The sequence below is a fragment of the Vibrio sp. GJ43-1 genome (assembly GCF_055808835.1).
Map to the genome: position 1 here is coordinate 1,094,705 of NZ_CM147885.1, position 115,343 is coordinate 1,210,047.

Below are 115,343 nucleotides of genomic sequence, written 5' to 3' on the forward strand. Positions count from 1 at the left end.
CGCGATAATAACGCGCTGATTAAATAGCAGTATCAACCAATCACAAGGAGGATAGTCATGAATAACTTTATCGCGTGTGCGCCCTGCTGTTGGGGAGTCGAATCGGCCACTAATGTGCACAACCCGCTTTGGACTACGGTCATAACGGAAGGTAAATCGGCGGGGTATCAAGGGCTGGAATTAGGCCCCTACGGCTACATGCCTCTTGAGGGTGATCGTGTGAGTGCCGCGATGGTAGAGAGTGGTTTAAGAATTTGCGCGGGGACTATCTTTGAGCCACTTTCATCTATTGAGCATAAAGAAAGCATATTGGCTAGAGCCCATGACTTATGCTCGATGCTGAAACGTATTGGCAGCAAAAAAGTTGTGGTGATTGATTGCGTGAATGATCGTCGCAGTGCGTGCGCGGGGTTGAGCGATGAAGCGCCAAGACTTGATGAGCAGCGTTGGGGCACAATGATGCAAACGATTCGAGAGGTCGCGACCATTGCCGCGCATTATGGTGTTCGCCCTGTCGTTCACCCTCATGCTGGTGGCTACATTGAATACCGAGATGAAATTGATCGGATGCTGGCTGATCTTACTCATCATGAGGTGGGACTTTGCTTGGATACGGGGCATTTGCATTACGCTGGTATGGATCCGGCTCAAAGCTTAATTAAATACGCTTCACGCTTGGAGTACGTTCATTTTAAAGACATTAATCAGGCAGTGTTTACTCAAGTGATACAAAATAAAGTTGGTTTTTGGCAAGCTTGCGCACAAGGGGTGATGTGTCCCATTGGCGAAGGGGTAATCGACTATGCTGCTGTGTATTCGGCGCTTAGTCAGGTCGGTTATTCAGACTGGATCACTATTGAGCAAGAACGAGATCCTAAACACTCAGCAGGGACGTTAAACGACATTAAACAAAGCCGTGATTATCTGCTTGAAAAAGGATTTGGCTAGTGACGTTTCTCTTTATCAAAAAGGCAAAGGTAATCGCTGGTAAGGGAGTGGTTCGTGTTATTCGTTACTGACCCATGGTTTTATATTACGGCGATTCCCGCCGTGATAATTTATGGCATTGGTAAAGGCGGGTTAGGCGGTGCATTGGGTATTATCGCGGTTCCCTTGATGGCGATGACTATTGCACCGACACAAGCTGCCGCGATTCTGTTACCGATTTTATGTGTGATGGATGTGTTTGCGGTGAAACATCATTACCGAAATGCCGATTATTCAGTAATTCAGCGGATGCTTCCAGGGGCGATTCTTGGTGTCATGTTGGCTGGATTGTTTTTGAGTGTCACTCCGGAATCTGGCCTTAAGTTGCTGATCGGCATCCTATCATTGCTATTTTGTGGGCAATATTGGCTGGTGGACGAGAATAAGCAAAAACCAGCGGGAAAAGTGAGCGCGTGGTTCTGGAGTTTATTGAGTGGCTTTTCTAGTACCGCAATTCATGCGGGCGGCGGACCTGCCAGTATTTATATGTTGCCACTGAAACTGGATAAAGTGGTCTTGGTCGCGACGATGGCGGTGTTATTTGGGTTAGTTAACCTAGTCAAACTGGTTCCTTATTCCGTCCTTGGTGAGTTTGACAGGGTTAACGTAATCACGGCGCTTATTTTGATGCCCCTTGCGCCAGTTGGCGTAAAGTTAGGGGTGTGGTTATTACATCGTGTTAGCCAGCAATGGATATACCGATTGTGCTATCTATTTTTGTTACTCTCAGGAATAAAACTTACCATCGATGGGCTTGCATAGGTTCACTGCTTACTCGTTTGATGGAATAGATTACCGAATAACATTAAGCAACTGGGACATATGCTGGATATGAGTAGAACCAAACACGTCAATCTCTTCTAAGTGCGGGGCGTAGTAAACACTGGTCATGCCTGCACGATGTGTTGCTTGTAAGCCCACCAAACTATCTTCTACAACACAACAATGCTCGGGGGCAGCCCCCATGGTGTTTGCCGCGTGCAAAAATAATCCGGGTTCTGGTTTCCAAGAACCCACTTCATGGGCGCTAAATATTGCGTTGTCGAAGTATTTTTCGAGTCCGGTGACGTTTAGTGCATGCTCTATCTTGGCACGAGGTGCCGATGAGCCGATGCAAACTGGGATTGTGAGAGACTTTAATACCTCGGCAACGCCTTCATTAGCGGTTAATTGCTGATCGAAGAGATCACGAACCTTAAGGCGATATTCTGTCTCAAACGAGTCGGGAAGCGTCAGTTGGCATTCAGATTGAATACTGGATAGGATTTCAGTGAATTTAACGCCACGGTAGTTGGCGATGAGCTGCTCTGCGCTATAGCGAACCCCAACTTCAGCCAGTTGACGCTCTAAGGCAAGATTACAAAGACGCTCACTATCCACTAACGTACCGTCACAATCAAAAATAATAAGCTGTATTTCAGATGCCATACTCGTATAAAGTCTCTTCGTTACATGAAATTTATGTCGACGTATCATACAATTAATTAAAATTACTACCCTATAGCGTCGTCACGTTTAGGACAATTTGTTGTGAATTTGGCGTGTTAGTGTCTGATGATATTATGCTTATTAAAAGAAAATAAACCGCTCATGAAAAACTATCCATGAGCGGTTGGTTGAAGGTTGTGTGTTTTCTTGAAGGAAAAACTTAAACGCTCGGTAAGATATTCTCCGGCATTAGCTGGTGATGCAGCGCCAGCTTAATAATGTCGTTTGCCTTGGCAATATCCGGAGCAAAGTAGCGATCTTTATCGTAGAACGCGACGGACTCTCTGAGTTGTTGCTTGCCTTGTTCAATTCGCGGTGATGACGTTAATGGCGCTCTGAAGTCCAACCCTTGAGCGGAAGCCAAGTATTCAACCGCAAGGATGCCACGGGTGTTTTCTGCCATATAGCGTAACCGTCGAGCAGCAAAGGTAGCCATCGACACATGATCCTCTTGGTTTGCCGAGGTTGGTAAGCTGTCTATTGATGCTGGGTGGGCGAGGGTTTTGTTCTCACTTGCCAGCGCCGCTGAGGTGACTTGCGCGATCATGAATCCAGAGTTTACCCCTCCGTTATCGACTAAAAATGGCGGCAGTTTACTCAATGCATTATCGATGAGTAGCGCCATTCTTCGCTCTGATAAACTGCCAATTTCCGCGATGGCTAGCGCCAGATTATCCGCCGCCATAGCAACGGGTTCAGCATGGAAGTTACCGCCAGAAATAATGTCGCCGTCCTCAGCAAAAACCAGCGGATTGTCAGAAACTGCATTCGCTTCTACTTGCAGAGTGTCGGCGGAATTGCGTATTTGCTGCAAGCACGCGCCCATGACCTGTGGCTGGCAACGCAGTGAATAAGGGTCTTGTACTTTTTCACAACACTGGTGTGATTCGCCAATTTCACTTGTGGTATCTAACAGGTGGCGATAGGCAAGGGCGGCGTCCATTTGCGCTCGGTGTCCTCGTACACGGTGAATACGAGGATCAAATGGTCGTCGGCTACCCAGTGCGGCTTCAACGGACATGGCGCCACATAACGTTGCAGAAGCAAAGAGATCTTCAGCAACAAACAATCCTTCTAGCGCAAAGGCGGTAGAAGCTTGTGTACCATTAAGTAACGCGAGCCCTTCTTTCGGTGCAAGGGTGATTGGGGTTAATCCAGCGATTTGTAGTGCTTCAAGACCGCTGATGATTTTCCCGTTATGCCTTGCTTCGCCTTCACCCAATAAAATGGTACTCATATGAGCCAGTGGTGCGAGATCCCCAGATGCGCCCACTGAACCTTTTGTGGTACACAAGGGTAAACCTGAGAATTCACGAGCTCGATTAATGCTTGAATAACGTGTAATCGAATACCGGAGTAGCCACGGGCTAAGCTATTGATTTTTAGTACCATCATTAAGCGTACGGTTTCGTCGCTCATGAGCTTACCAATGCCTGCTGCGTGAGACAGTACGATGCTTTTTTGTAGGACTTCGAGATCTTCCGGTTCGATACGTGTGTTGGCAAGCAAGCCAAAGCCGGTATTGATGCCATAAACGGTGCGGTCTTCAGCAATAACTTGCTCGACAACGCGAGTACTGGCTTCGATACCTTCAAACGCATCGGTATGAAGGGATAAGTTAACCTAGGTGAACGGCTGATTTGACGCAATTGTTTCAGCGATAACTGACCTGGTTCTAGAACGAGTTTTAACATGATAGGCTCCTTAACCATTGTTGTGCTGAGAGCGAGTGTCGAGCATTGGCAAATCAAGCCCTTGCTCTGTTGCGCATGCTTTGGCAATGTCATAACCGGCATCGGCATGACGCATTACGCCAGTGGCGGGGTCATTGTGAAGAACACGACCGATTCTGCGAGAGGCATCCTCACTGCCATCGCAGCAAATTACCATGCCACTGTGCTGTGAGAATCCCATTCCTACGCCGCCGCCATGGTGAAGCGAGACCCACGTAGCGCCGCCGCATGGTGTTGAGTAGAGCGTTCAGTAAAGGCCAGTCAGAAACCGCATCGGAGCCATCCATCATGCCTTCCGTTTCTCGGTTAGGGCTGGCAACAGAGCCTGAGTCGAGGTGATCTCTACCAATGACGACTGGTGCAGATAGCTCACCTGTTTTCACCATTTCGTTGAAGGCTTGCCCGAGACGCTCACGATCCTTCAAACCAACCCAGCAAATTCTGGCAGGCAAACCTTGGAACTGAATACGTTCTCTCGCCATGTCTAGCCAATTGTGAAGGTGAGGGTTATCGGGAATAAGTTCTTTCACTTTTTGGTCTGTTTTATAGATGTCTTCTGGGTCGCCAGACAGGGCAGCCCAACGGAAGGGGCCGATGCCTTCACAAAATAAAGGTCGAATATAGGCAGGGACGAAGCCTGGGAAATCAAAGGCATTCTTCACGCCTTCTTCCAGGGCCATTTGGCGGATGTTATTGCCATAATCGGTGGCGACAGCGCCTCTATTTTGCATGTCTAAAATGGCACGAACTTGCACAGCCATTGAGGCTTTTGCCGCTTTGACAACTTCCTCTGGGTGCTGTTCTCTTTGGTGTTTTGCGTGCTCCATGCTCCAGCCTTGAGGCAAGTAACCGTTTAATGGATCGTGAGCAGACGTTTGGTCAGTGACCACATCAGGGGTGATATTTTTCGCCACCATTTCAGCGTAAACATCCGCCGCATTGCCCTGTAACCCAACAGAGATGGGTGTATCGCTTTGCTCGATAATTGATAGGGCTTCGCTAAGGGAGTGCGCTTTGGTATCGACGTAGCCGGTATTTAGTCGGTAATCAATGCGTGATTCATCACACTCTACAGCGATCATAGAGAAGCTTAGCCATGGTGGCTGCAAGAGGTTGTGCTCCGCCCATGCCGCCCAAGCCATGCGGATTAGTATCCACTTATTACTTGGATCACCAGAAAAGTGCTGTTTCGCCATAGCAACAAAGGTTTCGTAGGTTCCTTGTACAATGCCTTGAGAGCCAATATAGATCCATGATCCAGCAGTCATCTGGCCATACATCATTAACCCTTCTTTATCTAGCTCATTAAAGTGCTCCCACGTTGCCCAATGGGGCACAAGGTTTGAATTGGCAATGAGTACGCGAGGGGCGTCTTTATGAGTTGGGAACACGCCGACAGGCTTACCGGATTGCACGAGAAGCGTTTGGTCTTCTTCAAGGCGCTTCAGCACTTCAACGATTTTGTCATAACAGGCCCAGTCTCTTGCTGCACGTCCAATACCACCATAAACAACAAGGGCGTGTGGGTGCTCTGCCACCTCAGCATCGAGATTATTCATCAACATACGCAATGGTGCTTCGGTTAACCAAGATTTGGTATTTAGGGTCGTGCCGCGTGGCGCTTGAATTGTGCGCTCTGTGTCTAAGCGAGGGTTACAAGGGTGTGTCATGGTTCCTTTCCTTTTGATGGCTAGCCAGAAGAGCTTTATTGCCGTCCCTTCATGGAAGTCACGACGTCGGTCTTTCTATTGGGCTGCGTTTAGAGTTATTGGGTTAACTGTTTTATCGTTATTAATACGTTTGTTTTCGTCTTATCTTTTTGGGGACATTATTTTGCCTGGGATAGCGCGGTCATAATTTGCCAAACTAGGCGAGCCGCCAGCTTGGCGGTGCGACCATCGATATCAAACTCTGGGTTGTACTCGGCAATATCCGCGAGACGAAGTTTGTCTTTATGCTTTAATATGGTTTTGAAATAAGGGTAAAAAATCTCTGGAGATAGACCTAATGCGGCGGGTGCACTGACCCCCGGTGCATGAGCGGCACTGAATACGTCAAGATCAATGGTTAAATAGAGGTGATCGACGTTATCTATGAAGCGCTCTAGCGCTTGAAGGTGAGATGGTGTGACGTCATACAGCATCTCTTCATCAAGCAAGGTCTGTACATTGAGTAGCTCGGCTCGTTCAAATAGCGCCTTGGTATTGCTGGCTTTGCTGACGCCAATACACATGTAATTAAATGGCTGGTGATGGGAGTGACAATAATCAGCAATTTGAGAAAAGGGTGTCCCCGAGCTAGGTTGTAACGTTTGGTCTTTTGCGCTTGAAGCCTTGGCAGTACTACCATCACTTTGGTGAGTTCGATATTCACGCAAATCAAAATGCGCATCGAAGTTGATGATGCCTATACGTGGTGCTGGGCTCTGTTTTTCTAAGTGCTGAGCAAGACCTAGAAAAGAAGACCAGGCAATTTCATGCCCACCACCCAGTACCACGAGAGGCGCGTGTTGTAACTCCCGTGAAATTATCTCAGCAGTGAGGGCTTGGTTTGCTTCTAGCGCCATTGGCACTGTGGCGACATTTCCTAAGTCATAGAGTGTTGATGTTTCATGCCAAGCCAGATTGCAGAGCGCTTGGCGAATACTATCAGGGCCCTGACTGGCACCGATGCGACCTTTGTTTCGTTGAACGCCCTCATCCGTTTCAAAGCCGAGCAATGCCACACGAGGTTGTTTGCCCAACTGTTGATTGGCTAAGGTTGCCACGGGCTTGATAAGATGATGGAGGCGATAGCGATTTTCTCCGTCTTCTTGGTCATCTCGTCCTTGCCAACGGAAGTTATGTTCAGTTTGTGTTGATTTAGTGGACATCTTCAATTACCCCACTAACGACTCGATGCTTGAGTTCACCCATGCCAAGTTGATAGCTCAATTCGCTTGGGTGCGCGATGTCCCAAATCGCTAGATCGGCCGTATAGCCAACGGCGACTTTTCCTAGCGTGTCTTGCTGACCGATCGCTTGTGCGGCATGACACGTTACGCCACGCAGTGCTTCTTCAGGGGTAAGACGAAATAGGGTGCAGGCCATATTCATTGTTAAGCGAAGATCGGCAAAAGGTGAGGTGCCGGGGTTGAGATCAGAACCCAGTGCCATTGGCACTTTATGCAATCTGAGAGCTTGAATGGGTGGTAATTGTGTTTCACGTAGAAAGTAGAACGCGCCGGGCAATAATGTGGCGACCGTACCGCTTTGCGCGATAGCTAACACGCCAGCTTCATCTAGATACTCGATATGATCAGCGGAAAGCGCCTGATATTGCGCGGCAAGTTGTGTTCCCCCCAAATTACTTAGTTGTTCGGTATGTCCTTTAATCGCCAAGCCATGGTCTACAGCCGCTTTAAATACACGCTCTGTTTGCTGTAAGTTGAAGCCGATTGATTCACAAAAAACGTCCACGGCATCGGCGAGTTTGTGCTCGGCTACATAAGGGATGATAGTACTGACAACGTATTCAATGTAGCCATCGGCATCATTACGAAATTCTACCGGCACGGCATGAGCGGCAAGCAGTGTGGTGGTGATTCGTATGCGTCGATGTTGTTCCAATGACTTCGCGGCAACAAGCATTTTGGCTTCATCTTCCAGTGTTAGACCATAACCAGACTTAATTTCCACGCTGGTACAACCGCTTTTTATGAGGCTGTCTAGGCGAGGTAACGCTAGGGTAATGAGTGATTCGACACTGGCCGTACGCGTTGCTTGTACGGTGCTGTTTATACCGCCACCACGTTGTGCGATAGACTCGTAGGACTCGCCTTGCAGCCTTGCTTCAAACTCTTCAGCGCGGCTGCCTGCGAACACCAGATGAGTATGCGGATCGATAAAACCAGGCGTGACGATAGCGCCTTTGCAATCTAAGCGAGGAAAGCTTACATAGGTATCTAAGGTAGTCGCGCAGTCAGGCAATAGGTGCGTAATCACGCCGTTCTCAATGACGATGGAACAAGGATTGGATGGGTCATATCCGCTTGTACCATCTACCATGGAAACCAGTTTGGCATTGGTTAGAATCAGGTTCATATCGGCTCGCTCATTATTGTATATACAAATATTTAGTTTAATCTATACAATTGATCAAGGGGATCGATAATAAAACGTGATCGTTGAGGAATTATTGAGCAGTAAATTTAAAGAGTAGGCGGGTTGGCGGGCGGAAATCCATGCCGTTTCCGCTAGCGATGGTTCGATCTATTTAACGGTTCTATTTAACGGATCATTAGAGCGTGATTTTTGAACTTAATTGGTAGCGACTGCCTGGATGATAGAGTAGAGCACTGCTGATTAACTTATCACCACTCCATGTTCTACGATGGAGAAGTAGGCAGGGCTCGTGCGCACCCATGCCGAGCAGAGAAGCAAGGTTAGCGTCACAGGTAATCGCTTCGACGGTATGCTCAACCGCACTCATTGGACAGTTCTTGCTTAAGTATTCATTAGGCGTAACGGTTGTGAAGTCCTGCTGGTGGTAATTCGGAGCATATTTGGCGTTCACCCAGCGGCATTCGAGTTGGATGGGTTGCTCATCTTCTTTATGCAGTATTTCACTGTAAAAGACCGGACTGTCTAGCATGATGCCCAGCTTAATAGCGATCTCTTGATCAGCATTGATCGACGCATGTTGGATAACTTGGCTGGAATACATTTTGCCGCGCTGCTGCACTTCTTCAGCAATATTTCTGGTATCCAGCAAAGGGGACTCTGCTTTTGTCGAAGGTGCTTTTACAAAGGTACCTAATCGTGGTTTTCGCTCAAGTTTGCCTTCGCCAACCAGATCTCGAATGGCTTTATTCACGGTCATTCGACTGACAGAAAATTGCTTGGTCAACTCCATTTCTGTTGTGATCTGATGACCCACAGCCCAATGACCATTTTCGATATTATTTTCGATGAAACGTTTGATTTGGATGTAAAGGGGTTCAGATGACATACATTGGCTACTTAGCTAACTTAATTGAATATACAAATGGTTATGTAAAACGACGTAAATTGCAAGGTTCAATGAGAATTCATGTTGGATAGTAAGACGATACCCCAACACTGACGTTGATTTATCGTTAGCAACAAACCTCGATCTTCACCTCAACTTTACAAAAATAGTGACAAAATCATCAAGTTGTCATTCATCTTCCGTTATCATGTTCGGCTACCGTCGTCGGTGAGTGTGTGTCATTACGTGGCAGCCGCTAAGACCGCGATGAGTTCTTGATATGAATTGCCTGTATGTCTAAGGAAGGATGATGAAAACAGTTTTAGTCGACAATGAGCAGTACACCCCATCTAAAATACTGTGCGTTGGGCGCAATTATGTTGAACATATTGAAGAGCTTGGAAACGAAGTTCCAGAGAATATGGTGGTGTTTAACAAGCCCAACTCAAGCATTGCGGCAGAACTCTTTTCTTATATCGATGAACCACTCCACTATGAAGCCGAGATCTGTTTTTTGGTTAAAAACCAGCGCTTTTATGGGGTTGGCTTTGGGTTAGACTTAACCAAGCGTGCATTACAGTCGCAGCTAAAGTCGAAGGGCTTACCTTGGGAGCGGGCAAAAGCATTTCACCACTCTGCTAAATTTAGCCGCTTTGTGCCACTTAATGGTATTGATATCAATGAATTGGAAGTTGAACTTTTTATCAATAGTATGCGAATGCAGCTTGGTGGTACTCAGCAAATGATCTATAAGCCGGATGTGATTTTGGCCGAGTTATTGTCATACACGGATTTAGAAGATGGCGATGTTGTCATGACGGGAACCCCAAAAGGTGTGGGTGAAATCATGGCGGGTGATCGTTTCTTAGGGCGAATCAAGCAGGCTGACGTGACATTGATAGAGGTAGAGTGGGTCGCGATATAGTGGGCGAAAGTGGTGCTTTCGAGGCGCATGTGTCGCTAGCGTATTTCATTGATAAAATGTCGGATTTGCTACTGGCTTAAAAACACTAATTGGTATTTTCTCATATAATTGCATCAAGATTTATTGAGATTGATGGTGAATAAATGTCGAAAACAGCGAAGTTAGAAAATGAAGACAAGTTGTTCAAGAAGGCGTTAGAAGTCGGTACTAAAATTGCTGCAATGCAAGGTTACACACTCACCAACCAAGGGACGACTCCGTCCATGAAGGCAAAAGCCATCTACTTGTTTTTAGTAGAAGTGAATCAGATAACCCCGCTTCCCGCCGATAAATGCGATGGAAAAAATATTAGAAAGCGATTAGCGCTATGGATCCATAGCGCATTACCTGATGATGATCCGTTGAAATAGGTAACCATCAAGTGGCATGTATCGTTGAGCCGTATCGACTTGGCTAGATCGTCTCAACTTGTTTTTGCTGTGAGCGGGGTAGCCACTTTGTCCATCGAATGGGCATAATAGGTATAACGATTAGCGTAATACCAATAAGGGTGAGGATATCGGGTATTTCATCAAACCACATCACCCCAAACGCCGTAACAAAGATAAGTCCAGAATATTCAGCCAGCGCGATTTGATTAGCAGGCGCCTTTCTATAGGCAACCACAACCAGCGCATGATAGCCCAGAACCAATAGATTAATGACCATAATCCAGCCAATATGGTGCCATTCAATAGTACTCCACTGCGGTATTGCGAGCGCAAGCGCGAGTGGCAGAGTCATTACTCCCGTCCAAAATAGCGTGGCAACAATATGCTGATCATTGGGCAGTCGCTTAATCAGCACATTTCCAACCCCCATAGAGAGCGCACTGCCAAGCCCTGCGATGGCAGCCCAATGAAATTGTTCAGGGCGTAGGACAATGACTACACCTATAAAGCCAATTAATGTCGCAATCACTTTGGTAGAGTTTAGCTTTTCTTTGAGCAATATCACTGACAATGGCAGCATCAATATTGGTCCGACATAAAACATCGCATTTGCAGTTGCGAGAGTTAAGTGGGTGACCGCAATCATCGCGCAGCCACTGCCCATGAGAATGAACTGTGCACGTAAAAAATTAATGCGACATCCTCCTTGCATTCGGACTGCTTTAGGGAGCTTTAGCCACAAGGGAAGCAGCAGAATGACACTGAATAATTGCCGAATGAAAACATACTGGAAAGTCGGAACTTCACCATTGAGCACTTTAAGAGAGACATCTGAAAAAGAGGCTAATAGGTTGGCAAAAATAAGAAGAAATAGCGCTTGATTGGTCGCGTTGCTTAACGGCATATGGTAGTGGTGATGCGTCACATTTAAAGGTGGCGCATCATATACTGGAATAAAGAGAAGTAGAACTAAAATCGATATTAAACAGGATGTTACTTTACGCTATTTTGCTAAGCGAATCATTGGAGTGGATATCGGCCTTCCTCCGAGTGAGACTTCGCCAATAGGCTGAAAGCCAAACCGCTGATAGAAGGCCACATTTCTAGGGCTAGAGCACTCTAAATAGGCGGGTTTCCCACTGGCGTCAATCGTCGGCAGTGTGGCTGCCATTAAATCATGACCAATCCCTTGTCCCATGTAGGCAGGGTCTACACCGATTAAAGGTAAGTACCAGCAGGGCTCTGATGGATAAAACTGTTCAAGCTCATGAAAAAAACGTTGTACTTCACTTAAGATTCCGGTGGGGCAGGTGGTAAATGCGAGCTGTTTTATCTTATCTTCATCGGGGTGACGGTCAGGAGCGAGCCAGGTAATAACGCCGGAAAAATCCTTTGTCGCCCATGCTGTCCCATCAATAATCGACGGCCCTTGATATAGCTTGGCGTAGTCTGGGAATACTCGCATGAATAGCTCTGCGCTTGGCCAAATGTAGCGGGCAGCAGGATCGCTTAAAAACGCTGCCGTCATACAGGCGCTAAATTGCGGCATGTCAGCCGCGGTGACGGTTTTTAAAGCTCTATTGATCATTGCAATGGTCACTCTGTGTCATCGTTGGTCGGTTGTTTTTCATCGTGTGCTAAGCCGAGAAATTTTAGCCCTAAACTCAACATCAGTATAGCGATAGGTAAGACAAGTGTTTCCCAGCTCAGATTGTCAAAATCAACCAAAACCAGCTCTAAGAATTTGACAAAAAGAATGACAATGATGACTTCTGCAAGAATGTTTTTTAGATGGCCGATATTGGGGGTTTTTATCCAATGTAAGACATTAAATGACTTGAGCTTATCGTTTTCACTGTCCCAAATAAATAAAGTGAACACGCCGTGCGCAAAGATAAAAAGCACCAGTGCAACCAAAAAGGTGTCTAAGGATTTCACCATATAATTTATCGCCAGATCAGCGGTATCTAAATGCGACATATCAGCGGTTTTTTCTGTCCCAATAAAGTAGACGTAGAACGCGGCGTAAGCTTTGGTCGCACCGATTAAACTTAACAAAGCAGACCCGCACAGGGAGCTGATAATGGCAATCCAGCTTACGTAGCGAAAATTATTTATGAATTGCTTTTTCAAAATCGACCTCGATCTGCTGAGTGTCTGTCAAATATAGTTCATGTAAAAGATAGTTCAAAAGAGGGCACACTAAGTAAACGAATGAGAAACGCTATCGTCATGTAAATTATCTTGTGGGGTATATACTCAAGTGACATATTGATGCTGAGGATGACGTGATGGCCTACGACTCTTTTATATTACACTCAAAATATCCCCCATCGGGCGATCAACCAGAAGCGATAGCTAGGCTCATTCAAGGCGTTCAAAATGCGGCAACGCATCAGACATTACAAGGTGTGACCGGGTCTGGTAAAACATTTACCATGGCGAATATTATTCACCGATTAAAAAAACCGACTCTGATATTGGCTCATAACAAAACCCTGGCGTCGCAACTCTACAGTGAAATGAAGGCTTTTTTCCCCAATAATGCCGTTGAGTATTTTGTCTCCTATTACGACTATTACCAGCCAGAGGTCTACATTCCTGGAAGCGATCGCTTCATTCGCAAAGACTCCGCTATCAACGAACAATTGGAACGCCTACGTTTATCGACAACGAAATCGCTCGTAGAGCGCAGAGATACGATAGTGGTTGCGTCGGTGTCTGCCATTTATGGGTTGGGCGATCCTGCGGATTATCGGGCCATTCAAATACCGTTAACGGTAGGCGCAATGGTTGATAAAGAAGAGTTAGTATCGAGACTGTATGCGTTGCAATATACGCAATGCCAAAAAACGATTGAACGAGCTACGTTTCGTGTTGATGGTAATGTGGTTGATATTTTCCCTGCTGATTCTGAGTATAAAGCGATTCGGGTGATTTTGGGCAATCAAACTGTCGAACGTTTGCAGTGGATGGATCCGATTTTAGGGAAAGCCTTAGAGGACATACAGCACTACCGAGTATCACCGAAAACGCTCTATGCGGCTTCACGAAGTCAGTTACTGGCTGCTCGAGAATCCATTCAGCTTGAGCTTGAAAAAAGGATACAAGCGCTTACTGCCGAGTCTCGTTTAACCGAGGCAAGTCGCTTGTTCGAGCGGACCATGCATGATTTAGACATGATGCGGGATTTTGGTTATTGCTCTGGAATGGAAAACTACGCGAGTTATTTAAATAAGCGTGATGTTGAATTGCCCCCAACGACACTGTTGGATTATTTACCGAAAGATGGCTTGCTGTTTATCGATGAATCTCATGTCATGATTCCTCAAATATCCGCAATGTATAAAAGCGATCAAAGCCGAAAAGAGACACTCATTGATTATGGCTTTCGGTTGCCATCAGCACAGCACAATCGCCCCATCATGTTTAGCGAATTTGAAAAGCTAAAACCTCAGACCATTTTTGTATCAGCGACACCGGGAGCGTATGAGTTAAAGCGTTCAGGTAATCATGTGGTTGAACAGATTATCCGGCCAACAGGGCTCTTAGACCCAGTGATTGATATTAGGCCGCTTGCTACTCAAGTTGATGATCTTATTGGCGAAATACAGAAAAGAATTCAGGTTGATGAAAGGGTATTGGTGACGACGTTAACTAAACGAAGTGCCGAATCTCTTGAGCAACACCTTAAGACGTTAGGTATTAAGGTTGGCTATATTCACTCTGATGTGAAAACCTCAGACCGAGTAGAAATTATTGACTCATTACGACGTGGTGACATTGATGTGCTAATTGGAATTAACCTGTTAAGAGAGGGACTAGATATTCCAGAGGCCTCTCTGATTGCTATTTTTGATGCAGACCACGCTGGCTTTTTACGCTCTAAACAAGCGCTTATTCAAATTATTGGGCGGGCAGCTCGTAATGTTAATGGGCTGGCTGTTCTGTATGCAGATAAAGTCACACCAGCGATGCAGCAAGCCATCGCGGAGTCAAATGGCAGACGAGAGCGGCAAATTGCCTACAATCAGATACATAGCATAACTCCAGCATCATCCAAACGGAAAATATCTTCAGAAGTTACGCCGTTACAGCCAGCTTACGAGACAAGCTTTTGCCGCAATTTAACGGAATTATGTCAGCGTATAACGGCATTGGAAGGACAATTGCTACTTGTATCTGCCGAGCGAGACAGGGGGGCTATTGACGACATTCGACAGCAATTAGATAGCTTATATCGACAGTTTATTTTTATCTAATACGGAAGCTGAATTATGCGGAAAAAACAGCTTTTGAAGAGGAACTTCAATAGCTTAGGTATGCGAACGTGTGCAACTGGTTGCTATTGACAAGTTGCTCAAGTCCTGTTTTATTGAGGTTTGGGTATAAAAAACATTTTGGTAAGTACCCATTTGGGTAGCAAGGGTGCCAAGCATAACTGGCGTCTGTTTATGACCTAGTCATTTTGATCCGTTTGAGGAAATAACATGTCTGAATTGAAAATTATAAAGGCGGACTACTCTGCCGTGCCAGCATTGAGTGAGATGTTTATTGATGCATATGCAAACAATGAAGCTATGCAGGCGGCGTTACGACAAGATGAAGCATCCGATTTTGCTCATGATTCATATTGGCGTTGGGCTCTTGGCGAATGGGGTTTAGGGGGCGGCGAAGTGTACACCACACCAGACAATGAAGGTTGTGTGATCATGCGCTCTCCGGGTAAACATGAAGCCGATATTATGCAGAAGATGGAATTACTTGCGATTGTGACACGCATGATGGGCTCGACAAAAATTGAGTTGGCAAAAGAGGTTTGCGAGCAAATGTTGGCAGTACCGCCTCTTCAAGACTGTTACTGGTTATGGGGATTAGGTGTTTCTCCTAAAGCTGGCGGTAAAGGTTTAGCGGGTGCTTTGATAAAAACTGTGACTGATCAAGCCGATGAAACGGGTAAGCCAACTTATGTCGTAGCGTCAAGCGAGACAGTAGTGAAGACGTTTGAGCGCCGTGGCTTTAACGTACTGTCGAAAAGTGAGAACTTCCCATATTGGTTCATGCTTCGACCAGCTCAAGCTTAATCACTACTAGCCAACAATTCTGGTTCACGCTATTGGTAATACACGACAAATGAGTCATACCTAGCTTAGTGCCATGCATAATTATAAAGCGTTAGACTTTTCGTCTAGCGCTTTTTTATGTCTAGCGTTACCAATTGAATGGAATGATAGAGGGGCATCAATCGATTGGTGCTGATCGAAGTTTCAGTTTTGCTATTTGTCAAAATTTTTCGAAAATCAAGTCAGGCGTCATCACAAAATCAAGCCTTTTATTTTTCTTCTTGCAGAACTCGATTTCTCTAACTAGCATTTAATTAACAAAAATATAACAAGTGCTTACGTTATATTTATTGACACTAAACTTAATAAGTAAGTGGTTCGTTGTTTGCTTTGAGCATTTACCTGTTGGGTTTGTTTGAGTCTTTTCGGCTCACCTTGTTTCGCTAATTTGTAGTGGAGCGTGCTAAAACTCAGTCGTTTGGTCTTGTGAGAAAAATGTTGTGGCAAGAGTACGGCGAGATGAGTTTGATTATGACATCACCATCCTAATCAGTTTGATCACTGCTTGGACGTGCTTGGTTGATGTTTCAGGGGAACCGCATCAGGACAGATGTGGCTAGGCAAAGGAGAAATCTTTTGAAAAGATTGCTGCCCGTTTGCTCATGGATTGCTTTGGTGGCACTGCCCGCCAGCCAATCAGTGAGCGCTGAATCGAACAACTACAACCTCACCCGCGGGGTGACGGATATTAGCAATAAGGTTTATGACCTTCATATGCTTATCTTCTACATCTGTTGTGCCATTGCCTTCTTGGTCTTTGGTGTGATGTTCTATTCCATCCTCAAACACCGAAAATCTCAAGGCGCTGTTGCCGCTAATTTCCATGAAAGCACCAAGGTCGAAATTCTATGGACGGTGATCCCGGTCATTATTCTTATTGCCATGGCCATTCCTGCTACCAAGACGTTAATAGCGATGGAAGACACGTCTCAGTCAGATATAACGATAAAAATCACGGGTTCTCAATGGAAATGGCATTACGAGTATTTTGGTGAAGATGTTGGGTTCTATTCATTACTCGCAACTAGCCAAAAGCAGATAGATGGTATTGAAGAGAAAGGTGCCCACTATTTACTCGAGGTTGATAATGCGTTGGTGCTTCCAATCAATAAAAAGATTCGTTTTCTCATGACGTCGGATGATGTGATTCACTCATGGTGGGTGCCAGACTTTGCGGTTAAAAAAGATACGATACCTGGTTTCATTAATGAAGCATGGACCAAAATCGAACAGCCTGGTGTCTATCGCGGTCAATGTGCTGAGTTATGCGGTAAGGCACATGGATTCATGCCTATTGTTGTTCATGCGATGACGCAAGACGACTACGACGCGTGGTTAAGTGAGAAAAAACAAGAAATGGCTTTGGCGAAAGAAGAAGCCGAAAAATCGTTGGATGCAACCTTGTCTATGGAAACGTTGATGGCACTAGGAGAAGAGATTTACACCGCTCGTTGTGCTGTGTGTCATCAAGCAAACGGGCAGGGGATTACGGGCGCATTTCCTGCGATAGCGGGGAGTCCGGTAGCAACCACTGGAGAGGTATCAATGCACCTCGCAAAGATTGTTGATGGTGTCAATGGTACAGCGATGCAGTCGTTTGCTAATCAGCTAAGTGATAAAGAAATCGCGGCTGTCGTCACTTATCAGCGAAATGCCTGGGGAAATGACACGGGTGATATCGTGCAGGCATCGGACGTAAATGCGTACAAAAATCAAGGAATGGAGCCAGTTAGCTCCGAGGAGCAGTGATGAAGATGGATCCCATGGAAACAACAAAATCGTCAGCTGCGACAGATGCTGACTTGAGCCGTGCAGAAAGTGGCGCCGCCTCAGAGGGGCTATTACATGACGAGACTGAACATGATGAGCATCATGCGACCCCAACGGGTTGGGCGCGCTGGGTGTATTCCACGAATCATAAAGATATAGGGACTCTCTACCTTTGGTTTAGCTTCATCATGTTTTTGACGGGAGGCGCGATGGCAATGGTCATTCGCGCAGAATTATTCCAGCCCGGTTTGCAGTTGATTGATCCACATTTTTTCAATCAGATGACCACTGTTCATGGTTTAGTGATGGTGTTTGGTGCGGTGATGCCAGCCTTTACTGGGTTGGCGAACTGGATGATTCCTATGATGATAGGGGCGCCCGATATGGCGCTGCCTCGTATGAATAACCTAAGCTTTTGGATTCTGCCGTTTGCGTTCCTTATCCTTCTCTCTTCATTATTTATGCCCGGAGGTGGCCCCGACTTTGGGTGGACGTTCTACGCCCCATTGTCCACTACATATGGACCAGACAGTACCGCGTTGTTTGTCTTTTCTGTACACATCATGGGTATTAGCTCGATTATGGGTGCCATTAACGTCATCGTGACCATTTTCAATATGCGAGCGCCGGGTATGAAGTTAATGAAGATGCCGCTTTTTGTGTGGACATGGCTTATCACTGCGTTTTTGTTGATTGCCGTGATGCCCGTACTTGCGGGCGCGGTAACCATGATATTGACAGATAAGTACTTTGGTACCAGTTTCTTTGACGCGGCTGGTGGTGGTGACCCTGTCATGTTTCAGCACATATTCTGGTTCTTTGGACACCCAGAAGTTTACATTATGATTTTGCCATCATTCGGCATTATTTCCGCCATTGTTCCTGCGTTCAGTGGCAAGAAGCTATTCGGCTACCACTCGATGGTTTATGCCACATGCAGTATTGCTTTACTGTCATTTTTGGTTTGGGCGCATCATATGTTTACCACGGGAATGCCTGTGTTTGCTGAGCTGTTCTTTATGTATTGCACCATGCTGATTGCTGTCCCCACGGGTGTCAAAGTCTTTAACTGGGTCGCAACGATGTGGCGCGGGGCGTTGACCTTTGAAACGCCCATGCTATTTGCCATCGCCTTTATTATTTTATTTACCATTGGGGGCTTTTCGGGACTCATGTTGGCGATCGTGCCTGCGGACTTTCAGTATCACGATACCTATTTTGTGGTGGCGCACTTCCATTATGTGTTGGTAACTGGCGCGGTCTTCTCGATTATGGCGGCGGCTTATTACTGGTTGCCGAAGTGGACGGGTCATATGTATGACCATAAGTTAAGTTTGTGGCACTTTTGGTGTTCAGTTATTTCCGTCAACGTATTGTTTTTCCCTATGCATTTCTTAGGGTTAGCAGGGATGCCAAGAAGGATCCCTGATTATGCGATTCAGTTTGCTGATGTGAACCAAATAGTTTCAATTGGCGGCTTTGCCTTTGGTTTATCGCAACTTATCTTTCTGTGGTTGGTGATTAAGTGCATTCGCGGTGGTGAAAAAGCACAAGCTAAGCCATGGGAGCGTGCAGAGGGTCTTGAGTGGACGGTACCTAGTCCGGCACCGCACCACACATTTTCTACGCCACCACGCATTGATTAAAGGGCGGATCTTCTGATGGAAAGTAAACCCCAAGCATCAAATAAAAAACTGGTAGCCATACTATGCGCTGCGGTCATTGGTATGTTTGGATTTGGGTTTGCGCTTGTCCCTTTATACGATGTGATGTGCGACGTTTTGGGCATTAACGGCAAGACTAATACGGTATCGGCAGTTCAGCCTGTGGGTATGCAGGTTGATACATCAAGAACCATTCGTGTGGAGTTTATGGCGCACATTAATCCAGATATGCCTTGGGCGTTTACGCCACAGAAGGTGTTTATGAATGTCCACCCGGGTCAGGTGATCCAAACCGCTTATATGGCGACGAATAACGCAACGCAGCCATTGGTAGGACAAGCGGTTCCTTCAGTCTCTCCAGGTTTGGGTGCGGCGTACTTTAATAAAATAGAGTGTTTTTGCTTTAATCAACAGCCATTAGAAGCAAGCGCCCAAGCAGAAATGCCGCTTATTTTCTACATTGAGCCTGATGTGCCTGAGTCTATTCATACGCTGACTTTGTCATACACGCTTTTTAACATTACTAATACAATCAACATTACTAACACAACCAACATTACTAACACAACCAACATTACAAATGGCGCCAGTAATAGTGACTCTAACAGCGTTAACCAGCAGGATGTCGTTGATGTTAGTCAAAGCAGTACAGGCAGTAAAAGCGCATTTAACAGGGAGTTAAGCAATGAGTAAACCTCAATCTTATTACGTTCCAGCGCAAAGTAGCTGGCCAATTGTTGGCGCTATTGCGTTGTTCTTAGTGGCCGTTGGTGCGGGCTTAACGGTGCAACATTTAGAAGCAGGTGGGGCGGGTAGCGTTATTGGCAATGTGATTTTAGCGTTAGGCTTTATTATTTTGTTGTATATGTTGTCTGGTTGGTTTAGCAACGTCGTGACCGAGTCTTTATCAGGACTGTACTCTGAACAAATTACTCGCTCATTCAAGCAAGGGATGAGCTGGTTTATTTTTTCAGAAGTCATGTTCTTCGGGGCTTTTTTCGGTGCACTGTTTTACGCGCGAATGATTTCTGTGCCATGGCTCGGTGGGGCAGACAATAATGTCATGACCCATGAAGTGTTATGGCCAGCATTTGAAGCGATGTGGCCGTTGACTCTGACGCCCGGAGGGACAGAAACCGAAGCGATGCCGTGGCAGGGTTTACCGCTTAAAAATACCATTCTTCTGTTGCTGTCTTCTATTACCTTACATATGGCTCATGTCAGCTTAGAAAAAAACAAACGTACCGCACTGATTGTTTGGTTAGAAATTACCATCGTATTGGCGGTGTTCTTTCTCTATTTTCAAACCGTAGAATACGCGCATGCCTATCAAGATATGGGATTGACGCTGCAATCAGGCGTGTACGGTAATACCTTCTTCATGCTCACTGGGTTTCACGGTTTACACGTATGCTTGGGGACTATCTTTTTAATCGTATTACTGTTTCGAATTGCAAAGGATCACTTTACTCCCAAGAACCATTTCGCGTTTCAAGCGGGCAGTTGGTATTGGCATTTTGTCGATGTGGTGTGGTTGTGTTTGTTTGTATTTGTGTATGTGTTGTAGAACAACACGTTACAAGGTCGAAAGGGCTCGGCTTGAGGTTCTAATAGGGCCTCATATTGGGCACCAAAATACCGCTCTTAAGGGCAATAATCAGCAATATAACCACTATAGCGGAGAATAGTACGCGTCGTCCAAGGTAGTAGCTCATCGGTTTCTCAGAAGTTGTGTCGTCTTTTACCATTCGAATTAGAGCAAGGGCCAAGTTAAAAATAATGAAAAGTAGCAGCAGTACTAAAACAACTTTAAATACTAATGGGGTCAACATAAGCTCTCCTAGTATGCTGTCGGCTTGGTTTTGGACGGCGTTGATTTTAACTGTGGTCGTCTTTTCGTTATTGGTCAAATTGGGTTTCTGGCAATGGGAGCGTGGGTTAGAAAAACAAGATATTGAATCCATGCTTGCAGAACGAGCTCAGCAGCCACCCACATTACTGTCAGAACAGGATATTCCCACCGCGGTTAGCATGGCTAACGTTGATGCCGCTCAACATGAATATCGTGCTTTTCTTGGTTATCCCATATTGGCGAAGTTGCAACCTGAACCGATTCTATTTTATCTCGATAACCAAACGGTTGATGGCAAAGTTGGCTATTTGGTGTACCAACTCACGCAAGATTCTAGTGGTCGCCGCATCATGCTTGAATTAGGTTTCGCTCCAGTGATGGGCAATCGAGATGCGCTGCCTTATATCTCACCCTTTACGGGCCATGTGCAAGTGACGGGACGTTTATATCAGAAGCAACCGAATCCATTAGGAAATGCGCTGTATTTAGAAACGTTACCGATGTTGCAAGAGGTTAACGCGAGCACATATAAAACTTATAGAATTCAGAACTTGAATTTAGCTGACATGGCTGAATGGTTGACCCAACCTTTACTTGGTTGGGTCATCCAGCCCACAGACGGGTCAACGGGTAATGTGCATCCTTGGAAGCCGATATCAATGAATTCTAACAAGCACTTTGGTTATTCATTGCAATGGTTTTCTATGGCGGCGGTGTTTGCATTCATTATGCTTGCTGTCGCCAGAAGATCGTTCAAATCATCTCGCAAGGAGGCGTCATGAGCGAAGAGAACACGTTACAACACCAAAATAAAAACACGCCACATTCGCTAAGAAAGCACAACGACTCGGGGACAAATCGTCGTGCTCAGTGGAAAGGTAGGCTGACCCTACTTGTGCTTATTTTATTCTTTGCCCTGCCTTTTATTTTCGCCAAAACGATTTTGTCTAATCATTGGTATCAATCTGGCGTTACCAACCACGGAGTGCTTGTTGAGCCAAGAGTTACCCTTGGAGATCTTGGCGTAAATAATCCGTTGCAACACGAAAGCTGGCAACTTGGCTATATGCTTCCAAGCGTTTGCCAAGCCGCGTGTCAAAATCGTTTATACGTGTTAGGGCAAACCTATATTGCATTGGGGCGTCACCAAGAGCGCGTGACGCCAGTTGTTTATGTATTACCCGGTCAAAGGGTGCCTGAATTACCTGACTCGGTGATGATGATAGAGGTGACTGATCAATTTGTCAGTGCAGTTCCAAAGGAAGGGTATGTGATTGTCGATACATTAGGACAGCTCGTCATGTCTTTTGAGGCGGCGACTGCTGAGAATGAAGCATCACACAGTAAAGGAGTGCTAACGGATTTACGTAAGCTACTTAAATTGTCACGTGTGGGGTAAAGCATTGATGTGACTTAATGGTTGGTTCATTTGCTAAAAAGCTCACGTTTCGCCGCATGGAAGCAGAAAGTGAGATAACAAGGAGTCGCTATGAAATTGATTCATCTAATCAGATTGAGTTTAGTACTGACTGTGATTGTCATTGCGATGGGGGCCTATACTCGGTTGGCGGATGCGGGGCTTGGGTGTCCGGATTGGCCAGGGTGTTACGGACAGTTGACCGTGCCTACGGATAAAGTGGAAGTGCAAGTGGCTAACACGCTATATCCCGAAAGGGCTGTGGAGCAAGACAAGGCTTGGCTAGAAATGATACATCGCTACTTAGCGGGTGGTTTAGGGTTACTGGTATTTATGATTACCGTGACTGGCATTGTCAAAGAACGCCGCAGAATGGGCTTGTTACTACCGTTATCCTTGTCGGTTGTTATCATTTTTCAAGCAGCACTGGGCATGTGGACGGTGACACTGAAACTCATGCCAATTATTGTAATGGGGCACTTACTGGGCGGCTTTACCATGTTTTCACTGCTGTTTTTTAGTTATCTACGGTTACGACCTAGTGTTGAAATCGATAGACGAAAAGAACAAGCAAGCGCCAATGACCTTTCGGCATCACCCCAACGCCAGCCTTTCCAACCTAAAGTTGTTACACCGAACCAAACATTAGTGACAGCGCCGATTTCGAGAAAGTTTTCTGAACTTGGATTACCTCGTTCACTGAAGTCTTTAGCCGTAGTTGCGCTCGCGTTAACCATTATTCAGATCATGCTCGGTGGATGGACGTCGTCAAATTACGCAGCGGTGGTGTGCACAAGCTTACCAATATGTGAAGGGCAGTGGTTTGAGTCCTTGGACTTTATCACGGCCTTTACACCCGTGCATTTTGGGGTAGAAAACTATGAGTTTGGGGTTTTAGATTATGCAGCACGCATGACCATTCATGTTACACATCGTATAGGCGCAATGTTAGTGACGGTTGTTGTGGGAGTACTGATTTATCAATTAATGCGCCAGCCACACAGTGCCTTGAAGCGCCTCGGTAAAGCATTAGCGACAATGTTAGTGATGCAATTGCTACTTGGTGTGAGCAATGTCGTGTTTCATTTACCATTAGGCGTTGCAGTGCTTCATAACTTAGGAGCGGCGTTGCTTCTATTAACGTTGATTAAGACGAATTATGTCATCCGCACAATGCGAGTGACCACGCTTACCAAGCCTACGTTTAGTGTTATCGAATCTTATGATGAGATTTCGCCCGAAAAAGTATCTAGAGACAAGGAGAGATCTCTATGAACAAAGTAACGACTGTATCCACAGCGGCTGTATCCACAGCGGTAGTATCCACAACGGCTTCGACCACACAGGCTGGTGGCGTTTCGCTTAACCCTTCTCGTAGTGCACCAGTTAAAACTGTCGCGGATCACCAAGTTGACTGGAGAGTCTACCTTACGCTCACCAAGCCTAAAGTGGTGGCGCTCATGATCCTGACTGCACTGGTTGGGATGTGTTTAGCGGTTCCGGGGGCATTACCATTGCAACAAACGGTCATGGGGTTGCTGGGTATTGCATTGATGGCGGGTTCAGCCGCAGCGTTTAATCACCTAATTGATCGCCGAATTGATGGAATTATGGCTCGTACCCATAAACGCCCACTGCCATCGGGTGAGTTGAGCGTACTTAAGGTGTCGGTGTTTGCCTCAGGGATTGGGGTTGCGGGTTTCGTCATTCTCGCGGCAACCGTCAATTGGTTGACCGCGTGGCTTACGTTTGCAAGTTTATTGGGTTATGCGGTGGTATATACCTTATATTTGAAACGCGCAACCCCACAAAATATCGTGATTGCAGGGATCGCGGGGGCAATGCCCCCTTTACTTGGATGGACAGCTGTCACTCTATGAGCTTCATGCGAATGCGTGGTTATTGGTCATGATTATCTTTATTTGGACACCACCACACTTTTGGGCATTGGCGATTCATAGAAAGGACGATTACGCTAAAGCAGACATTCCAATGCTACCAGTGACCCATGGTGTCGAGTATACGAAAACTTCTATTTTGCTTTATACCATTTTATTGGCGTTAGTGTGCTTAATGCCAGCATTAGTGGGAATGACAGGGCTGCTTTATCTCATAGGCTCAACAGGTTTGAGTGCTGGATTCATTTACTATGCGTGGAAATTAAAATACGCTGCGAATAACAAAACCGCGATCGAAACCTTTAAGTTTTCAATCATTCACTTGATGGTGTTGTTTGTTGTTCTGCTGGTGGATCATTATTTGCCTATTTAATGAGAGGTATGGACGGTTATATCGGTAACTAAAGGTCTTTGCTATTCTCCACACCTAAGGATGGTGTCGTGATTCAAGGCGTTTAAATAGCAGTGAAAGTGATAAGCACAAAATGAAGTAACATAAGCCAACAATCAGCCATATTTCGAAGATGAGACCGGAAGAGTTAGCGATTTCGGTGCCAACAAATGTCATTTCTTGTATCGAGATTAAAGAAACGATCGAGGTGTCTTTTACTAAAGAAATGGCCTGTCCTGCAAGAGCTGGACTTATCATGGTTAAGACTTGCGGGGCAATCACGTCTTTATATTGGCCCCAAGTCGACAGCCCTAGTGTCTTACCTGCTTCCCATTGTCCTTTTGGTATTGCCGCCAATCCAGAACGGACAATTTCGGCCACATACGCTGAGGACAGTAACCCAATGCAAACAACCCCAGACAGTAAGTTCTCCCATAATCGACTAGGACCAAACAGAAAAGACTGAATACCATTAATTGATCCTGAATGTTCTCTTAGAATTTCGGTTAGTCCGAGTAATGGAATGAGTTGATTAGAAACAAAAAAGTAAAAAATAAAGATGAATACGAGTGGTGGTATATTCCTGACTAACTGAATGAATAAGTTTGCAGGAATCGCAAATGCTCTAATCGCTGAGTGTTTGGCCAGTCCGAGTAATGTCCCTAGCGATAATGCTAGCAACATTCCCCATAGACTGAGTCGAAGTGTTGAAAGAATGCCTTGAACAAAATAGGGCAGACTGCCATCTGCCCTTGGAGTGAAAACCAACGCGAATGCTTCGTGCCATCTCCACTGGTAGTGAATACCAATAGATGAACGGTAACCAAGCCATACGACTAACATCGCTACTAGTGTTAATAGCACTACATCGAGTGTATTTAGGCGCCAACGTTGTAAACGTGGCTGCTGAGGCTTGGTTGAAAGCGCGTCGGGATTGCTCATTCTTTATTGTCCAGTTGCGACTTGGTTTTGCCAGTCGAGGGTAGAGAACCAGTATTCATAGCGCTCTTTTAACCAGCCATCATCCGTTCGGGCTTGGATCCATTGATCAAAAAACGCAGTTTTGTCGTCTTCACCTAAACGCACAGCGAAAGCTTCGTTGCCTTTAGAGAGACGGTCGTCAAACGGGATAAAGAGAGCGTTTGAGTTTTTCACTGCCTCATGTTCAGGTTTTGGGCTAGAGGCAATAACAGCATGAGCATTGCCATTAAGCACTTCTTGGAATGCTTGAGCGTCGTCATCGAATTGAAGAACTTTAGCTTTAGGGAAGGTTTCGCGCGCAACCTGTACAGTATAAGCGCCTCGACGAGCTGCTATTTTAACGCGTCGTGAGTTAAAGTCTTCAATGGTGGAGAATCCGGCAGCAAGTTTTTTGCTTGCCGCAATTTGTACGCCAGAATGTGAGTATGGTTGCGTGAAGAGCACGCTTTTAGAGCGCTCAGGTGTAATGGACATGCCACCAATGATGACATCAAATTTTTGTGATAATAGTGCTGGAATGATACCGTCCCATGCGGTTGGAACAAATTCAACTTTCCAGCCAGAATCTGCCGCTAATCGTTTTGCCACATCAATTTCAAAGCCGACGAGATCCCCTTGCTTGTCGCGCATTGCCCATGGAACGAAGGTAGACATACCAACGCGTAATGTACCTCTTTCATTAATTTTGTCGAGGTTTGGTGTATCGCTAGCATAAGCGCTAATGGATGCGCTTAGCCCCAAAAGCAGAACCGCCGCGGCCTTGGTTACTGTCGTTAATGTCCTTTTCATCGTGTGGCTCCTTGAGTACAAATGAGGTTAGGTCGTTTTTTCGGTGTTTAGTCTATGCTCTAGCCAAGCTGAAACAGCCGATAGCGAGAGTGTTAATACCAAATAAATAGCCGCAACGGTAAACCATATTTCAAACGGCATCGCGGTTTCGGAAACAATATTTCGCCCTTCGGTAGTAAGGTCAAAAATCGCCATGACACTAACAATAGAAGAGTTTTTAATCAGTGATACAACCTCATTGGTGAGCGGCGGCAGAGTGCGGCGCACGACTTGAGGTAATATCACATCGTAATAGGTGAAAAATGGTGATAGCCCGACGCTTCGGCACGCTTCTTTTTGGCCCTTGGGAATACTCATTAACCCCGCTCGGAGTATCTCTGCCGTGTACGCGCCTTGAAATAGTGCGAGTGCGAGTACAGCTGTAAAGAAGCGGTCGAGCCCAATGATTGGGCCGAAAACGAAGTAAAGTAGGTAGATTTGTACCAGCAGAGGGGTATTTCGAATCCCCTCAACGTAGCAGTGCGCAATACCTCTTCCCACAATAGAATCTGAACGCTTTAGTAGGGCTGTGACTAAACCAAATATGAGGGTGAAGATCAGCGCCACGGCGCTAATTTGTATGGTTACTAACAACCCATCAAGTAGCTCGGCAGGCCACCATGTTCCATCTTCATAAAAGGCGAGGTAATGCGGCACTCGTTCCCATTGCCAATGGTATCCCATGTTTTGAGCACCGCTATCTAGCAGCCAAATTAGGCCAAAGATAATGATGGCTATTTGTAATAGTGCTGAAGCGACTGGCTTAATGATGGTTACCAGAGCTGATTGAGATGCTGCTTTTGATGTCATCAATGGTTAAGGATCTTATCTAAAAATGCTTTGGTACGAGGGTGAGCGGGAGCGTCAAAGATAGTACTAGGTGAGGCTGATTCGATAATACGACCTTCATCCATAAAAACCACTTTATCAGCGACTCGCTTAGCAAACCCCATTTCGTGAGTGACACAAAGCATTGTCATCCCTTCTTCTGCAAGCTCTATCATCACATTTAGCACTTCACTAATCATTTCAGGGTCGAGCGCGGAAGTGGGTTCATCAAACAACAATATGGTGGGCTTCATACATAGCGAGCGAGCAATTGCGACGCGTTGCTGTTGCCCTCCAGAAAGCTGAGATGGGTACTTGTGTGCCTGATCGGCTATTTTGACTCGGGCGAGCATTTCGAGCCCACGTTCATTTGCGGCGGCTTTTGATAGCTTGAGTGTGCGAATAGGCGCTAACGTGAGGTTTTCAAGTACGGTTAGGTGTGGAAATAGGTTGAAATGCTGAAACACCATCCCGACTTGTCCCGGGGCAATATTCTTGGCGTTATTAGGGTGGCCAAGTACGGTAATAGCACCACTATTGTGCTGTTCTAGCCCGTTAACACAGCGAATGAGCGTCGATTTTCCAGAGCCAGACGGTCCGCAAATAACGACAATTTCACCTTGTTTAACGTTTAAATTGATACCGTTGAGCGCTTGGAATTCACCAAACCATTTATCGACATTGTCAAAGACTACTGCGTTCACTAAAATTCATTTTCTTGTTATTTTTTCTTACCTTACCAACAACGGTAACGGCGAACAATCCTTTAAACCTTGTTGATAGATTAAATATCATGTCATTTAGACATAATGATGTTTATTTGTGTGCGGTAAGTGGTAGTCTAAATGACACGTTTTAATTGTGGATTTGTTGTTAAATCTAATATAATTCAAGTGGTTATATTTTTTGCTCTTTTGGCACGGTAAGTGCAATTACCCAGTAGTTAATAAATGGCTTTGGCTATGCACCAGAGCAAGGAATTGAAAACACTGGAGTTCTAAATATGTTCTGTATTCAATGCGAACAAACCATCCAAACCCCTGTATCTAAGGGTTGTTCATACTCTCAAGGCATGTGTGGCAAAACATCAGAAGTGTCTGATCTGCAAGATGTATTGGTCTATACGTTACAAGGTGTCTCTTTTTGGGCAGAGCAAGGCCGCAAAGTTGGCATTATTGATCAAGAGATTGATCAATGGGCACCTCGTGCATTTTTCTCAACATTGACCAACGTAAACTTCGATCCTGAGCGTATTATTGAACTCGCAAACCTAGCCGCGACTTATAAGCAACGACTGCAAGAGCAAGTTACGGCAGCTGCAACCCTGCAAGACATTCAACTTGATGCTTTGTCGTCAGCGGCATTATTTGACTTACCTACGTCAAAAGAAACGTTGTTGGCGTTTGCACCAACAGCGGCGGTAAACCGTGGTCACGATAGCTTACATGAAGATGTTATTGGGCTGCGTTTGTTGTGTCTTTATGGCTTAAAAGGGGCGGCGGCTTATCTAGAGCACGCTCGAGTGCTGTCGCAAACCGATGAGGCGGTCTACGCGGAATACCATCAAATTATGTCTTGGTTAGGTACGGACCCGACAGAGCTCGAAGCCTTACTCAACACCTCCATGCAGATTGGTTTAATGAACTACAAAATCATGGAAATGCTGGATAAAGGTGAAACCGACACCTTTGGCCATCCAGAGCCAAGCCAAGTAAATGTGAAGACCATTCAAGGCAAATGTATTCTAGTCTCTGGACATGACCTACATGATTTGGAAAAAATCTTGCAACAAACCGAAGGGAAAGGCATCAACGTTTATACCAACGGTGAAATGCTCCCTGCCCATGCTTATCCAGAGCTTAAAAAATACCCTCATCTAGCTGCAGTAACTACGGCAGTGCTTGGCAAAATCAGCAAAAAGAATTTGCTAACTTCCCAGGCGCTATTGTTATGACGTCCAATTGCCTACTGAACCCAGATGTTGGTCAATACGCTGATCGTCTGTTTACCCGTAGCATTGTCGGCTGGCCTGGTGTCGTGCATCTTGAAGGGGATGACTTCAGTGCTGTAATCGACTGCGCACTTGCATTAGAGGGCTTTAAGCATAACGAAATTGAGCACATGATTACGGTTGGATTTGGTCGTAATGCGCTGATGCAAGCCGCGCCTGCTGTGGTTGAACAAGTGAAAGCGGGGGCGATTAAACATTTCTTCCTAGTGGGCGGTTGTGATGGTGATAAATCTGAACGCAGTTATTACACGGACTTTACGGCTCAAGCGCCAGATGACAGCGTTATTCTGACGTTGGCTTGTGGTAAATTCCGCTTCAATAAGAATGAATTTGGTGACATCAATGGCATTCCTCGTCTTTTGGATGTAGGCCAATGTAATGATGCCTATTCAGCAATTCAACTTGCTCTCGCGCTCGCAGATGAGTTTGATTGTGGGATTAACGAGTTGCCATTAACGCTTGTGCTGTCTTGGTTTGAGCAAAAAGCGATTGTGATTTTGCTAACCCTGTTTGCTCTAGGCGTTAAAGGCATCTATACCGCACCCAACGGCCCCGGCTTTCCTAACCGATAACCTACTGAAAATCATGCAAGACAAGTTTGATATGCGTGGTATTACAACGGTTGAAGAAGATCTTAAAACTATTTTAGCGGCGTAGTGAATGACGAGCTTCATTTGTTCGCAATGTTGTTAAGTAAAATGGCAATGGTGCTTTAGGGCGCTATTGCCAATTGTTAGGAGAGTAATATGGCATGGTCTCAGTCAGGGGCAGTGGCGCTTACGTGCACGAAGAAATGGTTTGAAACACCAGATTCGGTCACATTTGAGTTGTCGCCAAATCGTCATGATGTAACGTTTCAGTTCAAGCCTGGTCAGTTTTCATCATTAGGCTTTGATATCGAGGGTAACAAGCACTTTCGCGCGTATTCAATAAGTTCGAAGCCTGGGGACAGCAGTTTACGTTTTACGGTGAAACGTGTATTGAATGGCTTAGTGTCAAATCACGTTGTAGAGCAATTAGAGGTCGGTCAACGGGTTGAGGCAATGACACCCGTAGGTCAGTTCAACAATGTGGATTGTATACCTCAAGAGAAGGTGCTGATGATTAGCGCCGGATGTGGTATTACCCCAGTGATGTCAATGGTCGATGATTGGTTGGCCAATAACGCGCATGTAGACATTGAATTTTTGCATTTAGCGAAAAGCAAGCAAGATACTATCTATTTCAATAAAATCAGTGAATTGAATGATACGATTGATAACTTCAATCTTAAGATGTTGCTCGAAGATAGCAGTGGCACCGAGTATCCACAGGGTGTAATTAGCCTAGAGTGGCTGCTAAAATTAGTGGCAGACTTTCACGATCGCACGATTTATTTGTGCGGACCTACCGGGTTCATGGAAGTGGTTAAGTCGGCATTGGAGCAAGCGGATTTCGATATGTCTCATTTCCATCAAGAGAGCTTTACTCCAGCGGAACCGCAGCATATTACCGACGGTACGGCAACAGACGTAACCCAAGATGTTACCTCAGTTAAGGTCATGGTTCCTGATTTTGGCGTAGAGTTGGACGCTGAAGCGGGCAGTTTACTATTGGATGCTTTGGAAAAAGGCGGGGTTCCTGTTATTGCGGCATGTCGCAGCGGCATATGCGGTTCTTGTAAATGTAAGGTGAAAGTAGGACAAGTGCAGTCTTCAAGTACGGAAACATTAACGGCAGCAGACGTAGAGAATGGCTTTGTACTAGCGTGTTCTAGCCAAATCAAGACAGATGTTGAAGTGGCGCTAAACTAATGTCGGTGTTGGGCTAAACTGTGATGGTAGGTGGTGATTATCACCACCTTTCTAATTAGTCGTTCTTATTCGCATCGATTGTTTGTATGGTTTGCCTGCAGCAGCGTTGTGAGCATGAGGTCACGTTGAATCTAATGTTAGCGACTAGGCTCACTGCTGGGTTGACTATGCAAGCTCTCAAAATGGGCGCGCAATGTTTGTGTACCATAGGTTGGTGCGACCATATTCATAGCCATTACCGTCATAAAAAACTCGAGAGGGCCGCTGGCGTATTTTGGTGTTAGATGACGAGCAGACCAAAGCGCACTTTTTCGAATCCATTCTGGGATGTAGCGAATGCGCGCCTGCTTACCTAGCACATCAAAGGCAATATCTACCATTTCTTTGTGGCTCAACACTTCCGGTCCCCCCACTGCGATTTCGTCCACGTTGGTTGTGATAGCATCAACACATACAGTGGCTAAATCTGCACCGTGTATGGGATTGCTGCGAAACCCACCATCGCCGAATAAATAGGCTTTACTCTTTTGTGCCATATGAAATATTTCACTTAGGTCAGAAAAGAAACCTGTAGGGCGGATAATACAGTATTCTAGCCCTGATAATTTGAGTTCCGAGACAAACTTTTCTTTCGCGCGGCAAATCGCTACATCTTGCAGTTGTTCTCCTCGAAATACTGACACATAAATGAATTTTTTGACGCCAGCTGCTTTTGCTTCACGCAGTAAATTGAGGTTGCCTTGATAGTCGACTTCGTCGTAGGACAACTTATCCGTTTGGCGAGTAATGCCAATGACAGAAATAACGACATCGGTATTGATACAGATGCCGTGCAACGTTTCTGGCTCAGTCACCTCTGCTTGAATAATCTGCTCTGGGAGTATGTGTTGTTGACTAAGTTTCTGTTGACAAAGCTTCTTTGGGCTACGTACTAATGCTTTTAAGGTCATCCCTCTCGCGGCCACTTCGTTAACAATATGCTGACCGAGATAGCCAGTCGCACCTGCGATTAGAACGTTTGTCGTTAACATAAAATCCAGTCCTTATTTGTGTTAGGCCAGCAAAATAACACTCTGTCGTCTCCCCACTTCCATATGGTACTTTTGTGATTGTACGATAATCGAATGATAACGTGAAATAACCAGTGACGGATAAACGAAACGTAACGATTAGTAATAAGGTTAAGCTGATAAGTGATAAGTGATAAGTGATAGGTGATAGTTCAAGAAGGTTCAGTGAGAGTGTTAGGTCGGCTGTCAATAACGGATGCTATGGTACTCTTGATGTCAATCATTCCACAATCAGCGGGAAAAAGAGGCGAGTCGTAATGGTCATCATAAGCGTGACGATGTAAATAGCATGTCTTGTTAGCAACCTTTTGCTCGGGCTTGAAAGGACAAGATAGACCTGGAAATTGTAGAGCAGGCTGGTAAGAAAAAGCAGGAGTGGAAGCTCTATGAGATTCCCAAGACTTTGCTGCCCAAAACCAAAAGCTGCGAGTGATGACCAGCATGCGATGATCCAAATGGGAAGTAAGGTATCGGCTAGATGGAGCTGTTGACTCTGATAAGCTTTATATCCAGCAAACCCTGTCAATAAAACGTAGCTGAGTAAGCAGGCAACAAATAAAACAATCAAGGCGAGACTCCAAGTGAACCAGAACACTTATTATTGCATAGAGCTTCGCCAGTAATTGCGTGGAATTGTATAGAAAATGTATGAGGAAATATCATAGTATTTGGTTGATAAATCGCGCTTCGCTTAGACATATTGAGGGTCTAACGGTAATGTTTAAGCGAACGACCTGTTGTGACTTTACAACACGCTTTGCTCGCTTTCATTCGACTGTGCCAGTCGGGATTTAATGTAATCAAGAAATAGCTTGGTTCTGGTATGTTCATAATCCAGTGCGGGGTAATAGGCGTACACGGTGGAATCCTCAGCTTGTATCTCGGGTAGGATCCGAGTCAGTGCGCCAGATTTAACATCCTCTTTGATCATAATATCGTTACTAATTAGTACTCCCATCCCGCTTTTTGCGGCGAAAAAAAGCGCCTCTGGGTTAGTGGTCGCAAAGTTACCTGATAACATGACTCTTTGATTTTTGTTTATTTTGTACTCTCTTTGTGGGCGCTCACCCCATATCAGAATGTTATGTTGTTTCAACTCTTCTATTGATGTGGGCTCTCCGTGTTGCGATAAGTATGAAGGAGCGGCATAAAAGCCAATTCTTTGTTCGAACAGTTTGGTCTGCTTCATACTCAAAGAGTTCATTTGCTCAATTTCACGGCTAATAAACACATCGAGATTGGAGTCGGGCAGTTGTCCCGGAGCGGTGGTAGTGAGTTGGATACGAATTTCAGGGTATTGAGTGAGGAAATCATTAAAGTACTGAACAAGAAACTTCGACCCTACCGCGATAGTGGCGCCAATTCTTAACAGCCCTGCTGGTGTTTGATTGACCGAGCGAGTCTCATCGATGATCGATTGAAATCGGTCCATTGAGTCCTTTGCACGTTGATAAAACAGCGCACCCGCTTCCGTTTGTGTCACGGATCGGGTCGTGCGTTTAAGCAGTTGGACACCGATAATCTCTTCTAGCCAATGAATACGCTTACTAATTGCTGAGTTTGTTGTGTTCATGCGTCTAGCTGCGCCATTGAAACTGCCTTCTTCGACGACTTTGATGTAACTATTGATGCTTTGAATCCAATCCATATGCGCCCCTATTGTTTCCTGCTAAGACATAATCTATTTCCATCATACTCTATTATCATAAACTAATACGCAATATAGAATGTATACATGAATAAAGAACAGTCAAAATCATTTAATAAAACCCCTATGCTTTTGGCAATGATGATCATTGCTACTGGGCAAGTGGGCGTGAGCATTTATTTGCCATCATTGCCCTTGATCAGTGAGTCTTTGTCACTGACTCAGGTGGATGCGCAAATGCTTGTCACGCTGTTTTTAGTTGGGTTTGGTCTATCGCAGTTGTTTTATGGGCCGTTGTCGGACTCAATTGGCAGACGGCCAGTATTTTTACTTGGGCAGGGCATTTACTTACTTGGTACGCTGGTGTGTATTATTTTCGCCGACCATTTAATCGCGCTGGAAGCAGGGCGGTTATTGCAAGGGCTTGGTGCAGGCAGTGCGTCGGTGCTTGGGCGAAGTGTGCTTAGAGACAGCTATGATGGAAAGCAGCTGACAAAAGCATTGTCGTACATCTCCATGACCGCCTCTATTATGCCTATCGTAGCCCCCGTGTTTGGCGGTTGGGTGGCGTTTCAATGGGGCTGGCACGCGGTCTTTGTTTGTGTCCTTGCGTATCTTATTGCCATCTACCTCCTTGGTTGGCTTATTTTGCCAGAAACCTTGCCGTATAGCCCTAAACGCTTTGAAGTGCGAGGGGTTTTACACACCTATTCTAAGCTTATCGTCAACCCTCAAGTAATAGGCAGTGCTAGCTATAATTGGATCAGTTATTTAGGGGCTGTTGTCTCTTTGAGTATTTTCCCATTTTTAATGCAGCATGAGCTTGGTTTGACGGTTGCTGAGTACGGCTCAATAATGATCATCCCATCTGCAGGTTTATTGATGGGGAGCGTATCGCTCAACATACTTAACCGCTACTTTTCAAACGCATGGTTACTATTGCTGGCGATCACTATCATGGCATTATCAGGCTTATGGTTGCTAATGACGTCAATGTCTGTAGTGAATTTAATATTTGCGTTTACCTTGCTCACCGTGGCACAGGGTTTATCCTTTCCAATTTCAATTAGCTTGCTACTAGGACCGCATAAATCCCAGGCTGGTGCAGTGTCTGCGTTGTCGGGATCGATACAGATGATGATTGCTGGAGTACTAGGGGCCTATCTAGTTGAACATTGGATTGCCGGATCGAAAAGCTTGGGAAGCTTCTACATTGTTTCTGCTGCTCTGATGGCGTTGGTGTTACTGTTTAGCCAAGTGAGGCGGTACTCTTCTCAGCCTGTCATTGAAGACGGTAATGCGTAATGATCAAAGTTTACAACGGAATAGATCCGAGGTTGCTCATTTGCTGTATTACCCATTGCGTTCGTTGCTGAACATAGGGAGTAGCGGGCACAGGGCTAATGCGATAAGGGTTGGGCAGTACGACGGCAAGTTGCGCGCATTGTACTCGCGATAATTGACTGGCAGAAGTGCCAAAGTAGAACTGACTGGCGGCTTCTACACCATAAATCCCGGGTCCAAACTCAATGATGTTCAGGTAGAGTTCAATAATACGCTGCTTTCCTAAAATTAATTCCATTAATAGAGCGATGTAGAGTTCATAGGCTTTTCTAACGTATGTCTGACTCGGAAATAGGAGGAGGTTCTTTGCGGTCTGCTGGGTGATTGTGCTCGCCCCCCGCCTAGAAGAAGCGCTATTTTCACTTAATGCGTTTAACGTTGAGTCGATGTCGACACCATAATGGTTTGCGAATTGTTGGTCCTCAGATGCAATGACTGCCAACGTCATGTCTGGCGATATATGTTCAATGGGTAACCAACTGTGAAGCACATTGTCTGGGTAGCTTTCTGGAGGAAAAAAGGTACGATTAATTTGCCAGCCCCAGACTGGGGGGTTAATAAATTTTAGCGATGTAACAAGCAAGATAGGTACACCGACAAGAATGAGTATGGTATTGATTAATATCTTCTTTATCATAAAATTCAGAATGTTACTCAATTTCCGCATGTAGGGTATTGTAGGTCGAACTTTTCATGACGGCTAGCTTGAAGTGTCAACTTGGTCGCGTTTTTTTGTATTAATTGGAACTATCTACAGACGTACTCGTCTATATCATCAGTAATGTTCAGCAGTAATGTTCAGCAGTAATGGTTTATTAAGGAACGATATGTTAGTTAACTTTGGGCGATATGCGACATTGGTGGCTTGTTTAACAGTCACACCTACGGCATTGGCACAAGGCACTGAATCGGCACCAGTGAGGGATGTCAGTGACACATCACCGATTGCTGAAACCACAACGACACCAGCCGACACTCACGCGACGGCTTCAAATGCGCCAACGAGTAAAATTGAAGCGACGATGAATCGCTTCAAAGAAGCTCAAGCCACTCACTCTTTTTTTGATAATGCGTACGGATATGCGGTCTTCCCAACGGTGGGGAAAGGCGGATTTGGTCTAGGTGGTTCTTATGGAGAAGGGCAGGTATTTCGTCAAGGTGTTCACGTTGGGGAAACGACCTTAGCTCAGTTGAGTTTCGGTCTGCAGCTTGGTGCGCAGGCGTATAGTGAGATCATATTTTTTGAAACAAAAGCGGATTATTACGCATTTACCAGTGGTAGCTTTGAGTTTGGTGCGCAAGCTTCTGCCGTTGCCATTACTTTAGGTGCCAGTGCTCAAGCAGGCTCTACCGGAGCGGGAGCACAAGCTGGTGATAAGCAAAGTAAAGCGGCTTACATTAATGGAATGTCAGTATTTACTATGACGAAAGGTGGTCTGATGTATGAAGCTGCCATTGGTGGGCAAGGATTTACCTTCGCCCCCAATGATAATTACGACAACCAATGATACAGAATTAAAAAAGCCTCCAATTTGAAATCTGGAGGCTTTTTTAAGTACATTTAATAATCTTTAGAGAAATTTAATAGTTAGATGCCTGTTGTAGAGGCATGTTGGTTTTTAGTTTTACAGCTAAATGTATAAGAAGCATGATGCCAGTCACGGCAAGCCCAATTAAGATCCCGCCCCAAATTCCCGCCATCTGGTAATGTTGCATGAGATACCAAGCTGAAGGAAGACCAAACACCCAGTATCCAATGCCGCTCATGATGGTCGGAACAATCACAATCTTCATTCCACGCAGTAGATTCATAGCGAGTAATTGCCATGCGTCTACCACGAAACACAACGCCACAACCCAAATTAGCGATGACAGCATTTGCGTTAGGTGAGAATCACCTTGCTCATCGAGTTGGAACAAGTTTGCAATAGCATCAGGCCAAACGAGAAATACAACAGCCAGTACGGCACTGAGAATGGTAACAAGCGTAAAGCTGCGTTTCGCGGTGGCTTTGATGCCTGCCAAATTGTCGTTACCGAAATCTTTACCAACTAAAATAGCCGCCGCTTGTGAGAACCCAAAATTAATATTCCAAGTAAAACTGAGACACTGTAACAGGATTTGATGGAGCGCTAACGCGGCAACACCAATCATGCCTGACATCAGTGTCCCTCCGTAAATTAGCCCCATCTCAAGCGCGGCTGCGATAGCGATAGGCAAGCCCATTGAAATCAGTGGCATCACTAGTTTCCAGGTATACTCTTCAAGATGTAACCAAGGTGCATATTTATAATAAACAGGACGTTTAAATACCCAGATGCCATAACCAATGAGCACGATAGATGCGGCTAGAACCGTACCAATCCCTAGGCCCGCTATTCCCATACTGAAGCTAAATGCTAGCCAATAGCTAAGTGGTACGTTCAGCAGAACCGTAACGAGAGACATCACCATTACCGATTTCGCATCACCAAAGTTACTGGTGAGCCCACGTAAAATTAATAGTAAAAGGGTAGGAAGCATTGCCCATTTGAGAGTATCTAAATACGCCATCGCAATACCAATAGTGCTTTCAGGTTGTTTGGCAAGAACCAAGAATTGAGGCGCAAAAGCAAAGAGTAGTGTTAACAATACACTAAGGAAAACGGACAGTATCACGGCTCCCTTGATGGCTAGCCGAATTTGTTTGTGTCCAAATTCAGGCCTTGCCACCGCTTGACCGTAGGCAATGGCGATCAAATTGGCGACGCACCCTACCGTACTACCAGCAACTAAGAAAACAAAGGTGTAAACGGACGCCCCTAATCCACCGCCTGCGAGGTCAGCTACGCTAAGTTTAGCCATCATCCAGACATCGGTGAGCACAAGCGCCATGGATATAAGTTGAGAAATAATAAGTGGGGTCGCAAGGGACAGGATTTTCTTCATGATAGCCTCGGGTAATGATTTGGCTATTTTATATTGGTGTCAATGGTGTTCAAGCAACATTTGTGTCACTCTGGTATGACTTATAATCATGTGAACAAATATGAACCCATATTCAAGTATTCCCTATTCGCACAATAGCCTTAAAGTATTTGAGGTTGTTGCAAGGCATATGAGCTTTACGCTAGCAGCCAATGAGCTTAATGTTACCCAAAGTGCAGTGAGTCGCCAGGTCAAACAGCTTGAGGATGAGTTAAACGCATCTCTAATTGTAAGAGGTCATCGCAGCATACAGTTAACACTGAAAGGTAAGGAGCTGTATGAAGTGCTTGGTCGAAATTATTTAGCGTTGCAGTCATTATTGGAATCTTGGCGCATGTTGCCAAATCAAAAAATAGTCATTCGAGCAGCGCTAAGTTTTGCGACTCGTGCTTTGCTGCCCAAGATACAGCAGCTCAGTGAACGTTATCCGAACAATGAAATTGTTGTGATTCCTGTGATTGATGAAGAAGAAGGGTTAAGAGCGGGAGATTATGATCTGTTTGTCTTTACCACTCGTTATGGAAAGCAATTTGAAGATGACCCAGAGATTCTATTCCTACGCGAGGAATACATGGCGCCTATGTGTACTAAGCCATTAATGAACAATCATGGGGATATGAAAACCTTATTATCGTTACCTAGACTTCACCCAACACTTGATCACCACGACTGGCGAGTATGGCTAAAGAAAATTGGTCATACTGATGAGAAACCTGTACGAAACTCGACGTTTTACACTCTTGACTTAACACTAAGTGCTTGTTTATCTGGTCAAGGTGTTGCCGTTACAGACCTATTGCTCGCTTTGCCGGAGCTCGAGCGAGAGTACCTTTTTTGCCCACAAGAAGCCCCCGTTCACTATAGTGCATGGCGCTATTACTGCCACAAACGTACCGACTCAGCTATCGTTGATGAGTTAGTGGAATGGCTTAAGCAGGAAACGCAACATGAATTAGACCAGCTTGCTCGTTTATCTCAACGGCATAATTGGGGGCTACCCACCTCGCTATTGCCAAAAACTAGCGATTAATCACTGAAATTTTTGACCGGACTTGATAGGTTGCACGTAGACTTTGGGGTGATAGGGATGTGTGGATTATATGGTTAACCGCGTAGACCCAAGCAATATAGGTGCAAGTACATGAGAAGTTGGATATTTTTATTAGCGTGTATTGCTATTACAGTCTGGATGATATTTGATTCAGGTAAGTCTGAGCAGGTGATGTCATTGCTGAGTGATCTTAGTTTACATGACGTTACATTGCCAAGTAAGGATGAACTTGCGCAATACGTCAGTGAAGGGTTTTACTACATTGCGTTGTTGATTGGTGTCGTTTATTTAGGTCGAAAATTTAAAAGCCAGCGTCGTAGCCAAGATTCATAATTACGATGCTTAGGTTGAAAGACCCAGACCCACTTAATAGAAATACCGGAATATAAAAAGGCGTTAACGATTACTATCGTTAACGCCTTTTTTGCTTATCTATCTATCTATGTCGTGGATAAATCGACGAGTACTTAAAGCCATGCAACGGTTCGTTCGACGTGGCACAGCTTAGTGAGTCAACATTTAAGCTTTACTGATTAGCCTAAGAATGGCTTTGTTAATGCCGATGAGGTCATTGATAGAGGAGGCACTATTTAGCGCTTCAATAAGTGATTCTTTGCTACAGCAAGGGATCATATCAATATTTTTAACCTTTCCAATGAGTGTACTTTGCATCAATTGGAACGTTTTTTCTTCAAACATGTCAGTAGTCCGCCTTTGATGTTGTTGTATTAAGGTTGGAGAAGTGAGCGTTGCTTTATTAGATAGCATGCTACTCAAACCCCAACGAATCTTTATCGTTATAGTTTTTATGGGTAAGCCAATTTACCGCGAGCATGGTAGTCGTTTGCGAATTTCGAATCAAATGGAAAGATGATATAGATGGGCTGAGAGCATTACTTACTTGGATTGTTGAGTAAATAGTTATTGTTTTTACTTTTAAAAACAATAGCTTATAATTACCCATACCGAATGGAATTTAACGTTACAAATTGCGAAGTTGCATAATAAATTATTCAACCCTTAATAGTGTGATCCTTAGCGCAAATATATGCGTCATATTACGTAAGGGTGGGTTTTGTATGAAAAATAAACGAGCGTTACCGCTCGTTTATTTGAAGTTTAAGGCGTCTCGCAATTAAATGACGAATTAGTCAGGAGATAGCCAAAAAACTGCGTCTTTGACCTTATCACTTCTTGGGGTACCTTTCGCAAGAATCGTGAATTGAGTATCACCTCGTAGTCCGGTAAATTCGCGAATTTCAGTCACTGAATTACTACGGTCTAAAAGAACGTAATCATAATCTGGATCGACGCCATCAAGGATATCTTGAGCTCGGGCTAGACTTACTTCAGGTACCGCCCAATCATGATAGAGGAAGAAGATGGATGTCATCGTTTCTGAGAAACGCAGACTAGCAGTACGCTCTCTTTTCTCTTCAGGTATTTGATTCACAAATGTTTGTAAATCAGGTTTCATGTCTTTAGCGATATCTATAGCTGGGAATAGATAAGTAAAGGCGCTTGAAAAGAACAGTGCAGTGATGATGGCAAATTTACTCCATTGAGGCCATGGTTTGCGTTCAACGACAATCATTAGCGCGATTGCAGCCAGCGGGATTAACGCTACCCAGTGCCAAGAGGTTAGCCACGCCATCAGCGCAGGTGGAATTTTATGTGCTGGAAGCAAGCCCGCCCATAGTGGAACTACAGCAAATGCAATTAGCACGAATGACATCAGTGCCAACCACCCACGACGGTACCAATCTAACCATTTGCCAGCAAATGTTTGCAGTGCGTCCGCAATCATAAGGGCGAATAGAGGCATTAATGGTGCCAAATACATCGAGCGCTTCGTCACAGAGTAAGACAATACGAAGATCGCTAAGGTGAACCAGAAGATTAAAAATCCATCAATCCAGTTAAGCTGTTTAGGTTGGCGAAGTTTATAGAAGAAATGTCCAAGCCATAGAATAAGCAGTGGTGTCCAAGGTGCGCCGTATTCCATCACCCCCTTAACGTAATAGAAAGGTTTCCCTGAGTGGTTATGGCCAAGTGTATCTGTCGCCTTTCCAGTTAAACGACCGACTTGGTTATCCCAAAACCAGGCTTTCCACAGTTCCGGTGACGCTGTTTTATAAAACGGATAGATCCAACTAGCGGCAACAAGACACATGACGGCAATACCGACAATATGCATAACAACGAATCGGCCCATCGAGGCCGCTTCATCAGGAAACTGTTTACGTAACGAGAGTGCTCTAAGGACTAATGGAACCCAAGCTAAGCCAATACACAATACAATGGCGACAGGTCCTTTACTTAAGAACGCTAAGCCAGTGAACGCACTTAGCCACAATTAAATAGCCAAGCTTTTGACGTAAGTAAGCTTCAGAAAATGCCCATACCGCAGCAATAGTGGTAAACATAAGCGCAGCGTCAACGCGTAGCCAGTGAAAGTTGAGAATAAATCCTTCCAATGTGCCCAGGACCGCAAGCGCCGTCCAGGCGAAATTTTCACCTTTAAAAAGAAACGCAATACGATATGTTGCCGCGAGTGAGCCTAAACAGAGAAGCGCAAGTGCAAGTCGACCTGCCATGATGGCATCAAGACCAGTAAATTGCATAAGCAGCGTTGACATAACGAAGAACACAGGAGGCTTTTCAACAAAGGCAATACCAGCAAACTGTGGGATAATGTAATCCCCGGTTAAGTACATGCTGTGAATGATCGCTGCCACGCGCGGCTCATCGGGCGTCCATACGTCGTGGTCAAATAATCCACTGAATACGACCGCGACAATGGCAAGCAACAAACATACTTTCCAATGGGTGGCATTGGTCTGCTGGCTTGAAGGTGTTATTGACACTTTTCTTCTCCTTCAAAGTAGTCTTGTGAGAATGCGACTACTTTAAACAGTTAACAAATTTAAATAAAAGGGGGTGATTCTAAATAGCAATAGGTAACCCGGCAACGCTTACTTGCTGAAATGTGGCAATAAAAAACGCTTCCTGACGATATCTTGACATCACTATATCTTACCATTGATGTTATTAATGTCTGCAATTTGTAACGAAAGATACCATGATGCTTATTCTTTAATGAGTACTAAGGCGATTATTGATATGAAAAATGGTTATGGAGAGGCGTATTGCATAGAAGTGTGATTTTGATCTACTATTTATCACAGGTGATGGGGTTCCACCTACTTAACCGCCGTTCGGCTGATGACTCCTACAGTTTTTGAAAACAGGTGGTTCTGTTTAGACAATCTAATATTAGGTTGCGAACTGTAGTGGTGTTTCATTTTCCCTAACCCCTGTTTTCCTTGAATAAGGAAAACACCATGCAATATGCTCAAGAAATCCAATCAATGTGCCCGATCCAAAGGGGCGATCTTCATGCGTCAGCCCCCATTCCTGTTGAAGGCCGTTGGGTAAATCCGAAAGAGGTTATCGCGATCTCTGGTCTTAGCCATGGTGTCGGATCCTGTGCTCCACAGCAAGGCGCTGCAAAGCTTACCCTTAACGTGAAAAAAGGCATCATTCAAGAAGTGCTTATTGAAACAATAGGCTGTTCAGGCATGACACACTCCGCAGCAATGGCGTCAGAAATTCTTACCGGTAAAACTCTCCTTGAAGCGATGAATACCGACCTTGTTTGTGATGCTATTAACGTCGCAATGAGGGAAATATTTTTACAGTTTGCTTATGGGCGCACGCAATCAGCGTTTTCCTTGGATGGACTAGAAATTGGCGCGGCGTTAGAAGATTTAGGTAAAACGCAACGCAGCCAAGTCGGTACCAGCTACTCAACATTGCTTAAAGGCCCACGATATATGGAAGTGGCGGAAGGCTATGTGACGGCCCTTGCATTAGATGAAAACGGTGAAATCATCGGTTATGAGTATCTTAATTTAGGCAAGATGATGGCCGAGGTTAATAACGGCTCCTCTGCTGATCAAGCAATGAAATCTGCGAAGGGGACGTACGGCCGCTTTGATGAAGCAACGACCACGGTTAACCCACGTCAAAACTAAATTGAGGACACGATTATGACTGCGAACAAACAAATGTTACTAAGTGAAATGAATCTGACCTCGATTGAAGAGGCTTACCAGTATTGTCTTGAAAGACATATTGATCCCCCAAAACTGGTATTAGATACACAACCCATTGCCTTTGATAACGCTTGTGACGCCTATACGTTAGGCACCGCGTTAGCAATTTATAGGCAGGCAGGCAATGCGGCTAGTGCGGCGAAGATAATTGGTGAAGGCTTACAAGCTTTTTGTAAAGTCGGTAGTGTGGCGGAGCAAAGGTTGGTCGGATTAGGCCATGGTGCGTTGGCCGCTCGTTTACTGAGTGACGACACCCAATGTTTTGCTTTTCTTGCTGGACATGAGTCTTTTGCGGCGGCGGAAGGTGCCATCAAAATCGCACTGAATGCGAACAAGTCCCGCCAAACCCCGTTACGAGTGATTCTTAATGGGCTAGGCAAAGATGCAGCGTACTTGATTGCGCGAATTAATGGATTTACTTATGTACGTACCCAATTCAATTATACCTCCGGTGATCTAACGGAAGTGAGCCGTAAGCGGTTTTCAAAAGGTGAGCGAGGAGAGATCTTGTGTTATGGCGCCGACGATGTGCGTGAAGGTGTTGCTATCATGCATACCGCAGGCGTAGATGTAAGTATTACCTAGCAATTCAACCAATCCAACGCGATTTCAGCACCCGGTTGCGGGAATATATAAATCGGAAAGGTTGAATCAAGGACAACCGTATTTTTCAGTTGCTTCGGGCGGCGGTACGGGGCGTACACTACACCCTGACAATGTCGCAGCTGGGCCTGCAAGTTACGGTATGACTGATACCATGGGACGAATGCACGCAGACGCACAATTTGCAGGGAGTTCATCAGTACCTGCACATGTTGCAATGATGGGTTTCATTGGTATGGGGAACAACCCAATGGTGGGGGCATCGGTTGCTCTCGCTGTTGAAGTCGATATGCGACTTAATCGTTAATATGGGTCATTAGTTGAAGCAAATACAGCTATATGCTCTTATGTATGGGCGCATAGCGTTATAACGGGTATTTATAGAGTAGCAAATTCGCCAGCATGGCGAATTTGCTAGGAAGCGTTCGGGAGAGAGCGCTATAACTTTATAACGTTGGATTCGTTTTCGTTGATTAATCGATTGACGAACTGATCGACTGGGATTGGACGGTCATAGTAATATCCTTGCCCGATTTGACAGCCAAATTGGGCAAGTTTTCTAGCTTGCTCACGTGTTTCGATACCCTCAGCAACAACTAATAAATCTAAGTTCTTTGCCATGGCGATCATTGCCTGAACCAGCTGCTGGTCTTTAACGTCGGTGGTAATATCTTTGATGAAAGATTGATCGATTTTAATGCCGTCTACAGTAAAACGACGTAAGTAGCTTAACGAAGAATACCCGGTTCCAAAGTCATCCAGCCATACCTCTATACCACTTTCACGAATGGCTTTAAGCGATTTTTCTGCCTCGTCTTCATCTTGCAGTAAGAGACTCTCTGTTATTTCCATACGGATGGTACGTGGTGGTACCTGATATTTTTCCATATAGAACGCGAACATCTCGACTAGGTTTTGTCTATATAGTTGTTTCGATGAAATATTAATCGATGCATGAAAGTTGCTATCGAAATAGGGCATCCATTGTTGGATTTGAAAGCATAAGTTTTCAATGAGCCATTGTCCAAGCGGAAGAATCATAGCCGTTTCTTCTGCAATGGAGATGAAATCTAATGGAGAAATGAGCCCGATTGTAGGGTGATTCCAGCGAACAAGAGACTCCGCACCAACGGTTTTTCCGGTCTTTAGGCAAACAAGTGGCTGGAACCACAGTTCGAATTGTTTTAGATCTGCGAGCGAGCGGCGTAGTTCTCGCTCCATGTTCGCTCTATGCACAACAGATTTAAACATTTTTGGTGTAAACAGTTTATGGGTGTTTTTACCGTCAAACTTGGCGCGATACATCGCAATGTCGGCATGTTTTATCAGTTCATCTGCTGATTTTCCGTTATATGGGTAGCGTGCCACACCAATACTGCCACCTACGACTAACTCTTCGTTTTCCATGAGGATAGGGGATCGCACAGCGACAAAAATTTTGCGCACGACAGAGTCCACGTCTTGAATTGATTTCAGGTGTGGTATCAGCATTAAAAATTCATCGCCACCAATACGTGAAATCATTGTTAGAGGGTGATTATTGGTCAGCTCTTTCGCGCAAAGGGTGAGCTTTTCTGCGAGTCGAATGAGTAAGAAATCACCACTATCATGACCGTAGTTGTCGTTAACGACTTTGAATTCATCTAAGTCTAAAAAGAGTACTGAGAAAGACGTCGCAGGGTAAGATTTGATTGTGTTTTGTAGGTGTTGAATAAATTGCGTGCGATTTGGTAAGTCAGTTAACGCGTCATGATAAGCAAGGTGCGTAATTTTTTGTGTTCTTTGTTCTAGCTTTGCAGCCATCGCGCGAATTGCGGTGCTTAGCTCACCAATCTCATCGTTACGCTCGACAGTCGCGATATTTTCTGTGGAGCCGAACTCACCTCTTCCAATAGCGTTAGTATGTTGAGTGAGGCTAGTAATCGGGTCACTCCAACGTTTTGAGATCACTGAAGCGGCAATGGCCGAAAAAATCAGCATCACAGCTGATACCGCAAATAAGATCACTGAGAGCTCTTGGTTTATTTGGTCGTTGATCGTTGAGACGACCGTATCCGCACTCTCAACATGACTATGAATGCTGTTTGTAGTCATGCTGATATAAAGCGCAGCAATGACTTTTTGGTCAGCGAAGATAGGTTGCAGACGCGTAAAGGTGTTTTTGCGAAACTCTGTTATCGCTTTACGCTGAGAAAACACCACCTCTACATGCTGTTTGAGTTGATTTTGCTCTAAAGCGGATAAATTGTGTGTTACCTGCGCACTTATATCTGACGTTAATGATTGCGCCTTACTGTCTAAAAGTAAGAGTGTCGGGTTTTCCGGTAAAGACTGTAAAGGCGACAGGAGTTTGGCGACTTGTTCCATATCGGAATGCTTTAGTGGCTCTGCCAAAATTTGAGATAGGTAGAGTGAGACTTGTTGTGCATTCTGCATTAGATGAGTTTTAGTTGCGAGCTCGTAACGAGCGGAGAGTTCACTGCGTAGATGCTCAGACTGTTTTGCTGATAGCCAAAAGTGGATCGACGCGCTCACTAGTATTAAAGTCACTGCGAGCATAAACGTGACAAATGTGTATTGGCCTTGAAGCTTAAATTTAAATCTCATTAATTCACTTTGCCTAATAAAGCGGTGAATGATCGGTGCTCAATATTTACAAGGTGGAATCTATTGATAAAATGGTCATCTATACCGTTGGCTGAAGACAATTTTGCCATATCAGAGAGGCGAATTCGTTTAATTATCGTGTTCAGTCGTGACACTGATGTACAGATACGGATATTCGACACCGAGATTCCTTGTAGACGAGTCTCTAATTAGACTAGTTGATTCTGGCCCAGTAGCGAGAAAATAACTGACGCGCTATGGTATAGGGTAAATGAACAAAATAGCGTTACGGTCGATTTAATGGTAGTAATGATATAGCGTACAATTGTTATGCAATTTAATGTGTTACGCGTTAAATTGAATTATACGTTATGGCTACAAACATAAAAACCGACTTACCATAAATGATGTGTGTTTGTATCATTTGTGGTGATTGGTTTTCAAGGAAATATTGCCCTGCACTATAAAATAGTGTGCTGAGATTGTGACCTTAGTTCTAAACTGCGTATTAACGTTGTCCTAGTTTGAGCGTTAATATAGTCGAGAATGACATTTTTAATGAGATGAATGTGAAAAAGAAATTTTGGATTGCTGCAATTATCATACTGGTTATTGGCTTTGCGGGTGCTATCTATTGGTATGGTTTTTTAGCCAGTGATGATGAACCGATAGACAGTGGAGCGCTAAAACATGCGGTTGTCTCTGAGAGAAAAGTCATCGTTCCTACACCGCATGAGGAAACGCAAGAAACCACGCAAGATCCAGCCATCGACTCACCGAGTCATTACTTCGTTTCCAAAGCTTATGTGCCAATTCATGCTCAACCTACGGAACAGGCGTTAGTCGATGGGACCGCTTATTATGGTGAAAAACTACGAGTGATGGAGCATACCGCGGAATGGATTCGAATCGCGCCCATTTATCAAATGGAAGAAGGTGAAGAAGAAGTGTCTCAATGGGTTCGCATTAGTGATTTATCCAGAGAGGCAGTGAGCTTAACGGGCAGCAAGTGGCAGGAAATTTTAGCGGGATATCTGTCTCAAAGTGACGACTATAATCTGCATCAGGCGCGTTTTATGGATACGTCAACGGCGCTATTAGAGAGTAAGCAGTGTCGTTTGTATGATTTTGAGCAGGTTGGTGGTTGGATAAAGTCGATGAGTCATCCTGATAATGTCTATTTTACTTACTGTGGTGGTCTTGACGTATCGAATAAAATCTACCTAAACACGACGACAGGTGTTGTTTTTTAACGGCAGGTTTTGTTTCGAACTATAGTGTAAGGGGGAAGTGAGCGTCTATGACCCATCCCTTCAGCCTTTAAACAAGAAGAGGGCGGTAGCGACGGCTATTGATGGCTCACGAAGTGATTTCGAGAGAGTGAATTACATAGGTTATTTTGGTTAATGCCAACGAAAAAAGCAGACGTTATTACGTCTGCTTTTTAATATTGGCTTTCGCTTACAACTCTTTATCTTTACTTAACGATAAGAACCAAAGTGATACGGCTGCCACAACAGCAAAACCCGAAAGTATAATCACTGGCATGGCGGCATAGCCAAGTGCGTGCCAAATAAACGACTCTAATGTACTCATTTAGTGCTCCTTATTGCCAACCTTCAACGCCATGCATGTCTGGTAGTTTGTGCGCGATGCCTTTGTGACAATCTACACACGTTTTTTCACCTGATGCTAGAGCTGTCGAGTGCTGTCTCACGCTTCGAGGGCCTTGCTCTGAGAAATCCATAAATTCAAATTCGTGACAGTTACGACACTCCAATGAATCATTATTTTTTAGGCGAGCCCATTCCCTTTCTGCGAGGTGCGCTCGGCGGGCTTGGAATTTCTCAGGCGTATCAATCGTTCTGGTGACAAAGTGAGCAAACAACTCTTTCGATGCCTGAACCTTACGTACAATTTTGTCTGTCCATTCATGAGGGACGTGGCAATCAGAACAGATAGCTCGAACACCTGAGCGGTTAGAGTAGTGGATTGTTTCTTGGATCTCAGCGACGATTGGTGCATGACAACCAGAACAGAATTCTTCTGTATTGGTTGCTTCCATTCCCGTGTTGAAAGCACCCCAGAATAACAAACCACTAAGCGAAACCCATAAAGAGTATAATGCCAGCTGCGGCTTTGCTTGGGGACTTTAAACGCATCCAAAATGCTTTTAAAAGTTTCATATATAGCCTCTCTTAACGTCTATGGCTATTTATCACGCAGTGAATCAACGCGTTCAAAATCGTTACCAACTAGTGGTTTTGCATCTGCCTGAGGAACGTGGCACTGCAAGCAGAAATAACGACGAGGAGAAACATCGGCAAGTACAGCGTCTTCACGGTTCATGTAGTGAGTCACGCTGATCTTTGTCGCACCCATTTCTTTCGCATTTTTCCAACTATGACAGGCTAAACATTTGTTTGCGTTAAGTGATACTTCATATCCACGGATTTGGTGTGGTACCAATGGTGGCTGGTATACATAATCACTTTCGATGACTTGATCTCGGGGGTATTTTTTGAAATCGTCAGCAGGACGAGTATCTTCCAACTCAGACGCACCGCGTAGTGATTCAACACCACCAATGCCACCAGGGTTATTCAGCTCTGCTTGTGCTAGGCCAGTAAGCAACGCACCAACAGAAAGAACAGCGACTAACAGTTTTTTCATTTTATATTCTCCGCCAAATGGCTAATTCTTCGAAGGCTGCCCAAAAAGTTGGACAGCTTCACAACATATTCTTGATTCTAATTACGCAACTTTAGTAATTTTCACTGGACACTTCTTGAAGTCCGTCTGCTTAGACAGAGGATCAGTTGCATCTAAGATCAGTTTATTAATCAAGATTCGTGCATCGAAGAATGGTACAAATACCAATCCTTGAGGCGGACGGTTACGACCACGTGTTTCAACACGAACTCGTACTTCACCACGCTTGTTAGACATCACAACTTCGTCGCCACGACGCAGACCGCGTGACTTGGCATCTTCTGGGTGGATGTAACATACCGCATCTGGGACGGCTTTATACAGCTCTGGAACACGGCGTGTCATTGTACCGGTATGCCAGTGCTCAAGAACACGGCCTGTACATAACCAAAGGTCAAACTCTTCGTTTGGTACTTCCGGTGGCGCTTCATATGGCGCTGAAATAATCCAAGCTTTGCCGTCTGGTTTACCATAGAAATCCCAGCCAGAGCCTTTCTTGGCATAGGGATCAGAGCCTTCTTTGTAACGCCATAGTGTTTCTTTACCATCAACAACAGGCCAGCGTAAGCCGCGAACTTGGTGATAGGTATCGTATGGGGCTAAATCATGGCCATGGCCACGACCGAATGCGGCATACTCTTCAAAGAGGCCTTTTTGGACGTAGTAACCAAAGTGGTGAGCGTCGTCGTTCAGTTCACGGGCTTCTTCGATAGGGAATTTATCGACTTGACCATTTGCAAACAGCATGTCGTACATGGTTTTACCACGGTACTCTGGTGCTTTTGCAAGTAACTCTTCCGGCCATACATCTTCCATCATGAAGCGCTTAGAGAATTCCATTACTTGCCATAGGTCCGATTTTGCTTCGCCAACCGTACCTACTTGTTGATACCAAGCTTGAGTACGACGCTCTGCGTTACCGTATGCGCCTTCTTTTTCAATCCACATTGCGGTTGGAAGGATAAGGTCATAAGCTTGCGCTGTTGCTGTTGGGTATGGGTCAGACACAATGATGAAGTTTTCTGGATTACGGTAACCAGGTAAACGCTCTTCGTTGATGTTAGGACCCGCTTGCATGTTGTTATTACATTGGACCCAATAGCAATTTAGTACGCCGTCGTTAAGCATACGGTCTTGCAGTACCGCGTGGAAACCTGGTTTTGGTGGAATGGTACCTTCTGGTAATTTCCATTCTTTTTCGGCAATAGCACGGTGTTTAGGATTAGCAACGACCATATCTGCTGGTAGACGGTGCGCAAACGTACCTACTTCACGCGCGGTACCACACGCTGACGGTTGACCCGTTAGAGAGAATGGGCTGTTACCAGGAGTGGCGATTTTATCGGTCAATAAGTGGATGTTATAAACCAGACCATTCATCCAAACACCACGTGTGTGTTGGTTCATGCCCATTGTCCATAGTGACATCACTTTAATGTTTGGATCCGCGTATTGCTTCGCAAGCTGAATCAGTTTTTCTTCTGAGACACCAGAAATTTCAGACGCTTTTTCAACAGTATAAGGGGCAACAGAGGCTTTGTACTGTTCAAAGTTGATAGCGCTCATCTTACCTGAGTTTGGATTCGCCGCTTCTTTTTGAAGTGGGTTATCATCTCGAAGGCCGTAACCGATATCTGTGTCAGCTTGCTTGAAGTTAGTGTGCTTGTTAACAAAGTCCCAGTTTACAGCATCGTTTTGAATGATGTAGTTCGCAATGAAGTTTGCAATGGCTAGGTCAGACTGTGGTTCAAAGATGTAACCTTCATCAGCAAGTTCAAATGAACGATGGTAATAAGTAGAAAGGACGTTCACTTTTACGTGTGGGTGGCTTAATCGACGGTCTGTAATGCGAGTCCAGAGTACTGGGTGCATTTCTGCCATGTTAGAGCCCCAAAGTACAAAAGCATCCGCATTTTCGAAGTCGTCGTAACAGCCCATTGGTTCATCGATACCAAATGCGCGCATGAAACCTACAACCGCAGATGCCATACAGTGACGTGCGTTCGGGTCAATGTTGTTTGAGCGGAAGCCCGCCTTCATCATCTTCGCCGCGGCGTAACCTTCCATGACTGTCCACTGGCCAGAGCCAAACATACCGACACTAGTTGGTCCTTTTGCTTTCAGTGAGGCTTTCCATTTCTCTGCCATAATGTCGAAAGCTTGATCCCAAGAAATCGGAGTGAACTCACCTTCTTTATCGTATTTACCATCAGTCATACGCAGCAGAGGTTGCTGCAGACGATCGTTACCATACATAATTTTTGAGAGGAAGTAGCCTTTAATACAGTTCAGACCTTTGTTCACAGGTGCTTCAGGGTCACCTTGTGTCGCAACAACTTTACCATTTTGTGTTCCGACTAAAACTGAACAGCCAGTACCACAAAAGCGACAAGGCGCTTTATCCCACGTGATTTTTGTTTGATCTGAACTAGCGATCAGATTGGTCGCAGAAGCGGGTAGAGTGATACCGGCTACTGCGGCTGCTGATGCCGCTGCGTTCGCTTTCACGAACGCTCGTCTTGTCATTTTCATACTTCACCCTCAAGTTGGGAATGGTTACTTCCAGTGTTATCGTTTGAATCCTCTTCCAACCCAGTCTCTATTTGGTGATAGACTAAAGCAGTATTAAGGACATTCGGTAAGTTGTTGATAGCATCAATCGTGTCAGTGACGTAACCTTGATTTTCAGTTTCTAAAACGACAATAATTTTGCCGTCTTCACTTTCACCATAAATTTCAGCGTTATCGAATGCTTCGATTTGCGCTTTGATTTCTGTGAGGCACTCTGCCCGACAGTGAACTACTAAACTTGAAATGTGCACTTCATTTAGTGACATAAACAGTTCTTCTCATTGTTTTTATAAATTGCTCACAGAGATTGATGAAGTGGGGCAGATAGACACACATGCGCCACAACCACTACATTCACCTAACTCGATTTCTGGTAAAGCCACGCCACCCAATCTTAACTTGAATTGGATTGCCATCGTTTCACAAGCATCCCCGCAGCTTCGGCACTCGACATTTTTATGTGCTAAGCAGGAGTCTGTGATGCTTGCTTTGGCGTTCCAAGGCTGGCTGTCTTTATTATTAAATATAGGCTCTGGACAAATTTCTGCACATTTATAGCAAAAGGTGCATTCGTCTATTGTAAAGTTGATACTTGGGTAGCCGCCGTCAGCATGTTCGATGATACCCGTCTCACATGCATCGACACACTTCCCGCATCGAGTACACAGATCAGTAAACGTCTGGAGCTCATTAACCCAAGGTAACCGTATTTGTTTGCTATCAATGTTTTTGCGGGTAAAAAAACGACGCTTCGAAATATCAACCATTCACACCACCGATAAAGACTGTACGCGACACTTTTATTACTCTAGTTAGGAGCGATGCGTTCTGTTAACAATCTTTAATTAATAATCATATAAATTGTAAGTTTTGACACATTTGTATAAATACCCCTTAGGAGGTAATTGTAGGCTATCATTGTTTTGGATCAATAAATTACACGCCTTTGATAGACATAGTGTGATCTTGAAATTCCGACACAATGACATGAATTTAGAAAGTTATAGATGAGATGAACAAAATATGAAAAAGCCGAGCAAATCATTGACTGGAACAATAGCAAAAGCCATGATTTGTATTCTATTGTTGTCGGTGGTGACAACGAATTTTGCCATTCTAACGTTAGCGTCAAGTTTGAATGATGCTGAAGCGGTGAACGTATCAGGTTCGATGAGAATGCAAAGTTATCGACTTGCCCATGATATCCAATCGGACTCTTCGCTGTACTACCTACATGTTAAACAATTTGAAGCGTCTTTGTACTCACCGTCCATGCTCGCTCTGCAAGCATGGGATGTGCCAGAAAATATTACTCATGAATATTATCAGCTCATATATCGTTGGCATGATTTGAAAAAAGTGCTCGATGGTAACGATAGAGCTGAGTACCTACTTTTAGTGGCGGATTTTGTCGATAGAATCGATCACTTTGTGCTTAATTTGCAAGAACACTCAGAAAATAAGCTGATTCGTCTAGCGTGGGCTGGAGGTTTTGGACTTGGTGGTATTTTGATTGTCGCAGTGTATGTCGTTTTGTTTGTGAGGAGGCAAGTAGTACGCCCGCTCGGACAGCTTATATCGGCAAGCGAGCAAATACAGAATCGCTCTTTTGATGTGTCCGTGGATATTCGCTCAGATAATGAACTGGGCATCTTGTCTCGGGCATTTCAAAATATGGCTGAAGATCTCGGGAAACTCTATCGAGGTTTAGAGTTTGCGGTGAACGAAAAAGACCCACAAGCTACAGCATGCGCATCAGTCATTGCAAGTGTTGTATAAATCGTCGCAAGAACTGGCGGCGACACGAATTTCGCATGAGAATTTTCGCGCCATACTGACTTATATTTACAGTGTTGAAGGTGTCGTGGCAGTAGAATTAAAAGTTGATGAGGTGGAAGGTCGCCCGTGGATAGCGACAGAAGGTCAGTTTACTGAACACCCCATTCATACCAAGGTGCTCTATCTTGACGGGCAAACACTAGGTACCCTTCGTTATCAGCCTGGTCTTCCGTGCCCTGATGAAAAATTGATTGATAACTTTGTGTTGATCCTAGCTCGGGCCGTCTATTACAACAAAGCACAGAGACAAAGTGAGCATATAATTTTAATGGAGGAGCGAGCCACGATTGCACGTGAATTACATGACTCTCTAGCTCAGTCATTGTCTTACTTGAAAATACAGGTAACACTACTAAACCGTTCGTTATCGAAAGAGATGACAGATCTGCAGAGAAGCCGTTCGCAAGTGGTGTTGAATGACATCCGTACGGGATTAGATAGCGCCTATACCCAGCTTCGTGAGTTGCTGACGACGTTTCGCCTCTCGATTAAAGAGGGAACGTTTGGCGAAGCAATCGCAGAAATGTTGCACCAACTCGATGAACGGACCGAAGCTGAGATTGATCTAGATAATCAGCTATCCTCATTAGAATTAGGCGCGAATGAGCAAGTTCATTTATTACAGCTGATTCGTGAAGCGGTACTTAACGCGATCAAACATGCCTATGCCACTACCATTACGGTTTCGTGTATCGAAGAAGATAATGGCTTTGTTACTGTTAAAATTACAGATGATGGTGTAGGGTTCGACCAAAATACTGAAAAGCTAAACCACTATGGTATGAGTATTATGCAAGAACGAGCTGCGCGTTTAAATGCGCAGCTGACAGTGAATGCAGAACACAATGCTGGATGTGAAGTGGTGTTAATGTTTCAAAGAAGTAAGGAGCCACAGAGTGAGTGAATGTAAAGTCCTATTAGTCGATGACCACCCGCTAATGAGGCGTGGTATTGGGCAGTTGTTGAGTTTTGAAGATGAGTTTGATGTTATAGCAGAAGCGAGTAATGGTGCGGATGCGGTTGCTATGGCAAAAGAGCATAATCCAGACTTAATTTTGCTTGATTTGAATATGAAAGGTATGTCGGGTTTAGATACTCTAAAAGCACTACGCGAAGACGACTTTCAGGGACATATCGTCATCTTAACGGTTTCAGACAGTCCTGCAGATATTGAATCACTGGTTAAGGCAGGGGCGGACGGCTACTTACTCAAAGACACTGAGCCTGACGAAATCATAGAAAGATTGAATGGTTTATCTATTGGTGAAAAAGCATTCAGTAGCGTGATTGAAAAATACCTTGAGGAGCGTGGTAGCACGGAAGATGTATTCTCTTCGCTAACCGAACGCGAAACGCAAATTCTTCAGGAAGTCGCGAAAGGGTTTAGAAATAAACAGATCGCTGACCGCTTGTTTATCTCTGAATCGACAGTGAAAGTGCATATGAAAAGCCTGTTGAGAAAGCTTCAAGTACCTTCTCGAACCGCGGCGACTATTTTGTATCTTGAACGATATGGTGAGCTTAAATAGCGCTGATTTTATCGGTTTGCCTTTGAGACATATACAGTATAGAACCAAATATTATTAAAAGGGGTCAGCACTCAGTGCTAACCCCTTTTTAATTGTGAATAGGACACGTCATCAAGCGTGGCCTAATTTAGTTGGTGAGTTTTTACCTTACACCTTACACCTTACACCTTAAAGCTGCCTAGCAATTGCTCTTGTTGGTGAACGTTTGAGGTTTGCTCTTTCATTGCTTCATTAGCGCCTTTTGCCGAATCAGAAACTAGTTCACTTAAGTCTTTAATCTTAATGGTGTTAGAGTTAATTTCCTCTGCGACTAAGCTTTGTTCTTCAGCTGCAGCAGCAATCTGCATATTCATGTCCGAGATTTGCGCAATAGACTGACGAATTTTTTCAAGTGCGTCGTTGGCTTGCTGTGCGCGCTCTACGGCTTGAACAGCGCTGCCTTTACTTTGCGTCATGGCATTGGAAACCAAGTGTGCACCAGATTGTAATTGTTCAATCATACTGCGGATTTCTGTTGTCGATTGTTGCGTGCGTTGCGCCAGAGTGCGGACTTCATCAGCGACAACGGCAAACCCTCGTCCAGATTCCCCTGCTCGCGCCGCTTCGATGGCAGCGTTGAGAGCTAATAAATTCGTCTGGTCAGCAATATCGTTAATGACCTTTAAGATGGTTTCAATATTATCAGTGGCAGTCTCCAACCCTTGCACTTCATGAACCGCGTCGTCAATGCTTGCAGAAAGCGTTGTGATGGCTTCAGTCGTATCCATGACGACCGTTGAACCTTCTTGAGTGGCGTTATCGGCCTCTTGAGCCGCGCTTGCAGCCCCTTGTGCATTGTTGGCAACTTCAGCAGACGTACTGGCCATTTCATTCATTGCGGTAGCGAGTTGTTCTAGCTCTTGCAGTTGGGTGGTCATCGCCTCGGCTGATTGCTTAGAACCTTCCGTCGTCTGCTCAGTTAACTGCATGATTTTTGAGGAAATGAGTTTTGACTGAATGATTTGTCCTTGCAAGTTTTCTGTAAAGGTATTAAACCCACGAGCAAGTTCAGCGAACTCTTCATCGGTATTTGTATCTAGGCGGTGAGTTAGGTCACCATCACCATTGGCAACATCTTGGATAGCTGAGTTTAGTTCATTTAGTGGTTTCATTAACACGCGAATGAGCAATGTTAGTACGATTACACTAACAATCAGACCTGAAATGATGAAGAAGATGGATTGGTTACGCAGTTCACTCATTGCCGAAAAAGCGATGCCTTTATCAATGATTGCGCCCACATACCAGTTTTCTTCAGGGACGAGAACTAAGTTAACTTGATACTCTTTTCCATCAAAGCTGAGCTGCTGAGCGCCTTCCTTTAATGCAACATTAGGAAGGAAAGCGCCGATAGGTTCGCCATTTAAGCTGCTATCTGGATGTGCAATCGTCATGCCCTTGTCAGTCACAACAAACAAATAGCCCGCACCGAAGAGATCGGTTTGGTTAACCATGTCTGCCAGTGTGGTCAATGTAACATCAAACACCACACTTCCGATAAATTGACCATCAGTGTCATTAAGAGGTGAACCGAGAGAAATAATGACGTTTTTGGTCGAGGAGTCGACGTAAGGGTCAGTAATGATCGTGTCACGGGCCATCTTAGATTCGCTATACCATGGACGCGTACGAGCATCATAGTTTGCATCAGGAACCCAACCATCATTACTCACTAAGGTACCAGTATCGTCATAACCAATACCGACCGCTTGGAAGGTGTTTCTAAGCGTTGGCGTAGTGATGACCTTTGTCACGTAGTGACGATCGTTAGGTGCGATCTCGATAGATTCGGTCACTGCGCTAGCTAAATCGCGTTTGGCATTCAGATCATATGAAATGGTGCTTTTTACCCCGGATATGAGCTCGTGGATGCTAGAGTCGATATGAGTTTGTAATTCGCTTCGAACCGTCATCAGTTGCGTGATGCCGAGCGTTGATACAGTGACAAGCAGCAAGGCTGCGGAAGCAGAGACGATTTTGTGACTAAATTTCATACATTACCTTAAATTTAACATGGTATTTCAACGATTTAGCTTTTACTGTCGTTGTTTTTATTATTATTGCTGTGAATGTGCACTCGCTATTGAGTACATTGTTTTGTATAGCTAAGTATATTATCGGTGCCGATTTGGCGAACTTTAATATATTCACGAATTTTTTTACTGGTCAGCGCACTTTGCGCTATGCATGGTGAGAGTCACACCTGTGAAATCTATGAATGAAATAAAGACGGTTATTATTTAGCAGTATTGAGGCCGTTAACTTGAAGAGTTGTGTGGTATTGCTTAAGTTAAAATGACATTAATGGTGATGAGGGAAGCTGACGCATGAAAACGATAGGGTTACTTGGTGGTATGAGCTGGGAATCAACAACGAATTATTATAAAGCCATCAATGAGGGGGTTAAATCTGAACTTGGTGGTTTTCATTCCGCGAAAATTGCGATGTACAGTGTCGATTTTGCAGAAATTGCTGCACTACAGAACAGCGAAGATTGGCAACAAACCGTGACTATCTTGAGTAAAGCCGCAAAAGCTGTAGAATCGGCGGGTGCAGATTGTCTGTTAATCTGCACCAATACTATGCATAAAGTCGCCAATGATGTGGCAAGTAGCGTATCCATTCCGTTGATTCATATTGCCGATGCAACAGCAGACGAATTAAACAAAGACGATCGCCGAATCGTGGGTTTACTCGGCACCGCCTTTACCATGGAGCAACGTTTCTATAAAGAACGTCTTGAAGCTCAAGGCATCAAAGTACTGGTACCGAATGGTGTCCAAAGAAAGCTTGTTCATGACATCATTTATCGAGAATTGGTGCAGGGGGAAGTAAAAATAAACTCCCGTCAAGATTACTTAGAAGTCATTGCAGATTTGAAGGAGCAAGGCGCAGAGGCGATTATTTTGGGTTGTACGGAAATAGCGATGCTAATTAATGAGGAGGTAACTCCGGTGCCGTTGTACGATACGACCAAAATTCACTCTGCTGCTGCGGTAAAGTTTGCTTTAAACGGTTAGTGGTATCAGGTGGCGAACAACCGTTTTTGGATCGTCGGTTGTTTGCTGCTAGATCGCGACAACGCATGGCCTTTTTTTGGTGACTGAATGTACTGAGAGAACCGAAAGTCTAGCGTTAAGAATCTTCTTAATGATTAATTAGTTATTTATGCGATTTAGGTCGTATTTGCTGATTTTTTTGGCAGCATGTCACATAAAAAGTGTCTATACATAAGGGACTACAAATAATTACTGTGATGAAGCTGGAGAAACGTTGTGAGTTTACTTCAATCGGTGGTGCGTCAGTTTTTGATGGTCGCTCTGATTTGTTGCACGTTAAATGTTCAAGCTGCCCATGAAACATTAACGATTTCTAACTCTAAGGCTTGGAAACCGTATTCCTATCTTGATGATGATGGTAAACCATCGGGTATATTAATTGACTTATGGAAAAGTTATGGTCAAGCCAATGATGTTGAAGTGGTCTTTAAATTAGTTGATTGGCAATCCTCCATTGATTTAGTTCGAGATCGACAAGTCGATATTCATGCCGGATTGTTACGCTCAACGGAGCGTGAGGAATTTTTAGAGTTTGCGATAGAGCTACTACAAATTGACAATCAACTCTATTTTCATCAAGAGTTGGTGAGCTTTAATGTTAACGATTTTTTACTCGGTTCTCATAGTTATGACGTAGGTGTGGTACGTGGTGGATATGAAGAATCTCACTTACGTAAAAATTTCCCCAATGTGTCATTAAAGGCGTTTAAAAATAATGAAGATATGATCAACGCGGCACTTCGAGGCGATATTTTGGTTTTTAGTGCAGACTTGCAAGTGGCGAATTATTATCTTTACAGTGAGGGAGTAAACCAAGACTTTATAGCCGTTAAACGCTTATACACCGGGACGCTATACGCCGCTTCTGAACGGTCTAATAGTCAATTACTCTCTCAGGTCTCAGAGCGGTTTCACAATATTAGTTCAGAAGAAAAGCAGCGTGTATTCAGTAAATGGATGCACATAAGAACCGTTTATCCTCAGTATTTATTGCCGCTTGCATTGAGTCTATTTTGTCTACTGATTGGCGGTTACGCTGTGTTACTTCGCTACAATGTACGTAAAAAAACCGGTGAACTTGCCGCAATAAACAAGGATCTTAAATTTTTGTCAGAAACCGATGCGCTCACAGGGTTAAGTAATCGCCGTCGTTTCTTTCAGTGTTTGGAGCTGTTTAGGAATCGCCAATCTACGCTTACGGTTGTCATTATCGATATCGATAATTTTAAGTTAGTGAATGATCAATACGGTCATATAAATGGTGACATGGTGATTCGTTCGGTAGTCAATACCGTTAAGGCAACCATTTCTGATGGCCAAGTTTTTGCTCGTATTGGTGGGGAAGAGTTTGCTATCTGCTATTGTGACAGCAACATTGAACAATCCACTAGGCACGCTCGGCACCTTTGTCGATTGGTGCGAGAGATTATGCTCCCAGATATTGATTACACCCCAATTACCATCAGCGTAGGTTGTGCTGTGTATCAACAGGCAAAAGACTGTAAGACACTGGCAGACGCAGATAAGTTGATGTACCAAGCGAAAAATAATGGTAAAAATCAGGTCGTTTCTGGGCAAATTTTGCCATTAGACCATGTTAATACAGAGGCATCGTGATCTTAAGTAACGTAGTGCTCTGGTATCTTAAGGCTTAAACATCGTTACGCTCGGTCGTAATACAAGCTCAGTCAGGATACGACTCGCTATAATATTGATTCATTAGCAGTTAATCGGTTCTCTGCTAAGACAACTTGGTGTAGAGTTGCTCTGTTAATAAGGAGCAAAAATGACACTAACAACTTGGATTTCACTTTTTACGATTTGTTTACTTGGTGCGATGTCACCCGGACCGAGTTTAGCTATTGTTGCCAAACATAGTTTATCTGGTGGCCGAGTGAACGGTTTTGCCACCGCCTGGGCGCACGCTGTCGGAATTGGTATTTATGCGTTGGTTACCGTACTTGGTTTAACCGTATTATTGCATCAGTTTCCATTGGTCTTTAAGTCGCTTTCATTAATGGGCGCCCTTTATCTGGCGTGGTTAGGCTACAATGCACTGCGGTCTAAGGGCGGGATAGTTGAGCGATTAGAGTCAGGCCAGCCAGTGTCGGTGTTAACGTCGGCGAAAGAAGGTTTTTTTATTTCTCTTTTTAGTCCCAAGATCGCATTGTTTTTTACCGCGCTTTTTAGCCAGTTTGTTGCGGTAGGAAGTGAACTGTCAGACAAGGCGATCATTATTGCGACTCCGCTGGTCGTGGATGGGCTTTGGTATACGCTTATTACTGTGATGCTATCCTCACCTTATTTACTCAAGTTTTTGAAGTCGAAAGCGCGTATTATTGATCAAATTTCAGGTGTTGTTCTTATTCTTTTGGCTATTCGGGTTCTGTTTACACTTTAAACTTCAGCGCTTAACCAGTGACGCTTAGTCTGTGACTATTCGTCAGGCTAAATGGCCCCTATAGTTTGTCCTGAACTTGTGATATTGACAATCTGTTCATACACTTAACTTAAAACAAAGCACTAGGAAAAGTTGTGAACCGATTGTCATTAAATAAACAAGCCTTTGTTGTTATATTCTTCTTTGGAACTCTAATGGGTTGCCAGCCCCAAATGATGGACGAACCTTTACCTGAACGATTCGGACTCGATAACGTCAATATATTAGTCCAACAAAAAATATTGTTGCCAGAGAAGCTCGAAGCGTCACCGCAAAACGCCCACTATAAAGCGGGAGCGGTGGACCTTAATCTGGATGGTCGTGATGAAATAATGGTGTTAATGCAGGGATCTTATTTCTGTGGTTCAGGCGGTTGTACCGCCTACCTTTTTAACGATAAAGGCGAACAATTGAACCGTATGACAGTGGTTAGAGAGCCTATCTTGATGTCTGAGCGGCGCTCAAAGGGTTGGAAAGATTTTTATGTGTGGAGCGATGATTCACTTCGTACTATGAGCTATGACGGCGTCAGTTATCCTAAAAATCCGTCTCTAGAACCCAAATACGAGCGCCACTTAGAGCAAAAAGCCGCGCGACAGCTTGCAGAAATTCAAGAGGTATATGTACAAGATGGTTACGACCTTACACTTGTCGATGAGGTTCCACTATTTTATCCAGTACATTCCTATCCGTTTCAATTTAAGCACCATGGAGATCCTAAGAGTGAATATAAGCTAACAGTCAATATGCTCACTGGACACTTGGATTTTGAAATATCTGATATTTCGGATAAAAAGCCGTCACCTTAAGCGTTGGTTTCTCATAAGTGAGATGCATCTAGCTCGTCTTCGGCATGTGGGTGTTCTAACCTATTACTAGCGGATAAGGTTTAGGTTACATATCATGAATAGAATCTTAAGCAAGGATGCGAGTCGTAGGTTAGCCCAAGTTGTATCACTCTGTACATTGTGTATTTCCAGTTATGTGTTTGGCGGGCATGGCGTTATTTCCTTATATAACTGGGAGGCTTTTTTAGCAGACAGCGTAAAAGAGCAATTAGGAAAAAAACACAATGTTTCTATTGAGGAAACCTATTTTTCTGATGAAGGCGTCAGAGATGAAGTGATGCTAAGTGAGCGCCGTCATGCTTTCGACCTTGTGGTTATTGAGAGTGTTAGGTTACAACTTCTTGCTGAGCAAGGTGTTGTCGCGAAGATCCCCAAGACACTTAAAGATGAGCTGTCGCCGAATTTTGATAGCAAGTGGAGTGACGCCTGCGGTGATTATGGGATCCCCTATGCGTGGGGTACGAGTGGGATTTTGTATCGAAAGTCTGCGTTTGAAACACCCGTTACGTCTTGGAAAGATTTGCTGCATCCCACGAAGGGCTTAAAAAGTCGTATTGCGATGTATTACAATCCTATTGATGCGATTGCTATCGCCTTACTTTCTGAGAACAAAGATCCTTTTTCAAGTGTTAATCAAGACCTCGAGCAAGCCTATGCATTACTTAGTCAGCAACGACCGTTGCTGTATACGTCAGATTACATTCTCAACTATCTGGATTCACCTGAAAAGATTGGTAATATTGATATTGCGTTTGGTTTCTCTGGCGACGAATTTGTGCTTAATGAAGATGTCCAAGGTGAAGAAAATGAGTGGGCTTATGTAGTGCCGGAAGAGGGGACGACGATCTGGCTAGAGTGTTTGACTATACCGCAAGGTACATTTGTTTCTTCAGATCTACTTACTGTGATTCGTTTTCTTTCTAACCCTAAAATCGCCGCGTTAAATGCTGAAGAGTCCTGGTTTTCGACCCCGAATCAGCTCGCGTTAGAATATGTAAGTCAAGACTACCTCAACGAACCCTCACTCAACCCACCTCAATCCGTATTTGAAAAGAGTTTTCTCTATCGCCGTGTAACAGACTTAGGTTTGCTTTTGAGACAAAGGATTGTTGAGGAATTGAGGTAAATATGACGTTACTTAAGCGATTGCATTTATGGTTAATTCCTATTCTCACTTTTTTGGTGATAATTGCAGGAATAGCAATATATTATCAACGAATTGAAGGATACAAAACGCTTGAGGTGATCAAGTGGCAAGACAAAGTAACCAGTGCTTTCAATGCGACTAATTATGAACAACATGGTATTTCCTCGATGGCGCATGAGGTTGCAGGGACTATTCAATTTTTGCGCCTTACTCAAAATACCAGTGACATTGCTAGGCGAAGTTTCTTAGAAAAATATCTGAGTCAATTGGTTGAAAAGCCGAGAATAAAAGCGCTCGATGGGGCTCAAATATTTGTAATTGATGAGCTATTTACTGTTGTCGCAACTTCGATCAAACGAGGCCCGTTTTATTTTCCAACACTCCCTGATGAAATCTATCAGCGGACGTTCGATACCTATGTGAAAATATCGTTAGGTGAACCGTTTCTTAGTGATGGATTTATTTATCAGTCAGATAATGACCAAGTAAGATTCTCGTTCGTTGGCGCTTATGATAGTAAGTTGTTTCCTGAAGACCCGCGTGCTCAGGTGCAAAAAGAGCGAACGATATTAATTACCGATGCACCGTTGACTCATTTAACGACATTGTTGAACGATATTAAATCCGTCACCTATGTTAATGCAGATTTTTCATTAGCTAACAATAACAATAACAATATAGTATCTACGAGAGAAATTAAGTTATCACAGACTGAAGATAGTTTGACCAATCGAACGCAGTTGTCCTTTTCCAGTTCTAAAATGACGTTAACACTGAGTATACAGGACAATCATTATGATAGTGAAAAGCGTCGCATAGCATTGGAAGTCTTTGGCTATATCGTTGCGATTGAAGCAATACTTCTGTTTGTCATTATTACTATTATGAGAATGCGAATACTAAAGCCTATTTCACTTCTTATTGACGATATTAAAGCGGGTGGTCAAGAGTTACGCTACTTTAAACGCTCAAAAGGTGATGACGAAATATCAGTATTGAAAAATGCTTATATCGATACGCTGAGTAAAGTTAAGTTTGAAGCTGAATTTGATTACTTAACTCGATTAGCTAATCGTCGAACGTTTACATCACATATAGAAAAAAGAATACAGTGTTATGCAAACGACAATGCATTCATTATCGGTTGGGATATTAAAGACTTTAGAAAGATTAATGATCTCTACGGTACGAACATTGGCGACCGCGTACTGGTTGCCGTGGCGGAATGTTTAAGAACATTTATTCATAACTATCAGGCTGATCTTGGTCTGGGTTGTAGTGATTACTCTATTAGTCGCTATGGCGGAAACTGTTTCGTCGCTGTTGTTGATGTCAATCATGGGGATAAAATAGACTCCTTTATTAGACAGTTTGAATCCAAAAGGGGAAATTGTGTTGTTGTAGATGGTTACACGTTTAACTTGGATATGGCGATTGCTATTTTTCCTCTGTCATTAAGTGAGCGAAGTGAGTTGTGGCAGAAAGGGCTTGAAGAAGCTTTTAATAAATCCAAGAAAATTCGGAGTCGACAAGCGTTGGTCATTTTTGATAAAAAATTGGCGCGTCAATTAGAACGTCGTGATGAGATTGAAAAAATACTGCTATCATGCAGTCGAAACGGTGAGTTTGAGCTTGAATTCATGCCATTGATTGATGCGAAGACCATGTTGATTAAGGGCATGGAAGTGCTAATTCGATGTCCATCGCTGCTTAAATTCAACACTGGTCCAGATGAATTCATTCGAATTGCGGAGCAAGCTAATATTATTTCTTCGATTGATCAGTGGGTTATCGAGAATGCATTTTCATCGTATCAACGGATGAGAAACGAATGTAATTACCAAGAAAGCATTTCGATTAATGTGTCGGCACTAGAACTGTATAACGTGATGTTTATTGACTTGCTGACTAAGGCGAGTAGAAAATATCAAATAGCACCACAAAAAGTGGTAATTGAAATCACTGAAACCAGTTATGTTAAGAGTACGCAAGATACGATAGGCATGGTTGAGGCGTTACGAGACTTAGGTTTTAAGGTGTCTCTAGACGATTTTGGAACGGGTTATACGTCGATCAATCAGCTACTCCATTATCCAGTGGATGAGTTAAAAATTGATAAGAGCTTTGTTGAACTCATTGGTTCAGGAAGCGGTAACGAAAAAATGTTAACGTCGATCATCGCTTTAGCTCATACATGTGGTGCAAGTGTTGTCGGCGAAGGTGTTGAAGATAGTTATCAAAGCCATTATCTCAGCAATATTGGCTGTGATACATTACAGGGCTATGTATTTAGTCAGCCGCTTGCATTTGATGATTTTTGTCAACTGTACCGTACCTATGACGCGGAGCATTATCGAGATCAAGTCAATGACGTCTCATTGATTAATAAAAAGTACTCACCAATGAATGACTAACTCAGCAGGTCATTCATTGGTGAGTTAAGCGTTATGTGATGCGGCTTTGCGACGAGAGAGCAGTGTTAATCGTTCCAGTAGTATAGAACGATGGACTTTGTTTTCGTGAATGAGCGAAATATCCATTATTAGTTCTAAGTCGCCTAAGTTAATAGGTTCATTTAAACTGTCCCTCATTGCTTTTAACGTCTTTTCATTTTGTATCGATTGGCTATATTTACTTAGTGCAATTAGTGTCGCACCGCTATAGCGATATAATTTGAATCGGCTATCTATTAATAATGATATCTTTTCTGCTGCAGACTTAATCAGAATATCACCATAATCAATACCATACTTTTGATTTATTTCGTCTAAATTTAGAACGCGAATGGAGAGTATACTGTAATAATTTTGAGAAAACTGCGGCTTTAGGTCGTATGTGAGTGCAGAACGATTCATTAATCGTGTGAGTGGGTCACGTCGATAGATTGATTTTCTTATTAAAGATTCTATCCAAAAAATAACAATGATAATTACAAAAGAGAGACGAGAACCATGGTTGTCATTTTCTGTGTTAGTAATAATCGTTCTAAATCATAGGAGTTCTTCTTAAATAAAGGGCTTTGTAATCTAAAATTGGTGTTAATGAAGTTGATAACTTCGTTAAAGTTTAAAACAACGCGATGCTCGAGCGCTTCTTGTTTTATCTTACCAGACTCATAGAGTTTAAGAGAATTTTCTAACGCTTGAAATCTCTCGAATTGGTCTGAAAAGAAATAGTAATAGTTCTCGTCTTTAATAAAATTTGAAGACTCTCGACTGTTCAGGATTATGTCGAAACGACTCCAAGTTAGATCAAAATGAAGCCAAAGATTTTTGGTTTCGACGGGAGTGATACGGACTTCTGTGACAAATTGAGAGTACTCTTTTACCAGCTGGAAAACGAACCACGTCGCTTCATTTTTTCGTTCAGAAAAGCCATCATTAATAGTGTTAATCTTTTCGATGGTGATGATATTGACGGTTAATGCCAGCGTCGTTAAAAACGCTAAGAACAGCTTTATTATGTTAAGAGGAACCACTTCGACTAGATATTTAATCATAAACCTACATTTGAATGCGTTTAAGTTGCCAAATCATTTTTGAATGATAGTCCGTGATGTTTAATTCCGGTTTAGTCGCGATAGGAAAGATAATCCAAAATGGTCCTTTGTTTCGGATAGACATCGGTTCACCATCCTTGAGGATTGCAATGATAGGGGAATAGGTTTCAATATCCGATCTAGGTATAACCACCTGATAATTATTTAAAGCAACGAAGGTTAGGCTTGGCGGAAGCGCCAGTTTAGACTGTTGGAACAGGGTTTGTAACGTCACTCCCTGAAAGGTCGCCTCTTCTTCAAGCCAAGGAAGTGTCGTCGTAATGGAAGTTTGCGGCATATCCAACAGCTGACTATCGGAAATGACATACTTAGTATTATTGGTGTCGACGATAGTCAATTGGTTTGCCCAAACGCATTGGCTGAAAAACACCGCTATTATGGTCATCCAGGTCTTCATTATCGGACTCCTTCCGTTTCAACGATTCCTTCCTATATTGATAGTCTAGGAAGCACAGAACGAGTATCAAGCATGATCCTGTTTCACTTTTGAGACAGTTGTCATTATGCAACCAACCTCATCTGTAGTGGTGTCTGATACTGTAGGTTCTAACGGATGAATGACAGCGCGAAAAGTGCATTATGGACAAAGTGCAGTGAGTGTTTATAAAGTGTGGTGAGGGTTTAGGGAGAGGACGAAAGATTGGAGCGAGGAAAACGAAGAGCCATAACGGATAACCGTTACGGCTCTTGAAAAGACTAGAGCGATATCTCGTTGTGGTGACGTGATATTAATCTCTTATTTATCGACATCACGTCATTTATTTTAGCAGGCCACGTGCCGTTTCAACGACGTTCTCTGTGGTAAAGCCAAACATCTTGAATAGCTCACCCGCTGGCGCAGACTCACCAAATGTTGTCATACCGATGATCTTGCCACCAAAGCCAACATACTTGTACCAGAAGTCAGCAATACCCGCTTCAACTGCAATACGAGCTGTCACGTCAGATGGCAATACAGATTCACGGTACTGCGCATCTTGCTTATCAAATGCATCGGTTGCTGGCATTGAAACCACACGTACCGCTTTACCTTCAGCAGTCAATTGCGCAGCCGCTTCAACAGCTAGCTCAACCTCAGAACCTGTTGCAATAAGAATTAACTCAGGCTTACCTGCACAATCTTTCAGGATGTAACCACCCTTGGCGATGTTTGCTACTTGCTCTGCGTCACGATCTTGCTGCGCCAGGTTCTGACGAGAGAAGATCAGAGATGTAGGGCCATCTTTACGCTCAATCGCCAGTTTCCAAGCCACTGCAGATTCAACTTGGTCACATGGGCGCCATGTGCTCATGTTTGGAGTTAAACGTAGCGATGCGATTTGCTCAACTGGTTGGTGAGTCGGACCATCTTCACCAAGACCGATAGAGTCATGCGTGTACACTTGGATGTTTTGAACTTTCATCAAAGCAGCCATGCGCATTGCGTTACGAGCGTATTCCATGAACATTAGGAATGTCGCGCCGTACGGTACGAAACCACCGTGCAGAGCGATACCGTTCATGATAGCCGTCATGCCGAATTCACGAACACCGTAGTGGATGTAGTTACCTGAGAAGTCTTCTGCCGTTAGCGACTTAGAACCAGACCACATGGTTAGGTTAGAAGGGGCAAGGTCAGCCGAGCCGCCCATGAACTCAGGAAGCATTTGACCAAATGCTTCTAGTGCATTTTGAGACGCTTTACGCGATGCGATGTTTGCTGGGTTAGCTTGAAGATCAGCAATGATTGCCGATGCTTTTTCTTCCCATTGTGCAGGAAGATCGCCGTTTACTCGGCGTTTGAATTCAGCTGCCAGCTCTGGGTATGCTGCTTCATAAGCTGCAAATTTTTCGTTCCACGCTGCTTCCTTAGCTGCGCCTGCTTCTTTTGCATCCCACTCTGAGTAAATTTCCGATGGAATTTCAAAAGGACCATGTTCCCAACCTAATGCTTTACGTGTTGCTGCAATTTCTTCAGCGCCTAGTGGTGCACCGTGACAATCGTGTGTGCCTGCTTTGTTTGGGGAACCAAAACCGATAACGGTTTTCGTACAGATTAGCGTTGGACGAGGATCGGCTTTAGCCGCTTCAATGGCAGCATTGATCGCGTCAGCATCGTGACCGTCTACTGCTGGGATTACGTGCCAGCCGTAAGCTTCAAAACGCTTAGGCGTATCGTCAGAGAACCAGCCTTCTACTTCGCCATCAATCGAGATGCCGTTGTCATCCCAGAAAGCAATCAGCTTACCAAGACCTAGCGTACCCGCTAGTGAGCATGCTTCGTGTGAGATACCTTCCATCAGACAGCCATCACCCATGAAGGCATAAGTAAAGTGGTCTACGATATCGTGACCTTCTTTGTTGAACTGCGCGGCGAGCGCTTTTTCTGCCATCGCCATACCAACGGCATTCGTGATGCCTTGCCCTAAAGGATCGGTTGTTGTCTCGATACCTGGTGCGTAGCCGTACTCAGGGTGGCCTGGTGTTTTAGAGTGGAGTTGACGAAAGTTTTTCAGATCATCGATTGAAAGCTCGTAACCTGCTAGATGAAGCAGAGAGTAAATCAGCATAGAGCCGTGACCGTTAGATAAGATAAAACGGTCGCGGTCAGCCCACTCTGGGTTAGACGGGTTGTGGTTTAGGTGTGAACGCCAAAGTACTTCGGCGATATCAGCCATACCCATAGGTGCGCCAGGGTGACCAGAGTTGGCTTGTTGTACGCCGTCCATGCTTAGAGCTCGAATAGCATTAGCGAGTTGTTTACGATTCATGGTGTCTTCCAAAATTTATAAATGGTAATAAAAAAGGCACCTGTTATCAGTGCCTTTTTGAATTGGGTTATAGTTTTGCTGCAAGCATCTCTTCAAGCTTACCTTGGTCGATAGCGAAGTTGCGAATGCCTTCTGCTAGCTTTTCAATCGCCATTGGGTCTTGGTTATGATCCCAAAGGAATTCAGCGTGACTCATAGCGGCAGGACGTGCTGCTTGGCCTTTAGAATCGATCAGCTTCTCAACGACTTCGCCTTCTGCTTCTTCTAGTTCTTGCAGTAGGTTAGGGCTAATGGTTAGACGATCACAGCCAGCTAGCTCTAGGATCTCACCGATGTTACGGAAGCTCGCCCCCATGACGACTGTGTTGTAACCATACTCTTTATAGTAGTTGTAGATAGAGGTGACCGATACAACGCCTGGATCTTCTTGTGCGTCGAAATCACGACCTTCTTTCGCTTTGTACCAGTCCATAATACGACCAACAAATGGTGAAATTAAGAAGACGCTGGCTTCCGCACATGCACGAGCTTGTGCGAATGAGAAAAGAAGCGTTAGGTTACAGTTAATGCCTTCTTTTTCTAGCACTTCAGCTGCGCGAATACCTTCCCATGTTGACGCAAGTTTAATTAGGATGCGGTCATTAGAAATACTAGGCATCGTTATACATCTTAATAAGCTTGCGTGCTTTAGTAATGCTGCCTTCTGTGTCGTAAGAAAGACGAGCATCCACTTCTGTTGAGATGCGACCCGGGATAGTACTCAGGATCTCTTTACCAATGCTCACTGCAAGCATATCGCCAGCATCTAGAAGTTGCTGGTTTTTGTCTTGGCTTTGACCTTTCGCGTACTCGATGGCTTGATCGATAAGAGGCGCATACTCAGCAATTTGTGCTGCTTTCAAAATGAGAGAAGGGTTAGTCGTTGCATCTTCTGGTTGGTATTTACGAATGGCTTCGATGTCACCAGTATCGGCGACGACAGTCGTCAGTTTGCGTAGTTGCGCTAATTTATTGCTCATCGGTACGTTCCTATAGTTGAGGCAAGGTCGTCTCATAATAAAAGGGCGACATCAGTAGCACGTGTGTTGGCTACTGAACAGAATCCTAATCAGCGAGCATTCATGCGTGAGCATGTGTTTGGCTCGTGAGTAAATGTTGATTCATATTTAACTCATGTAGGCTGAAAGTCAATAAAATATACCTGGTAAATTGCTCATTCATCCGATTACTTTCGGTTTTTGATAACGGTAGCGCACTTTTGTAGATTGCTTAGCACCAGTAAAGGCGTGGTTATCCTCGACTAGCTCACAAAATAGGCTGAGATATTGTAATGCAATTGAGCAAATGTCACGAATGTCGTATGCTCATACATATGTTCAGTGTGTGAACCAATGTATGCCTGTTTGAGGTAGAGCAGGCTCGAAAATAGAGCTAAGTGTATGGATAATTCAGAAACAAGTGCAGACGTACTCACTGAAATCGCAGTGGCATATTATCAAGATGGTGCCACTCAAGAAGAAATTTCAAAAAAGTTTGGTGTTTCTCGCGCAAAAATCGGGCGCCTCCTGAAACAAGCACGAGACGAAGGCATTGTCGACATTACAGTAAAATATCACCCAGTATATAGCGCTAAAATAGAGCAACGATTGATGGAGCGTTTTGGCATCAAGCGGGCATTGATTGCCTTAGACCAGCCGGATGGGCAGTCACAACGCAATCAAGTTGCGGGTTTAGTATCAAACTATCTTGCGCAAACATTGAAGACGGGCATGGTGGTCACGGTTGGGCAGGGGCGCAATGTATCCGCGGTTGCTCATCATACTGGTGTCATCAGTCCACGCGCTTGTAAGTTTGTGTGTGGTATCGGCGGTATTCACCCGAGAGGCGGTCTTTTTAATGCCGATCATATTTGTCGGCAGTTAGCGAAAATCTATGGCGGCTCATCGGAAACGCTCTATGCGCCCGCCTATGCAGAGAATAAGGAGCAAAAGCTCGCCTTTATGCAAAATGCGACCATTAAGCAAACACTGGATTTAGCACGTAAAGCCGATATGGCACTCGTTGGTGTCGGTGACATGAGTGAAAATAGCTATATGGTCGATTTAGGGTGGTTTACGGCTGATGAAGTGGTTCAGTCACGGCTTCACCAAGGCGTTGTCGGTGATTTTGCAGGCTATGACTTTTTTGATATCCAAGGTCGGGCTGCGAATACCGTCATGAGCGATCGCGTAATCGGTTTAGGGTTGGAAGAGTACAGAATGATCTCTGAAGTGATTGCTATTGCATCGGAAAATAGTAAACCTATGGCGTTGCTTGGAGCACTCAGAACTGGCGTTATCGATGTTATCGCAACAAGCGTGAGTAATGCACTGACGGTCTTGAACCTCGATGAGCAGATGAGAAATATAGAAGGTAGTCAAACCCACCAAACTTGATGAGTACTGGCTATATCGCTGATTCATTGATTCAGCGATAGGCCATCCAATTTATGGCGCTCTATGTGTATCGTCCAGCAAACCTATGCGCTATCAGCGACTCAAGAAAACGCCCAACCTTTGAGTATGTTTAATAACGCTTGATAACGTGTCAGAGTAGTTCCCTTCGTTTCTTTTTGATGAGATAAAGAGGCTCGCTGATAACGTTTGGGGTTGGCGTCACGCTCACTTGATTTTGATACGCCGAGTGATTGATCGCAACTTTAGGCAACACGGTTAACCCAATCCCCATAGCAATAGGTTGAAGAATTTGGCTCAATTGGTTGATATAAGTCACTTTAGTCAACTTGGACCAGTCCAAGTCTTGCAGTGCTTTGTCACCGCTATGTTCAAAAAATTTCTCAAAATAATGCTGTGCATCTGGGTGGGCGACGACGCCCAAAGATTCAATATCACTCAAAATACTCGCGCTCGGCACATAGGCTTTTGGCATCACAAGGCTAATTTCTAAACGTCCAATGGATTCACACATGAGTTCAGATTGGTTAGGCATGTAGGTAACAATGCCTATATCAGCGTTCCCTGAAAGGACATCTTGAATGATTTTTCTGTTGGGACCAGCCTCTAGGTGTGTTGATAGCCCGCGGTATTTGGTTTGCAGAGAAATAAGTTCAGGGTAGATAGCGGTAGCAATAGCTCCGGGCGCTGCAATGTGAAAAGCACCTTGATGTGGGTCATCGAAACTGAGCTGTTCTTTTAGCATATGTTCATGCTTGGCCAGGTTTACCGCGTACTCATAGACGATGTGCCCCTGCTCAGTCAGTTCGAAGGTTTTTCCTTCACGGCGAAGAAGCTCAGAGCCCAAATCATGCTCTAGTTTTTTTATGTGTTGGCTGACTCCGGGTTGAGTCATGAATAGCTTTTCTGCTGTTTGAGTAAAGTGACCGACTTCGACGAGTGTTCTAAAAGTATGTAGCCAAGTAGTGTTTACCACGAGTTAATCCATAACAAAATGTTATCATGTCGTTAGTATACGATAAATTATCGATTTATAAACAGGTGAATCTTACGGGTAAATGGCTGCGTTACCACAGCCACACGGTTTATAACGGATTAACGCATGTTTATTAAGGGGCTGACTGACGCTCAATTCATACCGCTAATGCGTGATTAGCATTCGATTGGTAGGTCATGTCGCTGTCCCCACTCAGTCCAAGAGCCGTCATAAACAGCAAGGTTGTTATACCCACACATCGAGGCGCCAAGCGCCAAAATGCAAGCGGTGACACCAGAGCCGCAGCTAAATACTAGTGGTGTGTTCTTATCGTCATTAATAGAAGAGAATAATGATTGAAGCTCACTAATGGGCTTTAATGTGCCATTTCGCATGAGCTCTAAAAATGGCAAACAAACAGAAGAAGGGATGTGTCCACTGCGTATGCCTTCTCTAGGCTCTTTTACCTCGCCGTTAAATCTTGCACGCGAGCGAGCGTCGACAATGGTTCGAGAAAGGTCATTGGAGATGGCTAACACTTGCTCCGAGTTAAGAAATCGATTGTGATCCACAGGCTGCTCTAGCTTACTCGGCTGTGGGGTAACAAATGCGGTATCAACGGGGTATTGATGTGCTTTCCATGCAGGGAGTCCACCGGATAAGACATAGACATGCTCTAACCCAAGTGCTTTTAGCATCCACCAAGCGCGAGGAGAGGCAAATGTGCCTGAGTTGTCATACACCACAATCGTCGAGGTTGGGGTGATGCCAAGTTGTGAGACCAATTGGTTAAATATCAATTCTGGCGGCATCATATGCGGCAGGGGGCTGCTAGCGTCACAAAAAACGTTGTCATAGTCAAAGCGCTGAGATTGCGGAATTACCCCGTCGTTGTCCTTTGTTGGTTCCATTGGAATCTGGAATTCAATACTGGCATCTAAAATCACAAGCGAGTCATCTTCACCCAGTTTTTCATATAACCATGTGGGCGTGACCAGTGGCAGTGTCATAGCATTTTCCTTTTATTGCTGCTGACAAGAAACCAATTGATAGGTGCTTGTCGAGGAGAGTGGGCTTTGCAATTGATCCAAAGTGGCAAGTGTACCTATTTGGCAACGACGTGCGGGATCAGTCGTGATTCTTACTGTCGATTTATCGGGTAGTTCAACGGTTAAATAATGACGATTGCCATCTAAAGACTGTGTCAGTGTTTGACTGATTACTTGCCCCTGTATTGTGGCGACCGAATGCGTTAGAGGAAACCAAAGAAGAGCGACCAATAGACTAAGACCTGCGCCTAGAACGATAAAAGCGGCTTTTAAAGATTTCAAATTGTCCTCCTTAAGATCCAAAGATAAAGTAACGCGGAAAGCTAAGGGCCAAACACGCGTTTCTAAGCGTTAACATGGTCAAATCTACACAGTCATCAACATCAAAGTCGGTCTAGCAATACTGATGGTATGCTAAACCGAGGGGGCGAGTCTATTTAACACATTAGCGACAAGTTGGGCAGGCTGGGGATTTAGGTAGGCCCAGTTCGCGCCAAGTTAGGGTCAATGCATCGAATAACAATAGTTTACCTTTTTTAACTTGACCATAGTTCGCAATGACTTTGATCGCTTCTAAGGCTTGCATTGCACCGATGATGCCAACAACGGGTGACATGACACCAGCCTCTACACACGACAGTGACGTTTCTCCAAACAGCGCACTTAAACACTGATAACAGGGGAGTTGGTCGTCGTCATAGGTAAATACTGATATTTGTCCTTCCATTCGAATAGCGGCACCACAAACAAGAGGTATTTTCGATTCAAAGCAAAGCCGATTGAGTTGATTTCGTGTATCAACGTTATCAGTGGCATCCAGAACAAGCGAATGCTGTTGTATTAATTCAGATAATGCGGAGTCATCGAGACGTTCTTGAATAGCAATAATCTTAGCATTTGGGTTTAGCGCTTGTAGCGATGCCTTCGCTGACTCGACCTTTGCCGTACCGATATCCCCATCAGTATGGAGTATTTGACGCTGTAAATTAGAGAGTTCAACGTGATCGTCATCAACGATAGTTAATTGACCAACTCCAGCCGCAATCAAATATTGACTGGCAGCGCAGCCTAAACCGCCTGCACCAATCATCAATATTGATGACTGTTTAAGTGCCTCTTGCCCTTCAAAATCAAAGTTCTTCAAGATGATTTGACGGTTGTAGCGAAGCATTTCCTTGTCGGAGAGAATATCCACAACGTCCACCTCAATAAAGTGTTGAATTGAGAAGTTGGATTTGCACTGTCTCTCCAACCGACACATTTCCTCGGTCTTGCTCAAGAACAACAAAGCAGTTTGCCAAACTCATTGAACGGAACGCGCCGGAGCTTTGGTTACCTGTTGACTCTACTTCAAACTTGCCATCTACAATGGAGTAAATGCCACGTTGGTAGTCTGTTCGACCTGGTCCCTTTTTGAACGCGGTTTTAGTGGTTGCAGGGATTGACTCGGGAGCTTTCCATTGTGTATGGCCAGCCAGTTTTGCAATGAGTGGCTGCACTAAGACATACATGGTTAAGACTGCAGAAACGGGGTTGCCAGGGAGTCCACAGAACCACGCGTGGTCAAGCTCACCAAACGCAAAAGGTTTGCCTGGTTTGATAGCGAGCTTCCAAAAGCCGATTTGCCCTAACTCTTCAAGGATGTCTTTGGTGTAATCTGCTTCACCAACGCTAACTCCGCCAGAGGTAATGACAACGTCAGCCTCTTGTTGGGCACTAATAAAGGTGTTACGCAGTGTTTCTTGGCAATCTGGGATAATACCAAGATCAATGGCTTCGCAGCCAAAGTTATCAATGAGAGGTTTGATACCGTAGCGATTGCTATCATATATCTGACCATCTTGCAGCTCACTACCTAACGGTCTGAGTTCATCACCCGTAGAGAAAAATGCCACTTTTGGTTTTCTGAATACCTTGATGTGGCTAAAACCCAGTGTCGCAATCATTGGAATATCGCGAGCTGTGAGGCGAGCGCCTTGTGCCAGTACAACATTACCTTGCTCTATGTCATCATCGGTTGGACGAATGTTCATATTGGGCTTGATGTTGTCTTGGTTGAAAGTAATGGCATTACCGTTAACCTGCGTATTTTCTTGCATGATCACGGCATCGCAACCAGTAGGGATTTTTGCCCCAGTCATAATTCGAATGCAGCTTTTCTCAGGCCATACACCTTCAAATGGTTGGCCTGCAAAAGACTTACCAGCAAGCGGCAATGTGGTACTTTGTTCTAAATCGGCAATACGAACGGCGTATCCGTCCATTGCGGAGTTGTCAAATGGTGGCACATTCATTGGGGAGCGTAGATCTTCGGCTAGGACAAACCCTAATGCTTCAGGAAGCGAGCGTTCAATGATGTCTGTAATTGGTTTGATTGGTGTGAGCATTTTTGATAATGCTTCTTCTATTGGCATTAAGCCCGGAGCGTCGCAGCAACCCATAAAATATGTCTTCCTAATTCATTGCTAATATCAGGCTAACTTTATCATATTTTTATCCTGTAGCCCCTAAGTAAAGCAGGGCTGTACGACAAAACTAACGATAAAATGGGGGTGTAATTCAAATGGATTCCGAGTATCCTGTCGTCCCTTGCGGGACTAGTAAGAGGTATACAAATGTCAGAGTTAAGCGAATCAGCACAATTGGTCAAGGAAGCTCTCTCGAAGCGCGGGTTAGAGACACCAATGTTGCCAAACACCGTCAGTCGAGAAGAAAAAAGAACGCATTGAACATCATATGCGGGAAATTCTTACGTTACTGCAACTCGATTTAGCTGATGATAGCTTAATGGAAACGCCACAACGTATTGCAAAAATGTACGTAGATGAAATTTTTTCAGGTTTAGACTACGAGCGTTTTCCTAAAATTACCGTCATTGAAAATAAAATGAATGTCAGTGAAATGGTGCGTGTGAAAGATATTACGGTCACGAGTACCTGTGAGCATCATCTTGTCACCATAGATGGTAAGGCCGCCGTGGCGTATATTCCACGTGGTAAAATTATCGGGTTGTCTAAAATCAATCGTATTGTTAGGTTCTTCGCTCAACGCCCTCAAGTACAGGAACGAATGACGCAACAAATTTTAGTGGCGTTGCAAACGCTACTTGAAACGGATGATGTCGCAGTTACTATCGACGCGGTGCACTATTGCGTTAAATCGCGTGGGGTCATGGATGCAACCAGTGAAACCACTACAACGGCATTAGGGGGAATATTTAAATCTATCCCAGCAACGCGTCATGAATTCTTACATGGTTTGCGATAATGTGATGTTCATTCACTCGCCCACGACTAATTTCACAACAACGCCTTCGAGATATGAAGGCGTTGTTGTATTTACTATCCGTTTTCAGCCATACTATTGATAATCGAAGAAAATTATAAGACAGAGTTGGCATATTTCTCTAAGCAATGGGTTTGAAACGTGAATCTCGCCAGTTGCGCTAACCTCAGTCTCTTGGACGAGTTGGATGAGTAGACTTCAAAAAATCTATAACTATGCAGAGCCTAACCTATTTCTAGTGGTGATAATGGGCGGGTTAGGCTACCCGTTGTATTATTGGGTATGGGAATTTCTATTTCCTCAGCCATACGAGAACGTGTGGTTAAGACTTTTTTGTAGTGCATCGGCATTGTTGCTGGCTTTTCGTCATTCGCTTCCAAGATACTTGAAGAGGTATCTTCCCCATTATTATCTATTTGCAATTGGGCTTTGTTTACCGTTTTTCTTTTTCTACATGATGTTGATGAATAATTGGTCTGATGTGTGGGTATTGTCCTTCATGTCGTCGATTTTTATTCATATTTTATTGGTTCACGATACACGTGTGATGTTTATGCAGGTCGTGATATCGCTAGTATTGGCTGGGGGGGCGGCGTATTTTGTGTCTAACGGCACTATTGAATTAGCGCATAAAGCCAGCTTCATCCCGATATTTGGCTTTACTTATGTTTTCGGCAATTTATTCTATTTTCGAAACCAAACAGAGCATGAAGCTAAAGTCTCCATTGCTAAATCGTTTGGTGCTGGGATAGCCCACGAAATGAGGAACCCGTTAAGTGCGTTGTTATCATCGTTTGAAGTGATGCGCTCTGTGGTACCAAACAGTAATTCTTCTTATCGACATTCTTATCACCTTAATGCACAAGAAATACAGACCATGAATGACATTATTGATGATTCAATGAAGGTCATCTGGGCTGGTAATGAAACCATTGATTTGTTGTTAACATCGATTGATAAAAACAGAGTATCAACATCGACGTTTTGTAAGCATCGTGCCAAATTGGTCTTAGAAAACGCGGTGACAAGCTACGCGTACAAAAATGAATCAGAGCGTAGAGCGGTTCATATAGAGATTGATGAAGACTTTGAGTATTTAGGTAGTGATACACTACTAAAGTACGTGGTTTATAATTTGCTTAAAAATGCGTTTCGCCATCGTGGAACTGGCAAGTTTAGTATTACTATACGCTCAAAGAAAACCAGTGATGGGTATAGTTTGTTAGTTAAAGATACTGGCTTAGGGATTGAGCCTGAATTGATTAAGAATATCTTTGAAGATTTCTACACAACAGGGAAAAATGGCACATTTGGATTGGGACTATCATTTTGTAAAAAGGTGATGACCTCGTTTGGCGGCAAAATAAAATGTCGCTCTACCCAAGGAAAATGGACTGAGTTTGAACTTCAGTTTCCGCATTATACTTCCAATAAAATTACTCATATTAAGCGCGAGTTAATGAAATCAAAATCTCTACTATATATCGGCCAAGCGCATTCGTTGATTCAGGAAAAACTGAGTGAAGTGAGCAGCCAAACTGAACTGGCACTCAAGACGGTATCAATGGAAGAGGCATCTGAGTACGAAGAGCATCAGTTTGAGTATAACCTTATCGTAATCGATGGCAGGCTTGATCGCCAAGGTTGGGCGTTTATGTCTCGATTAGAAGGTAAACTGTCTTTTACTGAAGCGAGGATAGCATTTCTACATGATCCGATGGACACGAGAAATTTATATTTTCAACGTTATGTCGCGATAGAGTTGTTCGAGTGGCAACAGTTTTTTGAACAGACGGCTAACTCGTTGGACTACCTGATGTTTGATCAGCTCAAACAAGTTGAAAGTTCTGCAAGCGTATAATGAAATCTCGACTCAAAGAACGGTCATGATCGTTGATGATAATCACTCCCTTCGCTCTATCACATCGATCATGTTAGAAAAGCAAGGATTGCACGTTTTGCAGGCTGAGAATGGTCAGGTTGCTTTGGATAAGCTAAAGCAAGAGTCGGTTGACCTAATATTAATGGATATCGAGATGCCAGTACTTGATGGTTTGACGACAACTCGGATGATTAGAGACTCTAACGAAGAGTATGCGTCCATTCCAATCGTGGGTTACACCGGAGATAAAAGTGAAGAAACCATCATCAAAATCAACGAGTTTGGAATGAACGATTATATTGTTAAGCCCACGCCAAAAGATGAGCTAATCGATAAAGTCGCTTCTTGGATCTAGTGAAACAAGCGTCATTAATGCCTTATCATACTCGCAATAAATTGACAACCTATCGATAAATTTACCACGCCGTTGGTCAGTATTGACTAACGGCGCTATTCGTTTGACTAAAAGAGGACGAGTAGTTTGACTAGAAGAGGACGAGCCAGCGCATACTAAGTGCCCGTGACTAGTCTCGCGCTTCGGTTATGACATTGCTGTAAACAAGACTTTTTTAGGTTCTGTAACGGCCCTTTTTAGTCACGTTCAACCGTTAGTCAAAGATCAATTCAGGGTTGTCCCACGCTTGCTGACAAACATGGATAACACGGTCTAGCTCTTCTCTCGTGTGCTCTGCATTAATCGAGAACCTCAATATATGCTTACCATTAGGTGTGGCGGGTGGGCAGAATATGGAACCAAAAATTCCGTTACTCTCAAAGAAATTACGAATTTTTAATGTATTTGGTGCATCAGCCAGTATCGAGTCCAAATATTTGAGACTCACTACGAATATCAAAACCAATTTTTCGTAGCGCTCGATTTAAGTACTCTGCGCTGCTTTGTAGCGTTGCACGGCGTTCATCTGATTTTACAATGACGTCTAATGTCGTATCTAATCGCTTCATTTCATAAGGAAGCATTGCTGAACTAAAAATAGCAGGGTAGGCCACCATTGGAATGCAGTAAGCGGTTTTCTTATTAGCAAGTATTGCGCCAGCGCGGTACGAAAACGTTTTAGCCAAGCTAGCAGTAATAAAGTCGACGTGGGCGGTGAGGCCGAGTTCTGCCACTAACCCCGCGCCTTTTGGACCGTGTGTTCCAAGAGAGTGGGACTCGTCAACGACTAACGCACACTCTTGTTCATAAGAGATAGATACAAGATCGACCAGTGGCGCGATAGTACCAGTGGTGCTATATATCGAATCGACTAAGATGATCCCAGGGCCATTACGCTTTATCTGTCTCGCTAGGTGGCGAGTGTTGTTGTGCATAAATGGGTGCAGCTTAGCGCCCGCGATTCTCGCCCCTTCCCAAAGGGACGCATGGGCAAAAAAGTCTATATATACATTGGTGTCTTTATTACAAATCGCTTGTAGCAAATTGACGTTTGCTGTCCATCCTGACTGGGATACCAGGCAACTTTCAAATCCAGTAAGTTGTGCTAGTTTAGTTTCAAACGCAGGCTTTTTATCGCTACCGAGCAAAAAAACACCGGACATTAATAGGCTTTCGTCGTTTTCTTGAATGGCACGAATATGTGCATTTTTTATGGTTTCGTTGCTATTGAGACTCAGGTAATCGTTGGTCTGCATGACGACATCACCCGCCTTTGGTTGCATGCCACAGATAATCGGTTTTTTATCGGCATTAGAATGAATACGATCTTCTATGAAAAAATCATGTTTTTGGGTAATAAAGTCAGGGAGAGCCTTTTTAATCTGAGTTAAATGCATAACAGTATTCTCTGAGTAATTGAAATTATATGTCGGCCGATGCACTTATTTATTGCCGATAATAGAATGACTGTCACCACCCAAATACTTATTCTTTGGTGATACCTGCAGAATGAACTATAACTTATATTAATATATTGATTTTGCTTATACCTGTTGGGGGTCTAGGCAAAGTGGGACTTATCGTTTGGGCCTAGTTACTGATAAAAAAGTCATTTTTTGTTCGAGTATTTTAACTCAGGCCAATACATAGCAATAAACCCCACACTTACCCAAATGACTGCAAACGTAGCGATAGTGAGCTCAAGAAACCCAAACTTATGAAGCCAGTGCCATTGAGGGTACTCAACCTCGAAAAAGGCGGTGAGTCTATGCATGGCGATCGAGCTAATAACGGAGGGGAAAGTAATCGCAGCAATAGAGGGTTGAAACTTGAGTTTAAGAAGCCGGAAGTAACATAAATATATCATTAGAGTCATGGTGATAGCGATGCCTGCTAGCGCTCCAGTCAGGATCGGATCAGGCTCATCAAAGTTCACTAGGTAGGCAGCTAATGTGAGATTGATTGGGGCTGCCATAATTGCAATGGTTGGTCTTGCCCGTTTCTTTAGCATGCCTTCAAAAACGAGGCGATATAGAACTAGCGGTAGCATAAAAAAGTAAATGCCAATACAGACACTCGCAATGGTCTCAGAATATACAGTATGTCCAAACTGAGTACCTGCGAGTGAGCTACTAATTAAGCCAACTGGATATAGGAACCAACTTGGGACAATATTTGCAATTTTAAAACTGCGTAATTGGTAGAAGAAAAATAAAACGGCGAGTGAGAGATGAAGGGTTAAAGCTGCAAACCACAAAGGATATGCAATAAGTGGCAATATTAATGCTAAGTAATCACAAAGAATAAGTAACGCCATACTCATTGGTGCCATTAAGCTACCAGTAATTGAGTTTTTTATATCCGCTGAAAAAATATGCTTATTTAAAAGGTATTTTAATAAAACCGGGAGCAGAAGCAGGGCACCAATACTCGCCAGAATCGGTTGTATTTGTTTGCCTACATTAGGCAAGTACAACGCCCAAGCATGTCCAAGCCCTATAATACCAAGGGCTAATGAGGCCTGTGAGGTTGGAACATTATGAAACTGAGTCAGTCGTTTTAGAGCAGCTATATACATCGTCACCTAATCAGTTCCCTATGATTATTTAAGTGAATACTGCCAGCGCCGATAGTTAAGCACTAGAAGTCTAGCCGTCTGATTGTATCTCAATTCATTTGAAATTGCGCCCTAGTTTTCTCGACTTGGCAGATCCTCTTGTTTCAATTTAGTATTCTTTAATGTGCGGTGAAGAAGCTGACTATAAATGGGCTGACCACCAAGCATTTGAGCAATGATAGTTGCCCCCAAAGCGGTAATAATTAGTGGGAGAATAAGGTAATAGTTATTGGTCATTTCAATGACTAATAGGATACCTGTGATAGGGGCACGTACCGTGGCAGAGAACAACGCCCCCATTCCTGCAATAGCGAAAACACCGGGCTCAATAGGGAGATCAGGAAAGAGAAGCTGTGCCATTAGCCCAAATGCATAACCAAAAGAAGTGCCCAGTGCAAGCATAGGGGCAAAAATACCTCCGGGAGCGCCAGAGCCAAAGCAAATAAGTGTGGTAAATACACGGCCAATAAAGAGAATGAACAGAAATCCTGCGCCAAAATCCCCATTGGTGATTTCAGGTATTAAGCCAATCCCACCGCCTGTTAACTCAGGTACGTAGAGCAGTAAAAGCCCAAAAATACCCCCAATGACAGAACCTGTTAATAGGAAACGCTTTAGATCATTTTTATGCAGTTTAACAAACAAATCTTGAAAGAGAGTGACGAGTCGATTGAAGGCAACACCAAAAATACCAAAGAGTGCACCGAGTACTAGGAACAACCATAATACTTGCATACTTGGTGAGTCATACTGCGGCATGCTGATTACCGCGCCCTGTCCATTGATAGAACGAAAAACGATAGTGGCAGCAACAGCAGAAATCAGCACCGCTTTGATTGAGATTAATGAGTAACGAAAGTGGGGGCGCATTTCTTCAACGACAAACATAATACCCGCGAGTGGTGCATTGAACGCCGCAGCTAAGCCGCCAGCCGCCCCTGATGCGAGAAGAGTATGTCGGCTATCGTCATCTTTCACTCTAAATATATCGGTAACCATACGACCAATATTGCCGCCCATCTGTACGGTCGGTCCCTCCCGTCCTAAAACCATACCTGAGCCGAGTGCTCCTAGGCCACCAAAGAATTTAGCCGGTAGCACTCGCCACCAACGTACTGGTCGTATGTTATCCATTGCGCCTTCGATTTCTGGAATGCCAGAACCAGCGGCTTCTGGTGCGAATTTGTGGACAAGGAAATAGCCGATAAATGCCAATGCGGCGCTGATGATAAAGGCAGAAGCCCACAGAGGGAGTACTGAGCCGATCTCGTCCTTTAACCATTCAGTACGGGTGTCAGTGACGAAATGAACACCAAGCTCAAACAATGTGCCAACAAATCCAGCTGATATACCCACAATACAGGAAAGAAAAAGCACAGAAACCGGCGTCTTATCCCTAGACAGAAACTGATTAATGGTTTCTCTAGGTACTCTGACGAGCAGTGACTGCTTAAATTTTTCTCTCTTGGTCATAAAAGTGTGGGCCTTTTCTATTTGACGGGGGATTTAGAACCGAAATTATACGAGTTCTGAAATAGACAAACAGTGACAAGTTTGCAAAGTAGTATTGCAATATTAGTGCGCTTAGAAATTGTGACCAGTTAGACATAAATAAACGTGTGGCAAACTTGTAATTAGGCAATTATGGTCCATAGTTAAAGCGTAGGGTATGTATTCGACAAGCACGGAGGATTTGAAGCCCCTACGTACAATTTGGATGTGAAATGTTACACATACTACTGCCTCGTAAATGATCTCAGCATCTCGTATGGCTTAGAGATTCGCAAACTCACGATTGAGTAACGAGGGTCGAGGCGCACGCAAAGTGCGCCTTTTGTCGTTTATCATCTGCGCTTTTTTAACGTATTCATATAATTGGTGTTTTGTTGACCATTTGAAGTGAATTTTCAAATAGCGCACTCTGTGATAGCGCAGAAAACCGTTTATACTAAATGCATTATTTCAATTCATTGGATTCTGTATGCCACTTCAAGTGCCTACCAATATTATTACCGGCTTTCTCGGTGTAGGAAAAACAACGACGATTCTTAACTTACTTAAAAACAAACCCGCCAATGAGAATTGGGCCGTACTCGTGAACGAGTTTGGTGAAGTAGGAATTGATGGGGCGATGCTTGCCGACGGCGGGGCAATGATTAAAGAAGTTCCAGGTGGCTGTATGTGCTGCACTGCTGGAGTGCCAATGTCGGTCGGTATTAATGCGTTGCTGCGTCAAAAACCAGATCGTTTGATTATTGAACCGACAGGCCTTGGTCACCCTAAGCAAGTGATAAAAACCTTAACGTCGGAACAGTATCTAAATTACGTCGATCTGCGTGCGACCATCACCTTAGTGGATCCAAGAAATTTATCAGACACAAAATATCTCTCTAATAATAACTTTAATGACCAACTCGCCGCGGCGGATGTGGTGATTGGTAATAAAGTTGATCAGTGTAGCTCAGAAGATATCGATACCTTCAATGATTGGGTTAGCGTACAAGAGCCAGCACTCATTTATCACCAGCTGGTTAAACAGGGTAACTTGCCTATAGAGTTGCTTGATATCGAACGAAGAGAAGCGTTAACTTCAACCATTCAGAGTGAGCGAGAACAGCAGTTACATGACCATAGTGACATGGAACCAGTGTTTGAGTTACCGCCAGAACAGGCATATATCCGCCGAGAAAATAAAGGTCAAGGGTACTTTAGTTGTGGTTGGATTGTAGGGGCAGAGCACTTATTTGATTTTGACCAATTATTTTCTATGTTGAGCGATTTAACCGCCGAGCGGGTAAAAGCCGTGGTGAACACGACTAAGGGCTGCTATGCCTTTAATGTGTCGAATCAAGTGGTAACGGTTAATGAAATTTCATTGCAAGGCTATGAGTCTCGAATTGAAGTGATTGACAGCCAATTACTGCCTTGGGCGGAGCTTGAGACCATTTTGCTTATGCTATGTGGCATAAAAGTCTGAGTTGTACTAAGTATCGGTGAACGGGTAGGACAGTGAGTTGAAATTATCGCCATGTGCATCCTAAGGGGGCCATGGCGCTTTGGTGTCGGCTGTTGAACCAACGGTGATGGCAGCAGCACGTGTAATACGGGCTGGTATCAAACATTAGCTCGAATCAAAAACTGGTTCGTATCAAGCACTGGTTCGTATCAAGCAATTGGGATACTAAACTCATTTTTTTGATGATGTTGAGCGCCCCCAAAAAGGTATATGGGGCCGAGAGCGCCGTTCGCGCAATAGGATGACTCGTGAAAAAATTGAATAAAAAGAGTTGGATAGAGCGACAAACACAGGCATGCTATTCGGTAACATGTTTCTAACAGGAAGTAAGAATTATGATTATTGAAAATGGCGTGGTGCATATTGATTCATTTTTGGCGGTAACAATGGGGATCATTGTCCTTTTTGTTGGTAGGCGGCTCAATCAGGTGGTTGGATTTTTAAAAGAATTTAGTATCCCAGAGCCTGTTTCAGGCGGTATTGTTTTCTCGGTTCTTTTTGCTTTATTACATATGGCCACTTCCATTGAGGTTAACTTTGACTTAATGGCGCGAGACGTGTTACTCGTGTACTTCTTTACCACCATTGGAATTAATGCCAGCCTAGGTGATCTAATGAAAGGCGGGAAGCCCCTCATTATTCTGTTGGTGATTACTATTGGGTATATGCTTGTTCAGAATATTACCAGGTATTACGGTCGCTACAGCCTTTGGACTTGAACCTATCGCTGGCCTTCTTAGCGGAACGGTTTCCTTGATTGGTGGGCACGGAACCGCGATAGCGTGGGCACCCAAAATACAAGAACAGTTTGGGCTAGATACGGCAATGGAAATAGGGATTGCTAGTGCAACGTTTGGTTTGATTTTGGCGAGTTTAATGGGTGGGCCGATTGCTAAGTTTCTCATCAAGAGATATGACCTTAAACCTTCTCAAGAAGACGCGATGGATGTCGGTGTATCAGACTCGGCCTCAGATACTAAAATCACCTCTTATGATTTTCTCGATGCGATGCTTGCCATCCATACTTGTATTATTGTTGGTTTTTTCTTAAATGAAGGGGTTGAACATCTAGGGCTGCAACTACCGCTTTTCGTCACTTGTTTATTCGCTGGTATTATTCTCTCGAATTTAGTGCCTCATAGCTATCCGCGAATTACGGGAACTCGATGGCCTGCAAATAAACCTTCTATTGCGCTGATAGCGGATATTTCCTTGGGTGCGTTTTTGGCAATGTCACTGATGAGTATGCAGCTTTGGACGTTGGTTGATCTTGCTGGTCCTATTTTTGCTATATTAGGCGCTCAATTTATTGTTGCTATCCTAGTTAACTTGCTGATTATTTTTCCAGCGATGGGCAAGAACTACGATGCAGCGGTCATTTGTTCTGGTTTTGGTGGGATTTCTCTTGGCTCAACACCCACTGCGATGGCGAATATGTCTGCGGTAGCTCAAAAATATGGAAACTCTCATCAGGCCTTTATCGTCGTTCCTTTAGTGTGTGCATTCTTTATCGATTTAGCTAACGCTCTCATCATTCCCTATTTCATGGGGTTACTTGCGTAGCATTAACCTAATATTAGCATTACGCCAACACTCGCATTAAGCTCATAATGTCATTATATCGAGAAGCCATCAGGCTTCTCTTTTTTTGAAAAATAGCACGGATTCACTAGGATTAAGTCATCGACACTAAGGAATGAAAACAATGGCATCGTATAAAGTACTGTTGATGGTCACATCTCATGGGAATTTAGGATTTACTAAAGAAATGAGTAAGCGTCGATTTAGTGCAACTTGCCATTTGTTACGCTGCTCTTGACGCTTACGATGTTGATGTAACGGCGTGTTCGGTCAAAGGTGATATGCCACCGATTGACCCTTTATATGATCTTGACGCTGAAGTTAATGATGGTCAATTATCGGTTGATCGGGGAGCGTTGATGAAGTTATTGGCTTCATCGAAGCGAATTGTTCAGATTGATTGTGCAGAGTATGACGCTGTTATTGTGTGTGGTGGCTATGGAGCATTGTGGGATCTTACCTGTGATCCTGACTCGGTCACGTTACTTGATGATTTTTATAGCGCTGATAAATATATTTGTGCGTTTGGTCATGCATCAGGTGCATTAATTCATGTCACTCGAGAAGACGATACGTCTATTTTGGCTGGAAGAAGAGTGACAGGCTACAGTAACGGTGAGGAATTAGCAGGTAACAGAGCTGACGCTATTCCATTTTTTGTTGAAGATGAATTGGTGCGATGCGAAGCTTTGTATAGCAAAGCCGAGAATAACCAACCGCATGTGGAAATTGATAGTAAGCTTATTACTGGGCAAAATACCGCGAGCGTAAGGTGTACGATTGACGCGCTACTGGTGGCGCTTAAGTCGCTTTCCATCCAAAAGGCTTGTTCGAGCCCATAGAGCGACTTACAGTCGCTGACATATCTAACAACACATCAATATTCCCTTTTTAATTCTTAGCCCATAAGATACTGGTGACAAGATAAAGTTAGCGCTGTTGCGTGGATTATATGCACCAAGGGAGTATTTCCCGGCGATTTTTATTAGCGATGGATTTCTGCAAAAGCAGAGGTCTTTAAATGTTGGATCAGTGATGAAAACAGAAAAACAAAAAATGCTTGCGGGAGAGCCTTACCTTGCTTGGGACACGGAGTTGTATCAAGCGAGAATAAGGTGCCGAGAAATTCTTAAGCAACTTAATGATAGCATTCCAGACTCACCGCAATGGAATGAGGCTAAAGAAGCTCTCATTGAGAAAAATGGGGGAGGGTTGTATCTTGAGCCTCCATTTAGGTGTGATTATGGCAGTAATATTCAAGTTGGAAACAACTTTTACGCGAATTTTAACTGTGTGATCCTTGATGTTAATCGCGTTGAAATAGGCGATAACGTGCTTTTGGCTCCAAACGTTCAAATATACACGGCGGGTCATCCATTGGAGGCTAAGGCCCGTGTGGATGATGGCGTGGAATTCGGCTTGCCAATTAAAATTGGCAATAATGTATGGATCGGTGGTGGGGCCATCATTTGCCCGGGTGTTACTATTGGCGACAACACAGTTATTGGCGCAGGGAGTGTCGTCACGAAAGACATCCCAAGCAACAAGTTGGCAGTAGGCAATCCATGTAAAGTGATCAAAGAAATTAATAACAATGAATGAAAGTGTCACTTATAGCATTTAATTATTGATCGTTAATCCTGGTTGGCTTAATTGCTCTATTGTGTTGCAGGTAATTTGATTATGATAAACAGAAGCGTCAAAAAATTGTTATTTCGCCAACGAAAATTTGACGTTTTATTTGATGTTAATTCCATAAATATTTATGATGTAGCGATTAGTATTATTGGGTTTATCATTAGTGGATCATATGTCGCCAAATACAGCTCTGGAATTGTCGTTCGGTTTGATTGCGAACGCGATGCAAAGTTGCGCCGCGGCAATTTTGATCACCGATGCTAAGGCGAGCATCAAGTACGCTAATGACCAGTTTTATCAGTTAACGGGCTATTCTGCAGAAGATGTCGCCAATCGCAACCCAAGTGTTTTAAAGTCGGGAAAAACTAGCCCTGACACTTATCGCGAAATGTGGTCTGCGCTTTGCAGTGGGAACTCATGGTACGGTGAGCTCATTAACCGTAAAAAGAATGGCGATCTATTTATAGAGAAGGCGCAAATTAGTCCTTTCACACACCAAGGTGAAACGTATTATATTGCGGTCAAACGCGATATTACTTTAGAAAAAGATACCACAGATAAATTAAGTGATTTGGCTTACTTCGACACGTTGACTCGCCTACCGAACCGCACTTCTTTCTTTGAGGAATTACAACGTTTTCTCAGTGTGAATCCGCACTCATTAGATGCATACTCATTATTACTCATCGATCTTAATGAATTTAAGTCAATCAATGACAGTAAAGGTCATGATTACGGAGACCTGTTCTTACAGGCGGTGGCGAGACGCTTTAAATCCGTAATTGGTGAACAGGGTATTGTGGCTAGGCTCGGTGGTGATGAATTTGTTGTTTTGATCCCTTCGTGCAATGGTGACGTTGCCGCTAAATTCGCACAGCGACTCATTGACGCTATCGCCTATATAGAAATCGGCAACAAGTATGAACGCGGTTCTGCTGCTATTGGTATTACCACTAAGTCATCAAAAAATATCGAATCAAGTCTGTTGTTAAAACAAGCCGATTTGGCAATGTACCGTGCAAAACAGTGCCAGGCGAATTGGCTGTGTTATACAGAAGAGATGGGTGAGCAGTGGGGCAGGAAAAAAGCCCTTGCACAAAGACTCTCTGAGGCCATAGAGCAGCATCGTTTAGAAGTGGCTTTTATGCCAGTTGTCGATCTCGCAAATCACGAAGTGGTCAGCTTTAAAAGCCGCTTGACGTGGCATGATCAAGTCTTTGGTGAGGTAAATCGTTTTGAATTTATCCCAATTGCAGAAGAAAGCCAACTCATCCGAAAGTTGAACCTATTTACTATTGAGCAAGCCTGTAAATATGCCTCCGTCGGTGCGTTACGGAAAGTCGCCGTCAAAGTGTCATCGAGAAACTTTGGGCATGGCTCATTTGTGGATGAAATCGTTCATATACTTCAACGTTATAATCTACCAGCGGATTGCCTAATTTTGGAAGTGTTTGAAGAATCCTTATCTAAAAAGCGCAGTGTGGATGAACTGTATCAGCTTGTAGAACACGGCTGTCAAATCACTGTAGCGGATTTTGGTATGGGTCATATCTCAATCTCAGATCTTCGTGATTTACCGATTCAAAAAATTAAAATTAGTGCACTGCTTACAACAGAAATCGCCGAGGATGAATCCGTTGAGCAGGTCGCTAAAGCCATTGTAGGTCTAGCAAACTTACTTAACATAGACACCATTGCCGAGGGAGTGGAAACCGACGAACAGCTCTCGTCATTAAAAGCGATAGGCTGTCACTTTGCTTCTGGGGAATACATTTCCACACTTATGCAATACAGCGCCTAGCGATATCATTTCTTATTTAGTTATCCTGCCAAAAACTTGATATTCACAATTTGAAACTATTCACGTTTAAGGCATCGATACGTTTCGATGTGGTGATAATGATCACATTTACTTCAGTACTTGCTCGAAATTTTGAATATAAGCGCTAGGATTACCGCCATCGAAACGTATCGATGGCGATAATTTTAGTTTAGATGTTCATCGATGACCTAAAGAACCGAGCAGGTACAAAAATGAAAAAAAGTGCACTAATCAATTCTGAGCTTTCATATTTAGTTTCCACCCTTGGGCATACTGATGAAGTCACTATTTGCGATGCGGGTTTACCTATCCCAGAAGAAACTCTGCGAATTGATCTCGCCCTAACGTTAGGTGTGCCTTCATTTCTGCAAACGGTCAAAGTTTACTTATCTGAAGCTCAAATCGAAGGTGTGCTACTGGCGGAAGAATTTAAACGTGTGTCTCCAGCAGCTCACGATGCATTAATGGATCTGATAGACGCTGAAGCAAAAGCAACTCACAAACCGATTTCAGTCACGTATGTGTCTCATGAAGAATTCAAAGTAAGAACGCAAGACTCCAAAGCAGTAGTGCGTACAGGCGAATGCACACCGTATGCTAACGTGATCTTTCAATCTGGTGTTGTGTTTTAGACCAAAAAATTATGTGCGAGCAGGACAGCCCTATGTTGCAACCCATACTACAACTTAGTGAGATAGAAAAAGCCTTTCCGGGTGTCAAAGCCTTAGATAAGGCGAGCCTAAACGTGTATCCAGGTAAAGTCATGGCACTTCTTGGCGAGAATGGTGCTGGTAAATCGACGCTGATGAAAGTACTGACAGGCATTTATGCCAAAGATGCTGGTGAATTACGTTATCAAGACCAAGAGGTTTCATTTGCAGGTCCGAGAGATTCTCAACAAGCTGGCATCAGCATTATTCATCAGGAGTTAAATTTAATTCCGGAACTCACGATTGCTGAGAACATTTACCTTGGACGTGAAAAAACCAACGCATTTGGTCGCATTATGTGGAGCGAAATGTATTCAGATGCGGATGCTTTGTTATCACGCTTAAATGTAAAACATAGCTCAAAAACATTGCTTGGTGCGCTCAGCCTTGGTGAGCAGCAGATGGTCGAAATTGCTAAAGCACTGTCATTTAAGTCGAAGGTTATCATCATGGATGAGCCGACGGATGCATTAACGGATACCGAAACGGCGTCACTGTTTAATGTGATTAATGAATTGCGTCAGCAAGGGTGCGGCATTGTTTATATTTCTCACCGATTGAAAGAAATTTTTGAAATTTGTGATGATATTACCGTCTTGAGAGATGGCAAGTTCATTGGTCAAACTGTCGTCGCGGACACAAACGAAGACGCCTTGATTGAAATGATGGTTGGTCGAAAGCTCGATGAGCAATACCCACGTATTCATGCTGTGCACGGTAAGCGTAGCCTAGAAGTCAAAGGTGTTTCCGGTCTTGGCGTCACTGATGTGAGCTTCCATGTTGATCAAGGCGAAATTTTAGGCGTGTCTGGTTTAATGGGCGCTGGTCGCACAGAACTAATGAAAATCGTTTATGGTGCACTGAAAAGAGAAGCTGGCGATGTGTCACTTTATGGAAAAACGATTAATCCCAATAGCCCTCAGGAAGGGTTAGCCAACGGTATCGCGTATATTTCTGAAGACAGAAAAGGCGACGGCTTAGTGCTGGGTTTATCGGTGAAAGACAATATGTCGCTCTGTACATTAGAGACATTGTCGAACGGCTTACAGCTTCAACATGGTGATGAGGTTATCGCTGTGGAAGATTTCATTAAGTTATTCAATATCAAAACGCCGTCTAGAAACCAGATCATTGGTAACTTATCTGGAGGTAATCAGCAAAAAGTGGCGATCGCTAAAGGGTTAATGACTAAGCCTAAAGTCCTTATCCTTGATGAACCGACTCGAGGTGTGGATGTCGGGGCGAAAAAAGAAATTTATCAGCTGATCAATAAGTTTAAGGCTGATGGCATGAGCATCATTTTAGTGTCATCGGAAATGCCCGAAGTGCTTGGAATGAGCGATCGAATTATGGTCATGCACGAAGGTCGCGTAAGTGGCGAATTTATGGCAAACGAAGCCAACCAAGAAAAACTATTGGCGTGTGCGGTGGGTAAAAAGGTTAACGAGGAAGCAGCATGAGCAACAAAACAATAAGTGTAACAACAGAAAAGAAGACGACGCTATTCAATAAGGAATGGCTAATTGAGCAAAAGTCACTGATAGCGTTGATTTTTCTTATTGTAGTGGTGTCTTTTCTCAATCCAAACTTTTTTACCGTCGACAATATACTCAATATCCTTCGTCAAACATCGGTTAATGCCATTATTGCGGTTGGTATGACCTTGGTCATTCTGACAGCGGGTATCGACTTAAGCGTCGGTTCTGTGTTGGCCCTATGTGGCGCGTTTGCCGCTAGCCTAGTTGGGTTGGAAGTGCCGGTGATGATAGCGGTACCAACGGCGCTTGTTGCAGGTGCTGCATTGGGCGCGATCAGTGGCATTATTATCGCGAAAGGTAAAGTACAAGCATTTATTGCCACCTTGGTGACCATGACGTTGTTACGTGGTGTCACAATGGTGTATACCGACGGACGCCCAATTTCTACGGGCTTCACGGAGACAGCAGATGCCTTCGCTTGGTTTGGGACGGGTTATGCTCTAGGTATTCCAGTACCAGTATGGCTTATGGTATTGGTATTCGCTTCGGTTTGGTATTTGTTAAACCACACACGTTTTGGTCGTTATGTTTACGCACTTGGTGGCAATGAATCGGCGACTCGCCTATCAGGTATTAATGTCGATAAAGTAAAAATCGGCGTGTATGCAATTTGTGGTTTGTTGGCGGCATTGGCTGGCATTATTGTCACCTCACGTCTGTCGTCAGCGCAACCTACAGCTGGAATGGGCTATGAACTTGATGCCATCGCAGCGGTGGTATTAGGCGGAACGAGCTTGATGGGTGGGCGCGGTCGAATCATGGGTACATTAATCGGTGCTCTGATTATTGGTTTCCTGAACAACGCACTGAACCTGCTTGACGTCTCGTCTTACTACCAAATGATTGCAAAAGCCGTTGTTATTCTGCTAGCTGTTTTGGTTGATAACAAAAACAAGTAGAACACCGATTATATAGGAGCGAGATGAAAGCTGGTTTCGCTCCTTATGAAACGCAAGCACAACGCTACATGGTACTTTGTCACGAGGTACCCAGAACTATTAGAACCATTTTACATTTATTAGTAACACCCCCTACATACAATATATAAAGGAATAGACCATGAAAAAATTGGCAACGCTTATCTCAGCAGCTGTACTATCAGCTTCTATGTCTGCGACCGCAACAGCACAAGATACAATGGCGATCGTTGTGTCGACACTGAATAACCCTTTCTTCGTAACAATGAAAGACGGTGCGGAAGCAAAAGCCAAAGAACTTGGCTACAACCTTATCGTTTTAGATTCACAAAATGATCCAAGCAAAGAGCTTTCCAATGTGGAAGACTTAACGGTTCGTGGTGTGAAAGCGATTCTAATTAACCCAACAGATTCTGATGCGGTATCGAATGCCATCCGTATGGCCAATCGTTCAAATATCCCAGTACTGACACTCGATCGAGGCGCAAGCCGTGGTGATGTGGCAAGCCATATTGCATCTGACAACGTTGTTGGTGGTGAAATGGCGGGTCATTTCATTATGGAAAAAGTAGGCGAAAAAGCAAAAGTCATTCAGCTTGAAGGTATTGCTTAGGTACGTCTGCAGCGCGTGAGCGTGGTGAAGGTTTCATGAATGCAGTCAAAGGTTCTGATATGGAGCTATTGGCAAGCCAACCAGCCGACTTTGACCGTACTAAAGGTCTAAACGTCATGGAGAACTTGCTTGCGGCAAACCCAGATGTTCAAGCGGTATTTGCTCAAAACGATGAAATGGCATTAGGAGCATTACGTGCAGTACAAGCGGCGGGCAAAGACGTTATGATCGTAGGGTTTGATGGTACTGACGATGGCATTGCAGCGGTAAAACGTGGCAAGTTAGCGGCAACCGTTGCACAGCAACCCGATATGATTGGCGCGCTAGGCGTGGAAACGGCAGTTAAAGTATTAAAAGGTGAAACGGTAGAAGTGTATATTCCGGTTCCTCTTAAGATCATTAACGAGTAACGTGCGCTGATTGGTCAATAGACGCCTGCAATGAGGGCGTCTATTGAAGTCAGTTCTTTATTGGAAGCGGTATTTGCTCTTTTCGTTAGTCAGGCGGGCCGCAATAACGTCATGCATTTTTGACAGAGAGTATTTTGGACTAATCGGTTAGTCCAAAGTTTTCTTATTCCTAGTTACAAGGAACACTATATGAATGAGCTCATTGTTTTAGGTAGCGTCAATGCAGACCACGTTTTAAAGGTGCCTTCTTTTCCAAGACCTGGTGAAACGTTACATGGTCACCGATACCAAGTTATCCCTGGCGGAAAAGGGGCGAATCAGGCGGTCGCTGCGGCAAGATTAGGGGCGGATACTGGGTTTATTGCATGCGTTGGTGATGATCCGTTTGGCGTAAATATACGTGAAGCTTTTCAAGTCGATGGCATCAACGTGGCAGGTGTGTCGGTGGAAGCCGATACTCCCACCGAGTATTGCGATGATACAAGTCGCTGATAGCGGTGAGAACAGCATTTGTATTTCAGCGGAAGCCAACGCCAAACTACTTAAGACGCAGGTGGAAAAACATCGTACGTTGATCGATGGTGCCAGTTACTTACTGACGCAACTGGAAACCCCGTTAGAAGGTATTGAGTATGCGGTCGCACTTGCTAAGCAGTCGAAAACGAATGTCATCCTAAATCCTGCACCAGCGCGTGAGTTGCCCGATAGCATACTATCGTGTATTGATGTGATAACACCCAACGAAACCGAAGCCGAAGTGTTAACGGGCGTGACGGTTACCGATGATGAATCAGCTCAACGAGCAGCAAGTTTATTGCATCATAAAGGCATTGAAATTGTTATGATTACGCTGGGTTCTCAAGGGGTTTGGTTAAGCCAAAACGGACGTGGTAATCGTATCCCAGGGTTTAAAGTAGACGCGACCGATACCACCGCGGCAGGCGATACCTTTAATGGCGCATTTGTCACGGCATTAATACGTGGTGAAAGTATTGAGGATGCCATTATTTTTGCCCATGCGGCAGCCGCGATTTCAGTGACACGTTTCGGCGCGCAAACGTCGATTCCAACTTTAGATGAAGTGAACGAGTTTATTTCGCAGCAAAGCTAGAATGGAGATGTAGGCTAAATGGCTTCGATGAAGGATATTGCAAGGCATGCAGGGGTTTCAACCTCGACGGTTAGCCATGTCATCAATAAAACGCGATTTGTTAGCGAAGAGATATCAGAGCGCGTGAATAAGGTGGCAAAAGAGCTAAACTATGCGCCATCTGCGCTTGCCCGAAGTTTGAAAATGAATCGAACAAGAACGATAGGCATGTTGGTGACAACGTCGACGAACCCTTTCTTTGGTGAAGTTGTAAAAGGCGTTGAGCGCAGCTGTTATCAAGAAAACTACAATCTTATCCTCTGTAATACAGAGGGGGATACTGAGCGAATGCGTGCATCCATTGATACCTTGATGCAAAAACGCGTCGATGGCTTAATACTGATGTGCTCCACCTTAGAAGGGGAGAAAATCGATATTTTCCAGCAATATCCGACGATTCCAGTGGTAGTGATGGATTGGGGCCCTATTCACTTTGAAAGTGATAAAATTCAAGACAATTCATTTTTTGGTGGTTACCTTGCCACCAAGCATTTAATCGAGTCTGGTCATCAGGAAATTGGTTGTATCACAGGGCCGTTAAATAGACAGCAAGCACAAATGCGTTTCGATGGTTACAAAAAAGCCCTTGAGGAAGCCGATCTTGAGCTAAATTCAGACTGGGTTGTGGAAGCAGACTTTGAGTGTGAAGGTGGTGCGCAGGCGCTTAATACACTCGTCGAGCGCGGTCGTTTGCCAACAGCATTATTTGTTTGTAATGATATGATGGCCATGGGTGTTATTAATGTCGCCGACCGACGGAATATCCAAATTCCTGATGAGCTATCCATTATCGGTTACGATGATATTCATATTGCTAAATTTATGACACCGTCATTAACAACGATCCATCAACCTAAGTATCGTTTAGGGAAAGCGGCGGTAGAAACGCTACTCGATAAAATAGAGAAGCGTGTTGAGCGGCCTGATCTCATTCAACTAGAGCCAACGTTGGTAAAACGTGAAAGTGTAAAATCACGCTAGCGCAGCGGTATAGGTCATCGTTTTATTGACGATATGGCGATGTCACACCACTGACGAGATAAAAAGGCGTTAAATAGAGCTCCTCTGAAGCTTCCGTTTAACGCCTTTTTCGTATCTAGAGCTAAAGCACTAACATTTGTCGGTTAAGTGCAGTGTTAGACTACAGTGCGTTTGCTAATATGGTACGAGTGACATCAAGGGTAATGCCTTTATTTTCACCCATTTCGAGGTAGCCGTTCTGTTTTAGCTTAGCAATAATCTGCTCAATAGCGTCACTTTTATCTCCAGGTACTTCTGACAACACGAGATCGACATTTAACCCCTGGTAGAAGCTCTCAATGGCGACGATGGTATGTTCTGCTAATGACGGAGTATCGGCTAATCCAAAGACATTTCGCCCCATTTGCTCTAGTTTCGCTCGTTTTGCTTCAATTTGAGCACGAAGTAAAGAAGGTTGAACAATGGCGAGAGAGCGCGCATGGTCGACGTGCCATAAGGCGGTTAATTCATGGCCAATCATATGAGTCGCCCAGTCTTGAGGCATACCAGCGCCTATGAGACCGTTGAGTGATTGATTGGCTGTCCACATTAGGTTTTCACGCCAAGCGTCATCTTGCTGTTCAAATTGACGTCCGAGCACGAGAAGATTTTTAAGCAGCACTTCCGCATAGCCATCTTGAACCATATTGCCCGTTGGGTAGGTGATGTATTGTTCACAGACATGAACCCACGCATCAACCAGTCCATTAATGAGTTGCCTTTCCGGCAGTGTTTTCATTGCACTCGGATCAAGAACAGCAAAAGCCGGTCGAACTGCAGGCGACATAAAGCCGAGTTTTTCATTCGTGGATCGTTTGGTGACTACTGCCCCCATGTTGGATTCCGACCCAGTGGCCGGAAGCGTTAGAATAGCGCCAAGTGGGATGGCGGTTTCAACGGTATATTTGCCCGTCACGAGATCCCAGCTGTCACCGTCATGCAGCGCTGCTGCGGCAATGTATTTAGCGCCATCAATGACAGAACCACCGCCAACCGCGACAATGAAATCAATGCACTCAGATTTCGCTATCGCGATCGCTTTATCTAAGGTTTCTTTGGTTGGGTTAGCTTCAATGCCCGAAAACTCCATCCAGCGATGATCGCTAAGTGCGGCGACAACCTGTTCATAAACGCCGTTCTTTTTTATCGACCCGCCGCCATAAACAACGAGCACATTGGCGTCGCTTGGTACATTAGTGGCTAACGCACTGATTTGTCCAACCCCAAAATGAATGACCGTGGTATTAACGTAGCTAAATTTCATGAAATTGCCCCTTTTGACTCAAAGTACTATGCCGAGACACCGATGTTGATGCCCAGAGAAAGCTGATGCATAGAGCAGCTAACGCATAGATAAGTGATAGGTTTAGTGTATAGGATGGGTTAATACTATGGTGGGGGTGTATTTTTGGGGTTCAAGGGAAACCCCAAAAATAGTTAAAAATGATTAGCTACAAGTCGGCGGTTTTCCAGCGATTTGGCGCTCTTGTTGCAATTCTTTATGCAAAGATTTCAGCTGCGTTTTTGCTTCTTGAGTAGAGCTAACAGATTGGCTTAATTTGATGAAGCGGTTGACCGCATTATCGACCCCTTGTGAGTTGTCTCTGTCGTAGTCAATCAGCGCTTGCATGGCAACGCCTGCTTCTTGATAAGATTGCTGGGAAGCCTGTTCTGCCGCCAATGCTGAGCGAAATGCGGAGTCATATTGACAAGCAATCAGAGCGTTAACTGAGGCGTCTATATCCGGACCGAAATCAAGTGTCGGCTTAGGCTTTGTAGCTTGTTGCGCCGCTTGTTTTGCTTCTTCTTTTTGGTCCTTTGAGTAGCCATCAACAGCTCCTGCTGTGCCGCCTGCTAAAGCGCCAGCAGTGACATTTCGGCTGAGACGATACGTATTCACTTCTCCGTCAACAATAAGGTCGGTGAGTGCACCTAGCATTCCTGCAGACACCGCACCGACAGCTGCGCCTTCTGCGGCACCTTGTGTCGTATTGGCACTGCAGCCAAACAGAAAAGTAGACAAAATAGTGATGGCAATGATGGAAGGTTTCTTCATGGCATAATTCCTAGGTAACTTATTGTTATTGAAAATCTTGTCATTAAAAATTGTACTATTGACCAAGTATAGGGCAACTGTTTTTTGTTCGATCCATTTATAATCGCATCAGAGGTATTTTTGTGATCTGACATCACGCGGATTGGCCAGCAACTTCGAAAGGTATAGGTGCGAATTATGGAAAGGGTGGGGCGTGTCTTTTTTGGTGAATACTATAACGGATGGGTATGGAACTTTCGTATAAAGCTTACTCCCCCCGTAAGTTTTATACTCGTAATGGTGATCCATGTTTCGATAAAAATACCATAAAGGAAATTACTTAGAGTACGTAACGATTTTTTGTGCTTGTATATGAGTATATACCAGGTTTTTTACTCTGGAATAGGTTGGATTTGAACCATTTTTTAACATGTGTTAGCATTTGCGCCGAATTATTAATTAGAGCTCTAAATAAATGGAGGGCGGTTTTTTTGTTTTCTCATTTGAGTAAAACAAGTAGGAAGCGTATTAGTTGTATTTATGGAAAAAGCATTAAAGAAATATAGTATTGAGACGACGGACTATCAGGTCGGTCAGGACAATGTACAAAAATGGGGGTTTGATATTCATAACCCAGTATTCGGGACAAGCGCCGCACTGGTCATCCTATGTCTACTTTCACTTCTCATCGTTGAACCTTCCACAGCGCTTAGCGCGTTAAACAGTGTTAAAAATGGCATCATCCAAGACTTCGACGTCTTCTTCATGTGGGTGACCAACTTCTTTATATTTTTTGCTTTAGCATTGCTGGTTTCACCATTAGGAAAAATTCGCATTGGTGGGAAGGAAGCTAAATCAGAACATTCCACGATTTCTTGGCTCGCGATGTTATTCGCAGCTGGCATGGGTATCGGCCTACTCTTTTGGGGGTAGCAGAACCTACCGCTTATTTCACCGACTGGTGGGGCACCCCACTGAATGTTGAACCTAATACGGAAGCAGCAAAGTCACTTGCTATGGGCGCGACATTATTCCACTGGGGTTTTCATGGCTGGAGTATCTACGCCATTGTTGCGCTATCTCTAGCCTTCTTTACTTATAACAAAGGATTGCCGCTCTCCATTCGCTCTGCGTTCTATCCCGTTTTTGGTGATCGCGCGTGGGGTTGGTTAGGGCATATCATTGATATTATGGCGGTGCTTGCCACATTATTTGGTCTGGCAACTTCTCTTGGGTTAGGCGCTCAGCAAGCGACAAGTGGCATTAACTACGTATTTGGCCTAAATGGTGGAATTGGGATGCAACTTGGTGTCATTGTGTTTGTCACAATGATCGCTGTTGTTTCCGTTATTCGTGGTATTGATGGCGGGGTGAAGGTACTTAGTAACGTTAACATGATCTTAGCGTTTTTATTGTTGGTGTTTGTGACCGCTGTTAGCTTTGACGTCGCTCTGTCTTCTCTTTGGACGACGACGGCCGGGTATTTAGGCAATATTGTTGAGCTGAGTATTCCTCATGGTCGTGATGATACCGTTTGGATGCATGGTTGGACGGTATTTTACTGGGCTTGGTGGATTTCATGGTCACCATTTGTTGGGATGTTTATCGCGCGTGTCTCTAAAGGTCGTACGGTTAGAGAGTTTCTGTTGGCGGTTATTTGTATTCCAACCGTGGTCACTGTGATTTGGATGTCGGTATTTGGTGGTATCGCGATTGATCAAGTCATGAACAATATTGGTGAACTCGGCGCGACAGGACTCACGGACATTTCACTGACTTTGTTTCACGTGTACGACGCTCTGCCATATGGTGAAGTACTTTCAGTGATTTCAATTGTACTGATTTTGGTCTTCTTTATTACCTCATCAGATTCGGGTTCCTTGGTCATCGACAGTATAACGGCTGGTGGCAAAATTGATGCACCAGTACCGCAACGGATTTTTTGGGCTTGTATTGAAGGCGCAATTGCGGGTGTCATGTTGTGGATTGGCGGTAAAGAAGCATTACAAGCATTGCAATCCGGCGTTGTGGCTACCGCGCTTCCGTTCGTGTTTGTATTACTGCTGATGTGTTTTAGCTTGATAAAGGGCTTAAGGACGGAACTGCCTGAATATCGATAATAATGAGTTTGTTGTCATAGATTAAATCAGAGGAGCCAGTAGGCTCCTTTTTTCGGTTGAAGAATGTGAAAACCAAATTAATAACACAATCATTACCTTGGTGCATCATTATGGGTTAATTGATTGATTTCATTTGTGTTGAGTGAGGTGTCTGATGTGCTGAGAAAATAGTCCAAGCATTGACGACAGATTGTTTTAATAGCATGAGTAAAGGAGAGAATAGTCCCATTAAGTAAACATATTTTGGTGATTTATCGTAATTGATAAATGCATTATCGATGCAAAATAAGTGGTGTCGGTTTACATAGATTACGCATTTAATTGCGAGTCAAACGGGTTTTTTTGCCTACAAAACTCTCAATAAGAACGAAAAACGCACACTTTATTTTCTTCAAAGCTAAAGTGGATTTGGTTAATGTAAATGCCTTGTTAACAATCCTATTGCGCTTTAGGGATCGATAGCGATGGCAGAACCAGCACTAGACACTATCTAAGGAGAGAATGGTAATGGAATTCACTAATAGTATTAAACGTACGAGAAAGTGGGGAAAAGTCAGTATTTTAGCGGCTATCTGCTCGACTTCCTTCCACATGCAAGCGAATGCGGTACCTAGTAGCAAACTCGGAATGTCGTCCGGATGGGCTCTATAAAACAGCGGGTATCGATGTGCCATATTGTACAGCGTATGATACTGAAGGGCGGGAAATTATGGGGGCGGATCACCCTAGACGTGTCATTGGTTACTTTACCAGTTGGCGTTCAGGCGATGACCCTCAATCCTCCTATTTAGTGAATGACATTCCTTGGGAGCAATTGACCCATATTAACTATGCATTTGTCAGTATTGGGTCTGATGGCAAGGTTAATGTTGGTGACGTTAACGATCCTAGCAATCCAGCAGTAAATAAAGAATGGCCAGGTGTAGAGGTCGACCCGGCTCTAGGTTTTAAAGGTCACTTTGGCGCTCTAGCAACCGCGAAAAAGAAACATGGCGTGAAAACACTGATCTCGATTGGTGGCTGGGCAGAGACTGGTGGTCATTTTGCCGCAGATGGTAGCCGAGTTGCTGATGGTGGATTTTATACCATGACGACGAATGCGGACGGGTCGATTAACCAACAGGGTATTGAGACCTTTGCGACTTCAGCCGTAGAAATGATGCGAACCTACCAGTTCGACGGGCTAGACATTGATTATGAGTACCCTACATCAATGGCAGGAGCAGGCAATCCAGATGATGTGGCTTTCTCGGAATCTCGACGTGCCTATTTAATGAACTCTTATCACGTGTTGATGAAAGTACTCCGTGAAAAATTGGATGCAGCTAGTGCGCAAGACGGCATTCACTATATGTTGACCATTGCAGCGCCATCCTCCGGCTATTTGTTGAGAGGAATGGAAACCATGGCCGTAACCAAGTATTTGGATTACGTCAACATCATGTCTTACGATTTACACGGCGCTTGGAATGATCATGTGGGTCATAATGCTGCCTTATATGATACGGGCAAAGATTCAGAGTTGGCTCAGTGGAATGTATATGGAACGGCTGCCTATGGTGGTATTGGGTATTTAAACACCGATTGGGCTTACCACTATTTCCGCGGTTCAATGCCAGCGGGTCGAATTAATATTGGCGTACCTTATTACACACGTGGTTGGCAAAATGTTACTGGCGGCACGGATGGACTTTGGGGGCGTGCACCGTTACCTAATCAAGCAGAATGTGCGGCTGGTACAGGTGAAGGTGAGAAGAACAATTGTGGCTATGGGGCATTAGGCATAGACAACATGTGGCACGATAAGGATGCCAATGGTGTCGAAATGGGGGCAGGTTCTAACCCTATGTGGCATGCAAAGAACTTAGAAAAAGGCATTATGGGTTCTTATGCAACCGCATACGGTTTAGATCCGGTTAATGATCCTGATGATGCTTTGTTTGGGAATTATACTCGTCACTATGACAGTGTCGCTGTCGCGCCATGGCTATGGAACGCAGATAAAAAAGTGTTCCTGTCGACAGAGGATGTTGATTCAATCAATGCCAAAGCGAACTACGTCATTGACAAAGAAATTGGTGGCATCATGTTCTGGGAGCTAGCGGGCGACTATAATTGCTACATCTTTGACGCAAACGGAAATCGTGGCGCGATCGATCTTACTGAACAAGCCTGTGCGTCGGGTAATGGTGAATACCATATGGGTAATAGCATGACTAAGGCAATGTACGATAAATTCCTTAGTGCGACACCTTATGGAAATAGCGTTGCCACTGGCGTAATACCAACGGAAGCGGTAGATATTTCTGTTTCCATTGGTGGCTTCAAAGTCGGTGACCAAAACTATCCAATCAATCCTAAAGTAACCTTTACCAATAACACAGGCAGCGATATACCGGGTGGCACTGAATTCCAATTCGATATTCCTGTATCTGCGCCGGATAACGCAAAAGATCAGTCTGGTGGAGGTCTTCAAGTCATTGCCTCTGGACATACACGAGCAAATAATATCGGTGGGCTTGATGGGCCGATGCACCGCGTGGCCTTTACGCTACCAAGTTGGAAAAACTTACCCGCTGGTGCGACGTATGAGCTAGATATGGTTTACTACTTACCTATTTCTGGCCCAGCCAACTATACGGTTAACGTGAATGGTGTGGATTATGCGTTTGCATTTGAACAACCAGATTTACCACTAGGTGATTTGACGACTGGTGGTGGTAATAACGGTGGCGGTAATGGCGGAACGCCGGGCACGTGTAGCTCTACGGGGGTTAACGCTTACCCTAACTTCCCGCAAACGGATTGGCAAGGAAACCCGAGTCATGCCAGTGGTGGAGATCAGATGAGTCACAATGGGGTGGTGTACAAAGCAAAATGGTGGACCAATTCTGTACCTGGCAGTGATGGTAGTTGGGAAGAAGTGTGTACTTTGTAATACAGAGCGACGCATGACGTAACATATATCATGTGAAATGAAATTAACGAATAAGCCCGCCTGACTCTATTGCTCTGGCGGGCTTTGTGTTAGACGGGCGTTCCAATAAATATAAATGGGTTTAAATCGGCTTAAATAGATATAAGTCGGCTTAAATAGATATAAGTCGATATTAGGAAAATTGGTAGCCTTCTGGAACGACCACAATACCTTTACTGGAAATAGTAAATCGAGCCGCATCTTCGACTGGGTTCTGACCAATAACCGTGCCATCGGGGATGAGGACATGCTTGTCAATAATGCACCCCTGAAGTTGGCACTGCTCACCGACGCTCACATCATCAAATAGAATGCTATCGGCAACGGTGGCACCATCATTAATTCTGACATTCGACGACAATACTGAACGGTGCACCGAGCCCCCTGAGTTCACTACACCGTTTGAAATAATGGAGTTGATGAAAATACCTTCGTTGCCTGTTGCGGAGGAGACGGTTCGAGCGGGTGGCAGTTGTGGCTCATAAGTTCGTATTCCCCAGTTTTTTTGGTACAAATTCATGGGGGGAACGGGCTCAAGTAAATCCATGTTTGCTTCATAAAATGAGTCGATTGTGCCGACATCTCGCCAGTAGCAGTCTTTTGCGACTCGACCTGTCTCTTCCCCAAAATGGTAGGCGTAGACTCCTGAACTATCAATGAGTTTAGGGATTAAGTCATGACCAAAATCGTGGCTAGAGGATTCTAATTCCGCATCTTGATGAAGCGCATCTTGCAGTGTTTTCATAGTAAAGACATAAATGCCCATCGACACTAAAGACTTGGATGGGTCACTGAGCATCGACGCGGGATCATCGGGTTTTTCTTTAAAATTAATTACTTGTTGCTTGTCATTGGTTTCAATAACACCGAAGGCGGAGGCTTCTTCTCTTGGTACATCCATGCAAGCGATGGTCAGTTCGGCGCCAGTTTGCTTATGAGCATCAATCATCGCGGCATAATCCATGCGGTAGATGTGATCGCCAGATAGCACAACGACATGTTCGGCCTCACTACGCGATAGTAACCACATGTTGTGATAGATAGCATCAGCCGTGCCTTCATACCATTTTCCTCCTTTACGCATTTGCGGAGGAACGACGGTGATGAACTCTTTGAGTTCAGGGTTGAATATCGACCAACCATCTCGAATGTGTTTATGAAGGGAGTGTGACTTATATTGAGTCAGTACCAATATTTGTCTTAGTCCAGAATGGAGACAATTGGTTAGGGTGAAATCAATAATTCGATATTTTCCGCCGAATGGCACCAGCTCGGTTTTGCTCGGTCATCGGTAAGGGGGCTAAGGCGTGACCCCATTCCGCCTGCGAGAACGATCGTGAGAATATCTTGCATGTTGACTCTCCTGTTTGGTGCACGAGTGATTGACTATGGAGTTAATCTTACAAGAATTGAGCCAGTAATTAAGTAACTGATTGTTGGTTGATATTCATGATTTCATTCAGTGTTTGCACCATATTGAACTGGGGTGGAATGCGCCTGCACTTATGTGGTGCGAACGTTGTCGAGATACAGGGCGACACACAATTCTGGTGGTATTAAAAACAGGTAGTGGCGATGATCACAACTATTACCATATGAAATTGCTATAGTTTACACAATGTAATGCGACGACTATTTTGGCGCGATGACGATATAGAGGTAAGTATCGATGAGGTTGATGGCTCATATCCTATTTTTGGCTTTTTATTTGCCTAGCACTGCGCTAATGGCTCAAACCCCAACTGAGATAATCGAGCAATCTGATCAATCTATGCGCGGTGATGCCAGTTATTCAGAACTCACGATGAGGATCATTCGACCAGAGTGGACGCGTAGTATGAGCATGAAGAGCTGGACTAAAAATCAGGCCTTGTCACTAGTGTTAGTGACTGCGCTTAAGCAAAGGATAAGGGCTCAGCGTCGCTAAAACGTGATCGCGAAATGTGGAACTGGATTCCAAACATCGAGCGAGTAATTAAAATAGCCCCTTCAATGCTGGGGCAATCTTGGATGGGATCGGATTTTACCAACGACGATCTCATCAACCAATCGTCAATTGTGGTGGACTATACCCATGAGCTAGTGGGTGAAGAAAGTTTCGATGGTGTGAATACGTGGGTGATTGATGCGGTCGCTAAGCCTGATGCACCTGTTGTCTGGAGCAAAGTGAGGCTTTGGATCTCACAAACCTCTTATTTACAGCGCAAAGCGGAATTTTATGATGAGTTTGATGAAAAAGTCAGCACGATGCAGAGTTTTGATGTTAAGACGTTAGGTAATCGAATGGTTGCGACACGTATGGAAATGGTACCCGCGGATAAACCAGGTCATAAGACCGAATTGATTACCCATGCAGCACAATTTGATTTTGCTATTGAAGACGGCTTTTTCTCACAAAGCCAAATGAAAACCTTGCGATAATCGTTGTCACTTAGGCCGTGGTTGATGCGAAACAGTAACAAAAGGGGACTCAATGCTGGTTAAGCTTGCATGGCGTAATCTATGGCGACAAAAAAGAAGAACGATATTGACGGCTGCTGCACTCGCGCTCGCGCTTTGCCTGTCTTTGCTGACGCGCAGCTTTCAGGAAGGGAGTTATAATGCCAATATCGATAACGCAGCACGTTTTTATACTGGGTTGATTCAGTTACAAGATCCTGATTACGCAGACAATGCGAGTATTGATGATCTATTGTCCGCTAACTTGGATGATTTTGCTTACCTTAAGTCTGAACCATCCATCGAATATATCCTACCAAGGTTGGAAAGTGTCGCATTGGCAGCGGCGGGTGAACGTTCAAAAGGGGTTATGGTGTTGGGTGTAAACCCCGAACTGGAAGATCGTTACTCTGGCGTGAGTGAAAAGGTTTCTCAAGGACGTTTTCGTTTTGATAGTGACTCCCTAAAAGGTAGCAGTGTACTCATTGGTGAAGGGCTGGCCAAATATCTACGATTAGAGGTGGGTGACGAAATAATATTGTATGGTCAAGGCTACCAAGGTCAGACAGCTTCGGGTCTTTACACTGTAAATGGCTTGCTCAAATTTCCGGTTATGAGTTTGGATAATCAACTTGTTTATATGCCAATAAGTGAGGCGCAACGATTATACAGTACTGGAAACCAGCTCACATCTTGGGTTTTACACACAAAAACACTTAGCGATGTTGAATCAGTAGAGGCTTCATTATCTCGCCATTTTGCCGATGGGATTCGAGTGAGAGATTGGAAAGATCTTTCACCAGAAATGGCACAGCAAATAGAACTGGATCGAGCGGGCGGTATTTTTCTCATCTACTTACTTTATGGCATTGTCGGTTTTGGATTGTTTGCGACGGTCATGATGATGACATTAGAGCGCCAACGAGAGTTTGGGGTCATGTTAGCGGTAGGCATGAGTCGAGGAAAGTTGGTGTCTTTGTTATTTATTGAATCAAGCTTTATTTGTATTTTAGGGATTGCGCTTGGGGTTGCACTCGCAATGCCGATTCTGGGTTATTTCTATTTTAATCCTATTCATATCACTGGCGAAGCTGCCAAGGTCATGCTAGAAGCTGGGTTTGAACCGATTCTTCCCGTCTATCTGAACTTAGGTTTGTTTATCAATCAAGCGTTTGCAGTCACACTTATGTTACTGATGTGCCTAATAGGTCCGACTTGGAAGGTGCTACGTCTTAATTTGGTCAGTGCGCTAAAAGGGGGCGATCATGATCATTAAACTGGCGTGGCGAAACCTTTGGAGAAATAAATTACGAACCAGCATCATGCTTGGGGCAATGGTGTTTGGTTTGACTCGGTGTAATGACTATGATGGGCTTTATGAATGGGCTTGTTGATAACATGGTACACAATGCTATTGCGTGGCAAACCAGTCACTTACAGATTCAGAATAAGCAGTTTAAAGAAAATGCGGACATTAATGCGTATGTCATCGACGCTCAAGAAATAGCGGCACAGTTAGATAATCAGCCCGACGTGTTGAAATGGAGCTCACGCTTTCTAGTTGACGGAATGATTGCGTCTGCTCGCAGTACTCGTGGGGTGAGAATTGTTGGCGTTGATGATGAGATAGAAGCGGATTTTACTCCGCTGTCCCAGCATATTATTGATGGGACGTGGTTTGATGGATTAGGACGACACCCTATCTTGGTATCACAAAAGAACGCAGAACGATTAAAATTAAGAGTGGGATCTAAAGTGGTGTTGACGTTGACGGACCAAGGCGGTGAAGTCACGGGCGCCGCATTTCGTGTTAAAGGCATTTTCAAAACGCCTTCAACGAGCTATGACGAAGGTACCGTTTTAGTCCAGAAGTCGGACATTCAGACCATTACTCATCTGCCTCAAGTCCATGAATTTTCTATTTTGGCCGCCGCTGAAATGGGAGCAGAGAGTCGACTATCTATTACCACACTCGTCACCGAGATCAATGCGGATTTACCCCCAGAGAATGAAGCTCGTGCATGGTTTGATATACAGCCACTGCTTGCGTCGATGATGGGAACGATGCAAGTGAGTAATCAAGTGATGCTGGCTGTTTTTGTCGTTGCAATGGGGTTTGGCATTATCAATATTATGTTGATGTCAGTGTTTGAACGCACGCAAGAATTTGGTGTATTGATGGCCGTAGGTATGCCTAAAGCTAAGATTTTTTTACTTATTATGTATGAGACAGTATTTTTGGGCTGCGTGGGGGCGGTGTTGGGCGTAGTAAGCAGTGCATTTGTTATTGGGGTGCTGAACGTCACTGGAATTTCCCTTGGCTCACATTCAGATGGCCTTGGTGTATATGGCGTAGACACCGTTTTGTATCCTCAAGTCAGTGCAGAGCAATACGGAATGGTACTTGTAATGGTTCTGTGCGCGGCGAGCGTTTCTGCGTTGTATCCAGCAAGGCAAATTTTGAAGCAGCGACCTGTGGAAGCGATGGCCGAGAGAAATTAGTCATGAGATGTCTTAAGGAACGAATTGGATTTTGCGTATGACTTTTCAAGCTATGGTGTGGAACGTCATGTTTTATCGAGCAGTGGGTATGTAACTTATGACAATATCAATGAGCGCTTTGACTAAGATTTATAACGCGGATAGCGAATTTCCCGTCCATGCCGTGCAAGAGTTGTCTCTGACGATCGAACAGGGTGAGTTTGTCGCAATTATGGGGCCTTCCGGCTCAGGAAAAACCACCATACTTAACATGATAGGCGGTATTGATGAGCCGACATCAGGCCAGGTAGTCATTGATGGGCAAGATATTGTTAGGTTATCTGAGAAGCAACGTATTGCATTTCGACGTGATCATATTGGTTTCATTTTTCAAGACTACAGCTTGCTACCGAGTATTGACGGCTATGGAGAATGTAGAGTTTGTTATGCAGTTACAAGGTGTAGAGGAGGGAGAATGTCGTCAACGTGCCAATGAATTACTGGATCAGGTTGGACTATCCAATCAAAAGCATAAACGTCCAGCCAAGATGTCAGGAGGGCAGCAGCAACGAGTGGCCGTTGCGCGTGCGCTTGCGTCAAAGCCCCGTTTTGTGATGGCAGATGAGCCCACCGCCAACCTTGATGCAAAAAGTACCAGTGAGTTGCTGGATATTATGCAAAAGCTTAATGAGGGCGAAGGGACGACATTTATTTTTTCGACGCATGATCCTCGAGTCATTAAAAGAGCAAAACGAGTGATTGTGTTTGAAGATGGGCAGTTAGTGTCGGACATTGCTCAAAGTGGTCAATAATAGCTTATGAACTCCCCAACAGTAATGTGCTTTGCAACTTCCACGTGCTCTACGGTATCCATGTGCTCTGTAATAGCGAGGTGCGACTTATCATTTTTACGAGCGATTTATATTTCATGGCAAAAGTAGTCGCAGTGGTTCAATGATGCTGAAGAAGTTAGTAACGACCATTTTTATTGTGGGTGCAGCTTGCTACATGATAAAGGTCAAAGCGGAGATCCCAGGTTTGGTTCCTGAGAGTAATTGGGATCTTGGAGGGTACGTTAAATACATGGCGACGGGCTCGGTGCCCGATCATAGTGATAACACATTGGATCACCTTGTTCATCAGCGTTTTAATTATGAATATCGCTTTACTTCGTCATTTCGTTTTAACGCAGGAATGCGCAACAGAGTGTTGATAGGGGACAGTTTATCGTTACCCTATTACTCGCAAGTGACAGAGTGGGATGCGGGGTATGTTGATCTATCTCGTAATATTGTGGATAACGACAAGGTCATCATAAATAGCCAATTTGACCGCTTGTATTTGGATTGGCAGGGAGAGGAGTGGCGCGCTCGTGTAGGGCGTTATCGTATCAATTGGGCGATGAATACGATTTGGAACCCTAATGATCTTTATAATGCGTACTCGATCTATGATTTTGATTATGAGGAAAAATCAGGAACCGACGCTATTTCGATTAGCCGCAAGCTAGGCTTTGCCAGTAGTTTAGATGTGGTTTACAGCCCAAGTAAAGACAGTAACTTACAGCGCTATTCCGCCCGTTATCTCTTTAATCTTCAAGGTTGGGATGTGCAAACTTTGCTAGGACGTTCGGGGGTGGATAATGTGATCGGTGCAGGTTTTGCCGGGGACATCAAAGGCGCAGGTATTCGAGGTGAGTTGACTTGGTTTGATCCTTGGTTGAAGGATTATCAACCCCAAACTTACCAGCAACCTCAAGCTTACAAGCAAACTCTAGTGTCTAGCGTTGAAGCGGATTATAGTTTTGGCGGGCAACGTAATTGGCTTGCTCGGGCTTCTGTCCTATATATTAGTGAGCCTCAACAGACGTTTGATGCCGCGACGTATTTAACCTTACCATTAACGGCAAGAACACTTAGTTTTACTCGCTATACGGGGTATGCCGATGTGAGCTTTGATCTGTCACCGCTGAGTCAGTTCACGGCATCAGCAAGTTACTATCAAGACGGGTCGTACTTTGTTGGCTTATCTAACCGATATTCATTAGCCGAAGATTGGCAATTGCTTACCGTAGTGCAAAGATTTGATGGTAGCGCAGAGAGCTTGTTTGGAAAAACGCCCTCTACACTGTTGTTTGCTAACATAAAATGGTCATTTTAAAGGTAATAGCAAACCGTTACCCTAACGTGTTTAGCTGTTTAGCTCTAGGTTATGGATATGCTGTTTCACTTTGTTATAAACGAGGGTAAACCAAGCGGTAAACTCATCGCGATGAGTATGTAAATTAGCGCCGAGCTCGTCTTCTTTCCACCATTTGCAGTCGCTGGCTTCATCGGGGTTTAAGCGGGTGCTAATGTCATCAATATTAGCAATCACCACATGGTCGAGCTCGTTTTCCGTTAAACCATTAGAAAATTTGGCGCAGTAACTAATGCACCCAATCTCTTCAAGATTGAGTTTATCTTCAATGCCCATTTCTTCATAAAGGCGTCGAGAGGACGCTTGTGTGATTTTTTCGTCTGGACGCGGGTGAGAACAGCAGGTATTGGTCCACAGACCACCACTATGGTATTTGCTTAGCGCTCGTTTTTGCAGTAGATATTCAAACCCATCGCTGGTTTTACGATAAAGCAATACGGAAAACGCCAAATGCCTTAGGCCTAATCGATGAGCGTTTAACTTTTCTTCTACACCAATTTGATTGCCTAATCGATCTACAATGATCACTACATCGTCATACATATCGTTTGCCTTATCGCTTTATATAAAGTGAGCAAAGCTCCAAGCCTTGTTTACTTGTAAAGATAGCTCACGATGCTCCTTTCGCGAGTGGCGGCGACTATAGCATAATTCTATTTCAAGAACGCCAGTTAAAAAAAGCGTAGTGTTGACGATGTTCAGAAGAATCTAATGCGACAGCTAACCAATGTGGTGATTGGCTAGGTGGGTGTTAAGACATGGCTGGTGGACTGTTAGACCTTCTTGACGGAAAAATTAAGAAGCATAAGCAGCGCTATTGGAAATAGAGAAGCAATTAGCATCCACGTCCAGCCTTGGGAGAACAGCACAATACCAGCGCCTAGCGATCCGGCTGCCTGGAAAGTGGTAATGGAAAAGTCATTCACCGCTTGGACTTTAAAGCGTTCATGTGGTTGATAAGTTTGTGGTAATAAGCTTGTGCCACCGATAAACAAAAAATTCCAGCCTATTCCCAAAGCAACCAGTGCCCACCAGTAATGATGGACAGAATGACTGAGCTAAGCCAACAACAATACAGCCAAGAAAGACCACGCAGCCAACTGTGATCAGTTTATAGAGACCGATACGCTTAATAATGAGTGGTGTGATTAAAGACGGAAGGTACATCGCCATAACGTGGCTCTGAATAACCCACTTTGCATTTTGAATATCGTGTCCATGTTCAGACATTGCTAAAGGTGTGGCTGTCATCAAAAATGCCATCACCGCGTAGGCCGTTAGCCCTGAACCGATCGCTAGCCATAATATAGGCTGTTGAAAAAGTTGTGGTATGGTTCGAACTGGTCCTGAATTGCTATCGGTTTCTCTAACGTCGAGTGGCTTCATCGCGACAGCTAAAATACCCGCCCCCACCGCTTCAAGTATCCCTAATGCAACATAGGCATTGGCATATTCCGAGTCAAATATTGCCACCATTTGCCCAAAATTTAACAGTTCTGGACCTAACCATGCGGCGGCGATTCCGCCAACTAACACTAAGCTAATTACCGATGGATGTTGAGAAGGGGTGTGACAACTTTCTATAGCGGCAAAGCGATATTGCCCCACATAGGAGAGCTGGGTGCCCAGGATAAAAGTGCTGAGTGTGAAGCCCCAAAAGTGACCTTGTTCAATGTTCCAACTAGCAAAAAAAGCAGCGAGACTGCTAACGATTGCAGCAATAATAAAAGCATTTTTCCGGCCGATAAGTCGTTGAATTTTTGCCGCGGGGAAAACATTGAGCGAGACACCAAGGATCAACGTGGTGACAGGAAGCGTAGCATAAGCAGGGGAGTCGTGCAGGGATGCACCAATAATACCACCAAGAAACACATTTAATGCGCCGACCGATAACACAAACGGTTGAACGGTAGCAAGTAACCAGGCATTCCATGGCAGGTTTTTCATTCAGTCGTATCCGGAATAGAAGCTAAGATACTGACTGTTGTACAAGAAATATCTATAAAATGAAAGAGAAAGGCCTAGATAGTTGAATATCAAGGCCTTATTAAGCTGTTAGCTGTTAGCTGCTTGCAGTTCTGCCTTAGCTTGTTTTTTAGCTAGGAACTTAGCGATAACAGTCACACCAGCAATGTACATTGCGCCGCCTAGAAGGCCTGTTGCCATCCATGAGAAGCCATGCTCAACAACGTGATCTTTGTGTAGGATACACATAACCACGTAAGCAAAGGTAATGTAACTAAACGCAAAGTGCGCAACAGGTCCTAGACCAATAGTAATAAGAACAACGCCACCTACATAGATGTAAAATGCGTTTAGACCACCTACATATGGTGCTAGCGCGCCAAGAACAGAAGGAATAAGCATACCCATTGCAATACCAGCGATGCCAGCTGCGAAGATGTTCTTTAATTTGCTCAAATCGAATTTCGCTTCAAAGAAGAAGATTAGCGCAAGGAAAGCAGGCCATTTGTCGTGAATACCAAACTCTTGAAGAATGGCGGTGCCCGCGACAATCCAAAGTGTGAGTAGGACAGTTTTTGTAATATGTGCAGAATTGAATACTTGATTCATGTTCAGGTTCTCTGTAGGGAGTGAAGTAAAACGGTTTGGGCGCGCATTCTATAGACACATGGATTTCAGGTCACTAGGGGGCGTGAGGCAACTATCTGAATTATAGGGATAAGCGGCTGTACGGTATCGATTGTGTTTATTGGTGTGCAAAATATAAGCGGTGGTATTTAGGTGTCAGATATGAAGGTGGGCAAAATTGCACTTGGTGCATTATATAGCGGCTGGCCATACTATTTTTTGTGTTGATGGTGTGGGGTTGGTGTATTTTTTAGGGGTATGTTTAGTGAAGGTTTCGGTGGCAAACGAATAACGCTTAATCACAACCAAAAAGGTGTGATTAAGCGTTATATGTAGGGAGTTCTCAAGGCTCAGTATCAGCGCTGCGATTATGCAGCGTTATTCTTTACCGCAGACGGTTTCTCTTCATCGCCTGATTGAGAGGTATCACTTAACACATCGGCAAGTGTTGATTTTGAAAGGTGACCTTGTAAGTCGCCGTTGTCGTCGACAACAGGCAGTGGATGATCACTGTCTAGTGTTTCAGGTATAACGGCTTCAAGTAGCGCATCACTTTGAACGGCAGGGACATCGTCAAGCATCTGAGACGGGATTTCTTTGTGATAATCTTTTTGCTCGACTTGGTCTAACGTTTCTTGCGTGATGACACCTTGGTAACCATCATCGTTGACGACGTAACCATAATCTTCTGACGATCGACGCATTTGTGCAATGGCTTCACCCAGAGTTTCTGCGGTAATACGAGCAATAGGCGGTTGCATGACGGTTTCAACGGTCAGTGCCCTTGCTCGATTGACGTCTTTTACGAAGGCTTCAACGTAATCATCGGCCGGGTTTAACAAGATATCTACGGGCTTATCTTGCTGGACGACAACACCATCACGAAGAATGGCAATGCGATCACCAATTCGTAGTGCTTCATCCAAATCATGGGTAATAAAGATGATGGTTTTATGTAGTTTCTCTTGCAGTTCGATCAGTTGATCTTGCATTTCACTTCGAATTAACGGGTCGAGTGCAGAAAAGGCTTCATCCATTAGCAAAATATCGGCGTCAGTACATAGTGCTCGAGCTAGCCCGACACGTTGCTGTTGTCCACCAGAGAGTTGGCTAGGGTATTGTTGCTCATACCCATCAAGCCCTACGGTTTTAATCCATTCTCCCGCTTTTGCGTAACGGTCGTCTTTACTTAAACCTTGAATTTGCAACCCATAAGCGACGTTGTCGATAACGGTTTTGTGCGGGAGTAGCCCGAAACGCTGGAATACCATCGACATTTTATGGCGTCTGAAGTCACGTAGCTCTTGGTTAGAGAGTTTCATCACATCAGAGCCATCGACGATGATTTCGCCTTCTGATGGGTCTATGAGGCGGTTAAAGTGACGAATCATCGTCGACTTACCTGAACCCGATAATCCCATAATAACGAATATCTCACCGGGATAAATATCAAGATTAATATTTTGCAGCCCAAGGGTATGATCGGTTCTAGCAAGAAGATCATCTTTGCTTTCGCCGTCTTTCACCGCTTGCAAGTAGGATTTGTCTTTCGGCCCGAAGATCTTGTACAGATTTTTGATCTGAATAATAGGTTGAGGCTGAGTCATTAGTCTCGTCCTCCTAAATGTGCTTGCGTACGCTTAGCATAGCTTTGCGAGACGCGGTCAAAGATAATAGCCAGGGCTACGATAGCAAGGCCGTTTAGAAGACCAAGAGTAAAGTATTGGTTAGTAATAGACTTAAGTACTGGTTGACCTAGCCCTTTCACGCCAATCATGGATGCAATGACCACCATTGCTAGCGCCATCATAATTGTTTGGTTAATGCCTGCCATAATGTTTGGCATGGCAAGTGGTACCTGTACCCCAAATAAACGCTGCATCGGACTGGCGCCATAGGCCGTGGAGGCTTCTAACACATCTTTATCCACTAAGCGTATTCCAAGGTCGGTTAAACGGATAACCGGTGGAATGGCATAGATAACAACGGCAATAACACCCGGAATTTTACCTATGCCCAGTAGCATAACCACAGGTATAAGATAAACGAAGGCGGGCATGGTTTGCATGATATCAAGAATCGGGGTGATGACCGCTCGTGCTTTTTTCGATTGTGCCATCAGTATTCCGGTAGGGATGCCCAGCGCAATGGCGACGAAGGTTGAGACGAGAATAATACTCATGGTTCGCATGGTATTGTCCCACATACCAAAGAAACCAATTAAAAAGAAGGCGACGGCAACAGAAAGGGTGAGTTTCCATGAGCGGCTGGCAACAAAAGCCAGACCTGCCAAGATGCCAATAATGAGCCACCAAGGGCTACTTAGTAGCAGTTTTTCAAACCATATGAGGAAGCTTAGAAGCGGATCGAATAGGGATTCAATCGTGTCTCCGTATTCTCTGGAGAACTCTCTATACGC

The 115,343-nt window shown here is 44.2% G+C and carries 87 protein-coding genes, 18 pseudogenes and 1 riboswitch (1 of these 106 cut by a window edge); of the genes and pseudogenes, 53 read left to right on the top strand and 52 right to left on the bottom strand.

Annotation, left to right across the window (positions count from 1 at the left end; all coding sequences use genetic code 11):
- Window positions 1-57 precede the first annotated feature (57 nt).
- Both AC0L66_RS22295 and AC0L66_RS22300 read left to right on the top strand, forming a co-directional pair.
- Window positions 58-948, top strand: coding sequence for a TIM barrel protein (locus AC0L66_RS22295; protein ID WP_473569448.1), 891 nt, complete (start codon window positions 58-60; stop codon window positions 946-948).
- Window positions 949-1,002: 54 nt separating this feature from the next.
- Window positions 1,003-1,749 (top strand): sulfite exporter TauE/SafE family protein, encoded by a 747-nt coding sequence (locus tag AC0L66_RS22300; RefSeq protein ID WP_265677457.1) that lies wholly within the window; start codon window positions 1,003-1,005, stop codon window positions 1,747-1,749.
- A 30-nt stretch (window positions 1,750-1,779) separates the two neighbouring features.
- On the opposite strand, the gene AC0L66_RS22305 is transcribed toward AC0L66_RS22300, so the two are convergent.
- The 7 genes and pseudogenes from AC0L66_RS22305 to hutC form a co-directional block, all read right to left on the bottom strand.
- Entirely contained in the window at window positions 1,780-2,415 is a 636-nt protein-coding gene (locus AC0L66_RS22305; RefSeq protein ID WP_473569450.1) for an HAD-IA family hydrolase, read from the bottom strand.
- A gap of 220 nt (window positions 2,416-2,635) precedes the next feature.
- Window positions 2,636-4,169 (bottom strand): annotated as a pseudogene (gene hutH / locus AC0L66_RS22310) (histidine ammonia-lyase).
- Window positions 4,170-4,179: 10 nt separating this feature from the next.
- Window positions 4,180-4,389 carry a hypothetical protein gene (locus AC0L66_RS22315; protein WP_473569451.1) on the bottom strand — a complete coding sequence of 70 codons (210 nt, stop codon included), beginning with the start codon at window positions 4,387-4,389 and terminating at the stop codon, window positions 4,180-4,182.
- Entirely contained in the window at window positions 4,340-5,878 is a 1,539-nt protein-coding gene (hutU, locus tag AC0L66_RS22320; protein WP_473569452.1) for a urocanate hydratase, read from the bottom strand. The genes AC0L66_RS22315 and hutU overlap by 50 nt, the downstream gene beginning before the upstream one ends.
- A gap of 158 nt (window positions 5,879-6,036) precedes the next feature.
- Window positions 6,037-7,080: a formimidoylglutamase gene (gene hutG / locus AC0L66_RS22325; protein ID WP_473569453.1), complete on the bottom strand. Its 1,044-nt coding sequence runs from the start codon at window positions 7,078-7,080 to the stop codon at window positions 6,037-6,039.
- Entirely contained in the window at window positions 7,070-8,290 is a 1,221-nt protein-coding gene (gene hutI / locus AC0L66_RS22330; RefSeq protein ID WP_473569455.1) for an imidazolonepropionase, read from the bottom strand. The genes hutG and hutI overlap by 11 nt, the downstream gene beginning before the upstream one ends.
- A gap of 196 nt (window positions 8,291-8,486) precedes the next feature.
- Entirely contained in the window at window positions 8,487-9,197 is a 711-nt protein-coding gene (hutC, locus tag AC0L66_RS22335) for a histidine utilization repressor (protein ID WP_265677469.1), read from the bottom strand.
- A gap of 310 nt (window positions 9,198-9,507) precedes the next feature.
- Here hutC and AC0L66_RS22340 point away from each other — a divergent pair, with 310 nt between their 5' ends.
- Together AC0L66_RS22340 and AC0L66_RS22345 are read left to right on the top strand one after the other, a co-directional pair.
- On the top strand, window positions 9,508-10,122 hold the full coding sequence (locus AC0L66_RS22340) for a fumarylacetoacetate hydrolase family protein (protein WP_265677488.1): 615 nt from the start codon (window positions 9,508-9,510) through the stop codon (window positions 10,120-10,122).
- Between the two features lie 143 nt (window positions 10,123-10,265).
- On the top strand, window positions 10,266-10,532 hold the full coding sequence (locus AC0L66_RS22345) for a DUF5062 family protein (RefSeq protein WP_265677470.1): 267 nt from the start codon (window positions 10,266-10,268) through the stop codon (window positions 10,530-10,532).
- 43 nt (window positions 10,533-10,575) lie between these two features.
- On the opposite strand, the gene AC0L66_RS22350 is transcribed toward AC0L66_RS22345, so the two are convergent.
- From AC0L66_RS22350 to AC0L66_RS22360, 3 genes are all read right to left on the bottom strand, one after another.
- Window positions 10,576-11,457, bottom strand: coding sequence for a DMT family transporter (locus tag AC0L66_RS22350; protein ID WP_473569456.1), 882 nt, complete (start codon window positions 11,455-11,457; stop codon window positions 10,576-10,578).
- 99 nt (window positions 11,458-11,556) lie between these two features.
- Window positions 11,557-12,141: a GNAT family N-acetyltransferase gene (locus tag AC0L66_RS22355; protein ID WP_265677473.1), complete on the bottom strand. Its 585-nt coding sequence runs from the start codon at window positions 12,139-12,141 to the stop codon at window positions 11,557-11,559.
- An 8-nt stretch (window positions 12,142-12,149) separates the two neighbouring features.
- Entirely contained in the window at window positions 12,150-12,686 is a 537-nt protein-coding gene (locus AC0L66_RS22360; protein ID WP_265677475.1) for a YqhA family protein, read from the bottom strand.
- Window positions 12,687-12,844: 158 nt separating this feature from the next.
- Between AC0L66_RS22360 and uvrB the strand changes: the two genes are divergently transcribed.
- The 6 genes from uvrB to AC0L66_RS22390 all read left to right on the top strand — a co-directional run bounded on the left by uvrB (window position 12,845) and on the right by AC0L66_RS22390 (window position 20,677).
- On the top strand, window positions 12,845-14,815 hold the full coding sequence (gene uvrB / locus AC0L66_RS22365) for an excinuclease ABC subunit UvrB (RefSeq protein ID WP_473569458.1): 1,971 nt from the start codon (window positions 12,845-12,847) through the stop codon (window positions 14,813-14,815).
- Between the two features lie 228 nt (window positions 14,816-15,043).
- On the top strand, window positions 15,044-15,637 hold the full coding sequence (locus AC0L66_RS22370) for a GNAT family N-acetyltransferase (RefSeq protein ID WP_265677478.1): 594 nt from the start codon (window positions 15,044-15,046) through the stop codon (window positions 15,635-15,637).
- A 615-nt stretch (window positions 15,638-16,252) separates the two neighbouring features.
- Window positions 16,253-17,425, top strand: coding sequence for a cytochrome c oxidase subunit II (gene coxB / locus AC0L66_RS22375; protein ID WP_473569459.1), 1,173 nt, complete (start codon window positions 16,253-16,255; stop codon window positions 17,423-17,425).
- The gene (ctaD, locus tag AC0L66_RS22380) at window positions 17,425-19,092 is read left to right on the top strand and encodes a cytochrome c oxidase subunit I (protein ID WP_473569461.1); all 1,668 of its coding nucleotides are present in this window, start codon (window positions 17,425-17,427) and stop codon (window positions 19,090-19,092) included. The genes coxB and ctaD overlap by 1 nt, the downstream gene beginning before the upstream one ends.
- A gap of 15 nt (window positions 19,093-19,107) precedes the next feature.
- Window positions 19,108-19,803: a cytochrome c oxidase assembly protein gene (locus AC0L66_RS22385; RefSeq protein WP_473569462.1), complete on the top strand. Its 696-nt coding sequence runs from the start codon at window positions 19,108-19,110 to the stop codon at window positions 19,801-19,803.
- The gene (locus tag AC0L66_RS22390; protein ID WP_265677486.1) at window positions 19,796-20,677 is read left to right on the top strand and encodes a cytochrome c oxidase subunit 3; all 882 of its coding nucleotides are present in this window, start codon (window positions 19,796-19,798) and stop codon (window positions 20,675-20,677) included. Before AC0L66_RS22385 ends, AC0L66_RS22390 begins: the two co-directional genes overlap by 8 nt.
- A gap of 40 nt (window positions 20,678-20,717) precedes the next feature.
- Here AC0L66_RS22390 and AC0L66_RS22395 read toward each other — a convergent pair whose 3' ends face one another.
- A complete protein-coding gene (locus tag AC0L66_RS22395; RefSeq protein ID WP_265677489.1) occupies window positions 20,718-20,942 on the bottom strand; it encodes a DUF2909 family protein in 225 nt (74 codons plus the stop codon).
- Between the two features lie 13 nt (window positions 20,943-20,955).
- On the opposite strand from AC0L66_RS22395, the gene AC0L66_RS22400 reads away from it, so the two are divergent.
- The 4 genes and pseudogenes from AC0L66_RS22400 (at window position 20,956) to cyoE (ending at window position 24,650) form a co-directional block, all read left to right on the top strand.
- On the top strand, window positions 20,956-21,744 hold the full coding sequence (locus tag AC0L66_RS22400; RefSeq protein WP_473569463.1) for an SURF1 family protein: 789 nt from the start codon (window positions 20,956-20,958) through the stop codon (window positions 21,742-21,744).
- Window positions 21,741-22,361 carry a hypothetical protein gene (locus AC0L66_RS22405; protein WP_473569464.1) on the top strand — a complete coding sequence of 207 codons (621 nt, stop codon included), beginning with the start codon at window positions 21,741-21,743 and terminating at the stop codon, window positions 22,359-22,361. Before AC0L66_RS22400 ends, AC0L66_RS22405 begins: the two co-directional genes overlap by 4 nt.
- 90 nt (window positions 22,362-22,451) lie before the next feature.
- The gene (locus AC0L66_RS22410; RefSeq protein WP_473569465.1) at window positions 22,452-23,654 is read left to right on the top strand and encodes a COX15/CtaA family protein; all 1,203 of its coding nucleotides are present in this window, start codon (window positions 22,452-22,454) and stop codon (window positions 23,652-23,654) included.
- Window positions 23,651-24,650, top strand: a pseudogene (cyoE, locus tag AC0L66_RS22415) (heme o synthase). The gene AC0L66_RS22410 and the pseudogene cyoE overlap by 4 nt, the downstream one beginning before the upstream one ends.
- A gap of 54 nt (window positions 24,651-24,704) precedes the next feature.
- Here cyoE and AC0L66_RS22420 read toward each other — a convergent pair.
- Genes AC0L66_RS22420 through AC0L66_RS22435 form a run of 4 tightly spaced genes read right to left on the bottom strand, consistent with a single transcriptional unit; the run spans window position 24,705 to window position 28,009 of the window.
- A complete protein-coding gene (locus AC0L66_RS22420; RefSeq protein ID WP_265677159.1) occupies window positions 24,705-25,610 on the bottom strand; it encodes an amino acid ABC transporter permease in 906 nt (301 codons plus the stop codon).
- A gap of 3 nt (window positions 25,611-25,613) precedes the next feature.
- A complete protein-coding gene (locus AC0L66_RS22425; RefSeq protein WP_473569466.1) occupies window positions 25,614-26,438 on the bottom strand; it encodes a transporter substrate-binding domain-containing protein in 825 nt (274 codons plus the stop codon).
- Window positions 26,439-26,465: 27 nt separating this feature from the next.
- Window positions 26,466-27,287, bottom strand: a complete 822-nt coding sequence (locus AC0L66_RS22430; RefSeq protein ID WP_265677157.1) for an amino acid ABC transporter permease — start codon at window positions 27,285-27,287, stop codon at window positions 26,466-26,468.
- Window positions 27,287-28,009, bottom strand: a complete 723-nt coding sequence (locus AC0L66_RS22435) for an amino acid ABC transporter ATP-binding protein (protein WP_473569467.1) — start codon at window positions 28,007-28,009, stop codon at window positions 27,287-27,289. The genes AC0L66_RS22430 and AC0L66_RS22435 overlap by 1 nt, the downstream gene beginning before the upstream one ends.
- A gap of 299 nt (window positions 28,010-28,308) precedes the next feature.
- Between AC0L66_RS22435 and hcp the strand changes: the two are divergent.
- Both hcp and AC0L66_RS22445 read left to right on the top strand, forming a co-directional pair.
- A pseudogene (gene hcp, locus AC0L66_RS22440) lies at window positions 28,309-29,973 on the top strand (hydroxylamine reductase).
- A gap of 89 nt (window positions 29,974-30,062) precedes the next feature.
- A complete protein-coding gene (locus AC0L66_RS22445) occupies window positions 30,063-31,109 on the top strand; it encodes an FAD-binding oxidoreductase (protein WP_473569469.1) in 1,047 nt (348 codons plus the stop codon).
- A 137-nt stretch (window positions 31,110-31,246) separates the two neighbouring features.
- Here the strand turns inward: AC0L66_RS22445 and AC0L66_RS22450 are convergent, their stop codons facing one another.
- The 3 genes from AC0L66_RS22450 to AC0L66_RS22460 all read right to left on the bottom strand — a co-directional run bounded on the left by AC0L66_RS22450 (window position 31,247) and on the right by AC0L66_RS22460 (window position 33,827).
- On the bottom strand, window positions 31,247-32,140 hold the full coding sequence (locus AC0L66_RS22450) for an SDR family oxidoreductase (RefSeq protein ID WP_265677153.1): 894 nt from the start codon (window positions 32,138-32,140) through the stop codon (window positions 31,247-31,249).
- Window positions 32,141-32,399: 259 nt separating this feature from the next.
- On the bottom strand, window positions 32,400-32,747 hold the full coding sequence (locus tag AC0L66_RS22455) for a hypothetical protein (protein ID WP_265677152.1): 348 nt from the start codon (window positions 32,745-32,747) through the stop codon (window positions 32,400-32,402).
- A 177-nt stretch (window positions 32,748-32,924) separates the two neighbouring features.
- Window positions 32,925-33,827 carry a LysR family transcriptional regulator gene (locus AC0L66_RS22460; protein ID WP_473569470.1) on the bottom strand — a complete coding sequence of 301 codons (903 nt, stop codon included), beginning with the start codon at window positions 33,825-33,827 and terminating at the stop codon, window positions 32,925-32,927.
- An 87-nt stretch (window positions 33,828-33,914) separates the two neighbouring features.
- On the opposite strand from AC0L66_RS22460, the gene AC0L66_RS22465 reads away from it, so the two are divergent.
- A complete protein-coding gene (locus tag AC0L66_RS22465; RefSeq protein ID WP_265677150.1) occupies window positions 33,915-35,132 on the top strand; it encodes a multidrug effflux MFS transporter in 1,218 nt (405 codons plus the stop codon).
- Between the two features lie 10 nt (window positions 35,133-35,142).
- Here AC0L66_RS22465 and mtgA read toward each other — a convergent pair whose 3' ends face one another.
- Complete coding sequence (gene mtgA / locus AC0L66_RS22470) at window positions 35,143-35,808, bottom strand: monofunctional biosynthetic peptidoglycan transglycosylase (RefSeq protein ID WP_473569472.1); 666 nt, start codon at window positions 35,806-35,808, stop codon at window positions 35,143-35,145.
- A 190-nt stretch (window positions 35,809-35,998) separates the two neighbouring features.
- On the opposite strand from mtgA, the gene AC0L66_RS22475 reads away from it, so the two are divergent.
- Window positions 35,999-36,679, top strand: a complete 681-nt coding sequence (locus AC0L66_RS22475) for a YSC84-related protein (RefSeq protein ID WP_473569473.1) — start codon at window positions 35,999-36,001, stop codon at window positions 36,677-36,679.
- 73 nt (window positions 36,680-36,752) lie between these two features.
- Here the strand turns inward: AC0L66_RS22475 and AC0L66_RS22480 are convergent, their stop codons facing one another.
- On the bottom strand, window positions 36,753-38,099 hold the full coding sequence (locus AC0L66_RS22480) for an MATE family efflux transporter (protein ID WP_473569475.1): 1,347 nt from the start codon (window positions 38,097-38,099) through the stop codon (window positions 36,753-36,755).
- A 100-nt stretch (window positions 38,100-38,199) separates the two neighbouring features.
- Here AC0L66_RS22480 and AC0L66_RS22485 point away from each other — a divergent pair, with 100 nt between their 5' ends.
- Window positions 38,200-39,168, top strand: coding sequence for a LysR family transcriptional regulator (locus AC0L66_RS22485; protein ID WP_473569477.1), 969 nt, complete (start codon window positions 38,200-38,202; stop codon window positions 39,166-39,168).
- A 111-nt stretch (window positions 39,169-39,279) separates the two neighbouring features.
- The gene (locus AC0L66_RS22490; protein ID WP_265677145.1) at window positions 39,280-39,522 is read left to right on the top strand and encodes a hypothetical protein; all 243 of its coding nucleotides are present in this window, start codon (window positions 39,280-39,282) and stop codon (window positions 39,520-39,522) included.
- 186 nt (window positions 39,523-39,708) lie between these two features.
- Here the strand turns inward: AC0L66_RS22490 and AC0L66_RS22495 are convergent, their stop codons facing one another.
- The 3 genes from AC0L66_RS22495 to AC0L66_RS22505 form a co-directional block, all read right to left on the bottom strand.
- A complete protein-coding gene (locus AC0L66_RS22495; protein ID WP_473569478.1) occupies window positions 39,709-39,957 on the bottom strand; it encodes a hypothetical protein in 249 nt (82 codons plus the stop codon).
- 379 nt (window positions 39,958-40,336) lie between these two features.
- Window positions 40,337-41,545, bottom strand: a complete 1,209-nt coding sequence (locus tag AC0L66_RS22500) for a hypothetical protein (RefSeq protein WP_473569480.1) — start codon at window positions 41,543-41,545, stop codon at window positions 40,337-40,339.
- Window positions 41,505-42,056 (bottom strand): ArnT family glycosyltransferase, encoded by a 552-nt coding sequence (locus AC0L66_RS22505; RefSeq protein WP_473569481.1) that lies wholly within the window; start codon window positions 42,054-42,056, stop codon window positions 41,505-41,507. The genes AC0L66_RS22500 and AC0L66_RS22505 overlap by 41 nt, the downstream gene beginning before the upstream one ends.
- A gap of 311 nt (window positions 42,057-42,367) precedes the next feature.
- Window positions 42,368-42,431: riboswitch (Fluoride riboswitch) on the top strand.
- Between the two features lie 102 nt (window positions 42,432-42,533).
- Between AC0L66_RS22505 and AC0L66_RS22510 the strand changes: the two genes are divergently transcribed.
- Window positions 42,534-43,226, top strand: coding sequence for an iron-sulfur cluster assembly scaffold protein (locus tag AC0L66_RS22510; RefSeq protein WP_265677142.1), 693 nt, complete (start codon window positions 42,534-42,536; stop codon window positions 43,224-43,226).
- A 15-nt stretch (window positions 43,227-43,241) separates the two neighbouring features.
- A pseudogene (locus tag AC0L66_RS22515) lies at window positions 43,242-44,217 on the top strand (GGGtGRT protein).
- A 131-nt stretch (window positions 44,218-44,348) separates the two neighbouring features.
- Here the strand turns inward: AC0L66_RS22515 and AC0L66_RS22520 are convergent.
- Window positions 44,349-46,517 (bottom strand): putative bifunctional diguanylate cyclase/phosphodiesterase, encoded by a 2,169-nt coding sequence (locus tag AC0L66_RS22520; protein ID WP_265677140.1) that lies wholly within the window; start codon window positions 46,515-46,517, stop codon window positions 44,349-44,351.
- A 569-nt stretch (window positions 46,518-47,086) separates the two neighbouring features.
- Here AC0L66_RS22520 and AC0L66_RS22525 point away from each other — a divergent pair.
- On the top strand, window positions 47,087-47,770 hold the full coding sequence (locus AC0L66_RS22525; protein WP_473569482.1) for an SH3 domain-containing protein: 684 nt from the start codon (window positions 47,087-47,089) through the stop codon (window positions 47,768-47,770).
- Between the two features lie 208 nt (window positions 47,771-47,978).
- Here the strand turns inward: AC0L66_RS22525 and AC0L66_RS22530 are convergent, their stop codons facing one another.
- From AC0L66_RS22530 to napF, 6 genes and pseudogenes are all read right to left on the bottom strand, one after another.
- Entirely contained in the window at window positions 47,979-48,113 is a 135-nt protein-coding gene (locus tag AC0L66_RS22530; protein ID WP_265677138.1) for a TIGR02808 family protein, read from the bottom strand.
- A gap of 10 nt (window positions 48,114-48,123) precedes the next feature.
- Window positions 48,124-48,703, bottom strand: a pseudogene (locus tag AC0L66_RS22535) (NapC/NirT family cytochrome c).
- A 25-nt stretch (window positions 48,704-48,728) separates the two neighbouring features.
- Window positions 48,729-49,190, bottom strand: a complete 462-nt coding sequence (locus tag AC0L66_RS22540; RefSeq protein ID WP_265677136.1) for a nitrate reductase cytochrome c-type subunit — start codon at window positions 49,188-49,190, stop codon at window positions 48,729-48,731.
- Between the two features lie 81 nt (window positions 49,191-49,271).
- Entirely contained in the window at window positions 49,272-51,761 is a 2,490-nt protein-coding gene (gene napA, locus AC0L66_RS22545) for a periplasmic nitrate reductase subunit alpha (RefSeq protein WP_473569484.1), read from the bottom strand.
- A complete protein-coding gene (locus tag AC0L66_RS22550; RefSeq protein ID WP_265677133.1) occupies window positions 51,758-52,066 on the bottom strand; it encodes a chaperone NapD in 309 nt (102 codons plus the stop codon). The genes napA and AC0L66_RS22550 overlap by 4 nt, the downstream gene beginning before the upstream one ends.
- 21 nt (window positions 52,067-52,087) lie before the next feature.
- Window positions 52,088-52,567 carry a ferredoxin-type protein NapF gene (gene napF, locus AC0L66_RS22555; RefSeq protein ID WP_473569486.1) on the bottom strand — a complete coding sequence of 160 codons (480 nt, stop codon included), beginning with the start codon at window positions 52,565-52,567 and terminating at the stop codon, window positions 52,088-52,090.
- A 256-nt stretch (window positions 52,568-52,823) separates the two neighbouring features.
- On the opposite strand from napF, the pseudogene narQ reads away from it, so the two are divergent.
- A pseudogene (narQ, locus tag AC0L66_RS22560) lies at window positions 52,824-54,543 on the top strand (nitrate/nitrite two-component system sensor histidine kinase NarQ).
- The gene (locus AC0L66_RS22565; protein ID WP_265677130.1) at window positions 54,536-55,168 is read left to right on the top strand and encodes a response regulator; all 633 of its coding nucleotides are present in this window, start codon (window positions 54,536-54,538) and stop codon (window positions 55,166-55,168) included. Before narQ ends, AC0L66_RS22565 begins: the two are co-directional and overlap by 8 nt.
- Before the next feature lie 161 nt (window positions 55,169-55,329).
- On the opposite strand, the gene AC0L66_RS22570 is transcribed toward AC0L66_RS22565, so the two are convergent.
- Complete coding sequence (locus tag AC0L66_RS22570; RefSeq protein WP_265677129.1) at window positions 55,330-57,201, bottom strand: methyl-accepting chemotaxis protein; 1,872 nt, start codon at window positions 57,199-57,201, stop codon at window positions 55,330-55,332.
- A 333-nt stretch (window positions 57,202-57,534) separates the two neighbouring features.
- Here AC0L66_RS22570 and AC0L66_RS22575 point away from each other — a divergent pair, with 333 nt between their 5' ends.
- The 6 genes from AC0L66_RS22575 to AC0L66_RS22600 all read left to right on the top strand — a co-directional run bounded on the left by AC0L66_RS22575 (window position 57,535) and on the right by AC0L66_RS22600 (window position 65,115).
- Entirely contained in the window at window positions 57,535-58,227 is a 693-nt protein-coding gene (locus AC0L66_RS22575) for an aspartate/glutamate racemase family protein (protein WP_265677128.1), read from the top strand.
- 255 nt (window positions 58,228-58,482) lie between these two features.
- A complete protein-coding gene (locus AC0L66_RS22580) occupies window positions 58,483-59,883 on the top strand; it encodes a sensor domain-containing diguanylate cyclase (protein WP_473569488.1) in 1,401 nt (466 codons plus the stop codon).
- A gap of 169 nt (window positions 59,884-60,052) precedes the next feature.
- Window positions 60,053-60,667: a LysE family translocator gene (locus AC0L66_RS22585; RefSeq protein WP_265677126.1), complete on the top strand. Its 615-nt coding sequence runs from the start codon at window positions 60,053-60,055 to the stop codon at window positions 60,665-60,667.
- Between the two features lie 143 nt (window positions 60,668-60,810).
- Window positions 60,811-61,515, top strand: coding sequence for a hypothetical protein (locus AC0L66_RS22590; RefSeq protein ID WP_473569490.1), 705 nt, complete (start codon window positions 60,811-60,813; stop codon window positions 61,513-61,515).
- A gap of 94 nt (window positions 61,516-61,609) precedes the next feature.
- Window positions 61,610-62,680, top strand: coding sequence for a polyamine ABC transporter substrate-binding protein (locus AC0L66_RS22595; RefSeq protein WP_473569492.1), 1,071 nt, complete (start codon window positions 61,610-61,612; stop codon window positions 62,678-62,680).
- A gap of 2 nt (window positions 62,681-62,682) precedes the next feature.
- Entirely contained in the window at window positions 62,683-65,115 is a 2,433-nt protein-coding gene (locus tag AC0L66_RS22600; protein WP_473569493.1) for an EAL domain-containing protein, read from the top strand.
- Between the two features lie 24 nt (window positions 65,116-65,139).
- On the opposite strand, the gene AC0L66_RS22605 is transcribed toward AC0L66_RS22600, so the two are convergent.
- From AC0L66_RS22605 to tal, 5 genes and pseudogenes are all read right to left on the bottom strand, one after another.
- Complete coding sequence (locus AC0L66_RS22605) at window positions 65,140-65,556, bottom strand: diguanylate cyclase domain-containing protein (protein ID WP_473569495.1); 417 nt, start codon at window positions 65,554-65,556, stop codon at window positions 65,140-65,142.
- 74 nt (window positions 65,557-65,630) lie between these two features.
- The gene (locus AC0L66_RS22610) at window positions 65,631-66,200 is read right to left on the bottom strand and encodes a hypothetical protein (protein WP_473569497.1); all 570 of its coding nucleotides are present in this window, start codon (window positions 66,198-66,200) and stop codon (window positions 65,631-65,633) included.
- A 4-nt stretch (window positions 66,201-66,204) separates the two neighbouring features.
- Window positions 66,205-66,657: a putative pterin-binding protein gene (locus tag AC0L66_RS22615; protein WP_473569499.1), complete on the bottom strand. Its 453-nt coding sequence runs from the start codon at window positions 66,655-66,657 to the stop codon at window positions 66,205-66,207.
- A gap of 361 nt (window positions 66,658-67,018) precedes the next feature.
- Window positions 67,019-69,010 carry a transketolase gene (gene tkt / locus AC0L66_RS22620; protein ID WP_473569501.1) on the bottom strand — a complete coding sequence of 664 codons (1,992 nt, stop codon included), beginning with the start codon at window positions 69,008-69,010 and terminating at the stop codon, window positions 67,019-67,021.
- A gap of 67 nt (window positions 69,011-69,077) precedes the next feature.
- A pseudogene (tal, locus tag AC0L66_RS22625) lies at window positions 69,078-70,029 on the bottom strand (transaldolase).
- Between the two features lie 420 nt (window positions 70,030-70,449).
- On the opposite strand from tal, the gene AC0L66_RS22630 reads away from it, so the two are divergent.
- Entirely contained in the window at window positions 70,450-71,445 is a 996-nt protein-coding gene (locus AC0L66_RS22630) for a sugar-binding transcriptional regulator (RefSeq protein ID WP_265677019.1), read from the top strand.
- Between the two features lie 151 nt (window positions 71,446-71,596).
- Here the strand turns inward: AC0L66_RS22630 and AC0L66_RS22635 are convergent, their stop codons facing one another.
- The 5 genes from AC0L66_RS22635 to moeA form a co-directional block, all read right to left on the bottom strand.
- The gene (locus AC0L66_RS22635; protein ID WP_473569503.1) at window positions 71,597-72,439 is read right to left on the bottom strand and encodes a LysR family transcriptional regulator; all 843 of its coding nucleotides are present in this window, start codon (window positions 72,437-72,439) and stop codon (window positions 71,597-71,599) included.
- A gap of 176 nt (window positions 72,440-72,615) precedes the next feature.
- Window positions 72,616-73,449, bottom strand: coding sequence for a sulfurtransferase (locus AC0L66_RS22640; protein ID WP_265677017.1), 834 nt, complete (start codon window positions 73,447-73,449; stop codon window positions 72,616-72,618).
- Window positions 73,450-73,461: 12 nt separating this feature from the next.
- The gene (locus tag AC0L66_RS22645) at window positions 73,462-73,770 is read right to left on the bottom strand and encodes a hypothetical protein (RefSeq protein ID WP_265677016.1); all 309 of its coding nucleotides are present in this window, start codon (window positions 73,768-73,770) and stop codon (window positions 73,462-73,464) included.
- Between the two features lie 163 nt (window positions 73,771-73,933).
- Window positions 73,934-74,683 (bottom strand): molybdopterin-synthase adenylyltransferase MoeB, encoded by a 750-nt coding sequence (gene moeB, locus AC0L66_RS22650; protein ID WP_473569506.1) that lies wholly within the window; start codon window positions 74,681-74,683, stop codon window positions 73,934-73,936.
- Window positions 74,684-74,693: 10 nt separating this feature from the next.
- Complete coding sequence (moeA, locus tag AC0L66_RS22655) at window positions 74,694-75,929, bottom strand: molybdopterin molybdotransferase MoeA (protein ID WP_473569508.1); 1,236 nt, start codon at window positions 75,927-75,929, stop codon at window positions 74,694-74,696.
- A 174-nt stretch (window positions 75,930-76,103) separates the two neighbouring features.
- On the opposite strand from moeA, the pseudogene folE reads away from it, so the two are divergent.
- From folE to AC0L66_RS22670, 3 genes and pseudogenes are all read left to right on the top strand, one after another.
- A pseudogene (gene folE, locus AC0L66_RS22660) lies at window positions 76,104-76,755 on the top strand (GTP cyclohydrolase I FolE).
- A 205-nt stretch (window positions 76,756-76,960) separates the two neighbouring features.
- The gene (locus AC0L66_RS22665) at window positions 76,961-78,634 is read left to right on the top strand and encodes a sensor histidine kinase (RefSeq protein WP_473569510.1); all 1,674 of its coding nucleotides are present in this window, start codon (window positions 76,961-76,963) and stop codon (window positions 78,632-78,634) included.
- 25 nt (window positions 78,635-78,659) lie between these two features.
- Window positions 78,660-79,010 (top strand): response regulator, encoded by a 351-nt coding sequence (locus AC0L66_RS22670; protein ID WP_473569512.1) that lies wholly within the window; start codon window positions 78,660-78,662, stop codon window positions 79,008-79,010.
- Between the two features lie 253 nt (window positions 79,011-79,263).
- On the opposite strand, the pseudogene cqsA reads toward AC0L66_RS22670, so the two are convergent.
- From cqsA to clcA, 3 genes and pseudogenes are all read right to left on the bottom strand, one after another.
- Window positions 79,264-80,446 (bottom strand): annotated as a pseudogene (gene cqsA / locus AC0L66_RS22675) (alpha-hydroxyketone-type quorum-sensing autoinducer synthase).
- A gap of 212 nt (window positions 80,447-80,658) precedes the next feature.
- Window positions 80,659-81,627, bottom strand: coding sequence for a TDT family transporter (locus AC0L66_RS22680; RefSeq protein WP_265677025.1), 969 nt, complete (start codon window positions 81,625-81,627; stop codon window positions 80,659-80,661).
- Between the two features lie 111 nt (window positions 81,628-81,738).
- Window positions 81,739-83,139, bottom strand: a complete 1,401-nt coding sequence (clcA, locus tag AC0L66_RS22685; protein ID WP_473569514.1) for a H(+)/Cl(-) exchange transporter ClcA — start codon at window positions 83,137-83,139, stop codon at window positions 81,739-81,741.
- 508 nt (window positions 83,140-83,647) lie between these two features.
- Here clcA and AC0L66_RS22690 point away from each other — a divergent pair.
- The 11 genes and pseudogenes from AC0L66_RS22690 to AC0L66_RS22740 all read left to right on the top strand — a co-directional run bounded on the left by AC0L66_RS22690 (window position 83,648) and on the right by AC0L66_RS22740 (window position 96,042).
- Window positions 83,648-84,643, top strand: a complete 996-nt coding sequence (locus AC0L66_RS22690) for a CobW family GTP-binding protein (protein WP_473569516.1) — start codon at window positions 83,648-83,650, stop codon at window positions 84,641-84,643.
- Window positions 84,644-85,017: 374 nt separating this feature from the next.
- Window positions 85,018-86,245: pseudogene (gene gltS / locus AC0L66_RS22695) on the top strand (sodium/glutamate symporter).
- A 224-nt stretch (window positions 86,246-86,469) separates the two neighbouring features.
- Window positions 86,470-87,105 (top strand): type 1 glutamine amidotransferase domain-containing protein, encoded by a 636-nt coding sequence (locus AC0L66_RS22700; RefSeq protein WP_473569518.1) that lies wholly within the window; start codon window positions 86,470-86,472, stop codon window positions 87,103-87,105.
- Between the two features lie 193 nt (window positions 87,106-87,298).
- Window positions 87,299-87,865, top strand: coding sequence for a sugar O-acetyltransferase (locus AC0L66_RS22705; RefSeq protein WP_265677006.1), 567 nt, complete (start codon window positions 87,299-87,301; stop codon window positions 87,863-87,865).
- Window positions 87,866-88,073: 208 nt separating this feature from the next.
- Window positions 88,074-89,702, top strand: a complete 1,629-nt coding sequence (locus AC0L66_RS22710) for a sensor domain-containing protein (RefSeq protein ID WP_265677005.1) — start codon at window positions 88,074-88,076, stop codon at window positions 89,700-89,702.
- A gap of 233 nt (window positions 89,703-89,935) precedes the next feature.
- On the top strand, window positions 89,936-90,355 hold the full coding sequence (gene rbsD, locus AC0L66_RS22715) for a D-ribose pyranase (RefSeq protein WP_265677004.1): 420 nt from the start codon (window positions 89,936-89,938) through the stop codon (window positions 90,353-90,355).
- Window positions 90,356-90,387: 32 nt separating this feature from the next.
- Window positions 90,388-91,893, top strand: coding sequence for a ribose ABC transporter ATP-binding protein RbsA (gene rbsA, locus AC0L66_RS22720; RefSeq protein ID WP_265677003.1), 1,506 nt, complete (start codon window positions 90,388-90,390; stop codon window positions 91,891-91,893).
- The gene (gene rbsC / locus AC0L66_RS22725) at window positions 91,890-92,870 is read left to right on the top strand and encodes a ribose ABC transporter permease (RefSeq protein WP_265677002.1); all 981 of its coding nucleotides are present in this window, start codon (window positions 91,890-91,892) and stop codon (window positions 92,868-92,870) included. Before rbsA ends, rbsC begins: the two co-directional genes overlap by 4 nt.
- A 160-nt stretch (window positions 92,871-93,030) precedes the next feature.
- A pseudogene (gene rbsB / locus AC0L66_RS22730) lies at window positions 93,031-93,911 on the top strand (ribose ABC transporter substrate-binding protein RbsB).
- 189 nt (window positions 93,912-94,100) lie between these two features.
- Window positions 94,101-95,022: pseudogene (gene rbsK, locus AC0L66_RS22735) on the top strand (ribokinase).
- 18 nt (window positions 95,023-95,040) lie between these two features.
- Window positions 95,041-96,042, top strand: coding sequence for a substrate-binding domain-containing protein (locus AC0L66_RS22740; protein ID WP_265676999.1), 1,002 nt, complete (start codon window positions 95,041-95,043; stop codon window positions 96,040-96,042).
- A 160-nt stretch (window positions 96,043-96,202) separates the two neighbouring features.
- Here AC0L66_RS22740 and AC0L66_RS22745 read toward each other — a convergent pair whose 3' ends face one another.
- Both AC0L66_RS22745 and AC0L66_RS22750 read right to left on the bottom strand, forming a co-directional pair.
- Window positions 96,203-97,345 carry an iron-containing alcohol dehydrogenase gene (locus AC0L66_RS22745; protein ID WP_473569521.1) on the bottom strand — a complete coding sequence of 381 codons (1,143 nt, stop codon included), beginning with the start codon at window positions 97,343-97,345 and terminating at the stop codon, window positions 96,203-96,205.
- Window positions 97,346-97,528: 183 nt separating this feature from the next.
- Window positions 97,529-98,137: a hypothetical protein gene (locus AC0L66_RS22750; protein WP_265676997.1), complete on the bottom strand. Its 609-nt coding sequence runs from the start codon at window positions 98,135-98,137 to the stop codon at window positions 97,529-97,531.
- Between the two features lie 519 nt (window positions 98,138-98,656).
- Between AC0L66_RS22750 and AC0L66_RS22755 the strand changes: the two are divergent.
- Both AC0L66_RS22755 and AC0L66_RS22760 read left to right on the top strand, forming a co-directional pair.
- Window positions 98,657-100,236, top strand: a pseudogene (locus AC0L66_RS22755) (BCCT family transporter).
- Window positions 100,237-100,858: 622 nt separating this feature from the next.
- Window positions 100,859-103,174, top strand: a pseudogene (locus AC0L66_RS22760) (chitinase C-terminal domain-containing protein); the annotation flags it as partial.
- 172 nt (window positions 103,175-103,346) lie between these two features.
- Here the strand turns inward: AC0L66_RS22760 and glgC are convergent.
- Window positions 103,347-104,566: pseudogene (gene glgC / locus AC0L66_RS22765) on the bottom strand (glucose-1-phosphate adenylyltransferase).
- Window positions 104,567-104,939: 373 nt separating this feature from the next.
- On the opposite strand from glgC, the pseudogene AC0L66_RS22770 reads away from it, so the two are divergent.
- From AC0L66_RS22770 to AC0L66_RS22790, 5 genes and pseudogenes are all read left to right on the top strand, one after another.
- Window positions 104,940-105,634 (top strand): annotated as a pseudogene (locus AC0L66_RS22770) (outer membrane lipoprotein-sorting protein).
- A gap of 52 nt (window positions 105,635-105,686) precedes the next feature.
- Window positions 105,687-106,928: an ABC transporter permease gene (locus AC0L66_RS22775; protein WP_473569523.1), complete on the top strand. Its 1,242-nt coding sequence runs from the start codon at window positions 105,687-105,689 to the stop codon at window positions 106,926-106,928.
- Window positions 106,918-108,154: pseudogene (locus AC0L66_RS22780) on the top strand (ABC transporter permease). Before AC0L66_RS22775 ends, AC0L66_RS22780 begins: the two are co-directional and overlap by 11 nt.
- A 97-nt stretch (window positions 108,155-108,251) precedes the next feature.
- A pseudogene (locus AC0L66_RS22785) lies at window positions 108,252-108,945 on the top strand (ABC transporter ATP-binding protein).
- Between the two features lie 145 nt (window positions 108,946-109,090).
- Window positions 109,091-110,293 carry a hypothetical protein gene (locus AC0L66_RS22790; protein WP_473570869.1) on the top strand — a complete coding sequence of 401 codons (1,203 nt, stop codon included), beginning with the start codon at window positions 109,091-109,093 and terminating at the stop codon, window positions 110,291-110,293.
- A 30-nt stretch (window positions 110,294-110,323) separates the two neighbouring features.
- On the opposite strand, the gene idi is transcribed toward AC0L66_RS22790, so the two are convergent.
- The 5 genes from idi to AC0L66_RS22815 all read right to left on the bottom strand — a co-directional run.
- Window positions 110,324-110,875, bottom strand: a complete 552-nt coding sequence (gene idi / locus AC0L66_RS22795; protein ID WP_473569525.1) for an isopentenyl-diphosphate Delta-isomerase — start codon at window positions 110,873-110,875, stop codon at window positions 110,324-110,326.
- 402 nt (window positions 110,876-111,277) lie between these two features.
- Window positions 111,278-112,279 (bottom strand): MFS transporter, encoded by a 1,002-nt coding sequence (locus tag AC0L66_RS22800; RefSeq protein ID WP_473569526.1) that lies wholly within the window; start codon window positions 112,277-112,279, stop codon window positions 111,278-111,280.
- Between the two features lie 108 nt (window positions 112,280-112,387).
- The gene (locus AC0L66_RS22805; protein ID WP_265676989.1) at window positions 112,388-112,906 is read right to left on the bottom strand and encodes a hypothetical protein; all 519 of its coding nucleotides are present in this window, start codon (window positions 112,904-112,906) and stop codon (window positions 112,388-112,390) included.
- Window positions 112,907-113,292: 386 nt separating this feature from the next.
- Window positions 113,293-114,531, bottom strand: coding sequence for a quaternary amine ABC transporter ATP-binding protein (locus tag AC0L66_RS22810; RefSeq protein ID WP_473569528.1), 1,239 nt, complete (start codon window positions 114,529-114,531; stop codon window positions 113,293-113,295).
- Window positions 114,531-115,343, bottom strand: the 3' portion of a protein-coding gene (locus tag AC0L66_RS22815) for an ABC transporter permease (RefSeq protein WP_250615964.1). 81 nt of this gene lie beyond the right edge of the window; the window shows 813 of its 894 coding nt (coding positions 82-894); its start codon lies off the right edge, out of view; it ends in the stop codon at window positions 114,531-114,533. The genes AC0L66_RS22810 and AC0L66_RS22815 overlap by 1 nt, the downstream gene beginning before the upstream one ends.

What these genes read in the sequence shown, in the direction of transcription:
- AC0L66_RS22295 (WP_473569448.1), top strand. Translation starts at nt 58, where the DNA reads ATGAATAACTTTATCGCGTGTGCGCCCTGCTGTTGGGGAGTCGAATCG.
- AC0L66_RS22305 (WP_473569450.1), bottom strand. Translation starts at nt 2,415, where the DNA reads ATGGCATCTGAAATACAGCTTATTATTTTTGATTGTGACGGTACGTTA.
- AC0L66_RS22315 (WP_473569451.1), bottom strand. Translation starts at nt 4,389, where the DNA reads ATGGGATTCTCACAGCACAGTGGCATGGTAATTTGCTGCGATGGCAGT.
- hutU (WP_473569452.1), bottom strand. Translation starts at nt 5,878, where the DNA reads ATGACACACCCTTGTAACCCTCGCTTAGACACAGAGCGCACAATTCAA.
- hutG (WP_473569453.1), bottom strand. Translation starts at nt 7,080, where the DNA reads ATGTCCACTAAATCAACACAAACTGAACATAACTTCCGTTGGCAAGGA.
- hutI (WP_473569455.1), bottom strand. Translation starts at nt 8,290, where the DNA reads ATGAACCTGATTCTAACCAATGCCAAACTGGTTTCCATGGTAGATGGT.
- hutC (WP_265677469.1), bottom strand. Translation starts at nt 9,197, where the DNA reads ATGTCATCTGAACCCCTTTACATCCAAATCAAACGTTTCATCGAAAAT.
- AC0L66_RS22340 (WP_265677488.1), top strand. Translation starts at nt 9,508, where the DNA reads ATGAAAACAGTTTTAGTCGACAATGAGCAGTACACCCCATCTAAAATA.
- AC0L66_RS22345 (WP_265677470.1), top strand. Translation starts at nt 10,266, where the DNA reads ATGTCGAAAACAGCGAAGTTAGAAAATGAAGACAAGTTGTTCAAGAAG.
- AC0L66_RS22350 (WP_473569456.1), bottom strand. Translation starts at nt 11,457, where the DNA reads ATGCCGTTAAGCAACGCGACCAATCAAGCGCTATTTCTTCTTATTTTT.
- AC0L66_RS22355 (WP_265677473.1), bottom strand. Translation starts at nt 12,141, where the DNA reads ATGATCAATAGAGCTTTAAAAACCGTCACCGCGGCTGACATGCCGCAA.
- uvrB (WP_473569458.1), top strand. Translation starts at nt 12,845, where the DNA reads ATGGCCTACGACTCTTTTATATTACACTCAAAATATCCCCCATCGGGC.
- AC0L66_RS22370 (WP_265677478.1), top strand. Translation starts at nt 15,044, where the DNA reads ATGTCTGAATTGAAAATTATAAAGGCGGACTACTCTGCCGTGCCAGCA.
- ctaD (WP_473569461.1), top strand. Translation starts at nt 17,425, where the DNA reads ATGAAGATGGATCCCATGGAAACAACAAAATCGTCAGCTGCGACAGAT.
- AC0L66_RS22385 (WP_473569462.1), top strand. Translation starts at nt 19,108, where the DNA reads ATGGAAAGTAAACCCCAAGCATCAAATAAAAAACTGGTAGCCATACTA.
- AC0L66_RS22390 (WP_265677486.1), top strand. Translation starts at nt 19,796, where the DNA reads ATGAGTAAACCTCAATCTTATTACGTTCCAGCGCAAAGTAGCTGGCCA.
- AC0L66_RS22395 (WP_265677489.1), bottom strand. Translation starts at nt 20,942, where the DNA reads ATGTTGACCCCATTAGTATTTAAAGTTGTTTTAGTACTGCTGCTACTT.
- AC0L66_RS22400 (WP_473569463.1), top strand. Translation starts at nt 20,956, where the DNA reads ATGCTGTCGGCTTGGTTTTGGACGGCGTTGATTTTAACTGTGGTCGTC.
- AC0L66_RS22405 (WP_473569464.1), top strand. Translation starts at nt 21,741, where the DNA reads ATGAGCGAAGAGAACACGTTACAACACCAAAATAAAAACACGCCACAT.
- AC0L66_RS22410 (WP_473569465.1), top strand. Translation starts at nt 22,452, where the DNA reads ATGAAATTGATTCATCTAATCAGATTGAGTTTAGTACTGACTGTGATT.
- AC0L66_RS22420 (WP_265677159.1), bottom strand. Translation starts at nt 25,610, where the DNA reads ATGAGCAATCCCGACGCGCTTTCAACCAAGCCTCAGCAGCCACGTTTA.
- AC0L66_RS22425 (WP_473569466.1), bottom strand. Translation starts at nt 26,438, where the DNA reads ATGAAAAGGACATTAACGACAGTAACCAAGGCCGCGGCGGTTCTGCTT.
- AC0L66_RS22430 (WP_265677157.1), bottom strand. Translation starts at nt 27,287, where the DNA reads ATGACATCAAAAGCAGCATCTCAATCAGCTCTGGTAACCATCATTAAG.
- AC0L66_RS22445 (WP_473569469.1), top strand. Translation starts at nt 30,063, where the DNA reads ATGGCATGGTCTCAGTCAGGGGCAGTGGCGCTTACGTGCACGAAGAAA.
- AC0L66_RS22450 (WP_265677153.1), bottom strand. Translation starts at nt 32,140, where the DNA reads ATGTTAACGACAAACGTTCTAATCGCAGGTGCGACTGGCTATCTCGGT.
- AC0L66_RS22460 (WP_473569470.1), bottom strand. Translation starts at nt 33,827, where the DNA reads ATGGATTGGATTCAAAGCATCAATAGTTACATCAAAGTCGTCGAAGAA.
- AC0L66_RS22465 (WP_265677150.1), top strand. Translation starts at nt 33,915, where the DNA reads ATGAATAAAGAACAGTCAAAATCATTTAATAAAACCCCTATGCTTTTG.
- mtgA (WP_473569472.1), bottom strand. Translation starts at nt 35,808, where the DNA reads ATGATAAAGAAGATATTAATCAATACCATACTCATTCTTGTCGGTGTA.
- AC0L66_RS22475 (WP_473569473.1), top strand. Translation starts at nt 35,999, where the DNA reads ATGTTAGTTAACTTTGGGCGATATGCGACATTGGTGGCTTGTTTAACA.
- AC0L66_RS22480 (WP_473569475.1), bottom strand. Translation starts at nt 38,099, where the DNA reads ATGAAGAAAATCCTGTCCCTTGCGACCCCACTTATTATTTCTCAACTT.
- AC0L66_RS22485 (WP_473569477.1), top strand. Translation starts at nt 38,200, where the DNA reads ATGAACCCATATTCAAGTATTCCCTATTCGCACAATAGCCTTAAAGTA.
- AC0L66_RS22490 (WP_265677145.1), top strand. Translation starts at nt 39,280, where the DNA reads ATGAGAAGTTGGATATTTTTATTAGCGTGTATTGCTATTACAGTCTGG.
- AC0L66_RS22495 (WP_473569478.1), bottom strand. Translation starts at nt 39,957, where the DNA reads ATGCTATCTAATAAAGCAACGCTCACTTCTCCAACCTTAATACAACAA.
- AC0L66_RS22510 (WP_265677142.1), top strand. Translation starts at nt 42,534, where the DNA reads ATGCAATATGCTCAAGAAATCCAATCAATGTGCCCGATCCAAAGGGGC.
- AC0L66_RS22520 (WP_265677140.1), bottom strand. Translation starts at nt 46,517, where the DNA reads ATGAGATTTAAATTTAAGCTTCAAGGCCAATACACATTTGTCACGTTT.
- AC0L66_RS22530 (WP_265677138.1), bottom strand. Translation starts at nt 48,113, where the DNA reads ATGAGTACATTAGAGTCGTTTATTTGGCACGCACTTGGCTATGCCGCC.
- AC0L66_RS22540 (WP_265677136.1), bottom strand. Translation starts at nt 49,190, where the DNA reads ATGAAAAAACTGTTAGTCGCTGTTCTTTCTGTTGGTGCGTTGCTTACT.
- napA (WP_473569484.1), bottom strand. Translation starts at nt 51,761, where the DNA reads ATGAAAATGACAAGACGAGCGTTCGTGAAAGCGAACGCAGCGGCATCA.
- AC0L66_RS22550 (WP_265677133.1), bottom strand. Translation starts at nt 52,066, where the DNA reads ATGTCACTAAATGAAGTGCACATTTCAAGTTTAGTAGTTCACTGTCGG.
- napF (WP_473569486.1), bottom strand. Translation starts at nt 52,567, where the DNA reads ATGGTTGATATTTCGAAGCGTCGTTTTTTTACCCGCAAAAACATTGAT.
- AC0L66_RS22570 (WP_265677129.1), bottom strand. Translation starts at nt 57,201, where the DNA reads ATGAAATTTAGTCACAAAATCGTCTCTGCTTCCGCAGCCTTGCTGCTT.
- AC0L66_RS22575 (WP_265677128.1), top strand. Translation starts at nt 57,535, where the DNA reads ATGAAAACGATAGGGTTACTTGGTGGTATGAGCTGGGAATCAACAACG.
- AC0L66_RS22585 (WP_265677126.1), top strand. Translation starts at nt 60,053, where the DNA reads ATGACACTAACAACTTGGATTTCACTTTTTACGATTTGTTTACTTGGT.
- AC0L66_RS22595 (WP_473569492.1), top strand. Translation starts at nt 61,610, where the DNA reads ATGAATAGAATCTTAAGCAAGGATGCGAGTCGTAGGTTAGCCCAAGTT.
- AC0L66_RS22600 (WP_473569493.1), top strand. Translation starts at nt 62,683, where the DNA reads ATGACGTTACTTAAGCGATTGCATTTATGGTTAATTCCTATTCTCACT.
- AC0L66_RS22605 (WP_473569495.1), bottom strand. Translation starts at nt 65,556, where the DNA reads ATGAATCGTTCTGCACTCACATACGACCTAAAGCCGCAGTTTTCTCAA.
- AC0L66_RS22610 (WP_473569497.1), bottom strand. Translation starts at nt 66,200, where the DNA reads ATGATTAAATATCTAGTCGAAGTGGTTCCTCTTAACATAATAAAGCTG.
- AC0L66_RS22615 (WP_473569499.1), bottom strand. Translation starts at nt 66,657, where the DNA reads ATGAAGACCTGGATGACCATAATAGCGGTGTTTTTCAGCCAATGCGTT.
- tkt (WP_473569501.1), bottom strand. Translation starts at nt 69,010, where the DNA reads ATGAATCGTAAACAACTCGCTAATGCTATTCGAGCTCTAAGCATGGAC.
- AC0L66_RS22630 (WP_265677019.1), top strand. Translation starts at nt 70,450, where the DNA reads ATGGATAATTCAGAAACAAGTGCAGACGTACTCACTGAAATCGCAGTG.
- AC0L66_RS22640 (WP_265677017.1), bottom strand. Translation starts at nt 73,449, where the DNA reads ATGACACTGCCACTGGTCACGCCCACATGGTTATATGAAAAACTGGGT.
- moeA (WP_473569508.1), bottom strand. Translation starts at nt 75,929, where the DNA reads ATGGGTTGCTGCGACGCTCCGGGCTTAATGCCAATAGAAGAAGCATTA.
- AC0L66_RS22665 (WP_473569510.1), top strand. Translation starts at nt 76,961, where the DNA reads ATGAGTAGACTTCAAAAAATCTATAACTATGCAGAGCCTAACCTATTT.
- AC0L66_RS22670 (WP_473569512.1), top strand. Translation starts at nt 78,660, where the DNA reads ATGATCGTTGATGATAATCACTCCCTTCGCTCTATCACATCGATCATG.
- AC0L66_RS22680 (WP_265677025.1), bottom strand. Translation starts at nt 81,627, where the DNA reads ATGTATATAGCTGCTCTAAAACGACTGACTCAGTTTCATAATGTTCCA.
- clcA (WP_473569514.1), bottom strand. Translation starts at nt 83,139, where the DNA reads ATGACCAAGAGAGAAAAATTTAAGCAGTCACTGCTCGTCAGAGTACCT.
- AC0L66_RS22690 (WP_473569516.1), top strand. Translation starts at nt 83,648, where the DNA reads ATGCCACTTCAAGTGCCTACCAATATTATTACCGGCTTTCTCGGTGTA.
- AC0L66_RS22705 (WP_265677006.1), top strand. Translation starts at nt 87,299, where the DNA reads ATGAAAACAGAAAAACAAAAAATGCTTGCGGGAGAGCCTTACCTTGCT.
- AC0L66_RS22710 (WP_265677005.1), top strand. Translation starts at nt 88,074, where the DNA reads ATGTCGCCAAATACAGCTCTGGAATTGTCGTTCGGTTTGATTGCGAAC.
- rbsD (WP_265677004.1), top strand. Translation starts at nt 89,936, where the DNA reads ATGAAAAAAAGTGCACTAATCAATTCTGAGCTTTCATATTTAGTTTCC.
- rbsA (WP_265677003.1), top strand. Translation starts at nt 90,388, where the DNA reads ATGTTGCAACCCATACTACAACTTAGTGAGATAGAAAAAGCCTTTCCG.
- rbsC (WP_265677002.1), top strand. Translation starts at nt 91,890, where the DNA reads ATGAGCAACAAAACAATAAGTGTAACAACAGAAAAGAAGACGACGCTA.
- AC0L66_RS22740 (WP_265676999.1), top strand. Translation starts at nt 95,041, where the DNA reads ATGGCTTCGATGAAGGATATTGCAAGGCATGCAGGGGTTTCAACCTCG.
- AC0L66_RS22745 (WP_473569521.1), bottom strand. Translation starts at nt 97,345, where the DNA reads ATGAAATTTAGCTACGTTAATACCACGGTCATTCATTTTGGGGTTGGA.
- AC0L66_RS22750 (WP_265676997.1), bottom strand. Translation starts at nt 98,137, where the DNA reads ATGAAGAAACCTTCCATCATTGCCATCACTATTTTGTCTACTTTTCTG.
- AC0L66_RS22775 (WP_473569523.1), top strand. Translation starts at nt 105,687, where the DNA reads ATGCTGGTTAAGCTTGCATGGCGTAATCTATGGCGACAAAAAAGAAGA.
- AC0L66_RS22790 (WP_473570869.1), top strand. Translation starts at nt 109,091, where the DNA reads ATGCTGAAGAAGTTAGTAACGACCATTTTTATTGTGGGTGCAGCTTGC.
- idi (WP_473569525.1), bottom strand. Translation starts at nt 110,875, where the DNA reads ATGTATGACGATGTAGTGATCATTGTAGATCGATTAGGCAATCAAATT.
- AC0L66_RS22800 (WP_473569526.1), bottom strand. Translation starts at nt 112,279, where the DNA reads ATGAAAAACCTGCCATGGAATGCCTGGTTACTTGCTACCGTTCAACCG.
- AC0L66_RS22805 (WP_265676989.1), bottom strand. Translation starts at nt 112,906, where the DNA reads ATGAATCAAGTATTCAATTCTGCACATATTACAAAAACTGTCCTACTC.
- AC0L66_RS22810 (WP_473569528.1), bottom strand. Translation starts at nt 114,531, where the DNA reads ATGACTCAGCCTCAACCTATTATTCAGATCAAAAATCTGTACAAGATC.